Source organism: Streptomyces taklimakanensis, from assembly GCF_009709575.1.
Lineage (GTDB): Bacteria > Actinomycetota > Actinomycetes > Streptomycetales > Streptomycetaceae > Streptomyces > Streptomyces taklimakanensis.
Genome location: NZ_WIXO01000001.1, coordinates 5260245 through 5374199, shown reverse-complemented (window position 1 = coordinate 5374199; position 113955 = coordinate 5260245). Strand labels below are relative to the sequence as shown.

101 protein-coding genes, 1 pseudogene and 1 riboswitch (1 of these 103 cut by a window edge) are annotated in these 113955 nt (G+C 74.0%); of the genes and pseudogenes, 53 read left to right on the top strand and 49 right to left on the bottom strand.

The features are described 5' to 3' along the window. Positions 1-2285: the 5' portion of a sensor histidine kinase gene (locus tag F0L17_RS23650; protein WP_155072621.1), read on the bottom strand. The gene continues 133 nt to the left of window position 1, outside the view; the window shows 2285 of its 2418 coding nt (coding positions 1-2285); the start codon lies at positions 2283-2285; its stop codon lies off the left edge, out of view. A gap of 311 nt (positions 2286-2596) precedes the next feature. Here F0L17_RS23650 and F0L17_RS23645 point away from each other — a divergent pair, with 311 nt between their 5' ends. After that, positions 2597-2905, top strand: coding sequence for a hypothetical protein (locus tag F0L17_RS23645; protein WP_155072620.1), 309 nt, complete (start codon positions 2597-2599; stop codon positions 2903-2905). A 13-nt stretch (positions 2906-2918) separates the two neighbouring features. Here the strand turns inward: F0L17_RS23645 and F0L17_RS23640 are convergent, their stop codons facing one another. The 5 genes from F0L17_RS23640 to F0L17_RS23620 form a co-directional block, all read right to left on the bottom strand. Next, the gene (locus tag F0L17_RS23640; protein WP_155072619.1) at positions 2919-7667 is read right to left on the bottom strand and encodes a hypothetical protein; all 4749 of its coding nucleotides are present in this window, start codon (positions 7665-7667) and stop codon (positions 2919-2921) included. Positions 7668-7706: 39 nt separating this feature from the next. Beyond that, complete coding sequence (locus tag F0L17_RS23635; RefSeq protein WP_338018193.1) at positions 7707-8684, bottom strand: hypothetical protein; 978 nt, start codon at positions 8682-8684, stop codon at positions 7707-7709. Continuing rightward, positions 8681-10204, bottom strand: coding sequence for a hypothetical protein (locus tag F0L17_RS23630; RefSeq protein WP_338018192.1), 1524 nt, complete (start codon positions 10202-10204; stop codon positions 8681-8683). Before F0L17_RS23630 ends, F0L17_RS23635 begins: the two co-directional genes overlap by 4 nt. A gap of 459 nt (positions 10205-10663) precedes the next feature. After that, the gene (locus F0L17_RS23625; RefSeq protein ID WP_155072618.1) at positions 10664-12181 is read right to left on the bottom strand and encodes a HEAT repeat domain-containing protein; all 1518 of its coding nucleotides are present in this window, start codon (positions 12179-12181) and stop codon (positions 10664-10666) included. Positions 12182-12501: 320 nt separating this feature from the next. Continuing rightward, positions 12502-14010: a DNA-binding protein NsdB gene (locus tag F0L17_RS23620; RefSeq protein ID WP_162466622.1), complete on the bottom strand. Its 1509-nt coding sequence runs from the start codon at positions 14008-14010 to the stop codon at positions 12502-12504. A gap of 246 nt (positions 14011-14256) precedes the next feature. On the opposite strand from F0L17_RS23620, the gene F0L17_RS23615 reads away from it, so the two are divergent. Beyond that, positions 14257-15384 carry an aminoglycoside phosphotransferase family protein gene (locus tag F0L17_RS23615; RefSeq protein WP_155072617.1) on the top strand — a complete coding sequence of 376 codons (1128 nt, stop codon included), beginning with the start codon at positions 14257-14259 and terminating at the stop codon, positions 15382-15384. Between the two features lie 388 nt (positions 15385-15772). Next, positions 15773-17728, top strand: a complete 1956-nt coding sequence (locus F0L17_RS23610) for an N-acetylmuramoyl-L-alanine amidase (protein WP_155074110.1) — start codon at positions 15773-15775, stop codon at positions 17726-17728. Positions 17729-17798: 70 nt separating this feature from the next. On the opposite strand, the gene F0L17_RS23605 is transcribed toward F0L17_RS23610, so the two are convergent. Continuing rightward, entirely contained in the window at positions 17799-18296 is a 498-nt protein-coding gene (locus F0L17_RS23605; protein ID WP_155072616.1) for a glycosyltransferase family protein, read from the bottom strand. A gap of 148 nt (positions 18297-18444) precedes the next feature. Between F0L17_RS23605 and F0L17_RS23600 the strand changes: the two genes are divergently transcribed. Next, entirely contained in the window at positions 18445-19182 is a 738-nt protein-coding gene (locus tag F0L17_RS23600; RefSeq protein WP_155072615.1) for a leucine-rich repeat domain-containing protein, read from the top strand. Positions 19183-19308: 126 nt separating this feature from the next. After that, positions 19309-21144, top strand: coding sequence for a serine hydrolase domain-containing protein (locus tag F0L17_RS23595; RefSeq protein ID WP_155072614.1), 1836 nt, complete (start codon positions 19309-19311; stop codon positions 21142-21144). Positions 21145-21322: 178 nt separating this feature from the next. Here F0L17_RS23595 and F0L17_RS23590 read toward each other — a convergent pair whose 3' ends face one another. Continuing rightward, positions 21323-22375, bottom strand: a complete 1053-nt coding sequence (locus tag F0L17_RS23590) for a serine/threonine-protein kinase (protein ID WP_155072613.1) — start codon at positions 22373-22375, stop codon at positions 21323-21325. A gap of 234 nt (positions 22376-22609) precedes the next feature. Here F0L17_RS23590 and F0L17_RS23585 point away from each other — a divergent pair, with 234 nt between their 5' ends. The 4 genes from F0L17_RS23585 to F0L17_RS23570 all read left to right on the top strand — a co-directional run bounded on the left by F0L17_RS23585 (position 22610) and on the right by F0L17_RS23570 (position 25447). After that, positions 22610-23305, top strand: a complete 696-nt coding sequence (locus F0L17_RS23585; RefSeq protein WP_238419547.1) for a phosphodiesterase — start codon at positions 22610-22612, stop codon at positions 23303-23305. Positions 23306-23416: 111 nt separating this feature from the next. Then, positions 23417-23875 (top strand): DUF4383 domain-containing protein, encoded by a 459-nt coding sequence (locus F0L17_RS23580; protein ID WP_155072612.1) that lies wholly within the window; start codon positions 23417-23419, stop codon positions 23873-23875. A gap of 176 nt (positions 23876-24051) precedes the next feature. Continuing rightward, positions 24052-24924: an MBL fold metallo-hydrolase gene (locus F0L17_RS23575; RefSeq protein ID WP_155072611.1), complete on the top strand. Its 873-nt coding sequence runs from the start codon at positions 24052-24054 to the stop codon at positions 24922-24924. Positions 24925-25189: 265 nt separating this feature from the next. Beyond that, entirely contained in the window at positions 25190-25447 is a 258-nt protein-coding gene (locus F0L17_RS23570) for a hypothetical protein (RefSeq protein ID WP_155072610.1), read from the top strand. A gap of 39 nt (positions 25448-25486) precedes the next feature. On the opposite strand, the gene F0L17_RS23565 is transcribed toward F0L17_RS23570, so the two are convergent. The 5 genes from F0L17_RS23565 to F0L17_RS23545 all read right to left on the bottom strand — a co-directional run bounded on the left by F0L17_RS23565 (position 25487) and on the right by F0L17_RS23545 (position 29686). Next, entirely contained in the window at positions 25487-26887 is a 1401-nt protein-coding gene (locus F0L17_RS23565) for a PP2C family protein-serine/threonine phosphatase (protein ID WP_155072609.1), read from the bottom strand. A 7-nt stretch (positions 26888-26894) separates the two neighbouring features. Continuing rightward, positions 26895-27923, bottom strand: coding sequence for a SpoIIE family protein phosphatase (locus F0L17_RS23560; protein WP_338018191.1), 1029 nt, complete (start codon positions 27921-27923; stop codon positions 26895-26897). Continuing rightward, on the bottom strand, positions 27908-28324 hold the full coding sequence (locus F0L17_RS23555; protein WP_338018287.1) for an anti-sigma regulatory factor: 417 nt from the start codon (positions 28322-28324) through the stop codon (positions 27908-27910). Before F0L17_RS23555 ends, F0L17_RS23560 begins: the two co-directional genes overlap by 16 nt. A 76-nt stretch (positions 28325-28400) precedes the next feature. Further along, entirely contained in the window at positions 28401-28814 is a 414-nt protein-coding gene (locus tag F0L17_RS23550) for an STAS domain-containing protein (RefSeq protein WP_155072608.1), read from the bottom strand. Beyond that, positions 28811-29686 (bottom strand): STAS domain-containing protein, encoded by an 876-nt coding sequence (locus F0L17_RS23545; protein ID WP_162466620.1) that lies wholly within the window; start codon positions 29684-29686, stop codon positions 28811-28813. Before F0L17_RS23545 ends, F0L17_RS23550 begins: the two co-directional genes overlap by 4 nt. A gap of 663 nt (positions 29687-30349) precedes the next feature. Here F0L17_RS23545 and F0L17_RS23540 point away from each other — a divergent pair. The 11 genes from F0L17_RS23540 to F0L17_RS23490 all read left to right on the top strand — a co-directional run bounded on the left by F0L17_RS23540 (position 30350) and on the right by F0L17_RS23490 (position 40259). After that, the gene (locus tag F0L17_RS23540) at positions 30350-31312 is read left to right on the top strand and encodes an anti-sigma factor RsbA family regulatory protein (protein ID WP_338018190.1); all 963 of its coding nucleotides are present in this window, start codon (positions 30350-30352) and stop codon (positions 31310-31312) included. A 211-nt stretch (positions 31313-31523) separates the two neighbouring features. After that, on the top strand, positions 31524-31892 hold the full coding sequence (gene trxA, locus F0L17_RS23535) for a thioredoxin (protein WP_162466619.1): 369 nt from the start codon (positions 31524-31526) through the stop codon (positions 31890-31892). A gap of 279 nt (positions 31893-32171) precedes the next feature. Further along, entirely contained in the window at positions 32172-33158 is a 987-nt protein-coding gene (gene dhaK / locus F0L17_RS23530; protein ID WP_155074102.1) for a dihydroxyacetone kinase subunit DhaK, read from the top strand. Positions 33159-33308: 150 nt separating this feature from the next. Beyond that, positions 33309-33902 carry a dihydroxyacetone kinase subunit DhaL gene (gene dhaL, locus F0L17_RS23525; protein WP_155074101.1) on the top strand — a complete coding sequence of 198 codons (594 nt, stop codon included), beginning with the start codon at positions 33309-33311 and terminating at the stop codon, positions 33900-33902. Further along, positions 33899-34324 (top strand): PTS-dependent dihydroxyacetone kinase phosphotransferase subunit DhaM, encoded by a 426-nt coding sequence (locus F0L17_RS23520; protein ID WP_155072606.1) that lies wholly within the window; start codon positions 33899-33901, stop codon positions 34322-34324. The genes dhaL and F0L17_RS23520 overlap by 4 nt, the downstream gene beginning before the upstream one ends. A gap of 194 nt (positions 34325-34518) precedes the next feature. Continuing rightward, positions 34519-35379 (top strand): helix-turn-helix domain-containing protein, encoded by an 861-nt coding sequence (locus F0L17_RS23515; RefSeq protein ID WP_155072605.1) that lies wholly within the window; start codon positions 34519-34521, stop codon positions 35377-35379. After that, on the top strand, positions 35380-35616 hold the full coding sequence (locus F0L17_RS23510) for a DUF397 domain-containing protein (RefSeq protein WP_155072604.1): 237 nt from the start codon (positions 35380-35382) through the stop codon (positions 35614-35616). 137 nt (positions 35617-35753) lie between these two features. Next, positions 35754-36584, top strand: coding sequence for an SAM-dependent methyltransferase (locus F0L17_RS23505; RefSeq protein WP_155072603.1), 831 nt, complete (start codon positions 35754-35756; stop codon positions 36582-36584). 363 nt (positions 36585-36947) lie between these two features. Continuing rightward, positions 36948-37652 carry a 1-acyl-sn-glycerol-3-phosphate acyltransferase gene (locus F0L17_RS23500; RefSeq protein WP_162466618.1) on the top strand — a complete coding sequence of 235 codons (705 nt, stop codon included), beginning with the start codon at positions 36948-36950 and terminating at the stop codon, positions 37650-37652. Positions 37653-37831: 179 nt separating this feature from the next. Beyond that, on the top strand, positions 37832-39283 hold the full coding sequence (locus tag F0L17_RS23495) for an FAD-binding oxidoreductase (protein WP_155072601.1): 1452 nt from the start codon (positions 37832-37834) through the stop codon (positions 39281-39283). Positions 39284-39851: 568 nt separating this feature from the next. Then, the gene (locus tag F0L17_RS23490) at positions 39852-40259 is read left to right on the top strand and encodes a four-helix bundle copper-binding protein (protein ID WP_155074099.1); all 408 of its coding nucleotides are present in this window, start codon (positions 39852-39854) and stop codon (positions 40257-40259) included. A 155-nt stretch (positions 40260-40414) separates the two neighbouring features. Here the strand turns inward: F0L17_RS23490 and F0L17_RS23485 are convergent, their stop codons facing one another. The 5 genes from F0L17_RS23485 to F0L17_RS23465 form a co-directional block, all read right to left on the bottom strand. Continuing rightward, positions 40415-41140 carry a cation efflux transmembrane domain-containing protein gene (locus F0L17_RS23485; protein WP_155072600.1) on the bottom strand — a complete coding sequence of 242 codons (726 nt, stop codon included), beginning with the start codon at positions 41138-41140 and terminating at the stop codon, positions 40415-40417. Next, on the bottom strand, positions 41137-41475 hold the full coding sequence (locus F0L17_RS23480) for an ArsR/SmtB family transcription factor (RefSeq protein ID WP_155074098.1): 339 nt from the start codon (positions 41473-41475) through the stop codon (positions 41137-41139). Before F0L17_RS23480 ends, F0L17_RS23485 begins: the two co-directional genes overlap by 4 nt. Positions 41476-41720: 245 nt before the next feature. Then, positions 41721-41993: a GlsB/YeaQ/YmgE family stress response membrane protein gene (locus tag F0L17_RS23475; protein ID WP_155072599.1), complete on the bottom strand. Its 273-nt coding sequence runs from the start codon at positions 41991-41993 to the stop codon at positions 41721-41723. A 238-nt stretch (positions 41994-42231) separates the two neighbouring features. Then, positions 42232-42498 carry a hypothetical protein gene (locus F0L17_RS23470; protein ID WP_155072598.1) on the bottom strand — a complete coding sequence of 89 codons (267 nt, stop codon included), beginning with the start codon at positions 42496-42498 and terminating at the stop codon, positions 42232-42234. 8 nt (positions 42499-42506) lie between these two features. Continuing rightward, the gene (locus F0L17_RS23465; protein ID WP_155072597.1) at positions 42507-42920 is read right to left on the bottom strand and encodes a DUF1622 domain-containing protein; all 414 of its coding nucleotides are present in this window, start codon (positions 42918-42920) and stop codon (positions 42507-42509) included. Positions 42921-43475: 555 nt separating this feature from the next. On the opposite strand from F0L17_RS23465, the gene F0L17_RS23460 reads away from it, so the two are divergent. After that, entirely contained in the window at positions 43476-44144 is a 669-nt protein-coding gene (locus F0L17_RS23460; RefSeq protein ID WP_155072596.1) for a histidine phosphatase family protein, read from the top strand. A gap of 87 nt (positions 44145-44231) precedes the next feature. Here the strand turns inward: F0L17_RS23460 and F0L17_RS23455 are convergent, their stop codons facing one another. The 5 genes from F0L17_RS23455 to F0L17_RS23435 form a co-directional block, all read right to left on the bottom strand. Continuing rightward, complete coding sequence (locus F0L17_RS23455; RefSeq protein ID WP_162466617.1) at positions 44232-46451, bottom strand: NADP-dependent isocitrate dehydrogenase; 2220 nt, start codon at positions 46449-46451, stop codon at positions 44232-44234. A gap of 259 nt (positions 46452-46710) precedes the next feature. Continuing rightward, positions 46711-47658 carry a transglycosylase family protein gene (locus F0L17_RS23450; protein WP_238419545.1) on the bottom strand — a complete coding sequence of 316 codons (948 nt, stop codon included), beginning with the start codon at positions 47656-47658 and terminating at the stop codon, positions 46711-46713. A 111-nt stretch (positions 47659-47769) separates the two neighbouring features. Then, a riboswitch (cyclic di-AMP (ydaO/yuaA leader) is annotated at positions 47770-47949 on the bottom strand. Between the two features lie 630 nt (positions 47950-48579). After that, entirely contained in the window at positions 48580-49317 is a 738-nt protein-coding gene (locus F0L17_RS23445; RefSeq protein ID WP_155072594.1) for a spermidine synthase family protein, read from the bottom strand. 55 nt (positions 49318-49372) lie between these two features. Beyond that, entirely contained in the window at positions 49373-51058 is a 1686-nt protein-coding gene (locus tag F0L17_RS23440; protein ID WP_155072593.1) for a ribonuclease J, read from the bottom strand. Between the two features lie 152 nt (positions 51059-51210). Then, on the bottom strand, positions 51211-51612 hold the full coding sequence (locus F0L17_RS23435) for a MerR family transcriptional regulator (protein ID WP_162466574.1): 402 nt from the start codon (positions 51610-51612) through the stop codon (positions 51211-51213). A gap of 1331 nt (positions 51613-52943) precedes the next feature. On the opposite strand from F0L17_RS23435, the gene F0L17_RS23430 reads away from it, so the two are divergent. Continuing rightward, a complete protein-coding gene (locus F0L17_RS23430; RefSeq protein ID WP_155072592.1) occupies positions 52944-54383 on the top strand; it encodes an MFS transporter in 1440 nt (479 codons plus the stop codon). Between the two features lie 37 nt (positions 54384-54420). Here the strand turns inward: F0L17_RS23430 and F0L17_RS23425 are convergent, their stop codons facing one another. From F0L17_RS23425 to F0L17_RS23405, 5 genes are all read right to left on the bottom strand, one after another. Further along, the gene (locus F0L17_RS23425) at positions 54421-56313 is read right to left on the bottom strand and encodes a helix-turn-helix domain-containing protein (RefSeq protein WP_155072591.1); all 1893 of its coding nucleotides are present in this window, start codon (positions 56311-56313) and stop codon (positions 54421-54423) included. Positions 56314-56426: 113 nt separating this feature from the next. Continuing rightward, complete coding sequence (locus tag F0L17_RS23420) at positions 56427-57263, bottom strand: 3-hydroxybutyrate dehydrogenase (protein ID WP_155072590.1); 837 nt, start codon at positions 57261-57263, stop codon at positions 56427-56429. 41 nt (positions 57264-57304) lie between these two features. Next, positions 57305-57802, bottom strand: coding sequence for an NUDIX hydrolase (locus F0L17_RS23415; RefSeq protein ID WP_155072589.1), 498 nt, complete (start codon positions 57800-57802; stop codon positions 57305-57307). A 25-nt stretch (positions 57803-57827) separates the two neighbouring features. Next, complete coding sequence (locus F0L17_RS23410; RefSeq protein WP_162466616.1) at positions 57828-58622, bottom strand: aspartate/glutamate racemase family protein; 795 nt, start codon at positions 58620-58622, stop codon at positions 57828-57830. A gap of 124 nt (positions 58623-58746) precedes the next feature. Next, positions 58747-59985: a TerD family protein gene (locus F0L17_RS23405; RefSeq protein ID WP_155074093.1), complete on the bottom strand. Its 1239-nt coding sequence runs from the start codon at positions 59983-59985 to the stop codon at positions 58747-58749. 262 nt (positions 59986-60247) lie between these two features. Here F0L17_RS23405 and F0L17_RS23400 point away from each other — a divergent pair, with 262 nt between their 5' ends. After that, on the top strand, positions 60248-60745 hold the full coding sequence (locus tag F0L17_RS23400; RefSeq protein WP_155072588.1) for a DUF6643 family protein: 498 nt from the start codon (positions 60248-60250) through the stop codon (positions 60743-60745). 39 nt (positions 60746-60784) lie between these two features. Beyond that, positions 60785-61615: an MOSC domain-containing protein gene (locus F0L17_RS23395; protein WP_155072587.1), complete on the top strand. Its 831-nt coding sequence runs from the start codon at positions 60785-60787 to the stop codon at positions 61613-61615. 489 nt (positions 61616-62104) lie between these two features. On the opposite strand, the gene F0L17_RS23390 is transcribed toward F0L17_RS23395, so the two are convergent. Beyond that, positions 62105-63388, bottom strand: coding sequence for a GAF domain-containing protein (locus F0L17_RS23390; RefSeq protein WP_162466615.1), 1284 nt, complete (start codon positions 63386-63388; stop codon positions 62105-62107). 181 nt (positions 63389-63569) lie between these two features. Here F0L17_RS23390 and F0L17_RS23385 point away from each other — a divergent pair, with 181 nt between their 5' ends. Then, positions 63570-65969 (top strand): phosphoketolase family protein, encoded by a 2400-nt coding sequence (locus F0L17_RS23385; protein ID WP_155072586.1) that lies wholly within the window; start codon positions 63570-63572, stop codon positions 65967-65969. A 38-nt stretch (positions 65970-66007) separates the two neighbouring features. Here the strand turns inward: F0L17_RS23385 and F0L17_RS28380 are convergent, their stop codons facing one another. Next, positions 66008-66997, bottom strand: a complete 990-nt coding sequence (locus F0L17_RS28380; protein WP_155072585.1) for a universal stress protein — start codon at positions 66995-66997, stop codon at positions 66008-66010. A 384-nt stretch (positions 66998-67381) separates the two neighbouring features. Between F0L17_RS28380 and F0L17_RS23375 the strand changes: the two genes are divergently transcribed. Further along, a complete protein-coding gene (locus F0L17_RS23375) occupies positions 67382-67966 on the top strand; it encodes an Rv1733c family protein (RefSeq protein WP_162466614.1) in 585 nt (194 codons plus the stop codon). A gap of 143 nt (positions 67967-68109) precedes the next feature. After that, positions 68110-70587: a right-handed parallel beta-helix repeat-containing protein gene (locus F0L17_RS23370; protein WP_155072584.1), complete on the top strand. Its 2478-nt coding sequence runs from the start codon at positions 68110-68112 to the stop codon at positions 70585-70587. Positions 70588-70599: 12 nt separating this feature from the next. Here the strand turns inward: F0L17_RS23370 and F0L17_RS23365 are convergent, their stop codons facing one another. Beyond that, positions 70600-72981: a hypothetical protein gene (locus F0L17_RS23365; protein WP_338018188.1), complete on the bottom strand. Its 2382-nt coding sequence runs from the start codon at positions 72979-72981 to the stop codon at positions 70600-70602. Between the two features lie 213 nt (positions 72982-73194). Here F0L17_RS23365 and F0L17_RS23360 point away from each other — a divergent pair, with 213 nt between their 5' ends. The 3 genes from F0L17_RS23360 to F0L17_RS27155 all read left to right on the top strand — a co-directional run bounded on the left by F0L17_RS23360 (position 73195) and on the right by F0L17_RS27155 (position 75294). Beyond that, the gene (locus F0L17_RS23360) at positions 73195-74064 is read left to right on the top strand and encodes a DeoR family transcriptional regulator (protein WP_162466612.1); all 870 of its coding nucleotides are present in this window, start codon (positions 73195-73197) and stop codon (positions 74062-74064) included. 167 nt (positions 74065-74231) lie between these two features. Beyond that, positions 74232-74561, top strand: coding sequence for a hypothetical protein (locus F0L17_RS23355; protein WP_162466611.1), 330 nt, complete (start codon positions 74232-74234; stop codon positions 74559-74561). 142 nt (positions 74562-74703) lie between these two features. Then, complete coding sequence (locus F0L17_RS27155) at positions 74704-75294, top strand: ATP-binding protein (RefSeq protein ID WP_202917924.1); 591 nt, start codon at positions 74704-74706, stop codon at positions 75292-75294. A gap of 35 nt (positions 75295-75329) precedes the next feature. On the opposite strand, the gene F0L17_RS23345 is transcribed toward F0L17_RS27155, so the two are convergent. Continuing rightward, complete coding sequence (locus F0L17_RS23345) at positions 75330-76562, bottom strand: ROK family protein (protein WP_162466610.1); 1233 nt, start codon at positions 76560-76562, stop codon at positions 75330-75332. Between the two features lie 449 nt (positions 76563-77011). Between F0L17_RS23345 and F0L17_RS23340 the strand changes: the two genes are divergently transcribed. After that, entirely contained in the window at positions 77012-77800 is a 789-nt protein-coding gene (locus tag F0L17_RS23340) for an AfsR/SARP family transcriptional regulator (protein ID WP_162466609.1), read from the top strand. Positions 77801-77899: 99 nt separating this feature from the next. Here the strand turns inward: F0L17_RS23340 and F0L17_RS23335 are convergent, their stop codons facing one another. Next, positions 77900-78625: a TetR/AcrR family transcriptional regulator gene (locus tag F0L17_RS23335; RefSeq protein ID WP_155072581.1), complete on the bottom strand. Its 726-nt coding sequence runs from the start codon at positions 78623-78625 to the stop codon at positions 77900-77902. 162 nt (positions 78626-78787) lie between these two features. Between F0L17_RS23335 and F0L17_RS23330 the strand changes: the two genes are divergently transcribed. Beyond that, positions 78788-79255 (top strand): nitroreductase family deazaflavin-dependent oxidoreductase, encoded by a 468-nt coding sequence (locus F0L17_RS23330; RefSeq protein ID WP_155072580.1) that lies wholly within the window; start codon positions 78788-78790, stop codon positions 79253-79255. 63 nt (positions 79256-79318) lie between these two features. Here F0L17_RS23330 and F0L17_RS23325 read toward each other — a convergent pair whose 3' ends face one another. Next, positions 79319-80527, bottom strand: coding sequence for a geranylgeranyl reductase family protein (locus F0L17_RS23325; RefSeq protein WP_338018187.1), 1209 nt, complete (start codon positions 80525-80527; stop codon positions 79319-79321). A 163-nt stretch (positions 80528-80690) separates the two neighbouring features. Here F0L17_RS23325 and F0L17_RS23320 point away from each other — a divergent pair, with 163 nt between their 5' ends. Then, the gene (locus F0L17_RS23320; RefSeq protein ID WP_155072579.1) at positions 80691-82079 is read left to right on the top strand and encodes a dipeptidase; all 1389 of its coding nucleotides are present in this window, start codon (positions 80691-80693) and stop codon (positions 82077-82079) included. A 131-nt stretch (positions 82080-82210) separates the two neighbouring features. Here the strand turns inward: F0L17_RS23320 and F0L17_RS23315 are convergent, their stop codons facing one another. Both F0L17_RS23315 and F0L17_RS23310 read right to left on the bottom strand, forming a co-directional pair. Continuing rightward, positions 82211-83248: an NUDIX domain-containing protein gene (locus F0L17_RS23315; RefSeq protein WP_162466607.1), complete on the bottom strand. Its 1038-nt coding sequence runs from the start codon at positions 83246-83248 to the stop codon at positions 82211-82213. Positions 83249-83384: 136 nt separating this feature from the next. Continuing rightward, entirely contained in the window at positions 83385-84326 is a 942-nt protein-coding gene (locus tag F0L17_RS23310; protein ID WP_155072578.1) for an ROK family protein, read from the bottom strand. Positions 84327-84510: 184 nt separating this feature from the next. On the opposite strand from F0L17_RS23310, the gene F0L17_RS23305 reads away from it, so the two are divergent. The 3 genes from F0L17_RS23305 to F0L17_RS23295 all read left to right on the top strand — a co-directional run bounded on the left by F0L17_RS23305 (position 84511) and on the right by F0L17_RS23295 (position 86829). Then, positions 84511-85509, top strand: a complete 999-nt coding sequence (locus F0L17_RS23305) for a LacI family DNA-binding transcriptional regulator (RefSeq protein ID WP_238420865.1) — start codon at positions 84511-84513, stop codon at positions 85507-85509. Positions 85510-85687: 178 nt separating this feature from the next. Further along, positions 85688-86431, top strand: a complete 744-nt coding sequence (locus F0L17_RS23300; RefSeq protein WP_338018286.1) for an SDR family NAD(P)-dependent oxidoreductase — start codon at positions 85688-85690, stop codon at positions 86429-86431. A gap of 26 nt (positions 86432-86457) precedes the next feature. Next, positions 86458-86829, top strand: a complete 372-nt coding sequence (locus tag F0L17_RS23295) for a MerR family transcriptional regulator (protein WP_155074086.1) — start codon at positions 86458-86460, stop codon at positions 86827-86829. Positions 86830-86929: 100 nt separating this feature from the next. Here F0L17_RS23295 and F0L17_RS23290 read toward each other — a convergent pair whose 3' ends face one another. From F0L17_RS23290 to F0L17_RS23275, 4 genes are all read right to left on the bottom strand, one after another. Then, positions 86930-87892 (bottom strand): electron transfer flavoprotein subunit alpha/FixB family protein, encoded by a 963-nt coding sequence (locus F0L17_RS23290; RefSeq protein WP_155072575.1) that lies wholly within the window; start codon positions 87890-87892, stop codon positions 86930-86932. 67 nt (positions 87893-87959) lie between these two features. After that, positions 87960-88745, bottom strand: coding sequence for an electron transfer flavoprotein subunit beta/FixA family protein (locus F0L17_RS23285; RefSeq protein WP_162466606.1), 786 nt, complete (start codon positions 88743-88745; stop codon positions 87960-87962). 228 nt (positions 88746-88973) lie between these two features. Then, entirely contained in the window at positions 88974-89513 is a 540-nt protein-coding gene (locus F0L17_RS23280; protein WP_155072574.1) for a flavin reductase family protein, read from the bottom strand. 148 nt (positions 89514-89661) lie between these two features. Next, positions 89662-90090, bottom strand: a complete 429-nt coding sequence (locus F0L17_RS23275; protein WP_155072573.1) for a TlpA family protein disulfide reductase — start codon at positions 90088-90090, stop codon at positions 89662-89664. Positions 90091-90210: 120 nt separating this feature from the next. Here F0L17_RS23275 and F0L17_RS23270 point away from each other — a divergent pair, with 120 nt between their 5' ends. Continuing rightward, the gene (locus tag F0L17_RS23270) at positions 90211-90618 is read left to right on the top strand and encodes a DUF4395 domain-containing protein (RefSeq protein WP_155072572.1); all 408 of its coding nucleotides are present in this window, start codon (positions 90211-90213) and stop codon (positions 90616-90618) included. 140 nt (positions 90619-90758) lie between these two features. Beyond that, complete coding sequence (locus tag F0L17_RS23265; RefSeq protein ID WP_155072571.1) at positions 90759-91478, top strand: lysophospholipid acyltransferase family protein; 720 nt, start codon at positions 90759-90761, stop codon at positions 91476-91478. 94 nt (positions 91479-91572) lie between these two features. Here the strand turns inward: F0L17_RS23265 and F0L17_RS23260 are convergent, their stop codons facing one another. The 3 genes from F0L17_RS23260 to F0L17_RS23250 form a co-directional block, all read right to left on the bottom strand. Then, a complete protein-coding gene (locus tag F0L17_RS23260; RefSeq protein WP_155074084.1) occupies positions 91573-92649 on the bottom strand; it encodes a threonine aldolase family protein in 1077 nt (358 codons plus the stop codon). A gap of 35 nt (positions 92650-92684) precedes the next feature. Beyond that, positions 92685-93464 (bottom strand): SDR family oxidoreductase, encoded by a 780-nt coding sequence (locus F0L17_RS23255; protein WP_155072570.1) that lies wholly within the window; start codon positions 93462-93464, stop codon positions 92685-92687. Positions 93465-93528: 64 nt separating this feature from the next. Beyond that, on the bottom strand, positions 93529-94941 hold the full coding sequence (locus F0L17_RS23250) for a DUF6421 family protein (RefSeq protein WP_155072569.1): 1413 nt from the start codon (positions 94939-94941) through the stop codon (positions 93529-93531). Positions 94942-95249: 308 nt separating this feature from the next. On the opposite strand from F0L17_RS23250, the gene F0L17_RS23245 reads away from it, so the two are divergent. Continuing rightward, positions 95250-95936 carry a glycerophosphodiester phosphodiesterase family protein gene (locus F0L17_RS23245; protein ID WP_162466605.1) on the top strand — a complete coding sequence of 229 codons (687 nt, stop codon included), beginning with the start codon at positions 95250-95252 and terminating at the stop codon, positions 95934-95936. Here the strand turns inward: F0L17_RS23245 and F0L17_RS23240 are convergent. Then, positions 95917-96543: a GNAT family N-acetyltransferase gene (locus tag F0L17_RS23240; RefSeq protein ID WP_155072568.1), complete on the bottom strand. Its 627-nt coding sequence runs from the start codon at positions 96541-96543 to the stop codon at positions 95917-95919. The two genes, F0L17_RS23245 and F0L17_RS23240, sit on opposite strands and share 20 nt — an antisense overlap. Before the next feature lie 84 nt (positions 96544-96627). Here F0L17_RS23240 and F0L17_RS23235 point away from each other — a divergent pair, with 84 nt between their 5' ends. The 5 genes from F0L17_RS23235 (at position 96628) to F0L17_RS23215 (ending at position 100509) form a co-directional block, all read left to right on the top strand. Continuing rightward, positions 96628-97020: a VOC family protein gene (locus F0L17_RS23235; RefSeq protein ID WP_155072567.1), complete on the top strand. Its 393-nt coding sequence runs from the start codon at positions 96628-96630 to the stop codon at positions 97018-97020. A 219-nt stretch (positions 97021-97239) separates the two neighbouring features. Further along, positions 97240-97830, top strand: a complete 591-nt coding sequence (locus F0L17_RS23230; protein WP_162466604.1) for a DUF5134 domain-containing protein — start codon at positions 97240-97242, stop codon at positions 97828-97830. 64 nt (positions 97831-97894) lie between these two features. Then, the gene (locus F0L17_RS23225; RefSeq protein WP_155072566.1) at positions 97895-98839 is read left to right on the top strand and encodes a M56 family metallopeptidase; all 945 of its coding nucleotides are present in this window, start codon (positions 97895-97897) and stop codon (positions 98837-98839) included. Between the two features lie 105 nt (positions 98840-98944). Beyond that, positions 98945-99628 carry a phosphatase PAP2 family protein gene (locus F0L17_RS23220; RefSeq protein ID WP_155072565.1) on the top strand — a complete coding sequence of 228 codons (684 nt, stop codon included), beginning with the start codon at positions 98945-98947 and terminating at the stop codon, positions 99626-99628. A 218-nt stretch (positions 99629-99846) separates the two neighbouring features. Continuing rightward, positions 99847-100509, top strand: a complete 663-nt coding sequence (locus tag F0L17_RS23215; RefSeq protein WP_155072564.1) for a TetR/AcrR family transcriptional regulator — start codon at positions 99847-99849, stop codon at positions 100507-100509. 36 nt (positions 100510-100545) lie between these two features. Here the strand turns inward: F0L17_RS23215 and F0L17_RS23210 are convergent, their stop codons facing one another. Then, positions 100546-102030 (bottom strand): LVIVD repeat-containing protein, encoded by a 1485-nt coding sequence (locus tag F0L17_RS23210; protein ID WP_162466603.1) that lies wholly within the window; start codon positions 102028-102030, stop codon positions 100546-100548. A gap of 163 nt (positions 102031-102193) precedes the next feature. Between F0L17_RS23210 and F0L17_RS23205 the strand changes: the two genes are divergently transcribed. From F0L17_RS23205 to F0L17_RS28560, 3 genes and pseudogenes are all read left to right on the top strand, one after another. Further along, positions 102194-102928: a DUF305 domain-containing protein gene (locus tag F0L17_RS23205; RefSeq protein ID WP_420802448.1), complete on the top strand. Its 735-nt coding sequence runs from the start codon at positions 102194-102196 to the stop codon at positions 102926-102928. Between the two features lie 71 nt (positions 102929-102999). Continuing rightward, complete coding sequence (locus F0L17_RS23200; RefSeq protein WP_155072562.1) at positions 103000-103650, top strand: MOSC domain-containing protein; 651 nt, start codon at positions 103000-103002, stop codon at positions 103648-103650. Positions 103651-103708: 58 nt separating this feature from the next. Continuing rightward, positions 103709-104627: pseudogene (locus F0L17_RS28560) on the top strand (IS982 family transposase). 19 nt (positions 104628-104646) lie between these two features. Here F0L17_RS28560 and F0L17_RS23190 read toward each other — a convergent pair. Next, a complete protein-coding gene (locus F0L17_RS23190) occupies positions 104647-105084 on the bottom strand; it encodes a helix-turn-helix domain-containing protein (RefSeq protein ID WP_162466602.1) in 438 nt (145 codons plus the stop codon). Positions 105085-105186: 102 nt separating this feature from the next. On the opposite strand from F0L17_RS23190, the gene F0L17_RS23185 reads away from it, so the two are divergent. The 4 genes from F0L17_RS23185 (at position 105187) to F0L17_RS23170 (ending at position 109240) form a co-directional block, all read left to right on the top strand. Further along, positions 105187-106269, top strand: coding sequence for an oxidoreductase (locus F0L17_RS23185; protein WP_162466601.1), 1083 nt, complete (start codon positions 105187-105189; stop codon positions 106267-106269). Positions 106270-106401: 132 nt separating this feature from the next. Further along, positions 106402-107079, top strand: coding sequence for a uracil-DNA glycosylase (locus F0L17_RS23180; protein WP_162466600.1), 678 nt, complete (start codon positions 106402-106404; stop codon positions 107077-107079). Next, the gene (locus F0L17_RS23175; RefSeq protein WP_338018186.1) at positions 107076-108119 is read left to right on the top strand and encodes an N-acetylglucosamine kinase; all 1044 of its coding nucleotides are present in this window, start codon (positions 107076-107078) and stop codon (positions 108117-108119) included. Before F0L17_RS23180 ends, F0L17_RS23175 begins: the two co-directional genes overlap by 4 nt. A gap of 170 nt (positions 108120-108289) precedes the next feature. Continuing rightward, positions 108290-109240, top strand: coding sequence for a hypothetical protein (locus tag F0L17_RS23170; RefSeq protein WP_202917923.1), 951 nt, complete (start codon positions 108290-108292; stop codon positions 109238-109240). 39 nt (positions 109241-109279) lie between these two features. Here the strand turns inward: F0L17_RS23170 and F0L17_RS23165 are convergent, their stop codons facing one another. Then, entirely contained in the window at positions 109280-110338 is a 1059-nt protein-coding gene (locus tag F0L17_RS23165) for a beta-propeller fold lactonase family protein (RefSeq protein WP_162466599.1), read from the bottom strand. A gap of 185 nt (positions 110339-110523) precedes the next feature. Here F0L17_RS23165 and F0L17_RS23160 point away from each other — a divergent pair, with 185 nt between their 5' ends. After that, positions 110524-111231, top strand: coding sequence for an HAD family hydrolase (locus F0L17_RS23160; RefSeq protein WP_155072561.1), 708 nt, complete (start codon positions 110524-110526; stop codon positions 111229-111231). Here F0L17_RS23160 and F0L17_RS23155 read toward each other — a convergent pair. Then, positions 111228-111650: a secondary thiamine-phosphate synthase enzyme YjbQ gene (locus tag F0L17_RS23155; RefSeq protein WP_155072560.1), complete on the bottom strand. Its 423-nt coding sequence runs from the start codon at positions 111648-111650 to the stop codon at positions 111228-111230. The two genes, F0L17_RS23160 and F0L17_RS23155, sit on opposite strands and share 4 nt — an antisense overlap. Positions 111651-111784: 134 nt before the next feature. On the opposite strand from F0L17_RS23155, the gene F0L17_RS23150 reads away from it, so the two are divergent. After that, a complete protein-coding gene (locus tag F0L17_RS23150) occupies positions 111785-112906 on the top strand; it encodes an NAD(P)-binding domain-containing protein (RefSeq protein ID WP_155072559.1) in 1122 nt (373 codons plus the stop codon). Between the two features lie 16 nt (positions 112907-112922). Here the strand turns inward: F0L17_RS23150 and F0L17_RS23145 are convergent, their stop codons facing one another. Next, a complete protein-coding gene (locus tag F0L17_RS23145) occupies positions 112923-113936 on the bottom strand; it encodes a LacI family DNA-binding transcriptional regulator (protein WP_155072558.1) in 1014 nt (337 codons plus the stop codon). Between the last annotated feature and the right edge of the window lie 19 nt (positions 113937-113955).

Genomic DNA, 113955 nt, shown 5'->3' with positions numbered 1-113955 from the left:
TTCGGGGAATCGGCGCTCCGCCGCCGGCCGCGCCGCAGGCCGAGCTGGAGCGAGGCCATCCGATCGCGCGCCTCGACGGCACCCCTGACCCGGTCCCGCTCCGCGGCGCGGTCGGCCGCCGGTTCCGCTCCCGGACCGGCCGGCGCGCGAGAGCCGGTGTGTCCGCCCGACGGCGCCTCGGCACCGGCCCCCTCCGGATCGCCCCCGGGCGCCTCCGGTTCCACGGAACCGCCGGAACGCCTCCCGATGGCGGGGCGCGCGCCGCCGCGCAGCGGAAGCCCGGCGGAGGTCCGGGCGAGGCCCCCCGCTCCCCCGCCGCCGTCCGCGTTCTTCCCCGCCTCCACCGCGTCCCGCGCTCCCGCGGTGGTCCCGGCGGCACCGGCGGTGTCGGCGGTGTCGGTCAGCAGGGCCCCGGGGAGGAGCACCACGGCGGTGGTGCCGCCGTACGGGGAGGCCTGGAGGGAGACGCGGACGCCCTGGCGCCGCGCGAGCCGGGAGACGACGAACAGGCCGAGCCGGTCGGTGTCGGAGAGCTGGAAGTCGGGCGTCTCGGCGAGCCGCAGATTGGCCTCCAGCAGCGCCTCGGGGGACATGCCCAGGCCCCGGTCGTGGATCTCCAGGGCGAAGCCGTTGGGAACCCGCTCCCCGAGCACCTGCACCCCGGTGTGCGGCGGCGAGAAGACCGTGGCGTTCTCCAGGAGTTCGGCGACCAGGTGGGTGAGATCGGCGACGGCGGCGCCGTCGACCGCCAGCGGCGGCATCCCGCGCACCTCGATCCGCTCGTAGTCCTCGACCTCGGAGACCGCGGCGCGCACGACGTCCATCAGCGCGACGGGTCTGCGCCACTGCCGCGACGGGGCCGCGCCCGAGAGGATGACCAGCCCCTCGGCGTGGCGGCGCATGCGGGTGGTGAGGTGGTCGAGTCGGAAGAGGTCGGCCAGTTCCTCGGGATCCTCGGTGCGACGCTCCATGGCGTCCAACAGGGTGAGCTGGCGGTGCAGCAGCACCTGGCTGCGGCGGGCGAGGTTGACGAATACCTCGGAGACGCCGCGGCGCATCTCCGCCTGTCTGACGGCGGCCTCGACGGCCGCCCGACGGAGGGTGTCGAGCGCCTGTCCGACCTGCCCGATCTCGTCGCCTCCGTGCTTCGATCGCGGGACCTCGGCCTCGACGTCGATCCGCTCCCCCGCCGCGAGCCGGCGCATGACGTTCGGCAACCGCACCCCCGCCGCCTCGCCCGCCTCGCGACGCAGGGCGTCCAGGTCCCGGACCAGGCCACGGCCGACCCGGAGGGAGACGACCACGGAGGCGAGGACGGCGACGAAGCCGAGGATTCCGACGACTCCCGCGCGCACCAGTACGGAGGTGGCCTCGGGCTCGACGCGCCGGCGGTGACGGTCGCCCGCCTCGGCGTCCATGCGGCGCAGCTCGTCCAGGGCCGTCCGGGAGACCCCGCGCCACCGCTCGGGGTGGGAAGCGGCGACGGCGCCCTCGGCCCCGGCGGCGATGATCGCGTCCTCGGCCGCCCGCAGGGTCCGTCCGTCGGTGCCCGCCCAGAACTCCTCGTAGCGCTCGCGGTCCCCCGCGGGGAGCATCGCCAGGTGGACGCGGTAGGCGAGTTCGCGTTCGGCCACCCGGTCGGAGAAGGCGCGCAGCTCGGCCCCGGTCATCCGACCGGCGGTGAAGGCCGCGGCCATCAGGGCGTCCTCGCGGGAGAGGTACTCGCGGGCGCGGGAGAGGCCGACGAGGGCACGCCCCTCCCGGTCCGGACGGACGTCGTCCAGGACTCGCACGGCGGTGAGGAAGTCGTGGCAGGGATCGACCAAGGCGTTGTAGGCGTCGTAGGCGTCCCGCCTCTCGACGGTGTTGTCGACGACCCCGGCGCGCACCTTCTCCAACCCGTCGAGTTCGCGGAGCAGCTCGTCCAGCCGCTCGCGGGCGTCGCCGTCGATTCCGTCCCGGACCCGTTCCCCGTCGGCACCGGAGCGCAGGGCGGCCACCGCACGGTCGGTGACCCGCCGTCCGGAGCGCAGGGCGACCAGGGAGTCGGAGCGGCGCGGGTCGGCGAGGTAGACCAGGGCCTGGCGGCGTTCCTCCTGCAGGGCGAGGACGGTCTCGCGGACCGGATCGCCGAGTTCGTCCATCACGGCCGAGGCGTCGAGCAGTCGGTCCGCCTCACGGCCGGTGATCACCGTGGCGAACGCCCAGACGGAGGTGAGCGCCACCAGGGGGACCAGCAGCAGCGCCACGATCTTCCGACGGATCGACTTGCCGCGAAAGCGCATGGCCTCCCCCACGTCCGCCCCGTCCCACAGGGGAACGGATCCCCTCGGTAAACGGCGCGAGCCTACTACCGGGAGGGGGCGACTCGTGGGTTTCCGCGAGCCATCGGACGCCGTTCCGCGGCCGTTCCTGCTCGGTTGCGGCGCCGTGTTGTGGTACGCCGGTTTCCTGACGGTGCGCGCGACGCGCACGCGCACCGCGGGCACGGGGAGTGCGGATGGGGCTGAGCAGCGAAGACCGGGGGAACGGCGGGGCCGATCGATTCGGACCGGAGCGACCCGAGGAAGTGGTGTACGAGGAAGGTGAAGATTGGATGGACATCCTGGATTCCGTGGGGACCGAGCCGGAAACGCCCGATCCGGTGCGGGCCGCGGCGGTGCGCGCGGTGCTCCTCGTGGCGGTGACGCTGGTGCTGGTGATGATCGCCGTGCTCTGCTCGCTCGCCCGGGTGTGGCTCGCCCTCCCGATGGTGTTGGTCGCGGTGGCGGGCACGGTGATCACCACGTGGGGCGTGCTGGACGTGTGGGTGACGCGGCAGATGTGGATCCAGCGGAACGGGGTGGTCTCGACGCCCGGCAGCGTGGCGCGCGAACGCGCCCTCTTCCGCCGTGGGCACGGGTAGACCGGCGGGGACGTCAGTCGGCCACGGCGGTGACGCGGTCCTCCTCCGGACGGTCGGCCCGGTCCGGACGGCGGAACATCCGGGTGGCGGTGATCTCGCCGTGCACCGGCTCCGACTCCGGGTCCCGCCTGGGCAGGCCGGGCCGCAGGTGTTCCTCGACGCTGATGTACTTCAGCCCCGCCCGCAGATCGGCGTCGTTGCGCAACCGGATGACCAGTGGGAACTCCGCCAGCGCCGTGGTGTCGAACAGACCGGTGGTGTAGATGAGCTGGACGCCCAGCGCGTCGGCGACGGCCCGCTGGAGTTCCAGCAGGTAGGTGGCGTTGGCCCGGCCGATGGGGTTGTCGAGGAAGAGGGTGCCGGCGTGCCGGTGCCGGTCACGGCCCCGGTCGTTGCTGCGCAGCGCGGCCATCGTGCAGTACAGGGCGATGGCCGCGGTCAGCAGCTGGCCGCCGGAGAAGACGTCGCCCATCTGGCCGACCGGCACCCGCTCGGCACGCAGCACGGCGTCGGGCTTGAGGATCTCCACCGACACCCCGCGCGGCTGGAGGGCGGCGTGGACGCCGCGCAACAGCAGGCTCATGCCGTCCCGACGCAGGTCGGAGTTGCGGCGGACGGCCGACCGGGTGGCCTCGTCGATCACCTCTCCCAGCCGCTCGGCGAGGACGGCGTGGTCCGGGTCGTCGAAGCGGATGCGCAGGAACTCCTGGCCCGACCACTCGCCCAGGCCCTCCGGCAGCCGGGAGAGCCGCTGTGCGGAGCGGAGGGTGGCCAGGGAGGACTCCACCAGGCCGCGCAGCCGGGCCACGATGCTGTCGCGGTTGCGCTCCAGTTGCTCCAGTTCGTCGGTGAGCACGCGCAGCCGGGGCTCGAAGGCGGCGGCCCAGGCGGCCGCGTGGTCGGGCAGGGCGGCGGCGGGCAGTTCGCGGATCTGTTGTCGGGCCGGGGTGCGGACCTGCTCGTAGCGGGTGGAGTTGGCGTGCCGCACGAGGACGTCGCTCGCCTCGCGCACCGCCGCCTCGGCCGCGGTGAGGTCGGCGGCGCAGCCGCGCAGGGAACGGCGGGCCTCCGCGGCCGCGCGACGCGCTTGTTCCAGGGTGTCGGCGTACGGCTCGGTCCGCTCCTCCCCCTCCTCTCCGCCACCGGCCCCGTGAGGGTCGCGCAGCAGGTCGCGGAGCATGGCGGCCAACTCGTCGAAGGCGCCGGCGGCGTCCTCGGCGGTGCGCTGGGCGCGCACCAGCTCCGCGTGGGCGGCACCAGCCGTCTCCAGGGCGTCGGTGCGGGCGGCGAGCTCGGCGTTGGCGCCGCGCAACAGGGACTGGGCCTGTTCGGCGTCGGCGGGCACCATCTCCTCGGGCAACTCGATGTACGCCTCCCGGTCCTCGCCCGGTGCCAGACGCTCGGCCTCGCCACGCAGCCGGCCCAGTTGCTCGCTGGCCGCCGAGGCGCGCGACTCCAACAGGTGGACCAGGGCCTCCGCGCGGGCGGCGGCGGCCTGCCGGGAGGGACCGTCCGCCCCGTCGGGGCCTTCCAGGAGCTGGGCGGCGCGGGTGCGGACCTTGTTGGTGAGCCGGTCCAGGGCGGCGCGGGCGGCGCTCTCGTCGCCTTCGGCGCGGGCCTGCTCGGCGCGGAGGTCGGCTCCGACACCGACCTTCTCGTAGAGCTGGGAGGCCGCGCGGTAGGCCTCTCGCAGGGCGGGCAGGGAGGCGGGCGGCTCGGCGGCGGGACCGGCGCCCCCCGGGCCGGTGTCCTCGGCGCCGTCGAGGCCGTCGGGCGCGTCGGGGGCGCCCGCGATCTCGGCCCGCTCGGCCCGTAGCGCGCGAGCGGTGCGGCGGGCGTCGTCGGCGGCGCGCTGGGCGGCGCGCCGGTCCTCGTCCGCGGCGCGGGCCCGCTCCAGACAGGCGCCGGCGCGGGCCTCGGCCTCGGCCACCTCGTCGGCCAGCTCCCGTAGCCGGGCCTGCCAGGTGGCACGCTCGCGCAGCCGGAAGGCGAGTCCCGCCAGGGCGTCGGCCGAACGGCGGGCCTGCTGGGCGCGCTCCTGCCGCTCCTCTCGGACACGGTCCGCCTCGGCCGCGGCCTCCGCGGCCTCCGCGGCGATGCCGCGGGCCTCCTCCAGCCGCTGCCGGGCCGTCTCGGCCGCCTCGGCGGCGGCGCGGGCCCCGGCGGCCAGCTCGGCGAGGCGGCCGGGCGGGCAACCGGTGCGCCAGGAGGCGATCCGGGCGGCCAGGGCGCGGTCGGTGGACAGCCGCGCCGCCAGGGCACGGATCTCCTCCTCGCGGGCGGCGGCGCGCTCGCGCAGCCGGCGGCGCTCGGTGTCGGCGGCGCGCTCGTCGTGCATGGCCGGGTTGGGCGGCACCAGGAAGACCCCGGAGGCACCGTGGGGGTCGCCGTCCTCTCCGGTGCCGGGTCCGGGAACGGGGGCGAGCAGGGCCGCTGCGGTGCCGACGGCGACCGCCGAGCGGGGCAGCAGGGCGGCGTCCCGCAGAACCTCGCGGGCGCGGGCGTGGCTGTCGGGGTCGGTGATGACGACGCCGTCGACCAGCTCGGGCCGGGCGGCCAGGACGGCGGCGTGGTCGGCCGGGTCCACGGCCTGGGCCAGGTAGCGCCAGCCGGGCAGGGCGGGGATGCCGTGCTCGCCCAGGTACTCGACGGTGGCCAGGACGTCGGGGCCGGGCGGCAGCAGTCCGCCGTCGCCGAGGGAGCCGAGGATGCGGGAGTCGTCGGCGGCGGCGGTGCGCAGCTCGAAGAGCCGGCCCTCGGCGGCGGCGACGTTCTCCTCCAACAGGTCGCGCAGGGCCTCGGCGTTGCGGTCGAGTTCCTCCGCGTCGAGCCGCCCCGGGGCTCCCGAGCCGGCGGGGGTGCCTCCGCCGGAGCGGGGAGCGGGGAGCGGGGAGCCGCCCGCCGAGCCGCTGCCGGCTCCGGGCAGGCCGAGGAGTTCGACCAGTCGCTCCTCGGCGCCCAGCGCCTCGGCGGTGCGGCGCTCGGCGGCGTGGGCGGCCCCGGCCGCCTCGGCGGCGTCGGCGGCTCGGGCGGCGGCCAGTTCGGCACGACCGAGTTCGGCGGCCGTCTCCTGTGCGCGTTCGGCGGTACGGCGGGCGGTCTCCTTGGCCGTCTCCCAGGCGGCGACGGCGGCCTTCTCGGCGTCACCGGCGACCAGGGCGGCGCGGGCCGGATCGGCGTCGGAGGCGGAGCCGTCCAGCCAGCCCGCCCGCACGGCCTCGGCCGTCTCCTGCTCGACCTCGGCCAGCCGCTGGCGCAGGTGCTCGCTCTCACTGCGGGCGCGCTGGGCCTCGGTGGCGGCCGCGGTGGCGTCACGGTGGGCGGCCTCGCCCGCGCTCTGGAGGGCGGCGGAGCGCTCCTCCTCCTCGGCGGCGAGCCGCTCGGCCCGCTCCGCCGCCCCGTGCAGGGCACGCACCAGGTCGCCGGCGGCGCGGGCGCGGGCGGCCAGGGCGGGGGCGGCGTCGCGCTCGGCCTCGCGGATGGCCGCGGCCACCCTGGCGGCACGATCGGCGGCGGCCCGGTGCGCCAACACCGTCTCGGTGGCCTGCCAGGCGGCGTGCAGGGTGCGGGCGTCACCGAGCTCCCGGCGCTGCGCGGCGGCGCTCTTCTCGGCGGCGGCCAGCGCCAGGGAGGCGTGGCGGTAGGCGAGCTCGGAGGCGATGAGCGCGGCTCGTTCGCGGTCGCGCTCGGCGGTGGCGGTGGCCTCGGCCGCGCGGTCGGCGCGCTCGGCGAGTTCGGCGGCGCGTCCGCGTTCCTCGGTGGCCCGGGCCGACAGCCGCCGGGCGAGGGTGCGGGTGCGCTGCTCGGCGCCGGTGTGGACGGCACGGGCCTGCTCACGGCGGCGGGCGGCCTCGTCGATGCGGCGCAGCAGGTCCAGCGAGCCGGCGGTGAAGTCGCGCTCGGCGGTGAGTTCGGCGCGGCGCCCCAGCTTGTGGGCGAAGCCGTGCACCAGGTCGGCCAGGCCGTCGGTGTCGCGGGTGTCGGTGACGGCGCGCAGCAGCAGGTCGGTGAAGTCGGAGTCGTTCTTGACGGAGAACAGGCCGGCGGCCTCGCCCTCGTCGGCGTTCATCTCGCGCTGGTAGCGGAAGAGCTCCGGATCCAGCCCGAGGTGGCCCAGGTGCTCGATCCAGCGCTCGTGGACCTCCTCCCAGACCACGTCGAGGCCCGGGTACGCCCTGCCCGTCTCGACCAGGGCGTCGCGGAAGCCCTTCATGGTGCGGCGCCGCCCCCGGGCCGCGGAGGCCCCCTCGGCGACGGGCCGCACCGCGTTGGACTCCGCGACCGGCAGGGAGTCCAGGCTCAGGCCGGGGCCGGGCCGGAAGCTGTACCAGGCCTCGGCGAACTTCCGCGGATCGTTGGAGACCTGGCGGCCGCGCCACTCGCTGACCTTGCCGACGACGACGGTCTCGCCGGTGAGGGTGTGCTGCCACTCCAGGGCGACGTGCCCGCAGTCGTCGGCCAGCAGGAACTTGCGCAGCACACCGGAGCTGGCGCCGCCGAGGGTGTTGCGGTGACCGGGCAGCATCACCGAGAAGATCAGTTTGAGCAGGACGGACTTGCCGCCGCCGTTCTCCAGGAAGAGCACCCCGGCGGGTGCCGGGCGGCGCGGGGGGCCGACGGGTTCGTCCTCGAAGAAGTCCGCCTGGGCGGGGGCGGGGCTGGGCACCGGCTCACCGACCCCCCGCAGGTCCAGCACGGTGTCGGCGTAGCGCGCACCGGCGGGCCCGATGGAGTAGAGGCGGATCCGGGACAGCTCGTACATGGCGGTGCTCTCGTCGTCGAGGTGGTTCGGCCGTGGGGTTCAGCTGTGGAAGGGCAGTCCGGCGTCGACGGCTCCGACTCCGCCGTCGGGGTCGTCGGGGGGCGGCAGCAGGGTGGCGCTGCCGTCGCTGACGGGCACCACGCCGAGCTCCAGCAGTTCGGCCATGGCGGCGCTGCCCGCCATGTCGCGGACCTGGAGCTGGTAGCGGGCGGTGGTGCGGTAGGTGCCTCCGGCGTCGTCGCCGGTGCGCTGGAGGAAGCCGGAGTCGGCGAGGAAGGACGCGGCCTTGGCGACGATGCCGGTGGTGGAGCCGGCCAGCCGCCGGGCGTCCTTGGTGGCGCCGGTGGCGCTGCGCCGGGCGTACACCCGCCAGGCGGCCTCCAGGCCGGGAGCGTCGCTGGCCGGGTCGGTGTTCTCGCCCTCCCGCTCGGCGCGCTCCTCCAGACGTCGGCACGCCTGGCGCACGAAGGCGTCCACGCCGTTGACGGAGATCCTGCCGACGTAGCCGTCGTCGGCCAGGTCCTCGGGGCGGGGGAAGGCCAGCGCGGCGATGGCCAGGTGGGCCAGACCGTGCAGGAAGCGGTCGGCCGAGTCGGCACCGGCCCGGCGGGCGTAGTCGCCCATGCGCACGGCGAAGACGGAGTCCTCGGCGGCGGTGACGGCCATGCCGGCGCGCGGGGACACCTCCAGCACCACCAGCCCCAGGCCGGTGGCGACGGCGTCGGCGAGCCGGGCGAAGGCCGGCTCCTCCCGGTAGCGCCGCAGGAGTTCGGAGTACTCGGCGTCGCGGGCGGGCGGCAACTTGGGGTGGAGCCCGAAGGAGACCAGCCGGGCGGCGTCGGCGGCGTCGGCGGGGGTGACGGGCGCCGAGGCCCCGGGGCGCTCGCCGGGCTCCGGCGCGTCCGTCCCGTCCGGGCGGCCGTACTCGCCGTACCCGCCGTACCCGTCGGGCGCGGTGTGGCCGTCGGGCCCGCCGTACGTCCCCGTGGTCGGGTCGTACCGGTCGTTGTCGTTCACGGTGTCACCTCCGAGCGGTCCGCCGCCATGCCCGCCGCGTCCAGCAGGGCGGTGCCCACGATGAGATCGGCGCCGCCGAACTCCGGGTCGTCCAGTTCGGTGCCGTCGTCCACGGCGAACAGCAACCGCCGCTCCCCCTGCCGGTAGGCGGTGCCGACCGGGGGGCTGGCGGCGTGCACCGCCAGCAGGGCCACCAGGTAGGGGAGATCCGGGTCGCGGCGGCGGGCCTCGGCCAGCAGACCGGAGAGCCGGCGCGGTGCGTCGGCGGGGAGATCCAGCAACTCCTTGGCGGCCTCCATCTGGTCCTCGCTGAACCGGCTGTCGTCGGGAGTGGCGACCAGGTCCGGCTCGGGCATCTCGATGCCCAGGTGCTCGCGGGGAGCGGGCGGGGTGAGCAGCAGTTCGGTCAGATCGCCCAGCCGGACGGCGGCGGGGGCGCGCAGCCCGGTGCCGCGGGCGAAGAAGGCGTCGGTGACCCTGGTGGCCCGCTCCAGGGGCAGGGGCAGCACCGGAGCGAGAAGCTGCCCGTACAGGTCCAGTCCGGCACGGGCGGCCGGCGGGGCGAAGGCCTGCCGGTCCTGCTCGGCCCGGAAGAGCGGGCCGGCCTCCAGCAGCCGTGACTGGAGCTGGGTGTGGCGTCGGATGCAGTCCTTGACGATGTCGACCAGTTCGGCGGCGCGCAGCTTGTGGTCGGGGCTCCGGTCGGAGGGGGCCTCGTCGCGCGCCCTGCGGATGTTGGTGAGGATGGCGTTCTCGTGGCGGTAGCGGTCGGCGACGTGGTCGAGCGCCTCGGCGATCATGTCGGGCACGGCGTTGAGCCAGTCGACGGCGCGGACGTTGCGCCGAGTGGCCTCCAGGGTGCGGCGCAGCGTCTCGGCGTACTGCACCGTGCGGTAGCGGGCCTGCTCGGCGGCGAGCTGGGCGTCGGCGAGCCGGCCGCGACTGACCAGCACCTCCAGCTTCACCTCGGCTGCTATCTGCGCGCTGGTGACGTCGGTGTCCAGGGCGCCGACCAGGACGTTGACCGCCTCGTCGGTGGTGCGCAGGTACACGCCGCCGCCCGGGCCGGGGACCTCCTCGATCAGCTTGAAGTCGTAGTCGCGCCGCACGTACTCGCCGTCCGGCCCGAAGGTGCCGTAGACGGCGCGGAAGCCGCGGTCGACGCTGCCGACGTTGATCAGGTTCTCCAGGACCCAGCGGGCGACCCGCTCGTGTTCGGCGGCCGGTCGCTGCGGGGCCTGGGCCGCGACGCGCGGCAGGAGCCTGGCCACTATCTCCTCGTGGTCGGCCCCGGTGTCGAAGTCCATGTGCAGGGTGACCAGGTCGATGGCGGCGAGCGCCACCTCCGCCATCGAGTACGTGCCGTACTCCCCGGCCAGGTTGGCCTTGCGCGCGTCCAGGTCGTGCAGGGGCGCGGTGCAGGCCAGCGCCCGCAGGCGGCGGGCCAGGCCCTCGTCGGCCGCCGGACCGGGGGCGGGCCGGGCGGCGCCGGAGGAGGAGACGGATACGGCTGTGGTCACGTGGCACAGATTAGGCGCTGCCACCGACAAAGATCGAAACGGCGGGTCCGCCACCGGGTGACGGGCCCGCTTCCGACCGCCTCCCGCGCGGGAGGCGGTCGGAAGCGGATCGCCCAGCGGATCGCGCACGCCGTGGACGCCCGTGGCGGCGATGCCCGGACGGCCGCCCCACAGGGTGCGCACCGCACGCGCCCAGGCGGTGAGCCCGGCGACCTTCGCCGACAGGAGCGTCCGCTGCCCGTACCGGTGGTGGGACGGGCGGGTCTCGACGAGTCCGTCGCCGTGCCGGTCTCGGCGCCGTACACCTCCGGCTCCCCGTTCGGGGGAGCCGTCCCCCGGTGGCGTCGTCGGACTCGCGCAGGGCGGTCGTGGGCAGGCGGTCGGGGGACGCGGCCCCCGGGCGGCGGGGCGGGTCGACGGGTCGGGTCGGTGGGGCGGGTCGGTGGGGCGGCCGACGCCTCAACGGACGCGGCGCACGGCGGAGTCGCCGGGGCCGAGCCGGCCGCGCACGGCACTCTGCACGCCCTCCTCCTCGGCCGGGTCGGCGGCGAGCCGTCGCAGGCGCTCGACGACGCGGGTGTCGCCCGTCGCGGCGTGGCGGGCGGCGAGTTCCCGGGTGGATTCCTCGCAGTCCCACAGGCACTCGACGGCGAAGCCGGCCCCGAAGGAGGGATCGGTGGCGGCCAGGGCGCGGGCCGTGCGGCCACGGAGCTGGGAGGAGGCCGTCTCCCGGTAGACGTGCCGCAGCACGGGCGCGGCACGGTGCACGGCCAGTCTGGCGACGCCGTCCACCAGCGGGCGCAGGGCCTCGGCGTCGAGGCCTCCGGCACGGACGGTGCGACGCAGCGCGGCCAGCACCGCGCCGGCGTCCTCCGGCCCCCCGTGACAGGCGAGCAGGGCGGCGGCCGCGTCGCCGAGGGCGTCCTCGCGCCGCGCCCATCGGCGGGCCCGCTCCAGGGCGGCGGCGCCGCGCATCCGGGAGAAGGCCGCCAGCGCGGACCGGGCGACGGTGCCGGGCGAGCCGCCCACGGGATCGGCGGCCTCGACCGCGGCGATCTCGATCAGGTCCAGGGCGGCCGGGTCGCCGCGCTCGGCCAGGTGGCGCAGGGCGACGGCACGGGCGGCATCGGGGCCGCTCCGGGCCGCCGCGAGCAGTTCGGTGCGGTCGTCGGGGCCGGCCACGGCGGCCAGACAGCGGGCGGCGGCGGCCTCGCGGCGCAGCGGATCGCGAGCCGGGAAACCGGTCGGGACGGCGGGGTCGGCTCCGTCGGGGGAGGACGAGTCGCCGTCCTGGGCCCAGCGGAGGACCGCGCGCACGCTCCAGCCGGGGCGCGGCCCGGCCGGGCGCAGTTGACGGCCCCAGCGGCCGAAGGCCCCCGCCTCGCGGGCGCGCTCGATGCGTTCCGCCTGCGCGGGACGGTCCGGGTCCTCGGCCCACAGCCGCCAGGGGCGCGGTTCGTAGGCGTCGCGGACGGCCTCGGCCAGCTCCGCCTCGCCTTCGGGGGTGTGCGGGAAGCGCGCCAGTACGGCGGGGCCGAGGGAACGCAGCCCGGCGTCGTCGTCGCGGACGGCCAGTTCGTCCAGGGCCCAGCGCCAGTTGGCGCCCCGTTCCGCGTAGCGGCGCAGCAGCAGCAGCGCGCCGCGGTCGCCGTAGGAGGCGAGGTGGCCGAGCACGGAGAGGGCGAGCCCGGTGCGCTCCTCCTCGGTGTCGACGAGGTCGGCGGGGTCGAACAGGTGCTCCTCGATCTCGCCGAGCCCGGCGTCCAGGTCCCGGTGGAGGCGCGCGTAGTACAGGGAACGGTGTTCGAGCTGCCAGTCGCGCCGGGGGTCACAGCGCAGGCAGTGGCTCAGCGCGGCGAGCGCCTCGGCACGCGGGGCCGCGAGAGCGTGCAGCGTGCCGTCGCCGCGGCCCCTCTGGAGGAGGCCGAGCAGCGTACCGCTGGGCGCTATGTCGGAATCGACGGAATCGGCGAACATAGGGTCAGCATCCGGTGCGGGGTGTGGGGCTGGCAACGGGATTTCCGCTCTCCGGCATTGTCGCCGGTCACCGTGGGTTTTCCCGTGGTTCGCCCACGGTTTCCCGCCGGAACCCCGACGGTCGGCGTTCCGATGGGAAGCGGCTCCCGGCCGCCGAAGGATACCGAGGAGTTCGGCTCCGCGCCGCCCCCGAGCCGCGCGGACACCGGCGGGCGCCGGGAAGGGAGCGGCTCCCTCCGGCGCCCGCGGCCTCCACGCGGCTCGGGACCACGGGCCCGTCCGTTCCGGCCGCGGCCGCCCGAGGGCCCCGAGTCCCGTCCTCAGACCATCGCGTTCCCGCCCCACCGGGGCATGGGCAGCGACGCGCCGTCCCGGGACGACCGCGGAGCCGTGGGCAGGGCGAACTCGATCTCCTCGCGCAGGTCCTCGACCCGGGAGTACCCGGCGTACCGGCCGGTGAGCCGGTACATCTCCCGCAGCCGGTCCCAGGTGCGGTGCGAGGAGGTACTGCCGATGGAGACCAGTGCCAGCCGCGCGTAGCGATCGGCCTGCTCGGGGTCGTCCGCGATGAAACAGGCCGAGGCGAGCGAGATGTAGTCGAAGATTTTCGACCGCTCGCGACCGTCCTCCCGCAGCTTCAGCGCCTTCTTGGCGTGCCTCTCCGCGATCCTCGCCGCCGACGGGTCGTGCTCGGCGAGCGTGCGGTACGCCAGTGCCTGCATCCCGTGCAGGTCCGCCTCGTCGAACATCTGCATCCAACTGGGCGGCGGAACGTCGTCCCGGTCGGAGACGAACAGCTCCTCGGCCTCGCCGAGGGTGCGACGCATCGCCTGGGCGCGGCCCATGGACGCCTGGGCCCACGCCTCGATGGTGTGCAGCATCGCACGGGTGCGGGGCAGGGCCTCGTCGCCACAGCCCGACCGTGCCAGTTTCATCAGGTCCAGGGCGTCGTCGGGCCGCCCGAGGTGCACCATCTGGCGCGCGGCCCGGGACAGTGCCTCTCCCGCCCGCGGCCGGTCGCCACCCTCACGGGCGGCGTGCGCCGCGATGACGAAGTACTTCTGCGCGGTGGGTTCCAGGCCGACGTCGTGGGACATCCAGCCGGCGAGCACCGCCAGGTTGGCCGCCACCCCCCACAGCCTCCGCTGGATGTGCGGCGGATGCCGGTAGGCGAGCATGCCGCCCACCTCGTTGAGCTGGCCCACCACGGCCTTGCGCTGGAGGCCGCCGCCACGGGCCGCGTCCCAGGCGCGGAAGACCTCCACGGAGCGCTCCAGGGCATCGATCTCCTGGGAGCCGACGGGCGCCGCCTCGTAGCGGTCGGAGGAGACGGGATCGGTGATGGTGGGGCCGTCGGTCCGGGAGGGTCCCGGGGGGGTGGGGGAGTCGTTCCGGAGCCAGTCGCGCAGGGCGCCGTCGAGCACCGGTCCCGCGGTGAGCGCGGCACCCGCGCCCACCAAGCCGCGTCGGTTGAGCATGAGGTCCATTCCCGTGAATTCGGTGAGGACCGCGGCGGTCCGTTCGGAGGCCCATGACAGCCCGTGGTCGGGTTGCCGTCTCCCTACCGGCCCCGATCGGCCGAACCCGAGGTCCTCGATGGTCACGACACGGCCGAGTCGCTCGGTGAACAGGGTCGCCAACACCTTGGGCACCGGATCGCGCGGGGTCTCCCCCCTGTCGATCCAGCGCCGCACCCGGGAGGTGTCGGTCGCCAGCTGCGGGTGGCCCATGGCCGCCGCCTGCCGGTTCACGCGCCGGGCGAGTTCGCCCTTGGACCAGCCGGTGAGGCCGAACAGGTCCGCGAGGCGGGTGTTGGGTCCCTTGGTCACGTCAAGCCCCCAGGATCTCGGCTGAGTTGACAGTAGCCCCCGCCGGGCCCCGCGCGAGGGGGGCGAGGACATTCGCCAGGGTTCGCCAGGGTTCGCCAGATGGCGGGCCACCCACCCGCCGGTGTCCTGTAGAACCGCGCCACCCCGTCCGGTCGTGGGTCCGCCGCATTCCCCAGGGTGCGGCGCGGCTCCGGTCGGTCGGGTGGCGCGGCAACCTGTCGGCACACGAAGGGATCCGGCTCGTCCATGAATCCAACACCGTCCCCCGTGTCGGCCCCGGCCCTGCCGCGTCCGCGACAGCAGTACGCCCCCGTCCACCCCGGTCCGATGCGCGCTTCCCCCGTGGTCGGCGGCCTGCCCCGGCCGCGCAGGCCGTACGGCGGCCCCGTGTCCCCACCGATCGGCGGGAGGCTGGATCTGTCCGGTCCACAGGGTTCTCGGCTGCGCGCCGTCGTCGCCGCGGTCCACCGGATCTGCCCGGAGTTCCGAGCGGTGCAGGTGATGCGCAGGAGCGGGCGTTCGGTGCTCCTGCTCGGCGCCATCGGTCGCAGCCCCGCGGTGGCCAAGTGTCTGCTGGACCACTCCCCCGCGCAGGTCGAGCGATTCCGGTACGAGATAGCGGTTCACCGCGCCTTCGTGCGCGACCGGCCGCCGGTGCGGGTGCCCCGACTCGTCGCAGCGGACCCGGACCGCTGCGTCCTGGTCACCGAACGGGTGCCCGGCAGACCCGCCGCCGATCGGCGTCATCCGTCGGATCCCCCCGCGCCCGCCGACCTGAACGCCGTGCTGGACGCGGTCCGGAGGTTGAACGCCTGGCGGCCTTCGGCGGGCCGGTTCGAGGCGCCGATCGACTACGGCCGGCGGATCGCGCGCCACCACGCGCTGGGACTGCTGACGGACCGTGACGCGGACGACCTGGGGAAGCTGCTGCACGGTCTGGCGCGCACCGGCGGGCGGGGACAGTTCTGCCACGGTGACGCCCTGCCGACCAACATGCTGCTCTCGCCCGTCGGTCCGGTGCTGGTCGACTGGGAGCACGCCGGCTGGTACCTGCCCGGCTACGACCTCGCCACCCTGTGGTCGGTGCTCGGCGACAGCCCGTCGGCCCGTCGTCGGATCAGCCAACTGGCCCAGTCCTCCGGACGCGACGCGCGGGACGCCTTCCTGGTGAACCTGATGCTCGTGCTCACTCGTGAGATCCGGGCCTGCGAGACGGCCGTACAGCACACGATGCGGGACCCGGATCCGGCCACCGGAACCGACCGCCCCGGCCGGATGAGCACCGGCGAGGAACAACGGCTGCTGCTGCGCCGACTGCACGACGACTGCGCGATGGCCCGACGCGCGGTGCGGGCGGCGGTCGGCACCCGCTGACTCCCCTCCCGCAACGCTCCCCGACGCTCCCGCGACCCCACTCGCCGTTCCGCCACGGCCGCCTCCCGACGGGTCGCGGGAGCGTCATCGGGCTGGACCTGTGACGCCTCCCAGGCCCGGGGCCCGTCCGGGGGAAAATCCGCGAAACAGGCTCTGACGTGCGAGTACTTCCCCTCCACGCGTCGTTGACGGATCGTCGGGCGGCCGGTACCCCTGTGGACAGTCCCCTCCCGCGCCACCGCGGGAGATCCCCCAGGAGGCCGCTTTGCCGAGTCCCGTCCCCACCGGCCCACCGTCCCGTCCACCCTCGCCGCACGATCCACCGTCACCGTCACCGTCGTCCCGGTCCCGGCGGCCGTACCGACGAGGGGGAGGGCTCGGCCGGTCGCTGCGGGCACTCACCGCCGCCGGATCGGCCGCCGCGCTGTTGGCCCTCCTCCCGGCGGCTCCCCCGGCCGGCGCCGGCGAGCCGGAGCCCGGTTCGCTTCAGGGGGCGTTCGCCCACGCCGCGGAGCGGTACGGGGTGCCCGAGAGCGTTCTGCTGGGCGTGTCGTACCTCCAGTCCCGCTGGGACGACCACAGCGGCGCGCCCAGTGTCTCGGGCGGCTACGGCCCGATGCACCTGACCGACGTCCGCGCCGCCCTGGAGCGCGAGCCGCACCACGGCCACGGCACGGAGGACCCGCGCGGCGACACCGCCCGCGGCACCAGGGAGGTCCGCGGCACGCTCCCCGAGGTGGCGGAGCCGCCCGAGCGGCTGCGCACCCTGGAGCGTGCCGCGGAGCTGACCGGACTGGACGAGGAGGAGCTGCGCACCGATCCGGCGGCCAACGTCGAGGGCGGCGCGGCGCTACTGGCCGCCGCGCAGGAGGAACTGGGTCTGCCGCCCAGCGACGACCCGGCGCGGTGGTACGGGGCCGTGGCCCGCTATCCGGGCTCCTCCGACACCGGGGCCGCGAAGGTCTTCGCCGACGAGGTCTTCGCCGTGATCCGCGAGGGCGGACGGCGCACCACCGACTCCGGCCAGGTCGTGACGCTCGCCGCCGACCCGGACCTGACCCCGGACGCCTCGCTGCTCGCCGAGTCGGACCCGCGGACGGCGTCCCCGGGGGCCGCCGGGCGCGACGAGCTGGTGGAGTGCCCGAGATCCGTCTCGTGCGAGTGGATCCCGGCGCCGTACCAGGAGTACACCGACGCCGACGGCTCGCCGAACTACGGCAACCACGACCGGGCGAACCGCCCCGAGTCGCAGGAGATCGACTACATCGTGGTCCACGACACCGAGGCGACCTGGGACACCACGCTGAAGCTGGTGCAGGACCCCACGTACGTCTCCTGGCACTACTCCCTGCGCGCCTCCGACGGACACATCGCCCAGCACCTCCCCCTGAGGGACGTGGGCTGGCACGCGGGCAACTGGTACGTCAACGCCAAGTCGATCGGCCTGGAGCACGAGGGCTTCCTGACCTCGCCCGACGCCTGGTACACGGAGGCGATGTACCGCACCTCGGCGCGGCTGGTGAAGTACCTGGCCCGCAGGTACGACATCCCCCTGGACCGGCAGCACGTCCTCGGGCACGACAACGTGCCGGGCGTGACCGGCGCCAACATCCCTGGAATGCACACCGATCCCGGCCCCTACTGGGACTGGGGGCACTACTTCACACTGTTGGGCGCGCCCTTCCACCCCACGGCCGGCCCGCGTTCGGAACTGGTGACCATCCGACCGGAGTACGACGAGCACAGGCCGGTCTACACCCGCTGCGACGGCTCCGGCGAGCCGTGCCCGCCGCACGGTTCGAGCGCGGTGCGGCTGCACACCGGGCCGAGCGCCGACGCCCCGCTGGTGAGGGACGTCGGACTGCGGCCGGGCGGTGGCGACTCCACCACCGGTGTCAACGACATCGGCGCCCGCGCCACGACCGGCCAGCGGTACGCGGTGGCCGAGCGGCGCGGTGCGTGGACGGCGATCTGGTACCTCGGTCAGAAGGCGTGGTTCCACAACCCCGCCGAGGCACCGACCGCGGTGAACTCCCGTGGCTGGGTGGTCACCCCGAGGGAGGGCGTCGCATCGGTGCCCGTCTACGGCCGCGCCTACCCGGAGGCGTCCGCCTATCCCGAGGGGGTCCCCGCACAGGCGCTCTCGCCCCTGCCGTACACGGTGGAGGCGGGGCAGGCGTACGCGGTGGGGCTGCGGACGGAGGGCGAGTACTACCACGCCAAGACCTTCGATCCCGCACACCACGTGGTGGTGCGGGGCGAGGAGGAGTACCTCCAGATCCAGCTCGGCCACCGGGTGGCCTTCGTCAAGGCGTCCGACGTCACGGTGCGCCGGGCGCGCTGAGGGTCGTCGTCGCGCCGGTGACCCGCCGCCCGTACCGTCCCGTTCGCGTCGCGGACGGGACGGTGCGGGGCTAACGCCGGAACATCTCCGCGGGCAGCGGCTTCAACAGCTGGTACAGGTCCTCGGTGATCGGCCGGTCCCAGCTGGCGATGGTGACCAGCACACCGTCGCTGCGGTCGAACTGGACGCAGGAGATCCGGCTCTCGGAGCAGATGATCCGCCGAACGACGAGGAGGTTGTCGTCCAGCATCACCGGGCTCTCCTCCACCCCGGTGACGGTGACCTCCTCGTCGTTCTCCAGGGCCGCCAGGAGCTGCGCCACCTCGAAGGGCACCTGGTCCTCGACGGTCTCGCGGGCCGGGGAGCCCTCCGGCAGGTTCCCGATGATCATGGCCGGCCCCCGGCCGCCGAACAGGTCGTAGCGCAGGAAGACGCCCTGGCAGCTCCCGTCCGGCGCGGGCAGCAGTCCGGCGCCGAGATTGCCCGGCCAGTCACCCGGGTCCATGGCCAACACGTCGAAGTCGGGTCCGGCGGGTGTGGGAGCGCTACGGCGACGGAGAAAGGACATGCGGCCATGGTACGGGGCCCGTCCCGACGCGTGGGTGGAACGCCCGCGCCCCGGGAACACGGCCGGAGGGGCGGGAGCGCAGGAGGGGACAGGAGGGGAGCGGTACGGTCCCGGGCGGCGGCCACGCCCGACGGTACGGTACGCCGCCATGGACACCGAATCGACACAGACCGTGGTGAACCTGTGGCGGGCGATGCGGAAACGCGTACCCGACGAGGTGTGGCGACGTGAGGATCTGCGTGTGCTGATCCTCGCCGAGAACGGGCTCGTCTCGCTTCCGCCGGACATCGGCCGACTGCGGCATCTGCACACCCTCGACCTGGGCCACAACGAACTCACCGGCGTGCCGGAGGAGATCGGCGAGCTGACCGCCCTGGACCGTTGCCTGTACCTGCACGACAACCGGATCACCGCACTGCCGCGTTCGCTGGGTCGACTGCGCCGGCTGACCTATCTCAACATCGGTGACAACCCGCTGGAGGCGCTGCCGGAGGAGATCGGCGGGCTGGTCCGCCTGGTCGAGTTGCGGGCCCAGCGGTGTCGGCTGCGGGAGCTGCCCGCCTCGCTCGGACGGCTCTCCGCGCTGCGGGAGCTGTGGCTGCGCGGCAACGCCCTGACCGCACTGCCCCGCTCGGTCCGCCGGCTGCGGGAGCTGCGCGAGCTGGAGCTGCGCGACAACGCCCTGGAGGAGGTGCCCGGAGCGGTGCGCGGACTGCCCCTGCTGCGCCGTCTGGACCTGCGCGCCAACCCGCTGCGTTCGGTGCCGCCCTGGGTGGCCCGGGAGTTGCCCGCCCTGGAGCGGCTGGATCTGCGCTGGACCGGTGTCCGGCCGGATCCGGAGTTGGTGGGGGACCTGGAGCGGCGGGGCTGCGTGGTGCTGCGCTGACCGGTGGCCCGTGGTGGCCCCCGTCCGCGCCGGTCGCGCCGGAGGGGTTGACAGCCGGCACGCTCTGGAAGAGAGTTTCGGCATTTTCCCGATCGACTGAAAGATACTTCCCAAGGGGGTCGTGGCATGACGGGTTCCGCACGGGGTTCCGACCCGGTCCCGGAGCCGGCGGCACCGCCCGCCGGGAGCCGGGGCATCGGGCGGCGGCAGCTCGGCCTGCGGACGCTGGCGCTCGGCGGCGGCCTGGTGCTGGCCTCGTCGCCCGTCGCGGCGGCCCGCGCCCGGACGTCGCACGCGCCCTCTCCCGGCGGCGCCCCGGTGCTGCGCCGCGGTTCGGCCCGCCGGGCCGGGCTGCTGGGGGAGCACCTGGAGCGGCTGGTCGAGGACGCGAAGACCTTCCTCGGTCCCTCTCCCGAGCACCCCTGGTACGCGGGCGCGGTCCTGCTGGCCGGGCGTGGCGGCACGGTCGCCCTCCACGAGGCGATCGGCCACGCGGTGCGCTACTCCGCCTACGACGAGGTCGGCGACACCGGTGTCGAGCTCCCCGCCGACCGGCAGGTGCCGGCGACCCCCGACACGGTGTACGACCTCGCCTCCGTCTCCAAGCTGTTCACCGCGATCCTGGCCGTCCGGGAGATCGAGCGCGGCACCCTGGAGCTGGACGCGGCCGTCGCCTCCCACCTGCCGGAGTTCGGGGCCGAGGGAAAGGACGGCATCACCCTGCGGCACCTGCTCACCCACACCTCCGGTCTGGCCGCCTGGATCCCCCTGTACGCCGAGCCCACCCACCGGGATCGGCTGCTCCGCCTGTGGCGCGAGAAGCCCCTGGACCCGCCCGGTACCGTCTACCGCTACTCCGATCTGAACCTGATCACCCTCCAGTTGGTGCTGGAGAGGGTCACCGGGAAGTCCCTGGACGTGCTCCTGCGCGAGGGGATCACCGGCCCGCTGGGCATGCGGTGGACCCGCTACAACCCGCCCGCCTCCTGGAAACCGCGGATCGCCGCCACCGAGGACGCCCGCCGCCCCTGGTCGGGCCTGGACCGCGGCATGGTGCACGGCGAGGTTCACGACGAGAACGCGTACTCCCTCGGCGGGGTGGCCGGGCACGCCGGGGTCTTCTCCTGCGCCTGGGACCTGGCCGTGCTGTGCCGGACGCTGCTCAACGGCGGCGCGTACGGCCGTGCCCGGATCCTGACCGAGGAGTCGGTGGAGCTGCTCTTCCACGACTTCAACACCGACTTCCCCGGCGACGAGCACGGGTTGGGCTTCGAGCTGTACCAGCACTGGTTCATGGGGGCCATGGCCACTCCGCGCACGGCCGGGCACACCGGCTTCACCGGAACCTGCCTGGTGTTGGACCCGACCACCGACACCTTCCTGGTGGTGTTGGGCAACTCCGTCCACCCGGTGCGCACCTGGCGGTCGGGCAGCGCCCCGCGCGTGGCCGCCGCCGACCGTCTGGCCCGCGCCGTACCGGTGCGTCCCGCCCACGGGCGCCGGGCGTGGTTCTCCGGGATGGCGAGCGGCGCCTCCGCCACCCTCGCCCTGCCCGAGGTGACGCCGCGCGGCGCGGACGCGCGACTGCGCTTCTCGCTGTGGTGGGACACCGAGCGCGCCTGGGACGTGCTGCGCCTGGAGGCCTCCGACGACGGGACGACCTGGCAGCCGGTGCCCTTCACCACCACCCGTCCCGGCGGGGAACCGGTGGGACGCGCCGACGGCACCGTGTACGGCTACTCCGGCCGCGTCTGGTACCGGGCCTCCGCCGACCTGGGCGCCTGGCGCGGCCGGGCGGTGCGGCTGCGCTGGCGGTACGCCACGGACGGCCGCTACGTGGGACGCGGCGCGTACGTCGACGGGATCCGGATCGAGGACGACGGGCGCGTGCTGTTCGACGACTCCCGCCGGAAGGACGCGGGCCGCGTCACGGCGGACGGCTGGACCGCCTCGGCCGACTGAGTCCCCACCCGACCGGCCCGGGCTCCCCGCCCGCCCGAGCGCGCCGCGCCGGGCGGGCACGGCCCCGGGTGGCGCGCGGCCGGACATGTGCCGGGTCGCGCGGCCGAACACCGCGGTCTCCTCCTCCGCCGTTCCCGCACCGGCCCAATCGGCAGCGGTCCGGGGGCGGTGGGCCGGTTCAGCCGGCGGTCCGGGTGCCGGTCCAGGGCTCGTCGAGGCCCCCCGGACGCCCGGGAGAGGCCGGAAGGCCGGGACGCGCGCCCCTCCCGGTGACGGCTCGGGCCCCGGTGCTCATGCCCCGGGCCCACACCGGCAACCGCCGGACCGGCCCCGCCGGGGCCGCCGCGCCGGCGACCCCGACGGCCCGGCGGATCTCGGCGGCCCGGCGGATCTCGGCGACCCGGTGGAGGAGCTCACCGGCGTCGTCGGGCCGCCCGTCCGGGTCCTTGGCCAGCAGGTCGAGGACGAGCCCGTCCAGGGCCCCGGGCAGGTCGGGACGGAGGTCGCGCGGTGGTCGGGGATCGGTCTCACGGTGGCCGACGAGGACGCTCCAGGTGTCCTCCAGGTCGAAGGGCGGCGCACCGGTGATGATCTCGTACAACACACAGCCCAGGGAGTACAGGTCGCTGCGGTGGTCGAGGTGGGTTCCGGCTATCTGCTCGGGCGACATGTAGTGGGGCGTTCCCACGACCGCGTCACCGCCGTCGAGCCGGACGGTGAAGCCGATGTCGTGGCCGATCCGGGCGACGCCGAAGTCGCAGATCTTCACGGTGCCGTCGGCGGCGCGCATCACGTTGGCGGGCTTGAGGTCACGGTGCACGATGCCACGGCCGTGGGTGTAGGCCAGGGCGGCGGCGATCTGCTCGGCGATGTCGAGGACCTCGGGCACCGGCAGCGGTCGGCCGTCGTTCGCCTCCAGCAGCCGCCCCAGGTCGTGTCCCTCCAGCAGCTCCATCACCAGGTAGAGCACCTCGTCGTGCTCCCCGAAGTCGTGGACGACGGTCACACCGCGGTGCTGGAGGGAGGCCGCGACCCGGGCCTCGCGGCGGAAGCGTTCGCGCAACCCGCGCATGGTGGACGGCTCGGTCTGCCGTCCCAGCGGTTTGAGGCACTTGACGGCGACGGCCCGGTCCAGCGACTCGTCGTGCGACCGCCACACCTGCCCCATGCCGCCGCGTCCGACGACTTCCACCAGCCGGTACCGGCCCTGGAGCAGGGTGCTCTCCCTCATCGCGCTGTCGCCCTTCCGCCCGCTGCCGTCCCCGGCCCCACCCAGTATGGGCCCTCACCCGACCGGTCGGGTGAGGGCCCACATCGGGTGGGACCATGCCGGAGCGCGCCGACGCGCCCCGCCCCGGGGGAGCGCGCTGGTTTCGTCCTCCCCGTACCGGCAACTGGGAGCGGGACGGCCAGGCCGGACGGGCGGGCCGGAACGCGGCCCCGCGCCGCCTGAACAGGAGGGACGATGTCGGGATCCCTGCGCGAACTCGGCACCCGGGCGGGCTTCCGGCAGTTGGCCCGCCTGCGCCGCGCCCCCGCCTTCCACCCCGAGGGCCTCGGTTGCACCGGCGAGGTGACGATGCCGGGCTTCTCCGGGAGGCCCTGGGGCGTCCCCTGGCTGGACGGACTCGGTCGGTACGAGTGCGCGGTACGGCTGTCCCGGGGCGCCGGTCTGCCTCGGCCGCTGCCCGACTGGCTGGGGCTCGCCGTCCGGGTGCTGGACGCGGGTGGGCCGGGGCACTCCCTGGACCTGCTGCTGACCGGCAGCTCCCGCCTTCCGGTGCTCCGCCACCTGCCCCTGCCGCGCGGTGACGCGCTGGGCGGCCCGTACAGCACTCTGCTGACCTACCGGGTCGGGGGGCGGGGCATGGTGCTGGCCGCCTTCCCACGTCGCCGGCTGCGTCCGGTCCACGGTCGCCCGGAGACCTTGCGGCGGGCCCTGGAGTCGGGGCCACTGGTGTTCGATTTGCGGGCGGCGGAGCCGTTGGGCCGGTGGCGGACCTTCGCGGTGCTCACCGTGCGCTCGCCGCTGCCCGCGCCGTCCCGCTCCACCCCGGGGTTCGACGTCTACCGCAACAGCCTGCCCGGCCTGGAGCCGGGGCCGGGCCTGGCGACGGTGCGGCCCGCGGCGTACGAGGGGTCCCGGGAGGGCCGCCCCTGAGTCCTCCGTTCGGGGGAGCCACACCTGAGGTTCCGTCATCCGGATCGTTTTCGCCCCGGAACAACGGGTACTTCGGACCGGCCGGTAACCGAGCACAGGGAGATGATGACGATGTCCAGTACGGGTCCGGGCGCGGCGGGAACGGCCCACCGAGCCCCGGTGATCGCCGCGGCCAAGGCGGTGTCGGTGGTGTTCCTCCTGGTGGGTGTCCTGGGATTCATCCCCGGCATCACCACGGACTTCGGCGACATGGAGTTCGCCGGACACCACTCGGGCGCCGAGTTGCTCGGCCTGTTCCGGGTGTCGGTCCTGCACAACCTGGTACACCTCGCCTTCGGCGTCGTCGGTCTGGCGATGGCCCGCAGCGTGTCCGGGGCCAAGGCGTACCTGATCGGCGGCGGTGTGATCTACCTGCTGCTGTGGCTCTACGGTCTGATCATCGACAAGGACAGCGGCGCGAACTTCGTCCCGCTGAACACGGCCGACGACTGGCTGCACTTCTTCCTGGGCGTGGGCATGATCGCCCTCGGTGTTCTCCTGGGCGGTCGCGGACGCGACGCGAGGGGCTGATCCGACCACACGGCCCCGGCCCCACGGCGTGGTCCGACGCCCCTCCCCGACCGGGCGTCGGACCACGCCCCCGCGCGCACGGGCCGCGATCCCCCGAACGGGTGGGACGCCGCCCGCCCTTCCCGGGAGGAGGCCGGGAGCGGCGACGAACAGGAGACGACCAGAAGGGCCCCGTCATGCCGACCCCTCCCCCGCCGGGCGCCGCCGAGATCCTCTTCATCGGCAACGCCACCCTCCTGATCCGCTACGGCGACCTCACCCTGCTGACCGACCCCAACTTCCTCCACCGCGGCCAGTACGCCTACCTGGGCAAGGGACTGCTGTCGCGGCGTCGCACGGAGCCCGCCCTGCGGATCGAGGAGGTGCCGGAGCCGGACGCGGTGGTCCTGTCCCATCTGCACGGCGACCACTGGGACCGGGTGGCCCGTCGGGGCCTGCCCCGTCACCTGCCGATCGTCACCACCCCGCACGCGTCCCGGAGGCTCCAGGGGCTGCACGGCTTCAGCCGCGCCACGGGTCTGCCCACCTGGCACGACCACGTCCTGGTACGCGGTGGCAGTCAGGTGCGGATCACCGCGTTGCCCGGCCGGCACGGACCGGGGCCGGCGCGGTTCCTGCTGCCGCCGGTCATGGGGAGCCTGCTGGAGTTCGGCGACCCGGGCGGCCCGGTGCGGCTGCGGATGTACATCTCGGGCGACACCCTGGTCTTCCCCGGGATCCACGAGATCGCCCGCCTGTGCCCCGACATCCACCTGGCCGTGGTCCACCTGGGCGGCACCACCCTCCCCGGGGGGCTGCTGGTGACGATGGACGCCCTCCAGGGCGCGGATCTGGTCTCCTTGCTGCGGCCCCGCCGGGTGCTGCCCGTCCACTACGACGACTACACCGTCATGAAGTCCCCGCTGTCGGACTTCCTGCGGGAGGCCACACGGCCCGACTTCCCCGCCGGGGTGGTGCGCTGCCGTCGGGGGGAGCGGGTGACCGTGAACGCCGACGGGCCGGTCGGCCCCGTCCCGGCCGAGGACGGCCACGACCGCGGGACGTCCTGACGGCGCGACGCCCCGTCCGCCCACCCCGCGGTCCCGGACGGACGTTCCGGTTCCGCCCCTTGACCGGCCGATCGGCGGGCACCCGAACGGGGAGCGAGGACACCGGAGCCGACCGTGCGACAGCACCCCCCGGGACCCCGGGAGGCCCCGGAGGTTCGGATGCTCCACCAAACTCCACCGACTCCGACGGTCCCGACGAGTTCGTCGGGGTCGACAGGTCCGACAGGTTCGCAAGTTCGACGAGTTCGACAAGGAGGCCCACGAGGTGCCGAGCGAGATCACGGCCCGACACGTGCGGGAGCTGCTCGACTCCCCCGACCCCGACCCCCGACTGATCCTGCTGGAGGGCCGGGCCCGCGTGGTGCCCGCCGCGCAGATGGGGACGGACCGTTACCGGGGCGCCGTCGAGGTGATCTCCCGGGACGCCCTGACCGCCCGGCTCGACGACGGCGATCCCGCGGAGCGGGACCCGGACACCCTGGCGGCCCGACTCCAGGCCGTGGTGGACGGCATGGGCGCCTGACCCCGGTGCCCGCCCGTCTCCCCGCGCGTCCCGCCCGGCTCAGTCGCGCGGGACGCGCACGGCCAGGGCCAGGGTGTCGTCGGGGTGCAGGATGATCGTGTGCATGTCCTCGGCGATGGCGCCGGGGATGTGCTCGATGGGCCGTTCCGCGTGGCGACGGGCCGCCTCGACCAGCCGGGTCTCGCCCTCCCGCGGGTCACGGCGGCTCTCGGTGAGGCCGTCCGTGTAGAGGACGAGCAGGTCCCCGGGCGCCATCTTCGTGTGCAGCAGCCGCTCGCTGCCCGCCAGCGGGTAGCCGATGCCCCGCCCGCGCACCTCCAGGTACCTGGGCTCGCCCTCGGCGGGCAGCAGCAGCGCGGGCGGGTGGCTGCCGTTGGCCAGGTACAGGTCGCCGGTCTTCGGGTCGATCCGGGCGAGCAGCACGGTGGACATCAGCTCGCTGTCGAAGGGCATCAGGATCTCGGCGGTACGGGCGACGATCGACTCCAGCGGATGCCCCTCCAGCGCCAGGGTCCGCACCGCGTGGGTGACGTTGAGGGCGCCGCGGGTACTGGTCACGCCGTGTCCCAGGGCGTCGACGACGGTGATGTGAACGGTGCCGTCGGGCAGTTGCAGCCAGTCGTAGAGGTCGCCGCCGGTGGGCGCGTCGGTACCGGCGGGCGCGTAGTGCACGGCCATCTCCAGACCCTTGACCTCGATCGGCGAGGGCCGCAGGGCGTCCTCCAACTCGCGCAGGGTCTGGCCGTGGGCCTTGCGCAGCTGCTCGTCGCGCTCCTCCAACTGGACGTAGAGCGCGAGGGTGCCCCGATTGGTCTCGGCCAGTTCGTGCTTGAGCCGCCGGTGCTCGGCGGTCAGGGCGTCGATGCGGGCCAGGGCCGCCCTCAGCTCCTGCTCGACCGCCTCGGTCTCCGACGTCTCCGGCGTCTCCGGCGTCTCCGGCACCTTCGAGGCGTCCGGCGCGTCCGGAGCCTCCGGCGCCGGACGGGATCCGTCGCCGGACTCCGCCCGGCCGGTGTGCGACTGGGAGGGCACGACGACCCCCGTGCCGCTCCCGGAGCCCGACGCGTCCCCGTCGCCCGTGGCACCCGCCTTCCCCTCCTCCCGGGGAGCGGGCAGCGGCAGACGCCAGATCGCGGTGCCGCCCGTGGTGATCTGGGCCGGCAGGGCCAGGTCCACGGTGCCCTCGTCGTACCCCACCGTGAGGTCGCCGAGAGTTTCGAGGGTGACCACGAGGTGCCCCGGCGAACCGCCCGAGGACGGCTCCACGGAGGCCTCCAGCCGGACGGGACGTCCCGCCGTGAGCTCCGTGCGCGCCAGGTCCACCGCGGAGAGCACCAGCCGGGCCCTGAGCTCGGTCGGCAGCCGATGGGCACGCGCCAGACGACGTACGGCCCGGCGCAGGCTCGGCAGCGTGTGATGGGAGAAGTCGGTGTCGGTCATGGAACCTCTACGCCGCCCGAACGGCGAGTACGGTGGCGTCGTCACGGGTGCGCCGGTGGTCGTGGGCCAGCGCCGCGGCCAACAGCGGCGGCGGGAGCCGCAGCAGGAACGTGGACGGGTTGTGCGACCAGCGGGACTCGATGCCGTCGCTGTGGAGGACGACCCCCGCGCCCGGCTCCAGCGTGACGGTGCGCGCCCGGGGGGTGGGGACGTTCCAACCGACGATACCGGGCTGGCCGGCCATGCGGTGGGCGATCTCGCCGCCGGAGAGCACCACCGCCCGGACGTTGCCGATGCCGCAGTACTCGGCGCGGTCGGAGTGCAGCCGCAGCACGCCGGCGGCGGCGCCGCGAGTGTGGCGCAACGCCCGGTGCAGCGTGGTCAGGATCTCGCCCAGGGGACGGTCGGGGGCGGTGTGGAAGGAGCGCAGGGCGGAACGGGCCGCCTCCGCGGCCGAGACACCGTGCCCGAGACCGTCGACGACCAGGCAGGTGAGGGAGTCGTCGGTCTCGGCCACGGCGCAGGCGTCACCGCAGTACCGTTCCTCCCGGGCGGGCAGGCAGACCGAGCCGACCCTCCACCGCGTCGGCCGGACCGCGTCGGGCGCCACCAGCCGAGCACTGACCAACGTGCCGGAACCGGGTCGGGTACGGATGGCGAACTCGGAGGCGATCCGGCGGACCGCGCCCAGGCCCGCCCCGAGGGAACCGGCGGCGGTGGTGTAGCCGTCGGTCAGCGAACGGTCCAGATCGAGGATGCCCGGACCGCGGTCGACCGCGGTGATCTCCACCCCCTCGCCGTGCGGAAGGGGCTGGATGTACACCGTGCCCCCGGCGGCGTGCTTGACCAGGTTGCCGGCCAGCTCGCTGGCGAGGACGGCGGCCTGGTCGGGCATGGCGCCGGGCAGGCCGACCCGCCGCGCGCGGTCGCGCGCGGCCGCGGCCGCCAGCGGGATCGCGCTCTCGTGGTCGACGTCGATCTCGTCGGTCAGCCCTTCGAGGGAGGGGGACGGCCGATCCCTCACTGTGTGGTCCACCGGGTCACGCTGATCGTGGTTCCCTTGCCCGCCTCGGTGTGCACCTCGAAATCGTGCATGAGCCGCCGGGCTCCCCCCAGCCCGTGCCCGAGACCGGCGCCGGTGGTGAACCCGTCGGCCAGCGCTGCCTCCAGGTCGGGGATGCCGGGGCCCTCGTCCCGGACGGTCAGGCGAATGCCGCGACGCCCCGCCGAGCGCGGGAACTCGATGGTCACCGTGCCGCCACCACCGTGGATGTAGGCGTTGCGCGCCAGCTCGCTGGCGGCGGTGACGACCCGGGTCTGATCGACCAGGCCGAAACCGACCTCGACGGTGGCGGCCCGTACGGCGTGCCGGACGGTGATCAGGTCCTCGTCGGTGCGGACGGGGTACGTCGCGGGAGCGGTCTCCCGGCCGCCCACCGAGGAGCCGGCGCGCGGGCCGGGACCCGTTCCGTCGCCTCCGGGCACATGGGCCACCGGGGTACCCGCCCTTCGCTCATCCGAGAGTTTCACGTCGGGCCCCCCTTTCCGGGGGCTGCGAGGTGTGGTGCCAGCCGAGCGCGGCCATCCCCTGTTCCGCGTTGAGGGCGGTCTCCACCCCTCGCAGCTGGAGACCGAGCTCCACGAGGGTGATCGCCACGGGAGGCCGCATGCCGGCCACGATCACCCGGGCGCCCAGCAGCCGGGCCATGGTGCTCAGCTCGGTCAGGGCACGCGCCACGAAGGAGTCGATGATCTCCAGTCGGGAGACGTCGATGAGAACGCCCCTGGCACGCTCGGCCGCGATGCGCTCGGTCAACTCCTCGGCGAACGCGGTCGCCGTCTTGTCGTCGAGCTCGTTGATGAGCCCGGTGACCAGCACGTCGCCGAGTCTGAGGATGGGAATGTCCAGGGAACGCCGGTCGGTCATCGGATCTTCCGCGTCCCGGTGGCGGGCGAGTCCTGCCCGGTCATCTCCACCGCCGCGGCCAGCGCGTCGGAGAGGGTGGCACGGGTGAGGATGGTGGACAGGTCGATGCCCAGTTGCGCGATGGTCTGCGCGATGGAGGGCCGCACACCGCTGATGAAGCAGTCCGCGCCCATCAGACGGACCGCGTTGACGGTCTGCATCAGGTGCTGGGCCACGGCCGTGTCCACCGTCGGCACGCCGGTGATGTCGATGATCGCCACCCGGGCCTCGTGGGACTGGATGGACTGCAACAGGTTCTCCATCACCACCTGGGTGCGGGCGGTGTCCAGGGTGCCGATCAGCGGCACGGCCAGGATCTGGCTCCACAGGTGCACCACGGGAGTGGACATCTCCATCAGCTGGCGGCTCTGCCGCTGGATGATCTCCTCCCGACGCTCGACGTAGGCGTTGAAGGAGAGCGCGGCGGCCTCGTCCAACAGCCGGTTGATCATCAGTGCGGCGGGGAAGAGCTGGCGCGGATCGTCGTTGTCCCGCTCCACTGCCTCCAGCAGGGCGTCCTTGAGCGCCAGGACGGCCAGGGAGGTGGCGGTGGGCGTCGCGCCGCTGCGCTCCCGGCGCAGGGACAGCTCCATCACCGCGTCGCGCAGGTCGCGGTGGGCGTCGACCAGGCTCTCCATGGCGTGGTCACTGTCGTTGAGCGCGCCGCCGAGCAGGACCAGGAGCGCGTCGGCCTCCTCGCGCAGCTCGCTCTCGTCGATGTTGATCGCCGCCCGCTGCTGCTGGAGTTGCACCCACCGGTCGGCGATCTCGTCACCACGTTCCCTGATCGCGGTAGTCAACCGGTCCCGCACGGCTGCGTCGCTGGCGTTCACCACAGGCCCTTCTCACAGTCCTTCGTCGCCGGCCCACGTCCGTGACGTCGGCGCACGGCTGGATGTACAGGGCAACGAGACACGAATCCCCGCCCCTTTTGTTGCTGTTCGGCACATGCTAGCAGCGGCCCAAGGGCCCCTCGTACGGGCCGAATCCCCGAAGATCCCCATCATGCCGAAGGCCGGCGAAGCTCGCCGGTCCCCCCTCCGGCCTTCCCCGTATGTCGACGTTGATGCCTCCCTTCCCGGCCGGTTCGGTCGCGCGACCGCCCACCGTCGCCCCGCGTCCGCCCGGACCTCGGGCGGCCCGTGGGCCCTTGTCGGAATTCGCACCACGAAACGGTCGCGGAGCCTCCCTCGTGACGGCGGACTCCCGCCGGGTCCGCCGCGCCTCCCGGCCCGCTGTACCCTCCCCGTACGTCACCGGACGGCAAAGACCGGTGTGCGCACGGCGCTCCGAGGGCAGACGCCCTCCCGGAACGGAGCCGAGGACCGAGCGGAGGTGTTCGCCGACGTGCCGATGCCGGCACCGCGCCGATGCGGCTGCGGCACCCTCCCCGGCGACGCCCGACCCCACCGGTCCACGGTCCGAAGGCGTCCGGCGACACCGGCGTTCGCCGGCCCTCCCCCGCACGCCCCCGCCACACCAGAGGTGGTCTCCCCGTGACCGACGCGGAACAATCCGTCACCAGGTGGGAACCCCCCGGCCTCTTCGTCCACCCCGCGCTCTTCTACCGGACCTCCGAGGAGTACCTCCGAGGCGTGGGCGGATTCGTCGACACCGCCCTGGCGGCCGGTGACCCCGTGCTCATCGCCGTCCCCGGCCCCCGCCTGGACCTGTTGCGCGACCACCTAGGCCCCCTCGACGCCGACCGGCTCAGCCTCGCCGACATGACCGAGTTCGGCCGCAACCCCGGCCGCATCCTGGCGGGCCTGCGCGACTTCGCCGACCGGAGCCCCGACCGCCCCGCGCGCATCGTCGGAGAACCCCTCTGGGCCCGCCGCTCCCCCGCCGAAGTGGTGGAGGCCACCCGGCACGAGGCCCTCATCAACGCCGCCTTCGCCGGCCGTGACGCGACGATCCTGTGCCCCTACGACGTCTCGGAACTGCCCCCGGCGGTGTGCGCCGACGCCCGCCGCACCCACCCGGTGCTGTGGGAGGACGACCGACGGTGGTCCAGCCCGCACTACGCCGGCGCCGCCGTCAACGCCGAGTGCGACGCCCTCCCCCTCGTTCCCCCACCGCCGGACGCCCACGCCCTGACCTTCGTCGACGGCGATCTGGGCGAAGTCCGCCACCGCGCGGACACCTGGGCCCACGAGGCCGGACTCGACACCGCGCGCCGGGGCGACTTCGTCCTCGCCGTCGCCGAGGCCGCGGCGAACTCCCTGGCCCACGGCGGCGGACGCGGCACCCTGACGCTGTGGGACGAGGGGGCCTCCTGCCTCGCCGAGATCCGCGACCGCGGACGCCTCGCCGACCCGCTGGCCGGCCGCCGCCGTCCGACCCTGGACTCCGCCGTCGGCGGTCGCGGACTGTGGATGATGCACCAGCTCTGCGACCTGGTCGAGACCCGTGCCGCTCCCGAGGGCCTGACCGTGCGACTGCACATGAACCACGGGTAGGCCCACCGGACCGCGACCGGGGCCCGCGCCGACACCGACGCGCGCCCCGCCTCCTCCCCTCGGGGCGCGCTCCTCTCCACAGCGGTCGTCGCCACCGTCACGGCCCGTGCCGGGACCACACCGATCCTCGGACGCGTCGGGGAATGTTCCCGCCGCCCCGGACGTTGCGGCGTCAGGGGGGTGACCAACGAGACGACCGGAAGGAATCCGTGTGAGCACCGTCGATCTGACCGCCGCCGACTTCGAGAAGACGGTGACCGACAACGACATCGTCCTGGTCGACTTCTGGGCGTCCTGGTGCGGGCCGTGCCGGATGTTCGCCCCTGTCTACGAGAAGGCGTCCGAGGCCAACTCCGACATCGTCTTCGGCAAGGTCGACACCGAGGCCGAGCAGGCTCTGGCGGCCGCCGCCGACATCACCTCGATCCCGACGCTGATGGCCTTCCGCGAGGGCGTCCTGGTCTTCGCCCAGCCCGGAGCCCTGCCCGCCCAGGCGCTGGACCAGGTGATCGACGCCGTCCGCGGACTCGACATGGACGAGGTGCGCGCCTCCATCGCCGCCGAGAACACCGGCGACTGACAGCGGACGCATCCGACGGCCCCCTGCCCGCCCCGGCCCCCGTGGCCTGCGGCGGGCAGGGGGCTTTCGTGCGGGGTGCATCCGTCCTCTGCGCTTTTTCGCTTGGCACACTTTTTCTATCACATTCCTCCACCTCCGCCCTTCTCTGGTCCATCCGCGCGCCGTGGGGTGCCCCCGCGCGGCTTCCGCCCCGATACTGGATTTCCGTCGTCGTTTCCGTCGTCCCGACGTCCGATTCGACAAAGCTCGCGCCGGGCCCGTCCGGAGGTAGCCGTGAAGATGCTGATCAACGTGCCGGAGACGGTCGTGGCCGACGCCCTGCGCGGCATGGCCGCCGCACATCCCGAGTTGACGATCGACGTCGAGAACCGGGTCGTGCTGCGCCGGGACGCGCCGGTGGCGAACAAGGTGGGGCTGGTGTCCGGCGGCGGCTCGGGGCACGAACCGATGCACGCCGGATTCGTCGGGCCCGGGATGTTGGACGCCGCCTGTCCGGGTGAGGTGTTCACCTCGCCCGTGCCGGACCAGATGGCGCGGGCGGCCGCGGCCGTGGACAGCGGCGAGGGCGTGTTGTTCGTCGTGAAGAACTACACCGGCGACGTGCTGAACTTCGACATGGCCGCCGAGCTGGCGGAGGACGAGGGCGTGCGGGTCGCCAAGGTCCTCGTCGACGACGACGTGGCGGTGGTGGACAGCACCCACACCGCCGGTCGGCGCGGCACCGGCGCGACGCTGTTCGTGGAGAAGCTGGCGGGCGCGGCCGCCGAGGAGGGCGCGCCGCTGGAGCGGGTCGAGGCGGTCGCCCGGCAGGTGGTGGAGTCCTCCCGCAGCTTCGGCGTCGCGCTGAGCGCCTGCACGACCCCCGCCAAGGGCGGCCCGACCTTCGACCTGCCGCCCGGCGAGCTGGAGTTGGGCGTCGGCATCCACGGCGAGCCCGGTCGCGAGCGGCGCGGCATGATGACCTCCGGGGAGATCGCCGACGCCGCGGTGGACGCGGTGCTGGAGGACCTCCGCCCGGACCGCCCCGTGCTGGCCCTGGTCAACGGCATGGGCGGCACCCCGCTGCTGGAGCTGTACGGGTTCGCCTCCGAGGTGCACCGGGTCCTGGGCGAGCGCGGGGTGGCCGTGGCCCGCACGCTCGTCGGCGGCTACGTCACCTCGCTGGACATGGCGGGCTGCTCGGTCACGCTCTGCCGGGTGGACGAGGAGCTGCTGCGGTTGTGGGACGCGCCGGTGCGCACCCCCGCACTGCGCTGGGGCGTGTGAGGGGCATGTGAGGGGAAGGTCCCGGGCAGGTGTCCGGCAGCCGCGGGACCGCGGGAGGCGCTCCGGACACACGCCGGAGCGGGACGCCGCCGAACCGACAGAGGAGACCTGGTGACCGTCGCACTGGACGCCGACTTCTTCCGCCGCTGGATGTCGGCGGTCGGGGCCGCCGTGGACCGGGAGGAGCAACGGCTGACCGAGCTGGACTCCGCCGTCGGCGACGCCGACCACGGCGCCAACATGCGGCGTGGCCTCACCGCCGCCCTCGTCTCCCTGGAGCGGGAGGGACCCGGGTCGCCGGGCGCGGTGCTCGCCCTCGTCGGGCGCCGACTGATCTCCACGGTCGGCGGCGCTTCGGGGCCGCTGTACGGGACGTTGCTGCGGCGCGCGGGCAAGGAGTTGGGCACGGAGGAGACCGTGGACGCGGCCCGGTTGCGGGACGCCCTGCGCGCGGGGGCGGAAGCGGTGGCGCAGCTGGGGTCGTCGGCTCCGGGCGACAAGACGATGCTGGACGCGCTCTTCCCGGCCGTCGAGGCGCTGGGCGAGTCGGGTACCGACTTCGCGGCGGCGCGCGCGGCCGCCGAGGAGGGGGCCGCCGCGACGGTGCCGATGCGGGCCCGCAAGGGTCGGGCGAGCTACCTGGGTGAGCGCAGCGTCGGCCACATGGATCCGGGCGCGGCCTCCTCCGCGTTGTTCTTCGCCGCGCTCGCCGAGACCGCCGAGGCGTCGGGGAGGTCGGCATGAGCGGGGAGCGGAGGTCCGAAGGGGGACCGGTCGGTCTGGTGCTGGTGTCGCACAGCCGGCAGGTGGCCGAGTCCGTCGCCCGGCTCGCCCTGGGGTTGTCGGGCGGCGGCGGTGCCGTTCCGGTGGCGGCGGCCGGAGGCACCGGGGACGGTGGACTGGGCACCAGCTCGGAGCTGATCGTCGAAGCGGCCCACCGGGTCGACCGGGGGGCGGGTGTGGCGCTGCTGGCGGACCTGGGCAGCGCGGTGCTGACGGTGCGCACCCTGCTCGCCGAGGGCGACGAACTTCCCGAGGGCTCCCGTCTGGTGGACGCCCCGTTCGTGGAGGGTGCGGTCGCGGCCGTGGTCACCGCCTCGACCGGGGCGGACCTGGACGCGGTGGCGGCCGCGGCGACGGAGGCGTACGGCTACCGCAAGCTCTGATCCGCCTCCCGGGGCGGCCGAGCCCACCGGCCGGGCCCGCCGCCCCGTTCCGCGTCCCGCGTCCCCTCGCCGTCCCGTCACCGTGCCGACCTCACTGTCACGGATCACTGTGAAAAATCCAGAGTTGCCGATTCACTGTGTGCAGAGCGTCAACTCCGTGACACACTACGGGACATGGCCGAGAGGGATGTGGGATGAGCGAGCCCCGGCCCGCCCCGACCGTGGGTCAGCTCGTGTTGGGCAGGCGACTCCAGGACCTGCGTGAGAAGGCGGGCATGCGGCGCGAGGACGCCGCGCGGGTCCTCCACGTCGCCCCCGCCACGATCCGCAGGATGGAGACGGCCGACGTCGCGCTGAAGATCCCGTACGTGCGGCTGCTGCTGGAGGAGTACGGCGTCGCCGGCGCCGAGGCCGAGGCCTTCGTGGCGCTGACCGAGGAGGCCAACAGACCCGGCTGGTGGCACCGGTTCCGCGACGTCCTGCCGGATTGGTTCAGTGTCCACGTCAGCCTGGAGAACTCCGCCAAGGTGATCCGGGCCTACGAACCGCACGTCGTCCCCGGCCTGCTGCAGACCGAGGAGTACGCCCGGTGCGTCCTGCGCAAGGGCGCGGTCGGGCAGTCGATCAAGGGCGAGGTCGAACGGCACGTGGCGCTGCGCATGGAACGCCAGCGCCTGCTGGACCGCCCGGACGCCCCCCGCCTGTGGATTCTGGTGGACGAGACCGCGCTGCGCCGCCCCGTCGGCACTCGCGAGGTGATGCGGGCCCAGGTGGACCGGCTGTTGGAGGACGCCGAGCGGCCGAACGTCACCCTGCAGATCGCCGAGTTCTCCTCCGGCTTCCACCCCGGCACCTACGGCCCCTTCGTCCTCTTCCGCTTCGGGCTCCCCGAACTTCCGGACATGGTCTACGTGGAGTACCTGACCGGCGCCGTCTACCTGGACGAGCGCACCGAGGTGGCCGCCCACCTGGAACTCCTGGACCGCATGTCGGCCCAGGCCGCGACCGCGCGACGCACGAAGCGGATCCTCCGGGACGTCCGCGGGGAGCTGTGAATGGGTCACGTCCACAACGGCACGCCCGCCGGCGTCCTCGGCGCCGAGGGGTGGCACAGCCCGTGGAGCGGAGCCAACGGCGGCAACCGTCCGGAGGCCGTGAAGCCGCCCGGCGGACGGATCGTCATCCGTCGGTCCGCCGACCCCGACGGTCCCGCGCCGATCCGCACCCCGAGCGAGATCGGCGCGTTCGTCCGGGGCGCCAAGGAGGGGAAGGCCGACTTCCTCCTCTCCTGACGCCCGCGGCCCCGGCCGGTGGGCTCCAGGCCCGCCCGCCGGCCGGGCTTCCCGCACCGCGGCCCGCACCACCGCACCCAGCGCGGGCCCGGGGCAGACCACCACCGACACAGACGACAGACGGAGGAACCCGTCGCATGGCCGACGACATGGAGTGGACGCGGAGTCGACCGGATCCCGAGCCGGTCGAGATCGACACCTCCGTCCCCAGCATCGCCCGCGTCTACGACGCCATCCTGGGCGGCAAGGACAACTACCCGGTCGACCAGGAGATCGCCCGCCGGGTCGCCGAGGCCTTCCCCGACGGCGGCGAGGGGGCGCGCACCAACCGCCGCTTACTGGTCCGCGCGGTGCGCCACATGGCACGCCAGGGCATCGACCAGTTCCTGGACATCGGCTCCGGCCTGCCGACCGCGCGGAACACCCACCAGATCGCCCAGGAGGTCGCTCCCGGGGCGCGGGTGGTCTACGTCGACAACGATCCGATCGTCCTCGCGCACGGCCGGGCGCTGCTGGAGGACGACGAGCGCACCGTCGTGGTCACCGCCGACATCCGTGAACCCGACACGCTGCTGAGCCACCCGGACGTGACCGGGATGCTGGACCCCGACCGTCCGGTGGGGCTGATCCTCAACGCCGTGGTCCACCACCTCCTCGACGAGGAGGACCCCGACGGGTTGGTGGAGGTCTACAAGAAGTGGCTGGGGCCGGGCGGCTACCTGTTGCTCACCCACTTCTGCTCCTCCTCCCCACAGGCCCGCGGCCTGGAGTCGGTGCTGCGGCAGGCGCTGGGCCGGGGACAGTTGCGCAGCATGGCGCGGATCGCCGCCTTCTTCGAGGGCCTGGAACTGGTGGAGCCGGGCGTGGTGTACCTGCCGTACTGGCAGCCCGACGAGCCGGTGACGGCGCCCCTGGACATCGCCGGCCTGCTGGTGGCGGGCGGCCTGGGGCGCAAGCCGCGGAAGTAGCCCTCCTTCGAGACCCGCGTCCGTACGGAGCACCGAGACGTACGGGCGCGCCGCGCGGGCCCCACCGCCCCTCTCCCCCCACACACGGCGGTGGGGCCCGCGCTCCCTTCCCCGACCGGTCCTTCTCGGACGGCCCTTCCGAAGGGCGCCTCCGGTGCGGTTTCCGGTCTGGTGCTCGTGCGGCCCGTGTGCCCGTTCCGGATGTGTGGCGCTTGGCACACTTTTATTACAGCCCTCCGCCTTCCCGCGCGGAACACGGGCGCGGAAGTGAGTACGGCTACTCAGGCGCCCGTGGGCGCCCCCGGGGGACGATGGGGCCCCTCGCCTCGCCGCGACGCCCGGAGAACGCACAAGGAGACCGCCGTGCTCAGCACCGTCGCCCGTACCGTCGTCCCCGTGCTCGGCCGCCTACGGGTCACCTCCGACCCCGGTGCCGAACTCGCGCCCGGCAGCATCGTCGCCGCCAACCACACCTCGCTCGTGGACCCCGGCGTGGTCCTGGCCGCCCTCCACCGGCTGGGCGCCGAGGAGCCGGCCGTCCTGGCCACCGCCGGGCTGTGGCGCGTCCCCGGACTGCGCCACGCGCTCGTCCGGGAGGGACACATACCGGTGCACCGCGGTACCTGCCGGGCCGCCACGTCCCTGGAGGGCGCCGCCGCGGCGCTCGCCTCGGGGCGGATCGTCCTGATCTACGGCGAGGGAGGGCTGCCGCGCCGCGCGGACGCCGGCGAGGCGGCGCCCGGCCCGTTCCGCAGCGGCCTGGCGCGGCTGGCGCTGACCACCGGCGCCCCGGTCGTGCCGCTGGGCCAGGCCGGTTCACGGCGGATCAGCTCCGGATCCACCGTCAAACAGGTCGCCGGGTTCGTCACGGCACCGCTGCGCCGCCCCGGCGTCCACGTCCACGTCGGCGCGCCGCTCCGTCTCTCCGGCGACGTCGTCACGGCCACCGCGCGGGCCCGCCGGGCGGTCGTCGACGCCTGGCGGGTCGCGGCGGAACGGGCCGGGCACCCGCCCCTCGCCGGCGCCCGCTCCGCGTCGGTCCCGGAGGATCTCGACGTCACCGCCTGAGCCGACGGCCCACCGGCTCGGACGAGGAGGCCCCGGCTCCCCCTCGACGACCTTCCCGCCCGTCGCACGGCACCGCCGGGCACGGCACGGCCCCGCGCCCGCCGCCCGGGTGCGGCGGGATCCGTCCGGCGTTACGGTCGAAAGGAGGCTTGAACGATGCCCCGGGGGAAGGGGGCGGCATGGCACACCACAGTGCACACCACAGCTCACCCCGCGGCGCGTCCCACGGGCCGTCCGGCACCGTGTCCCCGGCGGCCCTGGCCGGTTTCCGCGCCGGCTTCGGCGGCGGCGTCGTCACACCGGGCGACGCGTCCTACGACGAGGCGCGCACCGTCTTCAACGCGATGGTGGACCGACGTCCCGCCGTCATCGCCCGGTGCGGGACGGCCGACGACGTCGCCGAGGCGGTCCGCTTCGGACGGGAGCACGGCCTGGAGATCGCGGTACGCGGCGGCGGGCACAGCGTGGCGGGCATGGCCCTGTCCGAGGGCGGCCTCGTCGTCGACCTGCGGCCGATGCGCACGGTCACGGTCGACCCCGAAGGCCGCAGGGTGCGGGTCGGCGGCGGCGCGACGATGAGCGGACTGGACCGGGCCACCGAGCCGTACGGCCTGGCCACCACCGGCGGCCGGGTCTCCACCACCGGCGTGGGCGGTTTCGTGCTCGGCGGCGGAACGGGCTGGCTGGACCGCGTGTTCGGCCTGGCCTGCGACAACCTGCTCTCGGTCGACCTGGTGACCGCCGACGGCCGCACCGTCCGCGCGAGCGAGGACGAACACCCCGACCTGTTCTGGGCCCTCCACGGCGGCGGGGGCAACTTCGGTGTGGCCACCTCGCTCGAACTCGGGCTCCATCCGCTGCCGGTGGTGAGCGTCGCGCTGCTGATGTGGCCGCCCGAGGCGGGACCGGAGGTGGCGCGCGTCTACCGGGACTTCCTGGAGTCGGCCCCGGACGAGGTCGGCGGCGGGCTGATCCATCTCACCGCGCCGCCCGAGGAGTTCGTGCCCGAGGAGATGGTGGGGAAGCTCGCCTGCGCGGTCCTGGTCACCTACGCGGGCGTGATGCAGGAGTTGCGGGACGTGGCCGAGCCCGTCCTCGACCTCGACCACGACGCCGAGATGTTCGCCGAACTCTCCTACGCCGACCTGCAGTGCATGCTCGACGACCCGCCCGGCTACCGGAACCACTGGTCCGCCGAGTACCTGGCCTCCTTCCCCGACGCGGCCGTGGACCTCTTCTGCCGTCGCGCCGACGACATGATCGTGCCCTCTCCCTCCCAGCACGTGCTGTTCCCGCAGGGCGGCGCGGTGGCGCGGGGGCCCGGCGAGTTCCCGGTCCCGTGGCGCCGGGCACCGTGGGTGGTCCACCCCTTCGGACTGTGGGAGGACCCGGCCGACGACGAACGCGCCAGGCGGTGGGCGCGGGACGTCCGTGCGGACGTCGCCCCGTGGTCGACCGGAGCGGTCTACCTCAACTTCATCGGGCACGAGGGCAGGGAGCGGGTCGCCGCCGGATTCGGCGCGGACAACCACCGCCGCCTGGCCGAGGTGAAGGCCCGGTACGACCCCGGCAACGTCTTCCACCTCAACCACAACATCACGCCCGCGGGGGCCGTTCCCGCGCCCGGTTGAGGGGCGGCGGGCCGAACGGTTCGGTGGGCGAGCGCGGGGTGCGGCCCGTTCCCGGTCCGTTCCTCGGAGGGGATCGGCCCCTCCCGGGCACCACCGCCTTGCGGACGTGTCGCGGCGGCGCCCGAGACCACGTCCCCGAGAGCAGGGCCCCTTCCGCTCCGGTGATGTGATGCACACGCGAATATCCTGATCGGGGTGGAATGCCCGAGCAGGGTGGCCCGTTGCACTCGTCACGGGTGCCGGTGGTGGGACGGTGTCCCCGGGCCTCACCCATCGCCTGCGAGGACGATCGTTCGGCTGAAGCCTCGCGGTGCCACTCGCCGAGAGGCGACCGCCACCACCGCCACCCGCGCCGGACCGGCGCCGGCCGGGCCTCCCCCGACCCGGTCGGCGCCTCCTGCGTTCGCGTTCCCCGCACGCCGGGCGCCCGCCGTCGACTTCCGGTCCGAATCGCCGCTTTCCGTGTTTCGTGTCCCGTTCCGGGTGTTACCCGCATGGAGGACGCCGCGGGCCCGCCCACCGGGCTCGGCCCGCCCGCCCCGGACAAGGAACGGAAAGGGTGACGACCATGACCACGATGGTCAAGGACATGCTGCGGACCTACCCGGCCGACCTCGGCGGCGTCGACCGCTCCGCCATGGAGCGCTGCATCGCCGAGTGCTTCGACTGCTCGCAGACCTGCACGGCGTGCGCGGACGCCTGTCTGTCGGAGGACATGGTGGCCGAGCTGCGCAAGTGCATCCGCACCAACATGGACTGCGCGGACATCTGCGAGGCGACCGGCAAGATCCTGTCCCGACACACCGGCTACGACGCCAACATCACCCGCGCCCAGCTCCAGGCCTGCGCCATGGTGTGCAAGTCCTGCGCCGAGGAGTGCGAGCGCCACGCCGACATGCACGAGCACTGCCGCATCTGTGCCGAGGCCTGCCGCCGCTGTGAGCAGGCGTGCAACGAACTGCTGGCCACCCTGTGACCGGCGCCGCCCGCACGGCCGCGAGCTGAGACCGGGACGACCGGCCGAGGCTCGAACGGTGCGGGCGACGCGCGGCGCCGGGCCGCGCGTCGGGACGGCGAGCGGACCTCCGAACGGCCGGGGCGGAATCCATCCGGGAACGGCGCCCCGGCCGTTCACCGCGCCTGCCCCGTGTCCGGCGCGCAGCACGCGCAGCCCGGTCGGCAGCCGCACGCGTCCGGTCCGCCCTCCGCCGCGGCGGGGGCGGAGGGCGCGCAGCACCCCTCGCCCCGCCAGGCGTCGCGGCCTTCCCTGAGCGCGATGACGGCGATGCCGAGCGCGGCGACCGGGTCGGCCCAGGACCAGCCCAGGGCGGCGTTGAGGAGCAGGCCCACGAGCAGCACGGCGGAGAGGTAGGTGCACATCAGGGTCTGCTTGGAGTCGGCGACCGCGCTGGCCGAGCCCAGCTCGCGCCCGGCCCTGCGCTGGGCGAGGGAGAGGAACGGCATGACCGCCAGCGACAGCGCGGCGAGCACGACGCCGGGGAGGGAGCGACCGGCCTCACCGGTGCCGGCCAGTGCCCGGACGGCGTCGACGGCGACATAGGCGGCGAGCACGAAGAAGGAGACCGCGATGATCCGCAGGGTGGTCTTCTCGCGTGCCTCGCGCACCGTGTGGTCGGCGGCGGAGAACTGCCAGGCGACCGCCGCGGCGGAGGACACCTCGATGACCGAGTCCAGTCCGAAGCCGATCAGCGCGATGGAGGAGGCCAACGTCCCGGCGGTGAGGGCGACGACGGCCTCGATGACGTTGTAGGTGATGGTCGCCGCGACCAACAGCCGTATTCGGCGGATGAGCACTTCGCGCCGGGCCGGGGCGAGGCCGAGGGACACCGTGGTCATGCGCAGCAGTCCTTCCCCTCGGCTTCCCCGCACGTGCGGCCGGCCTCGACGGCCACCACGGCGGTGCGCAGGTCGTCCAGCGCGTGACCGAGGCGTTCGTCGGCCAGCTCGTAGCGGGTGCGGCGCCCGTCGGGCACGGCGACCACCAGGCCGCAGTCGCGCAGACACGCCAGGTGGTTCGACAACCGGGGGCGGGAGACGCCGAGGGCGTCGGCCAGGTCGGCCGGGTAGGCCGGGCCCCCGCGCAGGGCGAGCAGGACACGGCAGCGGATCGGATCGGCGAGGGCCCGGCCGAACCGGGCCAGTACCTCGATGTCGGAGGCGATGGTCATCAGCACGCCGGAGACAGTACACGACTTCCTGAATTCAGGAAGTCGTGTATCGATCCACGGGCGGCCACGGGCGCCCGAACCGTTCGCCGCGGAGTCCCGCTCCGACGCGCGTGGCCGGTCCCGCACGTCCGCCGGCCCCGGCGCTCCCCCTCGTTCGGGGGGCGCCGGGGCCGGCGGACGTGCGGGGACCTGCGGGCCGGATCACCGGGGTGGCGAGCCGCCCCACACACCGCCCGTCGGTGCCGGAATCAGGCGTGGGCGCGGCTGCGGCCGGTGACCATCCGGTAGACGACGAGGACGATGACCGAACCGATGACGGCGGATATCCAGGTGGACAGGTCGAAGAACCCGTCGATCGAGTCGACGCCGAATATCACCTTGCCCAGGAATCCGCCGAGGAGACCTCCCAGAACACCGATGAGCATGGTGATGAGAATGCCGCCCGGGTCCTTGCCCGGCATGAGCGCCTTGGCGATCAGACCGGCGAACAGACCGATGAAAATCCATGCGATGATGCCCATGTCTGGGTACCTCCCTTGTTGTCTTCAGGGGACCGCATTGCCATGAACACGTCCTCCAAACAAGAGAGTTCCGGTTTATCGGCGTTCGGAGTTCCCCCTCACCCACCGCCGTTCGCCGCCCGTCCCGTGGAATCGCCCGCACATCGCCCGGCCCCCGGGGGGTACGGCCCGTCCCGGCGCCCCGCCCCCCGGGGGGAGACGCGTCACACGGCGGGGTTCCTCGACCGGGCCGCCGACATCACGACGGGGTACGTGCCGATCGGCCCGGCCGCCCGGCGTACAGGCCCGCGGCGACCAGCTTGCGGATGGCGATCACGGCGGCCGCGGCCGCGATGGTGTCCCAGTTCGGATCCCCGGCCAGCCGGAGGAGGCCCGCCGCGGTCAGGAAGTCCAGCAGGACGGCCATCGCGGTCCTGAGACGCCCGGCCGCGGCGAACGCCACCAGAGCCGCCGTGAGTCCGAGGGCGGTGACCGTGAGGGCCGCCAGGTGCAGGACGGTGTCCATGGCGGCCGTCACGGTGTGGTCGGGCCGTGCGGCTCGACCTCTTCCTTCCGACGTTCGCGTTCGATCTCGGCACGCTCGGCGGCGATCTCACGGCCGAGGAAGAAGTTGAGCGCGGTGCGGATGGCCGCGATGGCGGCGAGTTGCCCGATCTCGGTGAAGCTGGGCGCGACGGCCGTGCGCAGCACGTCACCGGCGAGTTGGAACTCCAGCCCCAGGGCCAGGAACCGCCCCAGGCCGAGCCGGATCCGGTTGAACCGGCGGTCCGGGAGGCCGCGCACCGCCGCCACCAGGAGGCGGCCGAAGGCCCAGACCGCGCCCGCGAAGATGATCAGTGCGCCGGCGGCCTCCACCAGCCTCACCAGGAGGTCCACCGCCTCCCGTAGGGAGGCTTCCGGCAGCACGTCGTCCAGGGATGCGTCCATGGGGCGCCGGGTACCCCGGAGTCGACTTCCGCATGGTGACGAATGCACCGTGATCCCGTGATGAGAGCTTGTTGCACACATCACACCGTTGATTGGCATTGGCGAGGAATGTCCCGTCGGGGGTGGTGGTTGTACCCGTCGCGAACGCCGGTGGTGGGACAGTGTCCCCGGGCCTCACCCATCGCCTGCGAGGACGATCGTTCGGCTGAAGCCTCGCAGTGCCACTCGCCGAGAGGCGACCGCCACCACCGGCGTCCGCATCGGACCGGCGTCGGTCGGGCCTCCCCCCGACCCGACCGGCGCCTCACTCACCCGTGGGTGCCCAGGGGCGCCCGAGCGCCGGCGACCGTCGCGGACGGTCGACCGGCACCGGACCGCGGCCGCGCTGTTGAGCGTTGCTCGGCGGGTTGGCTACCCTCGCCGTTGCGTCGCCGCCCAGCCGAGGAGCCGGCCGTGGCCGGGGGCAGAGTGGTGCCCGACGGTCACGCGCGGCAAGGCGCCGTGGCGCGCCGAACGAACCACGGGAACCCCCGACACCGACAGCGGGAGGCAGCGATGCCGGTCGTCCACCTGGTCCGCCACGGCCAGGCGTCGTTCGGTGCCGAGACGGCGCACGGGTACGACGTGCTGTCGGACCTCGGCCGCAGACAGGCGGAGGTCGCCGGCGCCGAGCTGGCGCGACGCGCCCCCCGCGACCCGCTCGTGGTCTGCGGCACCCTGAACCGACAGCGGGACACGGCCGAACTCCTGGTGAAGGCCGCCGGCCTGACCGGGACACCGCGCACCGACCCGCGCTGGAACGAGTACGACCACATCGACCTCGTCCGCCGCTACGGCGCTGCCTCCCAGGACGCCTCCGGTGCCCCCGCCGACAACCGCGGTGCCCAGCGGGTGCTCGACCGCGCGCTCGCGGCGTGGATGGCCGACACGGACGAGGGCGGCTGGGAGCGGTTCGCCACGGGCGCCTTCGACGCGCTGCGGGGACTGGTCGCCGAGCTCGGGCCGGGACGCGACGCCGTCGTGGTCACCTCGGGCGGGGTGCTGGCGGCCCTGTGCGGGAGGCTGCTGTCCGCTCCCCCGGCCGGGATCGTGGCGCTGAACCGGGTGGTCGTCAACGCGGCGATCACCACCGTCGTCGCGGGCTCGGCCGGCGTGAGCCTGCTGTCCTTCAACGACCACGCCCACTTCGTCGGGGACCGGCGCCCGCTGCTCACCTACCGCTGACGGCCGGAAGGACGCCCCCCGGAGACGGGAACCGCCCCGGCCGGGGACGAGGCCCGGCCGGGGCGGGAGTGCCCTGGGGTCGGCGTGTCAGCCGAGCGAGGCGAGGGCCTGGTTGAAGGTCTTCGACGGACGCATGACCGCCGAGGCCTTGGCCGGGTCGGGGCGGTAGTAGCCGCCGATGTCGGCCGGGGAGCCCTGGACCGCGGCCAGCTCGTCCACGATCGTCTGCTCGTTCTCGGACAGTCGCCGGGCGAGCGGGGCGAACGCCTGGGCCAGCTCGGCGTCGTCGGTCTGCTCGGCCAGTTCCCGGGCCCAGTACAGCGCCAGGTAGAAGTGGCTGCCGCGGTTGTCGATGCCGCCCAGGCGGCGGCTGGGGGACTTGTCCTCGTTGAGGAAGGTGGCCGTGGCGCGGTCGAGGGTGTCGGCGAGCACCTGGGCGCGCGCGTTGCCCGTGGTCTGCGCGAGGTGCTCGAAGCTGACGGCCAGGGCCAGGAACTCGCCCAGGCTGTCCCAGCGCAGGTAGTTCTCCTTGACCAGCTGCTGGACGTGCTTGGGGGCCGAGCCGCCGGCACCGGTCTCGAACAGGCCGCCGCCGTTCATCAGCGGGACGACGGAGAGCATCTTGGCGCTGGTGCCCAGCTCCAGGATCGGGAAGAGGTCGGTCAGGTAGTCGCGCAGCACGTTGCCGGTGACCGAGATGGTGTTCTCGCCGCGGCGGATCCGCTCCAGGGAGAACCTGATGGCGTCGACCGGCGCCATGATCTCGATCCGCAGGCCCTCGGTGTCGTGCTCGGGCAGGTAGGCCCGGACCTTCTCGATCAGCCTGGCGTCGTGGGCGCGGGTCTCGTCCAGCCAGAACACCGCCGGGTCGCCGGTGGCGCGGGCGCGGGTGACGGCGAGCTTGACCCAGTCGCGGATCGGGTCGTCCTTGGTCTGGCACATGCGGAAGATGTCGCCGGCGCCGACCGTCTGCTCCAGGACCACGTTGCCGTCACCGTCGGTGACCCGCACCGTGCCGGTGGCGGGGACCTCGAAGGTCTTGTCGTGGCTTCCGTACTCCTCGGCCTTCTGGGCCATCAGACCGACGTTGGGCACCGACCCCATGGTGGCGGGGTCGAAGGCGCCGTTGGCGCGGCAGTCGTCGATGACGGCCTGGTAGATGCCGGCGTAGGAGCTGTCGGGGAGGACGGCGAGGGTGTCGTGCTCCTGGCCGTCGGGGCCCCACATGTGGCCGGAGGTGCGGATCATCGCCGGCATGGAGGCGTCGACGATGACGTCGCTGGGGACGTGCAGGTTGGTGATGCCGCGGTCGGAGTCGACCATGGCCAGGTCCGGGCCCTCGTTCAGCTCGGCCTCGAAGGACTCCTTGATCTTCGCGCCCTCGGGCAGCGACTCCAGGCCCGTGAGGATGGCGCCCAGACCGTCGTTGGGGCTCAGCCCGGCCGCGGCGAGGGTCTCGCCGTACTCGGCGAACGTCTTCGGGAAGAAGGCGCGCACCGCGTGGCCGAAGATGATCGGGTCGGAGACCTTCATCATGGTGGCCTTCAGGTGCACGGAGAACAGCACGCCCTCGGTCTTGGCACGCTCGACCTGCCGCTTCAGGAACTCGCGCAGCGCGGCGACCCGCATGACGGCCGCGTCGACGACCTCACCGGCCAGGACGGGCACGGACTCGCGCAGAACGGTGGTGCTGCCGTCGTCCCCGACCAGCTCGATGCGCAGCGAGCCGGCCTTGTCGATCACCGCGGACTTCTCGGTGGAGCGGAAGTCGTCGACGCCCATGGTCGCGACGTTCGTCTTGGACTCGGGGGTCCAGGCGCCCATGCGGTGCGGGTGGGCCTTGGCGTAGTTCTTCACCGAGGCGGGGGCGCGGCGGTCGGAGTTGCCCTCGCGCAGCACCGGGTTGACGGCGCTGCCCTTGACCTTGTCGTAACGGGCGCGGATCTCGCGCTCCTCGTCGGTCCTGGGGTCGTCCGGGTAGTTCGGCAGGGCGTAGCCCTGCTCCTGCAGCTCGGCGATGGCGGCCTTCAGCTGGGGGATCGAGGCCGAGATGTTGGGCAGCTTGATGATGTTGGCGCCGGGGGTCTTGGCCAGCTCGCCGAGTTCGGAGAGCGCGTCGTCGATCCGCTGCTCCTCCTTGAGGTACTCGGGGAAGACCGCGATGATCCGGCCCGCCAGGGAGATGTCACGGCTCTCCACGGCGACACCGGCCTTGGAGGCGTAGGCCTTGATCACCGGCAGGAACGAATGGGTCGCCAGGGCCGGGGCCTCGTCGGTGTGTGTGTAGATGATGGTCGAGTCAGTCACCGTGTGCTCCGCTCCACGTCTGCAACATTGCTCGACATCAAGATATCCCGTTGCCGGCCCTTCCCCTAAAGGACCCTGCCCCTCCGGATCCTCCCGTGCGTCCGCCGGTTCCTCCGGAGGCCGCTTGGCCGTCCCGAGCGGCACGAGGAGGGCGCCGCGAGGGGAGTCGCCCGGGGAACGGGGGCTCTCCCCTCACCCGGCCGTCGCTCCGGAACCGCCCGGCGCGGGGCGGTCCCGAAGCGACGGCGAGGGGCCCGGATCAGTACGGACCGTTGACGTTGTCGATCGAGCCGTAGCGGTCGGCCGCGTAGTTGCAGGCCGCCACGATGTTGGCCACCGGGTCGTACTGGCTGTTGGCCGTGCCCGGGACGTGGTAGGCGTCGAAGGTCGGCTTGATGACCTGGAGCAGGCCGATGGAGGGGGTGCCGCGCTGGGCGTTGATGTCCCAGTTGTTGACCGCGTTCGGGTCACCGCCCGACTCGCGCATGATGTTGCGGTGGATCCCCTCGTAGCTGCCGGGGATGCCGTTGGCCCGCATGATGTCCAGGGCCTCGCGGATCCAGCCGTCCAGGGTGTCCGGGTAGTCCTGCTCGGACTGCTGCGCGGTCCGCTCGTCCTGTGTGGCGGTGCGGGCCCGGGTGCGCTCCGAGCGGTCGGCGCGGTCAGTGTCGGCCCGCCGGGCGTCCAGGGTGAGCTCCTGGCCGGGGAAGATCAGGTGCGGGTTGCCGCCCACGGTCTCCCGGTTGGCCTCGTAGACGGCCTCCCAGCCGCCCTCGACGCCGTGGTCGGTGGCGATCCGGTGCAGGGTGTCGCCGCTGACGACGGTGTGGGAGTCCGCGGCCGCGGACTTCCCGTCCCGGCCGTCCTTCCCGATCACGGTGGCGGACCCCGTCTGCGGGGCGGTGGCGTTGTCGGGCGTTCCGGTGTCCTGACCGAGGCCGGCCGCGGGCCCGCAGGTGGGCCAGGCTCCCGGACCCTGGAGGTCGAGCAGGTTCTCGGCGACGGCGATCTGCTCGTCCTTGCCGGCGAGGTCGGCGCGCGGAGCGTACTCGGTGCCGCCGGCGGCCTCCCAGCTGGACTGCGAGAACTGCAGTCCGCCGTGGTAGCCGTTTCCGGTGTTGATGGACCAGTTGCCGCCGCTCTCGCACTCGGCGACCTTCTCCCACACGGAGACGGAGGCCGCGTTGGCGCTTCCCGCGGCGACCATCGGGGCCGCGATTCCCGCGCCGCCGGCCGCGGCGACCAGGGAAATGCGGGAGAATTGACGGGAAATCAGGGTCTTGCTCGGACGACGGTGGCGACCACGAGACATGGGTGTGAGTCCTCTCCCACGCCTGCGGAGTTAGCTGTCGGATTCGGGCCGGAGCAGCCCGGCCTTTCCCCGGTGCGCCAGGGCACCCGGAGACAAGGCTTCACCCCAAGCCGGACCGCCAAAAAGACGTGCGGTCGCGGCACTTACTCGGTTTCCCCGCTCCTGCCGCGGTCGGCTGCGCTCTCTCCACCGGCCGGGCGGCAGGACTCGGCGTCCCGGTGGTGGAGCCTCCGCGATGCCGCGGAGGCGAGGACACATAAACACAGGCAATTCACAGAGACAAGGCGCCGAGCGACCGGATTCCCTCCCCTTGTCACCGAGACGCGGATTTCGACCACCGTACGCACAGGATCTTCACCGTTTCCCGACCCCTCGAAAGGACCGAGGGACGGTCAGATCTCCGTGCGGGGCGGGGAGTCCGAGACGCGGAGGATTTCGATCTCCCAGGGCGCGCGCACCGGGGCGGCACGGATGTGACTCCGGGCACACCATCGAGAAAGACCCGCCTTTACATCGCCCCATTCCAGGCTTAACAGCTTTACCGCCCAGGAAAGAGCAAGCGGACCGATTCCCCGAATTCCGGCGGGCCCGCGCCACACGACCGGGAGGCCCCGCGCCGCACACGAGGAGCCCTGCCCCCCGGGGTCCCGAGGCCCTCGGCCGACACGCCGCCCCGCGGATCGAGCACCCGGCCCGCCCGCTCCGGCGTGGGACCCTCGACCTCCTCCTCGACTCGGGCACGGAAGGGAACGCCGGGGAGCGGCACGGGAACGCCGCTCCCCGCCGATCGGCGCGCGGGGCCTTCCCCGAGGGTCCCTACGCTCCCGGCCCGGGCGCCTTCCTCGCCACATAGACGGTGTTGGTCGCCGCTTCCCGTCGAAAGGGACTGTCGAAGCCCACGACGTGGGCTTCCGCCGTGGCGAAGACCTCCGTGAGCACGGCGGTGAACGGCTCGTCCGGCGGGTCGTCGGACCACAGGGCGAAGACGCCGCCGGGGTGGAGGTGTTCGGCCAGCGAGCGCATCCCGGCCTCCTCGTAGAACGGTGCGTGACTCGGGTGCAGCACGTGGCGCGGCGAGTGGTCGACGTCCAGCAGGACCGCGTGGAACCGACGCCCCGGCCGCCCGGGGTCCAGCCCGCCGGCGCCGCCGGCCATCGCGAAGAAGTCGCCGTGGACGAGTCGGCAGCGCCGGTCCGACACCAGCCGCGCGCCCAGCGGCACCCGTTTCTCCTCGTGCCACCGGATGACGTCGGGGAGGGCGTCGACGACGATCAGCGAGCGCACCCGCGCGTCCTCCAGCGCGGCCCGGGCGGTGTACCCGAGGCCGAGTCCGCCCACCGCGACGTCCAGGCCGGTGCCGTCGTCCGGGAGCGCCGCCAGACCGAGCCGGGCCAGTTCCGTCTCACCGGCCGTGAAGAGGCTGGACATGAGGAACTCGTCGCCGAGCTTGACCTCGTACACGTCCTCGCCGGTCACCGGGTCCCGTCGGCGTCGCAGACTGATGTCGCCCATCGGGGTGGGGCGCCAGTCGATCTCCTCGAAACGCAGGCTCATGTGTTCGCTCCCGATGTCGGCGGCGGGCGTCGGAGAAGTCGGAGAAGGGAGCCGGTCAGGCGTCGATGACCACGGGGATGATCATCGGCTTGCGGCGGTAGGTGCGGAAGGCCCAGGAGGCCACGGCACGGGCGATGAGCTGTTCGAGCTGGTGCGCCTCGCCGACTCCCTCCTCGGCCGCGCGGGCCAGAACCTTCTCGATCACCGGGACGACCGGTTCGAAGGTCGCCTCGTCGTGGACGAAGCCCCGGGCCAGGAAGTCGGGGGGCTCGGCCAGCGCCCCGGTGTCGGCGTCGACGATGGCGACGACCGTCACCACCCCCTCGGCCGCGAGGGTGAGCCGGTCCTTCAGGGACGCCTCGGTGGCACCCCCGACCTCCGTGCCGTCGACGTAGACGTTGCCCGCGGGCACCTTGCCGGTGACGGCGGCACGCCCGTCGACGAGGTCGACGACGACGCCGTCCTCGGCGATGACGACCCGGTCGGGGTCGACGCCGGTGCGCACGGCCAGGTCGGCGTTGGCCTTGAGGTGCTTGAACTCGCCGTGCACCGGCATGACGTTGCGGGGCTTGACGATGTTGTAGCAGTAGACCAGCTCGCCGGCGCTGGCGTGCCCCGAGACGTGCACCTTGGCGTTGCCCTTGTGGACGACGTTCGCGCCCCACCGGGTCAACCCGTTGATCACCCGGTAGATGGCGCTCTCGTTGCCGGGAATGAGGGAGCTGGCCATCAGCACCGTGTCGCCCTTGCCGACGCGGATCATGTGGTCGCGGTTGGCCATGCGCGACAGCGCCGCCATCGGCTCCCCCTGCGACCCGGTGCACACCAGCGCGACCCGGTCGTCGGGCAGCTTCTCCAGCTCCTTCATCCCGACCACCAGACCGGACGGGACCTTCAGGTACCCCAGCTCACGGGCGATGCCCATGTTGCGGACCATCGAGCGCCCCACGAAGGCGACCTTGCGGCCGTAGGCGTGGGCCGCGTCCAGCACCTGCTGGATGCGGTGCACGTGGCTGGCGAAGCTGGAGACGATGACCCGCCGGGGCGCGGTGCGCATCACCTGCTCGATCGCGGGGCTCAGATCGACCTCGGAGGTGGTGAAGCCGGGCACCTCGGCGTTGGTGGAGTCGGTGAGGAACAGGTCGACGCCCTCCTCGCCGAGCCGGGCGAAGGCCCGCAGGTCGGTGATGCGGCCGTCCAGCGGGAACTGGTCCATCTTGAAGTCGCCGGTGTGCAGCACGAGGCCGGCGCCGGTGCGGAGGGCGACGGCGAGCCCGTCGGGGATGGAGTGGTTGACCGCGACGAACTCGCAGTCGAAGGGGCCGAAGCCCCGACGGTCGCCCTCGCGCACCCGTACCGTGCGCGGCTTGATGCCGTGTTCCTTGAGCTTGGCCTCCAGGAACGCCAGCGTCAGCCTGGACCCGACCACGGGGATGTCCGCCCGCTCGCGCAGCAGGTAGGGCACGCCTCCGATGTGGTCCTCGTGGCCGTGGGTGAGCACCACGGCCACCACGTCGTCCAGGCGATCGCGGATGGAGGTGAAGTCCGGCAGGATCACGTCCACACCGGGCTGGTTCTCCTCGGGGAACAACACGCCACAGTCGACGATCAGCAGCTTGCCACCGTACTCGAAGACGGTCATGTTGCGGCCGATCTCTCCCAGACCGCCCAGGGCGACGACCCGCAGCCCTCCTTCGGGCAGGGCGGGGGGAGACTTCAAATCAGGGTGCGGATGGCTCATACCCGGACGCTACCGGAGAGCCACGGGATCGCTCCATCGACCCATCGACCAGCGGGTTCGCGTCACCTGCCCGAGACCGGCCGCGGGCCGCGCGGGTCCCGCCACGGCAGGGCACGGCGAACGCGGCGCCGTTGGTGTCGCGTCGTGATCGTTCAGTCGTGGGCGGCGAGTCTGCCGCGGAGGGTGGCGGCGAAGTCCTCGGCGGCCATCAGCCGGGCGCGCAGCGTCTCGCAGCGGGCGTCGGCGACCCTGCGGTAGGCGTCCAGGCGTTCGCGCAGCCGCTCGCGCTCGGCCTCCGCCAGGGATCCGGCATCCGAGAGCCGGTCGGTGATGGACAGCAGGTCGCGCATCTCCTCCAGGGAGAAGTCCAACGGCTTCATCCGGCGCACCACCATCAGCCGGTCCACGTCGGCGGCGGTGTAGAGCCGGAAGCCGCCCTTGGTGCGGGCGGAGGGGACCACCAGGCCGACCTCCTCGTAGTGCCGGATGGTGCGCAGCGACAGGCCCGTCCGCTCGGCCACCTCACCGATCCGCATCCGCCGCTCGTCCGTCACTGCCGCGTCCCCTCTGCCATCCGAACGGTTTTCGGATCCGTAACCCCCAACCCTACCGGGTGAGGCGAATCACAAGCTCCCGCGCGCGGTTCACCTGGGATTCACAGGACCACGGCCGCAACCATCCCTCACGTCAGGGTAGAGTTTGTTCCCGGACGGAACACCGCCCCGACTGCCTCGGCACCAGTCCCCACACCGGCGCACCGGACCGATCGGCGCGTTTCGCGCGGCCCGTGCGTACACCAGGGGCGGGTCCGAAGCCTCCGACGAGGTTCCGAGCGAGGCGCGTGGCCACGCACGCCCGGACGGCCTCGGTTGCTCCGGCGCCGTGCTCGTCGGCGGGGCCGGCCCGCCCCGACCTCAAGCGCGCCGTCACCCCGTTCCTGATCGGCACCGCCATCGAGTGGTACGGCAACCCACCCGATCGAAGTTCGGACCCGCGGTCCTCCCGCTGCTGGCCCTACGAAGTCAGCACCGGCCCGGCGGTCGATCGGCCCCGGCCTCGCGGCAAGCCGGCCAAAGCCGTGCCCCGGTGCGCCACGTCCCCCGAGAAACGCCGCCAGCACGGCCCGTTTCATCACCGAAAAGGATCTTCCCCGCGGGTGCCGCGTACGCGGGGAGCACGCGAGCAGGAGTCGCATCGCGGCGGCCGATCAGGGGCCATCCCCGCGGGTGCGGGGAGCACACCGAGCGGCCTGCGGTTCCATCCGCCGGAACCGCGATTTCCGAGCAGACTCAAAGAGTCCGGCATAGCCGCCATACGGCGCATATCACCCACGGCTCGTCACCTTGTTCTCGCTCCGGGAAGCATCCTATGCGCTGCACTTCCCCAGAGGCCGCGGCGTTCCCTGGCGGGTCCGCAGTCGGCGGGAACGGCACAGCAGCACGAACGGGCACTCGGCCATACGCCCTTGGGGGCTCGGATCGAAGCTGCGTCGGGCGCAGCGGCGGACGACCACCGAGATGGTGCCCGGTCCGCACGCCGGGCACCGATGCAGCCCGTCGGCCGTGGCTCGCGAGTCGCCGGGGTGCGACGGTGTCCGGTCTGTGGCTCATGCCGGAGTTCTACGCGACGTAGCCGGCATCGAACCAGCACGGGAGTCGGCGCCGCGCCTTCGAACCACATCCGAGCAGGGCGACCCGGACACCCTCCCGTCCGGCCCGGTCGGACCCCTCGCGGGAACGTCGGCCGCGTGCCTCCCTGCGGCATGGCGGGAGCGCGCACTCCGGCCCACGAAACTGTGGTGTCCCACCACATACGCCCGTGACCTGCGCGTTCCTACGGTGTGGCGGCACACGAACGTCCCCGCGAACGCCAGGAAGTGGTGCCGATGTCCTCCCCCGCGGCCGCTCCGCCGGCCCCCTCCAGTCTCAAGCGTGTCGTCACCGCGTCCCTGATCGGGACCACCATCGAGTGGTACGACTTCTTCCTCTACGGGTCGGCCGCCGCGCTCGTCTTCGACAAACTGTTCTTCCCCGGTTCCGATCCGCTGGTGGGCACTCTGTTGGCCTTCCTGACGTACGCCGTCGGCTTCGTCGCCCGCCCGGTGGGCGCGCTGGTGTTCGGCCACTACGGCGACCGGCTCGGTCGCAAGCGGCTGCTGGTGGTCAGTCTGCTGATGATGGGCGGCGCCACCTTCGCCATCGGGTTGCTGCCCACCCACGCCCAGATCGGCTCCCTGGCGGCGGTCCTGCTGACCATGCTGCGGTTGGTACAGGGCTTCGCGCTCGGCGGCGAGTGGGGCGGCGCGGTGCTGCTGGTCTCGGAGCACGGCGACGCGCGCAGGCGCGGCTACTGGGCGTCGTGGCCGCAGACCGGCGCGCCCGCGGGGCAGTTGCTGGCCACCGCCGTGCTGGCGGTGCTCACCGCGGTGCTGCCCGACCCGGCCTTCGAGTCCTGGGGGTGGCGGGTGCCGTTCCTGCTCTCCGGGGTGCTGGTGCTGCTCGGCCTGTGGATCCGGCTGTCGGTGGACGAGTCGCCCGTTTTCAAGGCGGCGCTGGCCAGGGCCGAGGCCCGGAAGGCGGAGGCCCGGAAGGCCGAGGGGGAGGCGGCGGAGGCCGCGCCGCTGCCGACCGTGCTGCGGGAGCACTGGCGCGACGTGCTGATCGCGATGGGCGCGCGGATGGCCGAGAACATCGGCTACTACGTCATCACCGCCTTCGTCCTGACCTACGGCACCAAGCACCTGGAGATGGGGAGACAGACGGTGCTCAACGCGGTGCTGATCGCCTCCGCGGTCCACTTCGCGGTCATCCCCGTCTGGGGCGCGCTCTCGGACCGGTGGGGGCGTCGTCCGGTCTACCTGCTGGGCGCGGCCGGCATCGGCCTGTGGGCGTTCCCCTTCTTCCGGCTGCTGGACACCGAGAGCTTCGGCCCGGTGTTGCTGGCCGTCACCGTCGGTCTGGTGCTGCACGGTGCGATGTACGCGCCGCAGGCGGCGTTCTTCTCGGAGCTGTTCGCGACCCGGGTGCGCTACTCGGGCGCCTCGATCGGCTCGCAGTTCTCGTCGGTGGCGGCCGGCGCCCCGGCCCCGTTGATCGCCACCGCGCTGCTGGCGGACTTCGGCAGCGCCACCCCGGTCGCGCTGTACCTGATCGCCGCCGCGCTGTTGACGCTGCTGGCGGTCGGCGTCGCGAAGGAGACCCGCATGCGGGACCTGGAGCGGATCGGCGAGGACGGCGTGGACGGCGTGGACGGCGCGGCCGACGGGAACGGGGGCGCGGACACGGGCCCGTCCTCCGGTTCGGTGTCGGCGGCGGGACCCCGCTGAGCCGCGGTGGGCCGGCGGCTCGGGGCGGTGCCGGTGGTCAGGGGGCGACGGCGGCGGAGACGCGGTACAGCCGCAGCGCCAACTGCACCTCCAGCACCCGCTCCGGGCTCTGCCAGTCGCTCCCCAGCAGCCGCCCGACCCTCTCCAGCCGCTGGGCCACGGTGTTGACGTGGACGTGGAGGACGTCCTTGGTGCGGACCGGACTGGAGCCGGACGCGAAGTACGCCTCCAAGGTTCCCACCAGGTCCGTGCCGCGGCGCTCGTCGTACTCCAGGACCGGTCCCAGCGTGCGGTGGACGAAGCCGTCGACGTCTCGGCCGTCGGCCAGCAGCAGTCCCAGGAAGCCCAGGTCGTCGGCGGCCGCGCCGTCGCCGTGGCGGCCCAGCAGCCGCAGGGTGTCCAGGCAGCGGCGGGCCTCGTCACAGGCGGCGGCGACCGCGCCGGGGTCGGCGGCGGGCGCGGCCACCGGTGGGGACGCCCCGACGGTGACCGGGGCGCGGACGGCCGAGCCGAGCTGGGTCGCGACCTGCCGCGCGGTGTTCCCGGCGCTCTCGCCCGAACGCAGCGGCAGTAGCAGCACGGTGCCCCCGTCGCGGGCGACGGCCAGGCCGTGCCGGGTGACGGCCAGGTGGGAGGCGGCCGACCACAGCCGCTGCCGATCGGCGCTCTTTCGTCGGCCGGTGCTCTCGCCGGCCGGGCGGGCGACGAGGACGACGTGGGGGACGTCGAGATCGGCGCCGAGCCGGGTGGCGCGTTCGCGCAGCAGTCGGGGATCACGACCGGCCGCGTCCAGCAGGTCGTCCAGGAGTTCGCCGCGCACCCGCTGTTCGGCCTCGTCGGCCGAGCGGCGGGCGAGCAGCAGCAGGGAGGTGACCATGGCGGCACGCTCCAGGGTGCGCTGGTCCACCGGGTCGAGCCTCCGGTGCCCGCGCAGCACCAGGGCGCCCAGCAGTTCGCCGCCGGCGGCGACGGCGGCGATCCAGGCGTCGCCGTCGCGTACCGCGTGGCCGTCGCGCCGGGAGCGCTCGACGGCCCGGGTGGGCGCCCCCTCGCCATCGGCGAACTCCACGTCCCCGTCCAGGACTTCCGAGACCGCGGCGGCCACGTCCTCGACGCCCCCGCCGCGCAGCACCAGTTCGGTGAGGCGGTCGTGCACCTCCGAGGAGCGCTCGATGGCGGCGCTGCGGTCGCGGATGATGGCGTTGGCCGCTTCCAGTCCGGCCATCGCCTCACGGGTCTCGGCCAACAGCCGCGCGGTGTCGATGGCGACGGCGGCGTGGGCCGCGAAGGAGGCCAGGAGGGCGACCTGCTCGCGTTCGAAGACGCGGATCCGGCGGTCGGCGGCGTACAGCACGCCGATCACCTCGCGCCCCAGCATCAGCGGTACGCCCAGGATCGCCACCAGCCCCTCGTCGCGGACGCCGGAGTCGATGGTGCGGGTGTGCAGGAAGCGCTCGTCGCGCATGTAGTCGTCGGTGACGTAGGGGCGGGCCGTCTGCGCGACCAGGCCGCCCAGCCCCTCCCCCAGGCCCAGGCGGAGCTGTTGGAAGCGGGCGGAGACGGAGCCCTCGGTGACGCGCATGTAGGTGTCGCCGCGCTCGGTGTCGTTGAGGGTCAGGTAGGCGACCTCGGCGCCCAGCAGCGAGCGGGCGCGCTGCACGATGGCCCGCAGCACGTCGTCCAGGCCCCGCACACCGGCCAGGTCGTGCGCCGTCTCGAACAGGGCGGTCAGTTCCGCCTCGCGTCTGCGGCGCCCCTCCAGTTCGGCCCGTACCCGCAGGGCGAGCAGGCGGGCCCGGTCGTGGCCGCGCAGTCCGGGGCGCTCGTACTCCTCGACCGGCGCGCCGCGGGCCAGAAGTTCGAGGAACTCCAGGGGCGCCGTCTCGGCGGGGGCGGGCTCGGTGGGACCGGGGGCGGGGTGCTCGGACATGGGCACAGGGATACCCGCCGGTCCGCGGGTGCGCCAGAGTCGGGGCGCCGGCGGTGGTGCGCCGCCCGCGCGTCCGCCGTGCCCCGGTCCCCGGTGCATCGGGGGCGCGCGGGTCAGTGTGCCGTCCAGCCGCCGTCCATCATCAACGAGGCACCGGTGACGAAGGACGCCCGGGGGCCGCACAGGTAGGCGACGGCCTCGGCGACCTCCTCGGGCTCGATCAACCGCTTGACGGCGGCGTCGGCGAGCATGATCTCGGAGACCACGCGGTCGGCGGGGATGCCGTGCGCCTTCGACTGGTCGGCGATCTGCCTCTCCACCAGGGGGGTGCGCACGTAGGCGGGGTTGACGCAGTTGGAGGTGACGCCGTGCGCGGCTCCCTCCAGGGCGACCACCTTCGACAGGCCCTCCAGTCCGTGCTTGGCACTGACGTAGGCGGACTTGTAGGCGGAGGCGCGCACCCCGTGGACGGAGGAGATGTTGACGATCCGCCCCCAGCCCCGGGCGTACATGTGGGGCAGGGCACCGCGCACCAGCCGGAAGGGGGCTTCCAACATCACCGTCAGTACGGTGTGGAAGACGTCCGGCGGGAACTCCTCCAGGGGACGCACCAGTTGCAGTCCGGCGTTGTTGACCAGCACGTCGGTTCCGTCGGCGGCCCGTTCGGCGGCGTCGAGGTCGGTGAGGTCGAGGTGGACGGGCTCCACCGCGCCGGGCAGTCCGTCCGCCAGGTCGGCCAGTCCCCTCAACCCGTCGGCGTCCCGGTCCACGGCGCGCACCCTGGCGCCCGCGGCCGCCAGGCGCAGGACACAGGCCCGGCCGATGCCCCCGGCGGCGCCGGTGACCAGGGCGGTGCGTCCGCCGAGGTCGAGGGGGGCGGTGGGGGCGGTGGGGGCGGCGGGGACGGCCGGGGAGGCGGGCTCGTCACGCGGGGTTCGCGGCGCGGTCATGGCCGGCACCCTAGACAAGGGTCCGCTCCCCCACCGATGTGTCACACACCCATACTTCGGACGTCGGTGGTGGTCTCGAACCACGTGGTTCCGTCGTCCTCCCGTGCCCGTTCGATGCGGGTCAGCGCGAACTCCTCCATTGGCGGCAGGGCGTCCGGGGCGAACCACCCCACCTCCAGGGACTCCTCGTCGTTGACCCGTGCCTCGCCGCCGACCGCCCGGCACCGGAAGGTCATGTCCACGAACTGGCAGACGTCGCCGTTGGGGTACCGCACCGGGGCCAGCGTCTGCACCAGGACCAGCCGTTCGGGGACGGCGTGGACGGCGGTCTCCTCGTGTACCTCGCGGACCACCGCGTCGGCGGGCTGCTCCCCGGGCTCCGGGATGCCGCCGATGACCGACCAGAGACCGTTGTCGGCCCGCCGGCCGAGGAGGACCCGATCCGCGTCGTCGAGGACGACCGCGGTGACCCCGGGCAGGAAGAGGAGTTGCCGGCCCACACCGGCACGCAACCGACGGATGAATTCGGGAGTCGCCATGCGGCGAGCCTACGCGTCCCCGCGCTCAGCCGGCGGCCCGGACGGCCCCGACCGCGGCCAGCAGCCGACCCTCGGCGTAGCTCACGGCGGCCCCGGGGAGCTCGCCCGGACGTCCGCCGAGGAGGACGGTGAGGCCTCCGGTGGGGTTCGCCCCGGGGTCGGGGGCCCGTCCGGCGCGGCGCAGCGCCTGCGCGGCGACCGCGGCGGCCGATCCGTACAGGGCGGGTTCGGGCGCCCCCTCGGCGGTGACGGCGGCACGGATGCGGTCGGAGACCAGCTCGTAGTGGGTGCAGCCGAGCACCACGGCCCGCACTCCGTCGGGGGTGAGCTCGGCCGCCGCCGCGACGGCGGCGTCGACGGCGTCCGTGTCGCCGCTCTCCACGGCGTCGGCCAGCCCGTGGCAGGGCACCTCGGTGATCGCCGCGCCGTTGCCGAAGTCCGCGATGAGGCGGCGCTGGTAGGGGCTGCCGGTGGTGGCGGGGGTGGCCCAGACCGCCACGGAACCGCCGCCGGCCGCGGCCGGTTTGACGGCGGGCACGGTGCCGACGACCGGCACCTCGGGCTCCAGCTCGGCGCGCAGCACCGGCAGAGCGTGCACGGAGGCGGTGTTGCAGGCGACGATCAGCGCGTCGGGGCCGTGCGCGACGGCCGCCCGCGCACAGGCCAGGGCGCGGTCGGTGATGTCGTCGGTGGTCCTCGGCCCCCAGGGCATGCCGGCGGGGTCGGAGGAGAGGACGAGGTCGGCGTCGGGCCTCGCGCGCCGCACCGCGGCGGCGGCGGCCAGCAGCCCGATCCCGGAGTCCAGAAGCGCGATCTTCACGGACTACAGCGTACGGGTACGGGCCGGGGGTGTCGCCCGCCGGAGGGCTTCCCGGGTGTCCGACGGCCGGCCCGGACGGGGGCGGAGCGTCGGCCGGCGCGGCCCGGGGCGGGGGGCCGGGAGGTCACTTGCGGCCCGGCGTCCACCGCATTCCCCATCCGTAGGCCTGGTCCACCGTCCGCTGCGGACTCACGCCCCGCTCGGGGACCAGGTAGCGCGACTCGCGTTGGACGACGAGGTCGCCGCCGTCGTTGGTGATCAGCGCCAGGGCGCAGACGGACGAGGGGACGGTGCACTCGTCTAGGGAGAAGTCGACGGGCGCGCCGTGCTGCGGGGTGAGCGTCACCGTGGCGTGGAGGCCGGAGAAGCTGCGGGCGCCCTCGTAGATCGTGACGAAGACGAGGACACGCCGGAGCTCGTCCTTGTGGTCGAGGTTGACGGTCAGGTTCTCACCGGTTTCGACGGCACCGGTGCGGTCGTCGCCGTCGAGGTGGACGTACGGTGGCCGGTGCAGCGAGCCGAAGGCGTCGCCGAGCGCCTGGACGACCCCCTTGCGGCCGTCGGCGAGCTCGTACAGGGCGCACAGGTCCAGATCGAGGCCGGAGTGCCCGGCCATGGCGCGGCCCAGTTTGGCGCCCCAGCCCTCGGACCGCTTGTGCACCCGCCAGTTGAGGTTGACCCGCAGCGCGCCGGAGGTGCCGCCCTGCTTGGTCAGGGAGACTCGTGGCGCCTCCTTGGTGAGGGTGATCCTGGTCGGCCGTGCGGGTCGCGGCGGAGCCGCCGGGGGGACGGGGGCGGGCGGGGGTTCGGGGGCGGGCGGTGGGGGCGGGGCGGCCGCGGGGGCCGGCTCGTCGACCGTGATCCCGAAGTCGCCGGCCAGTCCGGCCAGTCCGCTGTCGTAGCCCTGGCCGACGGCGCGGAACTTCCAGGCGCCCTGCCTGCGGTACAGCTCGCCCAGCACGAAGGCCGTCTCCACGGTGGCGTCCCGGCTGTCGAACCGGGCGAGTTCGGCGCCGCTGCCGGCGTCGAGCACCCGCGCGTACAGCCCGGGCACCCGGCCGAAGGCGCCGCCGTCGGCGGATCCGGCGATGACGACCGTCTCGACGTCGGGCTCGACCCGCGCCAGGTCGACGGCGAGGGTATCGGTCACGGTGGCGCCCGTGGGACGCTTGCCCTCGTGGCGGACGGCGCCGGAGGCGTGCCGCGCCTGGTTGTAGAAGACGAAGTCCCCGTCGGAGCGCACCCGTCCCGAGGCCAGCAGCAGGGCCGAGGCGTCCACGTCCGGCACCCCCGGTCCGGTCCGCCACCCGATCTCCACGCGGACCGAGTCCGCGGGGATCGGGACGTTGGTGCCCTTGGGCATGCTCATCGCTTCCCCCTCCGCCGTCCGGACCGTCCCGCGCCCGTGGCGCGGCCTTGGACCAACCTACTCGCACCCGGCGGCTTCCCGCGGAGGGGCGCGGGAGAAGTCGATTTCTCCGCCGGATCTTTTCCCGGCCCGCGGGAACGGATCGACCGTTTTCCCCGTCTTTGACCTCAGTGGGGCTCGATGACCGAGGAGACCCCGTCAAATGACCTTCCTGCCACTCTCCCCAACCAGCACATCGTGGGCTTAACTTATGAGCATGACGTCCCCCCGCAGCACCTATGGCGGCGGTGGCTACTACAGCGCGCCGTCCTTCGCTGACACCCCGATCTACGACAGCCTGGTCGCCGAGCGGGGCAAGCCTCAGATCGCTCCCATCCGCGTCCCGGCGGCCCCCTACGAGACCGCCGACCACCTGCCGTCCCTCCCGTCCGCGCTTCCCGCGCTGCCGTCCGGGGCCGGTTACCAGACACAGCAGCCGGCCCCGGCACGGGGCTATCCGCCCCCGGGTCACCAGCCGGCGCCCGCGCAGCAGCCCGCACCGCTGCAGCAGACCCCCGCCCCGTACATCCCGCAGCAGGCCGGGGCACCGCGGGGCGGCTACGGCCACCAGCACCCGAACCAGCCGCAGATGCGTCCGGTCGCAGCGCCCCGTCCGGTGCCGCCGCGGCAGATGCCGGCTCCCGCTCCCGCCCCGGCTCCGTACCCCTCCCACGAGGAGCCGTACGGCCACCCGTATCAGGGGCGTGGTTACTGACCGACCACCGCTGTCGCATCCGGGTGACAGGATGGGCACATGACCACGTCCACGCTGGCCTCGCTCAACCTCTACCCGGTGAAGTCGCTCGCGGGTGTCGGTACCACACGTGCCGTCGTGGAGCCATGGGGACTGTCGGGGGACCGGCGTTGGATGGTGGCCGGTCCGGGCGGCGTACAGCTCACCCAGCGCGAGCACCCTCGTATGGCACTGGCCGCCGCCGGGTGGACGCCCGGCGGCGGCCTGCGGCTCTCCGCGCCGGGGATGCGTCCGTTGACCGTCGAGGTGCCGGATCCCTCCTCGGAGCCGCCGACGGTGGTCGAGGTGTGGCGCACCAAGGTCGAGGTGGTGCCGGCGGCCGAGGAGGCGCACGCCTGGCTGACGGAGTACCTGGGCACCGAGGCGCGCCTGGTCCATCTCGACGAGCCCGACCGCGGACGACCGATCGCCACGCCCTACGGCCTGCCCGGTGAGACGGTGAGTCTCGCCGACGGGTTCCCGGTGCTGCTCACCACCGCCTCCTCCCTCGACGCCCTCAACCTGCTGATAGAGCAGGGGGATCACCCGGACGAGGGCCCCTTGCCCATGAACCGCTTCCGACCCAACGTGGTGGTCGAGGGCACGCCGCCGTGGTCGGAGGACGCCTGGCGCCGGGTACGGATCGGTGAGGTCTCCTTCCGGGTCGCCAAGCCCTGCGGGCGCTGCGTGGTGACCACCACCGACCAGTCCACGGGTGAGCGGGGCAAGGAGCCGCTGCGCACCCTGGCCCGACACCGGCGCTTCGGCGACCGGTTGGTGTTCGGGCAGAACCTGGTCCCGGAGAACACCGGTGTCCTGCGCACGGGCGACGTCTTCGAGGTCCTGGAGTAGCTCCCCTGCGGACGTCCTTCCGGGAGGGGACGGGTCCCCTCCTCCCGCACGCCCCGCCCCGCACGCTCCCCGCCACACGGGGAGGCGGACGGAGGAGGTGCGGGAGGTGGCGCGGCGGGAGGGGGCTCCGCACACGTCGGGCCCCGCCGGCACCGCCCGCCCTGCTCGCCGTCAAGCAGGCCGTGCGGTTCCGCCGCGCCACCACGGACCCTCCGGGAGGGGGACGCCGCTCCATGCCCCGCTCCCGGGTCGCGCACTGCCCCTGGGGGCAGCCCTCCCGGCGCCGGCGGTCACGGGGCCGTTCGCCTGGCCGGAGCCAGGCACCGCCGTACGGCCGGGAACCTTGTGACGTCGTTCCGCGAAGCGGTCGGGCCCACCGCGTCGGCCGGCCCGCGGCGGTGCCGCGGGCCGGCCCGGCGGTGGATGCGCGTCGCCACGTTAGGCAACGGAAGGTTGCGGGAAGGTTGCCCGGCCTCGGCCGGCGGGGTGTCAGCGGGGGGCGCCGACGGCGCGGGAGCCGAGCCCGTAGGAGTCCCGCAGGGCGCGCAGTCGGGCGGCGGGCACCGTCCTGGCCCCCGGAGGCAACGCGTCGACCAGGGCCTCCCACACCTCCAGGTCGTCCTCGCCCCATGGGCTGCGCACCCAGGTGTCCAGCAGTTCCGGATCCCGGTGGGCCACCAGGGCCCGCCGCAGCCGGTCCTCCAACGCCCGCCGCAGCCGGACCACGCCGGGCGCGTCGGACAGCGGCAGCAGCGGGCCTCGGTAGGCGGCCAGCGCGGTACCCGGCTCCCCCGCGGTCAGGGCATCGGCGACGGTGTCGAGATCGGTGGCCACGCGAGTGGTCAGCCGGTAGGGGCGGGAGGCCAACAGGGGGCCCAGCAGCCGCCGCAGCCGGGAGAGTTCGGCGCGCAGGGTGACGGGGTTGACGTCACGCTCGCCGTACAGCTCCAGGGCGAGCCGGTCGCCGGAGAGTCCGTCGGGATGGGCCGCGAGCAGCAGCAGGATCTCGCTGTGCCGGCGCCCCAACCGCACCGGCCCGGGCCCGCCGGCGGGGAGCCCGCCGTGGAACAGCGCCTCGTCCCGGCCCAGCGCCTCCAGCACGGGGACGGCGGTCGGGTCGAGCGAGGCCAACTGGGCCTCGGCGGCGCGGGCGGTGGCCTGGACGAGGGCCAGGCTGTGCGGGGAGGCGAGGTGGTCGCCGCCGGTGATGTCCACGGCCCCCAGCAGGCGACGGGTGCGCGGATCCCTGACGGGCGCGGCGGCGCAGCTCCAGGGCTGCACGGGACGGCAGTAGTGCTCGGCGGCGAAGATCTGTACCGGGTGGCCGACCGCCAGGACGGTGCCCGGGGCGTTGGTGCCGGCGTGGGCCTCGTCCCAGCGGGCTCCGGGGACGAAGTTCATCCGCTCGGCACGCCGCCTGACCTGCGGGGGCCCCTCGACCCACAGCATCCGCCCGTGTTCGTCGCACACCGACAGCAGGTGGGCCCCGTCCTCGGCGATGGTGCCCAGCAGTTCACGGAAGAGCGGCATGACCCGGGCCAGGGGGTGCGCCTCGCGGTGGGCCCGGAGGTCCTCCTCGGCGAGGTCGACGCCGGCCACGTGATCCGGACCGACCGCCGCCCTGGCCGACCGGCGCCAGGAGTCGGCTATCAGGCTCCGGACGGGGGCGCCGATCTCGCCCCCGGTGAGGAACGCCTCGTGGGCCCGGCGGAGCGCCACCGTCCGTTCGGCCGGATCGGCGCCCGTCTCCAGCGCCAGCCATTGCTTGAGCACACGGTCATCGTGCTGCCACGGACGGTGTGACCGCAACGGGGACGGCGCGGAGTGTCGCGCGGCCGGCGGCGCTGCTCCGGAGGGACGCCTTCCGGGTGTGGCGCGCCACGCTGTGGGGACACGGGCCTGGGGCGCCTGTCCGAGGGCCCACCGACCCGACCGACCCCCTGGAGGACGACCGATGCAGGACTCGGCGACGCACCCCCCGCTCGTGTCCCCTCTCACCGACCGCGAGTGCGCACTGCTGGACGCGCACTGGCGCGCCCTGAACTACCTGGCGGCGGGCCAGCTCTACCTGCGGGACAACCCGCTGCTGAGCGAGGAGTTGCGGCCCGAACACGTCAAGCCGCGCCTGCTGGGTCACTGGGGAACCTGCCCGGGCCTGGGGCTGGTCCACACCCACCTCAACCGGGTGATCTCCGCCCGCGACCTGGACGTGCTGTGCGTGTGGGGGCCGGGCCACGGGGCGCCCGCGGTGCTGGCCGGCAGTTGGCTGGACGGCACCTTCGGGGAACGGTGGCCGGACACGGGCCGCGACAGGGCCGGCATGGCCCGTCTGTTCGAACGGTTCTCCTCCCCCGGCGGCCTGCCCAGCCACACCGCTCCGGTGGTGCCCGGCTCGATCCAGGAGGGCGGCGAGCTGGGGTACTCCCTGGCCCACGCCTACGGCGCCGTCCTGGACAACCCGGACCTGCTGGCGGTCTGCGTCGTCGGCGACGGCGAGGCCGAGACGGGCCCGTTGGCCGCCTCCTGGCACTCGACCGCGTTCCTGGACCCGGTGCGCGACGGGACCGTGCTCCCCGTGCTGCACCTCAACGGCTACAAGATCGCCAACCCGACCGTGCTCTCCCGCATCCCCGAGGGGGACCTGGACGCCCTGCTGCGCGGCTACGGGCACGATCCGCTGTACGTGACGGCCGCTCCCGACACCCCGCCCGAGACGGTGCACCGCGCCATGGCGGCCGCCCTGGACCAGGCGCTGGACCGGATCGCCGCGCTGCGCCGGACGGCTCGGGAGGAGGGGGTGGCCGAGCGTCCTCACCGGCCGATGATCGTGCTGCGCACCCCCAAGGGCTGGACCGGTCCCCGCGAGCTGGACGGCGAGCCGGTGGAGGACACCTGGCGTTCCCACCAGATCCCGCTGAAGGACGTGCGCGAGAACCCGGAGCGGCTGCGCGCGCTGGAGCGGTGGCTGCGCTCGTACCGGCCCGAGGAACTGTTCGACTCCTCCGGCCGCCCACGCCCCGAGGTGCTGGAGTGCGTGCCGCGCGGGGGGCGGAGGCCGGGTGCCTCGCCGCACGCCGACGGCGGACGGCTGCGGCGTCCGCTGCCCCTACCGGACCCGTCGGAGTTCGCGGTGCCGGTGGAGGCGCCCGGCGCGTCCGTCCACGAGCCGACCCGGGTGCTGGGCACCCTGCTGCGCCGACTCGTGGAGGACACCGCCGACCGACGCGACTTCCGGCTGGTCTCCCCCGACGAGGCCGAGTCCAACCACCTCCAGGACGTGCTCGCCGCCACGCCCCGCGCCTGGCAGGGCGCCGTCCTGGACACCGACCGGAACCTGGACCGGGGCGGCAGGGTGATGGAGGTGCTCTCCGAGCACCTGTGCCAGGGCTGGCTGGAGGGCTACACGCTCACCGGGCGGCACGGTCTGTTCGCCTCCTACGAGGGGTTCTCCACCATCGTCGCCTCCATGGCCACCCAGCACGCCAAATGGCTGCAGAACGCCCGGGAGGTGCCCTGGCGGGCCCCGGTCCCCAGCCTCAACTACCTGTTGAGTTCGCACGTGTGGCGCCAGGATCACAACGGCTTCTCGCACCAGGACCCCGGATTCGTCGACCACATCCTCAACAAGAGCCCGGACGTGGTGCGGGTCTACCTCCCGCCGGACGCCAACACCCTGCTGTACGTGGCCGACCACGTGCTGCGGACCACCGACGAGGTGAACGTCGTCGTCGCGGGCAAGCAACCCTGCTTCGACTGGCTCGCCCCCGAGCAGGCCCGCGAGCACTGCGCGCGCGGCGCCGGCGTGTGGGAGTGGGCCGGCAGCGAGGAGCCGGGCCGGGAGCCGGACGTGGTGCTGGCCTGCGCCGGCGACGTGCCCACCCAGGAGGTGTTGGCCGCCGCCGCCCTGCTGCGCGAGCACCTGCCGGACCTGGCGGTGCGGGTGGTCAACGTCGTCGACCTGGCCCGACTCCTCCCGAGCGGGAGCCATCCGCACGGACTGTCGGACGGGGACTTCGAGGCGCTCTTCACCCGTGACCGGCCGGTGGTCTTCGCCTACCACGGCTACCCGTGGCTGATCCACCGGATCGCCCACCGGGCCGGCCTCCACGACCGGCTGCACGTGCGCGGCTACCGGGAGAGCGGATCGACCACCACCCCGTTCGACATGGTGGTGCGCAACGACGCCGACCGTTACCGGCTGGTCATGGACGTCGTCGACCGGGTTCCGGGCCTGGCCGACCGGGCCGCGGAGCTGCGCCGGACGATGGAGAGGACGCGCGAGCGGCACCACCACTGGGTCCGCGAGCACGGCACCGACCTGCCCGAGGTGGACGGCTGGCGCTGGCCCGGGTGACCGGGCGGCGGGACGTCCCCACCGTCCGTACGGCCGGGTCACCCGGTGGGGACGAGCACCACCGGGCAGTGGGCGTGGTGCAGCACCGCGTGGGTGACCGGCCCCAGGTGCATGCCGAAGCGGCGGTGCCGGCGGTGGGTGGCCAGGACCACCAGGTCGGCCCCCGCCCCGGCCTCCACCAGCGCGTGGCCGGGACCGGCGTACACCGTCTCGGTGCGGGCGTCGACGTCCGGGTACGCCTCGCGGAGCTCCGCGACGGCCTCCAGCGCGACGCCCTCCTCGTAGCGCGCCTGCTGTTCGGCGATCTCCTCCAGGTAACGGGTGGGCGGAGGGGCCAGGGCCCCGACGGCGTGCACCGGCAACTCCCAGGCGTGCAGCACCCGCAGCGCCGCCGCGCGGCGCCGGGCCTCCTCGAAGCCGTAGCGGACCGCGTCGGTGTCCGTCCCGTACTCCACGCCGACGACGACGGCGTGGTGGAGGCGGTCGTTGTCCCCGCGCACGACCATCAGCGGTCCCTCGATGTGCGAGGCCACCCGCAGGCCCACCGAGCCCAGCAGCAGCCCGGTGAACCCGCCGTGGCCCCGGGTGCCGACGACGGTCAGCGCGGCCCGTCGACCGGCGTGCACCAGGGCGGCGACGGCGGTCTCGTCGGTGACGACCGGTTCCACCCGCAGCCCCGGGGCGCTCTCGCGGGCGCGTTCGGCGGCCGCCTCCGCGACGTGCCGGAAGTGCCGGCGCAGCGCCCGGCGGTGCTCGTCGCCGTCTCCTCCGGCCGGCTCCTTCCCCGTCCCCTCCTCGTCCGCGCCGCCCGCGGTCGCCTCCGTGCCCCCCGCGCCCCCCGGGGCCTCCGTGCTCCCCGTGTCGACGCGCCCCGCGCCGGGAGCGAAGCGGTACGGGGGCATGCCGCACAGGACCTCCAGCGGCGCCCCGCGCAGGACCGCCTCCTCCACCGCCCGGTCCAGGGCGCGCAGGGAGTGGTCCGAGCCGTCGACGCCGACCACGACGGGGGGCTGGGAAGGGCTGTTCACGGTCCTCACCTCTTCGGACACGACACGGCCGGGCGCGTCGGGACCCGTCGCCGCGGGCCGTGGCGGGTACGGACGCACGTCAGTCGGTTCCCGCCGGAAGGCCGTCGAACACCGGTGTCCGGCGGAAGTACGCCCGAGTGCGGCGACCTCTTCTCCCGTCTCCCCTCTCCCGTCCGCCCTCTCCGCCCGCCCTCCCCGTCCGTCCTCCCGTGCCTCCGGACCGTTGCCCCACGCTCCTTTCCGCCTCGGGCGCCGACGGGTTGACGCCTGTGCGGTTGCCGGCGGGGCCACTACTCTCGACGTGACGGAGAAACCGGTGCCTCCGGCCGCCCGGCCCCGTGCGGGACCGGGGCGACGGGGGCCGGGGCGAGGGGGTGAGCGATCGTGCGATCGATCGCCGGACTGTGGCGCTGGCGGAGGAACCCGCTGTGTCGGGGCACCGACCGCGCGGAGGGCTGGATCACCCTGTGCGCCGTCCTGACGGTGCTCCTGGCCGCGCCCGTCGCCGCGCTGTGGGGCGGCCACACCGCGCACGAGACGCTCTCGGGGATCGTGCGGGAACAGCACCGGGAACGGCACCAGGTGTGGGCGACGGTGGCCGAGACCTCCCCCGGCGGCTCCGACGCTCCCGAGACGGACTCCGACCGCCGGGTGGCCGCCACCTGGACGGCCGTCGACGGCAGCACCCACTCGGGCACGGTCGTCACCGACCGCGCGACCGAGCCCGGGGACCGGCTGCGGGTGTGGATCGACGCCCGTGGCGAGGTCACCACCCGTCCCATGGACGCCGACACCGCCGCCTCGCACGCCGCCCTGGCCGGGGTCGGGACGGGCGTGCTCACGGCGCTCCTGGTGGAGGTGGTGCGGCGGCTGGTCGTACGGCGGTTGGTGTCCTGGCGCTACGCCCGCTGGGAGGAGGAGTGGGCCCGGGTCGGCCCCGACTGGGGGTGGGCCGGGCGGTCGAACTGACCACTCGCCCACCGCAGTTGCGTCCGGCCGGCCGATGACGGGCGGACCGGTCATCCCATCGGCCCGGCACACGCTACGGTGGTGCTCCGGATGTGCGCGGCAGCGCGGTCGACGTTCGCACGAGGTTTGGGGCAAGGCGGTCCATGGCACAGGGCTCGGTCCAGGTGACGCACACCAGCACGTCGCGGTGGCGGCGCCGAACCGGCGACTACGCCACCCTCTCCGCGGCCCTGCAGGCCGCCGGCGACGGGGACGTGTTGACCGTGGCCCCCGGCACCTACCGCGAGAACCTGGTGGTCGAGCGTGCCGTCACCCTGCGCGGCCCCGAGCGCGGGGAGGCCGGCTCGGTGCGGATCGCGCCGCCCGACGGAGTCGCGCTGACCGTGCGCGCGGCGGCCGTCGTACGGGACCTCCAGATCGAGGGGCAGGACGTCACGGCACCGGCGCTGCTGATCGAGGAGTGCACCGCGGAACTGTCCGGCCTGCGGGTGGTGACGCGGTCGGCGGCCGGCGTGGAGGTGCGGTCCGGGGCACGGCCGACCCTGCGCCGCTGCACGATCGACAACCCCGCCGGGCTCGGCATCGGCATCGGCGGCGGCGCGGGCGGGCTGTTCGAGGAGTGCGAGGTGGTGGCGGCCGGGCAGTCCGGCATCGTGGTGCACGACGGCGCCCACCCCCGGCTGGAACGTTGCCGGGTCCACCACGCCTCGGGCGCCGGCCTCTCGCTGATCGGGGAGGGCAGCGCGGTGGACGCCGTGGGCTGCGAGGTCTACGAGATCAGGGGCGCCGGGGTGCGGGTCGCCTCGCGGGCGTCCGGACACCTGTCCGACTGCCGGGTGCACCGCACCTCCGCCGACGGCGTCACCCTCGACACCGACGCGGTGCTCACCCTCGCCGACTGCGAGATCCACGACGTCCCGGAGAACGCGGTCGACCTGCGCTCCCGCTCGGTGCTGACCCTGACCCGCTCCACGGTGCGCCGCTTCGGCCGCAACGGCCTGTCGGTGTGGGATCCGGGCACCCGGGTGGACGCCAACGGCTGCCAGATCCGGGAGAGCACCGGCGACTACCCGGCGGTGTGGGTCAGCGACGGGGCCTCGGCGCTGCTGGACTCCTGCCGGGTGCACGACGTGCCCGACGCCCTGTTCGTCCTGGACCGGGGCTCTCGGGCGGACGTCCTGGACAGCGATCTGGCACAGGTGCGCAACACGGCGGTGTCGGTGAGCGACGGCGGCACGGTGCAGTTGGACGACTGCCGCATCCGGGAGGCCACGACCGGCGCCTGGTTCCGTGACCACGGCAGCGGCGGCACCCTGGCGAACTGCACGATCGACGGCGCCGGCACGGGCGTGATCGTCACCAAGGGCGCGGATCCGACCGTCGAGCGCTGCGTCGTCACCGGCCCCGTCGAGGCGGGCTTCTACGTCTCCGCCGACGGGCGGGGCACCTTCACCGAGTGCCGGGTGACCGGTTCGCACGGCTACGGCTTCCACGTGATCGACGGCTGCCGCGCCGTGCTGCGCCGCTGCCGCACCGAGCGCTGCGCGCGCGGGGGCTACGAGTTCGCCGACGAGGGCCCCGTCGTGGAGGACTGCACCAGCGACCAGAGCGCCGCGCCGGTGCCGGCGGCGCCCGCTCCCGCGCCGCCGGTGGATCCCGCGCCGCCGGCGGACCCGGCCGTCCGCACCGCCGGGCTGCTCGGTGGCATACCCCAGCAGCAGCCGACCGGGACCGCCCCGACCGACCGGGACGGTCCGGGCGGGGCCGGAGCCGCCCGCGACGCCGGCGGCGCGGTCGAGGCCGCGCGCCCGGCGAAGGAGGTGTTGGGCGAACTCGACGCGCTGGTGGGCCTGGAGAGCGTCAAGAAGGAGGTCCGGGCGCTCATCGACATGATCGAGGTCGGCCGCAGGCGACGGGAGGCCGGGCTGAAGGCGGCCTCCGCCCGCAGGCATCTGGTCTTCACCGGTCCGCCCGGCACCGGCAAGACCACGGTCGCCCGGCTCTACGGGGAGATCCTGCACTCGCTGGGGGTGCTGGAGCGCGGTCACCTGGTGGAGGTCTCCCGGGTCGACCTGGTCGGCGAGCACATCGGCTCGACCGCGATCCGCACCCAGGAGGCGTTCGACCGGGCGCGCGGCGGCGTGTTGTTCATCGACGAGGCGTACGCCCTCTCCCCCGAGGACTCCGGCCGGGACTTCGGCCGGGAGGCGATCGACACCCTGGTGAAGCTGATGGAGGACCACCGTGACGAGGTGGTCGTCATCGTCGCCGGCTACACCGCGGAGATGAAGCGCTTCCTGGACGTCAATCCCGGTGTGGCGTCCCGCTTCTCACGCACCATCACCTTCGACGACTACACCCCCGAGGAACTGCTGCGGATCGTCGGGCAGCAGGCGGAGGAGCACGAGTACCAGTTGGCCGAGGGAACGGCCGAAGCGTTGGTGGGGTACTTCGCCGGGCTTCCCAAGGGGCCGTCCTTCGGCAACGGCCGCACCGCGCGGCAGACCTTCGAGGCCATGGTCGAGCGGCACGCGGGCCGGGTCGCCCAGTTGGACGACCCGGACACCGACGACCTGACGCTGCTCCACCCCGAGGACCTGCCGGGCCCCACGCGAAACTGACCGCCCCGCGGCCTACCCGACCGCGCCGCGGTCGGGCTGGGCCGGTACCGAGGGTCCTCCGCGCGCCGCCAGCCGGTCCAGCAGGGCGGCGCGCTCGGCGTCGAAGGCGGGGTCGGCCCGGTAGTCGCCGTGGCCGCGGATCGGCTCGGGCAGCGGGTACTCGGGGGTCCTGCCGTACCGCAGGGGGTCCCGCAGCGGATCGCGGTCCACCTCCGGCCCCCCGTCCTCCCCATCGACCAGCACCGGACCGCCGATCGGATCGGTGCGCCGCCACAGGTTCCGCCAGCAGTCCACCTCCTCCGCCAGCGCGCGCAGCGGCCCGGGGCCGAAACAGGACGGGAACCAGCGGCCGTAGAGCCGTTCCAGCGGCGATCCGTAGGTGAGCAGCGCCACGCGTCCGCGGGTGGCGGGATCGAGCTGCCAGACGGCCGCGGCGGCCAGCACACTGCCCTGGGAGTGCCCGGAGATCACCAGTCGCCCGCCGGTCCGCGCGGTCCAGGTGGACATCCGCCAGGTGAGGTCCGGCACCGCGCGCTCGGCGTAGCAGGGCGGCGCGAAGGGGTGGGCGGCGCGCGGCCAGAAGGTGCCCACGTCCCACAGGATGCCGATCGTGCGGCGGGCGGCGGCGTCGCGGTAGGCGCGGCGTCCCATCGCCACCAGCAGCAGCACCACCGCCCCCATCAGCCAGGAGCCGAGCGCCTGGGCCGCCTCGGCGGCCGCGGGCAGCGGACCGGGCCAGGCCCGTGCCGCCGCTCCGGGCGGCAGTTCGGTGCGGACCGCACCCGCCAGCGCGCCGCCGCCCAGCAGCAGTGTGGCGGCGGTGACGGAGGCGATCAGGGTCGGTGCCGCGTCGGTGAGCCGCGCCCGGGCGACGGCGCCGGCGATCCGACGGCTGCGGGAGGCCTGTTCGCGGGGTTCGCCCTCGTAGGAGTCGACGATCCCCGGGGTGAGCCTCCCGCGTTCCCGGACCACGTGGACCACGGCGCCCGACGCGAAGACGAGGACGACCAGGAGCAACAGCGGTATGGCGGCGGCCTGCCAACTCAACAGCACCGGAGGGCCGGTGATGGCGCCGCCGGCCATGCCCGGGGTGCCGTCCTTGTCCAGCCAGTCCGCCACGCGCTGGGCCGTGCCTCCGGTCAGCACCCCGCCGAGCGCGCACGCCAGCAGGGCCACCGCGGCGCCGCCCAGACCGCCCATGGCGCACCGCCCGGCGCACGAGCCGGGCGGCGTCGCCCGGTGCAGCACGTACGCGGTGACGGCGGTGGCGGCCGCCAGGGCGCCCTGGAGGAGCATGAGCCAGGCGAACACGCCGGTGCCCGGGAGTTGCGCGGAGGACGACCAGCCCGGACGGGGCCAGGCGGCGTACCCGGCGACCAGCGCCAGTACCCCCACCGCGGCCCCCGGCAGCACCGTCGAGGCGAGCCGGTCGATCCTCTCGTCCGGCTCGGACTCGGTGCGCCCCTTGCGGACCGCGACCAGCACGGTGGCCGCCCAGCCCGCCGCGACGGCGACGGCCGCCGTCCAGCCCCAGCCGGTGGGCACCGGGCCGCCGGGTCGCCGGTCGTGGTCGAGGACCGCGGTCAGCAGCGCGGTCGCCACCGTCAGCAGTCCGGCGGCGGTGTGCGCGGCGCGCAGCCGGGAGACCAGGCGGCGGCCGTACCAGAAACCGGGCAGGGACAGCGCGGGCCGCTCCCCGCCGGGTTGGGGGTGGGCCGGCCCGGGCGGCCGCGGGGGCGGCGAGGCGGACTCGTAGGCGCTCCAGGTGCGGTGTGACAGCCACCACAGCAGTGCGGTGAGCGCGACGGGCGGCAGCGCGGCCAGGACGAGCCGGCGGCCGGGCTGCGACCACCACCCCCCGGTGAGCGGGCGCAGCCAGGGTTTGCCGGCCGCGCAGCGCTCGGAGGCGGCGCACTGCCAGGCGACCAGGTCGAGGGCGACCTCGCAGGCGGCGGCGGTCAGCAGGACGGTCAGGGAGAGCGCCACCAGCCTCACCAGCACGTCGTAGACCCGCTGGGCGGGGTGCCGGGCCGGCGCGGCCGGACGCATCCAGTGGGCGAGGTTGGCGACCATGAACGGCAGCAGGAGCAGCCACAGGGCGCGGGCGCTGTTGCCGGAGGTGAGGTTGGACCAGCAGTACGCCTCGGGGATGGGGCGGGGGGCGCGACCGGCCGACGGCGGGTGCGCCGGACGCTCCCCCGGGCGGTCCTCGGCAGTCGCGTCGTCGGTGCGGCGGTGGATGCCGGCGGTGCCGTCCCCGGTGACGCGGACGGTGCGCGGATCTCCCAGCATCTCCTGCGGCGTGGTGCCGCCCACACCGTGCACCAGGAGTTCCAACGCCGGTTCGTGGTGTGCGCCCGCCGGTGCTCCCGGCCGGTTGTCGGACAATGTCACGGCCCCCGATCCGCGGGCCTCCCGCCCGCCCGACTCCCTCGTGGAGCCTCCAGGATGGGGGGTGTACACCCTTGGGCGCACCCCGAACGGCCCACCGGCACGTCACAATCGTGCCGCGGGCGCTGTCGGAGCTCCGTGGAAGGATGTGGGCCGAACAGATGCCCGTATGACCGCGCGTACGGCCACCGGTGTGGAGAAGGGACGGACCGACAGGTGAGCGAGAACCAGAACCTCCTGGCGGAGCAGCGGCGCACGCTCATCCTGGACGAGGTCAGGCGCCGCGGCGGGGTGCGCGTCAACGAGCTGACCCGCCGGCTGAAGGTCTCGGACATGACGGTGCGCCGCGATCTGGACGCGCTGGCCCGGCAGGGCGTCCTGGAGAAGGTGCACGGCGGCGCGGTGCCGGTGTCGGGGGCGAGCACCCACGAGCCGGGGTTCGAGGCGAAGTCGTCCCTGGAACTGGGGGCCAAGGAGGAGATAGCGCGGGCGGCCGCCGCGATGGTGGCGCCGGGGAGCGCGATCGCGCTCTCGGGAGGGACGACGACGTACGCGTTGGCCCGGCACCTGTCGGAGGTGCCGGAGTTGACGGTGGTGACCAACTCCGTGCGGGTGGCGGACGTCCTCCACGCCGCGCGGGGCGCGGACGGCGGCACGGGGAACGACGCGGGGGGCGGCGGCCGGGCGGGCGCGGCGACGGTGGTGCTCACCGGTGGGGTGCGCACCCCCTCGGATTCGCTGGTGGGTCCGGTGGCGGACGCGGCGATCCGCTCCCTCCACTTCGACGTGCTGTTCCTGGGCGTGCACGGCATATCCGTCGAGGCGGGGCTCTCCACGCCCAATCTGGCCGAGGCGGAGACCAACCGCCGTCTGGTCCGTTCGGCCCGCCGGGTGGTCGTCGTCGCGGACCACACCAAGTGGGGAACGGTGGGGCTCAGCTCGTTCGCCTCGCTGGAGGAGGTGGACACACTGGTGACCGACAGCGGGATGCCGGAGGCGACGCGCACCGAGATCGGCGACCTCCTTCCGGGCCTGGAGCTGGTGGTGGCGGGTGGGGGAACCGGTGACGCGGAGGGCGCGCGGTAGCGCGGGGGGAGTCGTTCCGTGCCGTGGTGCGCGTACTGCCGTTCCCACCCTCTGGCGCACCGGCGGGGACGGGTGCAGACTTCTTGGCGGGGCACCCGGTGGGTGACGCCGACGAGGACCCGGCCGCGACGGCGAGCCGACGGTGACGAGGTGGGAGGCGGTGCGCTGTGGCGGAGCCCGAGTTCAGTGCCACCGGAGTACGGATAGCACGGTGGCTGCGTTCGCTCACCCGGTCCGGACAGGTCGTCGTCCGTGACGGCCGACTGGTGCTGCTGACCAGCTACGGACGGGAGATCGACGGCGCCCCGGTGGAGCAGGTCCGCGTCAGCGGGCCGTGGTACGCCGCGTCGGACCGGGCACTGGCGACCATCAACGGCAACCGGTACGCGTTGCGTCTGAAGGGACAGGTGCGCGACGCCCTGGTGGCCGCGCTGCGCGGTGCCCGGAGTCGGAGGGTCCCCACGGTCGCGGCGGAGGGGCGGACGGCCCCCCGCTGAGTGGCGCAGCACCTTTGACACTCCCGACTTGCACCCTTTTGTCACCTGAATCACGCTGATGCTTGTGTCGTAGCGGCCGTCAGCACGCTTGACGCGCTCTCCGTCGTCCGGATCCTCACCCGTCATTCAGGGAGCCGCAGTCGTGATCAGCCACCCCAGTACGTCCGGCCGGCAACGGACGGTGGAGTTCCAGGCCTTGCCCTCGCGGGCCGGACAGGTTCGCCGAATCGTTTCCGCTCATCTGCGCTACTGGAAACTGGACGCGCTCGTCGCCCCGGCCTCGACCGGTGTCGCCGAGTTGCTCTCCGACGTCCACCGCCGGACGGGCACCGACCGGCGGTGCACCGTGGAGATCGCGTTGCGCCTGGACGAGTTGAGGATCTCCGTGCGCGACGACACCCCGGGGCCGCCCACCGCCCGCTTCCCGGGGTTCCTCCCCGTCGGCACCGGTCGGGTGGCGCGCGACGACACCGAGGACGGGGCCCTGTGGCTCACCCTGCCGGTCCCGCCCCGGACCGCCTCGGGCGACGCGCCCGTGCCCCCCGCGGGGTCCGTGCCCCCCGCGGGATCCGCGGCACGGTCGGTGGGCGGCGAACCGCGTCAGGTCCCGCCCCCGCCGTCGTCCCCCGAGCCGGAGCCCGAGCCGGGGTCCCTGTCGCGACCGGGCTCCTCGGCCCGCTCCCGGAGGCCGGCTCCCGCCCGAGCGGGAGCCGGCGCCCGGACCGCTCCCTGACCGCTCCCTGACCGCGCCCCCGGCGCCGTGCGCGCTCAGCCCGACAGCGCCGCCATGGGGTCGTCCAGAACGGGCTGCCAGGCCAGTTCGGCGGCGCCGACCAGGCTGCTGTGTTCCAGGGCGCAGGCCAGCACCGGCACGCTGCCGCCGCGTCCCCACAGGCTGCGCTCCCCCATCACCGCGTGCAGTCGCTCGGCATCGACCTCCAACAACGCGCTGTGCAGACCGCCCAGGAGGATCCGGTCGGGGTTGAGGATGTTCACCAGCCCGGCCAGCCCGAGGCCGAGCCGGTCGACGAGGAGGTGGGCGGCGTCGCGCACCGCCGGGTCGGTGGCGTATCCGGTGCGGAGCAGTTCCAGGGCGCGCCGGAGCATGCCGGTCTCCGGTCCGGGTTCGCGCCCGGCGGCCTCCAGGAAGGCCAGGGGGTCGGTCTCCACGTCGAGGCAGCCCCGCCCTCCACAGTGACAGGGCCGGCCGCCCGGATCCACGGTCAGGTGTCCGACCTCCATCGCCAGCCCCGAACTGCCGGTGTGCAACCGGCCGTCGAGGACCAGCGCGCCGCCGACGCCGCGGTGCCCGGTGGCCACGCACAACAGGTCGCGGGCGCCGCGGCCGGCGCCGTGGCGGTGCTCGGCGAGCGCCACGAGGTTGATGTCGTTGGCGGCGTGGCCGGTCACGGGCTCGTCCCCGGACGGCCCGACGACACCGGCCCCGGCCAGGCAACGGGTGAAGATGTCCCGCACCGGCGCGCCCGGAGGCCAGGCCAGGTGCAGCGGGTTGAGGGCCGTGCCCTCGGGTTCGGCGACGGCGGAGGGGACCGCCAGCCCCGCCCCCAGGCAGCGCCGCCCGGTCTCGCGCAGCAACCGGACCCCGGCGTTGACGACCTCGGTGAGGACCTGCGCCGGATCGGCCTCCACGGTCAGGGCGCCGGGCTCGGTGGCGACGATGCGGCCGCCCAGTCCGACGAGGGCGGCGCGGAACCCGTCGGCGTGCACCTGCGCGGCGAGCACGACCGGACCGTCGGGGTCGATCGACAGCCGGTGCGAGGGGCGCCCCTGGGTTCCCGCCGCGACCCCGGGCCGGGAGTCGACGGTGATCAGCCCGAGCGCCTCCAACTCGGCGGCCACGGCCCCCGCGGTCGCCCGGGTCACGCCGAGCTCCGCGGTGAGCACCGCACGGGTGGGCGCGCGCCCGGTGTGCACGAGTTCCAGCGCCGGGCCGAGGGCGCCGCGGCCTCTCTCCAGCCTTGTTGTACGCGTCGGGGTCACCGTTCCATTCTGGCTTTGTGTCGCTCCCGAACAAAGCGGGTGGCCTCCGGATGTCCCAGTGGAACCGCGCCGGCCTCCGGCACACCGTCCCCCGTGGACACCGAGCGCTTCGCCGAACGTCTCCGGGGCGAGGGCGGGTTGCCGCCCGGCGCGTCGTCCGCGCGCACCTTCCGGGCACGGCGGCAGGCCCACGAGACGACGCTCCGCCGCGTCGACGCCGGACCCTGGCGCGCCCCTCCACCGTCCGGTGGAGCGACCGAGGCCGACCGGGGCGCGCGAGGCCCGCGGCGTCGGGTCGGCCACGCGTCGAGGACGCGCCGGTGGGCGCCCGTACCGTGTGCGGTTCCACGCGGCCGGACCCAGGCGCGTCCCGACCGGTCCGTTCGTCGGAAGATCCACTGGAACGCTGCCGAGGACGTAGGCTCATAGGGCAGCGAGGGAGGGCGCACATGGCTGAGGGTCTGCGATTCGAACTGCTCGGTCCGCTGCGAGCCTTGCGCGACGGGGCCGAGGTACCACTGGGACCGCCCAGACAGCGGGCGGTGCTCGCCGTCCTGCTGCTCCAGGAAGGGCGGCCGATGTCGTACGACGCGCTGGTGAGCGCGGTCTGGGGCGGCGAACCGCCCTCACACGTGCGGAACCTGGCACAGAAGTACGTCTCCGGTCTGCGTCGGGCCTTCGCGGCGGCGGGTGGCGGGGGCTCGTCCCCGGAACTGGTGTGGACCGGCAGCGGCTACCGATTGGAGAACGCCGGGATCGACGACCTGGCGGAGCGGAGGACGCTGCTGCGCGAGGCCCTGACCGCGCGGGAGTCCGGCGACCTCCGTCGGGCCGGCGCGCTGGCGAGACAGGCCGAGGAGCTGTGGCGCGGCGAGTTCGCCGAGGGGCTCACCGGCCCGTATCTGGCCGGCGAGCGGCGCCGCTGGGCGGAGAAGCGCCTGATGGTGCTGGAGACGCGCCTGGAGGGCGATCTGGAGCTGGGCCACTACCGCGAGTGCGTCCGCGAGTTGACGCGGCGGGTGGACGAGCACCCCTTGCGCGAACGCCTGGTGGAGCTGCTGATGTTGGCCCTGTACCGCGGTGGGAGGCCCGCGGAGGCGCTGGTGGCCTACGAGGAGGCACGGCGACGGATCGCGGAGGGAACGGGGGGCGACCCGGGACCGGCCCTGCGGGAACTGCACGCCCGGATCCTGCGTCAGGACCCCACGCTGTTGCCGGAGTCCGCGCTGGCCTCGTGACGTCGGGCCGACGGATTCGGGGGTGGCGCCGACCCGCGCGGCCCGCCCCCGGGGACGGGCGCACCGACGTTCGACGCGAGGGTCGGCGCGTCCGAGGGGTCAGGGCTCCTTCGGGGGGTCGGTCAGCCCCACGGTGGCGGCGAGCCGTGTGACGGCGTGGTCGAAGAACTCCTCGCGGGCGTCGATCAGCCGGTTGAAGTGTCCGAACAGCTCGAAACCGATCAGCCCGAACAGCTCGGCCCAGGCCGCGACGAGCGCCGCCGTCACCGGGGCGGGGAGGTCGATGCCGAGGCGCTCCACGAGCCGGACGGCGTCCTCGGCGACCGCTTCGGGCGGCACGGGGACCGCCTCGTCGACGGCCGGTTCGCGCAGCACCCCCGCCGCGCGGGCGTCGCGTGCGACGACCACCAGGGCCAGGGCGACACGGGAGGCGGGGGCGACGGTGGCCTGGGGCGCGAAGTAGCCGGGGACGGGTGAGCCGTAGATCAGCGCGTACTCGTGCGGATGGGCCAGGGCCCACCGACGCACCGCTCCGCAGACCTCACGCCAGCGGGTGACGGGGGCGTCCCGGTCCGCCGCGGCCAGGGCCCGTTCGGCCGCGGAGCCGACCGCGTCGTAGGCGTCGATGATCAGCGCTGTCAGCAGGTCGTCGCGGCTGGGGAAGTAGCGGTAGAGCGCGGAGGAGACCATGCCCAGCTCACGGGCGACCGCGCGCAGGGAGAGGCGGGCGGCGCCCTCCCGCGCGAGCTGTCGGCGCGCCTCGTCCTTGATGGCGGCGGTGATCTCGGCGCGGGCCCGTTCCCTGGCTCCTCTGATCGCGTTCATGAAGGGCATTCTGCCGGCTCGCCGGAACGGCGCACGAAAACGAGAGCACTGCTCTTGCATCGCCCTGGACCGCGTGCGACACTGGCTGTACGCAGAGAGCACTGCTCTCTTTTCGGATCCCCTTTCTCGTACGGATCGGGGCATCGATTCCAGGAGGCGGAGATGAGCGCGACAGTGGATCGGCGGGCGCACCACAGGAAGCCCGGCGTGCTCACCCGGCACGTCCTCAACAGGGCGGTCGGATGGCTGAACCGGCGGGGCGTCGAAGTGGCCGGCTCGCGGATCCTGGCGGTGCGGGGGCGCAAGAGCGGCGAGTGGCGGACGACTCCCGTGAATCCGCTGGAGTTCCGGGGCGAGAGGTACCTCGTCGCACCACGCGGCCACACCCAGTGGGTGCGCAACCTGCGGGCGGCGGGTGGCGGGGAGCTGCGGCTCGGTCGGCGCGTGGAGCGGTTCACGGCCGTGGAACTGTCGGACGACGAGAAGCCGGCGGTGCTGCGGGCCTATCTGGCGAAGTGGAAGTGGGAGGTGGGGGCCTTCTTCGAGGGTGTCGGACCGACGTCCGACGACGAGGAGCTGTCGGCGGCGGCCCACCAGCACCCGGCCTTCCGGATCACCCTGGAGGAGTGAACGGAAGGCCGGGCCGAAGGCGGTGCCGCACCGGCCGTCGTCCGGGCCGCCGAGGCCGGCGGGTCAGCGGTCCATCCTCTCCAGGGCGCGCTGGGCGAGCGGGTGGGTGCGGACCAGCTCCCCGAGCGTGGTCGTCCCCCGGGTGATCCTGGCGAAGGCGTTCCAGGCCGGGCGGAATCCGGTGAGCAGGGCGTGGAGCGTTCCCGGACGGCGGGAGAAGACGGTGTGCATGCGGCTTCCCACCCCCATCTCCACGCCCAACCCCGACTTGACGGCGAAGGCGTAGTTGAGGGCCTGGCGGCGTGCGTCGACCGCGTCGTGCGCCTCGGCGACGCGCATCGCCCACTCCCCCGCCAACCGGCCGGAGCGCAGGGCGAAGGAGATGCCCTCGCGCGTCCACGGCTCCAGCAGCCCGGCGGCGTCGCCACAGACCAGGACCCGGCCGCGGGAGAGCGGCGAGTCCGTCGAACGGCAGCGCGTGAGGTGCCCCGAGGAGATCTCGGGCTCGAAGCCGGCCAGCCCCAGACGCGCGATGAAGTCCTCCAGGTAGCGCTTGGTGGCGGCACCCTCCCCACGGGCGGAGATCACCCCGACCGTGAGCGTGTTCCCCTTGGGGAACACCCAGCCGTAGCTGCCGGGCAGCGGTCCCCAGTCGATGAGGACGCGTCCCGCCCAGTCCTCCGCCACCGACGGTGGCACCGGGATCTCCGCCTCCAGTCCCAGGTCCACCTGATCGACCTTCACCCCGACGTGGGCTCCTATCCGGCTGGCGCTGCCGTCCGCTCCGACCACGGCACGGGCCAGCACGGTCCGCCCGTCGGCGAGGACCACGGCGACGGTGCGCCGGTCGGGAACGGCCGGGCCGTGCTGCTCGACGCGGGAGACGGTGACTCCCGTCCACAGCTCCGCGCCGGCCTTCTGCGCCGACTCCACCAGCGCCTGGTCGAACTCGGGCCGGTTGACCAGGCCGAACAGCATGTTCCGGGAGCGGCGGGTACGGGCGAACCTGCCGTTCAGCGAGAAGGTGACCGCGTACACCCGGTCGCGCAGGGGCAGTTCGAAGCCGGGCGGCAGGGCGTCCCTGGAGGGGCCGATGATGCCCCCGCCGCAGGTCTTGTACCGCGGGAGTTCGGCCTTCTCCACCAAAAGGACCCGGCGCCCGGTGACGGCCGCGGCGTACGCCGCCGAGGCCCCGGCCGGTCCCGCTCCGACCACCACGACGTCCCATACCGGGTCCTGTCGGTCCGTACCCTCGGCGTTCTCGCTGCTCACGTGTGTTACCGCTCCCGCTTGGCCGCTACCGGTCACCGCCGCATCCTAGGACCTGCGGCCGCGCGCACCCCCTGTGGGAGAGTATCGGCACCACGTATCCGCCTGTACGTCCGGTGATCCCGTCCACAGGCACACAACGCAGCACTTCGAAGGAGCGTTCCCCATGACCCAGGGCAGCCGCCCCTCGTCCGTCCGATCAGGGCTGGAGGCCACCGTCACCTCGCTGATGCCCAGGGCCCGCGCCGAACTCGCCGAGTTGGTGGCCTTCAAGTCGGTGGCCGACCCGGCGCAGTTCCCGCCCGAGGAGTGCGCGGCGGCGGCGGAGTGGGTGGCCGACGCGCTGCGCGCCGAGGGCTTCACGGACGTGGCGTTGCTGGACACCCCGGACGGCAGCCGGTCGGTGTACGGCTTCCTGCCCGGCCCGGCCGGCGCGCCGACCGTCCTGCTCTACGCCCACTACGACGTGCAGCCGCCGCTGGACGAGGCCGCCTGGCTCTCCCCGCCGTTCACCCTGACCGAGCGCGACGGACGGTGGTACGGGCGCGGCGCCGCCGACTGCAAGGGCGGCCTCATCATGCACCTGCTCGCGCTGCGCGCCCTGAAGGCGAACGGCGGAGTGCCGGTGAACGTCAAGGTGATCGCCGAGGGCTCCGAGGAGATGGGCACCGGCGGGTTGGAGCGCTACGCCGAACAGCATCCGGAGCTGCTGGCCGCCGACAGCATCGTCATAGGGGACTCCGGCAACTTCCGTGTCGGCCTGCCCACCGTCACCGCCACCCTGCGTGGAATGACCATGGTGACGGTGAGGGTCGACACCCTGGAGGGCAACCTGCACTCCGGCCAGTTCGGCGGAGCGGCTCCGGACGCGCTCGCCGCACTGATCCGGATGCTGGACTCGCTGCGCGCCGAGGACGGTTCCACCACCGTCGACGGGCTGGCCGCGGACGCCTCCTGGGAAGGGCTGCGGTACTCGGAGGAGGACTTCCGCGCGGACGCCAAGGTCCTGGACGGGGTGGAGCTGATCGGCTCGGGTACGGTCGCCGACCGGATCTGGGCCCGCCCGGCCGTCACCGTGCTCGGCATCGACTGCCCGCCGGTCGTCGGCGCCACCCCCTCGGTGCAGGCGAGCGCCCAGGCCCTGATCAGCCTGCGGATCCCGCCGGGTGTCGACGCCGCCGAGGCCACCAAGCTGCTCACCGCCCACCTGGAGTCCCGCGCCCCCTGGGGCGCGCGGGTGCGGATCGAGCAGGTGGGCGAGGGCCAGCCGTTCCGTGCGGACACCACCAGCCCGGCGTACGCCGCGATGGCCGAGGCGCTGCGCGAGGCGTACGACGGCACCGAGATGAAGACGGCCGGCATGGGCGGCTCGATCCCGTTGTGCAACACCCTGGCCTCGCTCTACCCCGAGGCGGAGATCCTGCTGATCGGTCTGAGCGAGCCGGAGGCACAGATCCACGCCGTCAACGAGAGCGTCTCGCCCGAGGAGCTGCGTCGGCTGTCGGTCGCCGAGGCGCTGTTCCTGCGCGGGTACGCCGAGGCACGGCGCGGCTGACCGTCCGCCCCGCCGGACCCGCGGGGCGCGGACGGCCGGGTTCGGCGAGGCGCGGGTGGCCGGTCTGCGGGCGGAGGCGCCGCCGGCCGGCCACCCGCGCCTCGTGGCGGTGTGGGCGTTCCGCCGCTCCGTCACGCGCCGACCGGCGTGCCCGCCTCCAGGTTGAGGGTGGTGCCCCGCTCCCGGGCGCGCAGGGCCCAGCGCAGCCGCTCCATCCGCACCGGGGGCAGCAGTCCGGCCGCCTCGTCCTCGGTGACGAACCGCCACCCGCGCAGCTCCGCGTCGGGCAGCAGCAGGCCGTTCGCCGCGGCGGCGGTCAACCGGCCGCCGTCGAACAGCAGGCGCAGACCGCCGTAACCGGGCGGTCGGGGCGGCTCCCAGTCGACGACGAGCAGCCGGGGGACGGCGTCCAGCCGCAGGCCCAGTTCCTCCGCCACCTCGCGCACTCCGGCGCGGGCGGGCGGTTCGCCGGGCTCGACGACGCCGCCGGGGAACTCCCAGCCCGGCTTGTAGGTCGGGTCGACCAGCAGCACCCGGTCCTCCTCGTCGAACAGGAGGATCCCGGCCGCCACGGTCTCGGTGGTGGGCTCCGGTGTCTGCACGATCTCGCAGGTGCCGTTCCCGGCGCGCAGCGCCGCCGCCACCTTCTCGGCCACCTGCCTGGGGGTGAGGGAGGACGCGTCCAGGGTGTACGCGTCGGCCCGGAGCCAGTCCAGGGCACGCCGGTACGCCGGGAGGTGCTCCAGGCCCCGGGAGCGCACCGCCGCGCGGGCCTCCTCGTCCTCGGCCTCCTCCTCGCGCCGGGCCACGCGCTCTCGGAGGGTCGTCTCCGCGACCTCCAGCAACACGTGCCGCACGGGGATGCGGCGGGCCGCCAACCCGCCGAATATCTCGTCGCGGTACTCCTGCCGCAGCAGCGTCATCGGCGCCACCAGCGTCCCTCCCACCTCCCCGTGGAGGGCGGCGGCCGTGTCCACCACGAGCCGCCGCCAGGCGGGCAGGTCCTGGGGGTCGGCCACCTCGTCCAGGCGCTTGCGGGGCAACAGCGCGCGCAGGCCGGCGCCGACCAGCTCGGGGTCGAAGAGGGTGCTCTCGGGCAGCAGCTCGACCAGCTCGTGGGCCGCAGCGGTCTTGCCGGCGCCGGAGGCGCCGTTCAGCCAGACGATCACGGGTCCCCCTATTCCGTCGTCCCCGGTTCCCTGCCCGCTCCACCCGGCACCGGAAACGCGCCCTCGCACCACCCCCGCTCGCCCGAACCCGCCCACGACCCGTGCGCGTTCCGTGCGCGTTCCGTGCGCCCCGGCCTCACACCGGCCGGCCCAGCGCCTCCCGGCAGGCCGCCGCGGCTCCCACCAGACCGGCGTCCGTTCCCGTTCCGGCCGGGACGACCTCCAGGTCCCGGACGAAGGAGAGCGTGGCGTACTCGGCCAACGTGCGCCGCAGCGGTCCGAACAGCACTTCGCCGGCCTGTGCCACTCCCCCGCCGATCACCGCGATCTCGATCTCCACCAGGGTCGCGGTGGCCGCGATCCCGGCCGCCAGCGCCCGCGCGGCCCTCTCGAAGGAGGCCGCCGCCACGGGGTCCCCCGCCCGCGCGGCGGCCGCCACCGCTCGGGCGCTGGTGTCGCCGTCCGGTCCGGGCCGCCAGCCGTCCTCCAGGGCTCGCCGGGCGATGTTGGGACCGCTGGCCAGTCCCTCCACGCAACCGCGCGCGCCGCACGGGCAGGGCGCGCCGTCGAGGTCCACGCTGATGTGGCCGATGTGCCCGGCGTTCCCGGTCGGTCCGGTGTGCAGCCGTCCGTCCAGGACCAGTCCGCCGCCCACACCGGTGGAGACCACCATGCACAGGGCGTTGTCCCGGCCCCGCGCCGCGCCCTGCCAGTGCTCGGCGGCGGTGATCGCCACCCCGTCCCCGACCAGGGACACGGGCATGTTCCCGACGGTGGCGCGCACCCCGTCGACCAGCGGGTGGTCCCGCCAGCCGGGGATGTTGACCGGACTCACCGTGCCGCGCCGGCCGTCCACCGGTCCGGCGCTGCCGATGCCCACCGCCGCGACACGCGGCCACTGGTCGGAGGCCCGCAGCTCGTCGAGCACCTCCGTCACCGCGCGCATCACGTCGTCGCCCGACTCCCGGGCGGGGGTGGGGCGCCGCGTGCTCACCAGCAGTCCACCGTCGTCGTCCACCAGAGCGCCCGCGATTTTGGTGCCGCCGATGTCGAGGGCGGCGAGAAGATCCTGGTCCATGAGCGGCAAGTCTCACCCATTGTTGACAACGTTGTCCACCTCCGCTGCCCGCCCTATGCTCTTGCCCCGGCGACGTACCACCGAGAACGTGTCACAAGCCCGCCGACGACAGGACAGGACCGCAGTGGCCGACACCCCCCGCACCTCCCGCACCACCGGGCGCCGCTACGGGCTGCGACCGACGATGAAGGACGTGGCCGCCCGCGCCGGGGTCGGCCTGAAGACCGTCTCCCGGGTCGTCAACGGCGAGCCGGGCGTCACGCCGGACACCGAGCGTCGGGTACGGGACGCCATCGCCGCCCTGGGATTCCGCCGCAACGACAGCGCCCGCATCCTGCGCAAGGGACGGACCGCGAGCGTCGGACTGGTCCTGGAGGACCTGGCCGACCCCTTCTACGCGCCGCTCAGCCGTGCCGTCGAGGAGGTCGCGCGGGCCCACGGGGCACTGCTGATCAACGGGTCCAGCGCCGAGGACCGCGAGCGCGAGCAGGAGCTGGTGCTCGCCCTGTGTGCCCGGCGCGTGGACGGCCTGGTCATCATCCCGGCCGGTGACGACCACCGTTACCTGGAGCCGGAGATCGAGGCCGGTGTCGCCACCGTCTTCGTGGACCGTCCGGCCGCCCGCCTGGAGGCCGACGCGGTGCTCTCGGACAACTTCGGCGGCGCCCGCGCGGGCGTCGCCCACCTCATCGCCCACGGCCACCGCCGCATCGGCTTCATCGGCGACCTGCCACGCATCCACACCGCCGCCGAGCGGCTGCGCGGCTACCGCGCCGCGATGGCCGAGGCCGGGCTGGAGGTGGACGCCTCCTGGGTCGCGCTCGGCCCGACCGACCCCGAACGCGTACGGGCCGACGCCGAACGCATGCTGGCGGACCGGAACTCGCCGTCGGGCCCGGTCACCGCCCTGTTGACCGGCAACAACCGGGTGACCGTCACCGTGGTGCGGGTGCCGGCCGTCCGGGAGCGGCGCGCGGCGCTGGTGGGCTTCGACGACTTCGAGCTCGCCGACCTGTTGACCCCGCCGGTCACCGTCATCGCCCAGGAGCCCGCCCTGCTGGGACGCAGGGCCGCCGAGCTGCTCTTCCGCCGCCTGGAGGGCGCCGGTGACGCGCCGCGCCGCGTCGAGCTGCCCACTCGGCTCGTCCCGCGCGGCTCGGGCGAGGTCCCGCCCTCCTCCTGACCGCGTCCCGGCCGTTTCGTCGCTCCGCCGCCCCTGCCCGTCCGCTTGACCCTGACGCCGGTGTCAGGGTCGGACGATGTGCGGCGTGAACACCGACACCCAAACCGACACCCAAATCGGCACCCAAACCGACACCGGCACCGATGTCCACACCGACGCCGCACCGCGCGGCGGCGGGATCGCCGGCAGGACCGTCCTGGTCACCGGGGCCGGCACCGGCATCGGACGGGCCACGGCCCGCGTGTTCGCCGCCGAGGGGGCGAACGTGATCGCGGTGGGACGGCGCCCGGGGCCGCTGGAGGAGACGGCCCAGGGACACCCCGGCATCACCCCGTTGCCGGCCGACATCACCGCCCGGGGCGCGCCCGAGCGCGTCGTGGGGGCCGCGCTGGAGGAGCACGGACGGCTGGACGTCCTGGTCAACAACGCCGGGATCGTCCTCGGTGGCTCCCTGGAGACTCTCCGCGAGGACGTGATCGGCCCCCTCCTGGCCACCGATCTGGTGGCGCCGGTCCTGTTGGCGCGGGCCGCGCTGCCGGCTCTGGAGGCAACGGGCGGCGGGGTGGTCGTCAACGTCGGCACGGCCGTGGGACAGCGGGCCTGGCCGGACAACTCCCTCTATGCGGCGGCCAAGGCGGCGCTGGACTCGTTGACCCGCAGTTGGGCGGTCGAACTGGCACCCCGCGGAATCCGGGTCGTCGCGGTCGCACCCGGGGCGATCGACACCCCGATCGGCGAACACCGGGGGCTGACACCGCGGCAACGGGCCGAGGTGCGGGCGTGGCAACTGGCGCACACCCCGCTGGGGCGGATCGGGCGGCCGGAGGAGGTCGCCTGGGTGATCCTCCGGCTCGCGGCGCCGGAGGCCTCCTTCGTCACCGGGGTGGTGGTTCCGGTGGACGGTGGGGCGGTCGTGGCATGAAAGTGGTGCCGCTGGAGGTGAGGGGAATGCGCATCGGCGAGTTGGCACGGGCGGCGGGGACGACCCCCCGGGCGCTGCGGCACTACGAGCGGGCGGGGCTGCTCTCCCCGGAACGGGCCCACAACGGCTACCGGGTCTACGACGGGCAGGCGGTGGTGCGGGTGCGCAACATCCGCCGCCTGCTGGACGTCGGGCTCACCCTGGAGGACGTGCGGGTCTTCGCGCCCTGCCTGGACGGGGACATGGCCGCGGCCCCACCCTCCGGGCGGGGCCTGGAGGTGGTGCTGGAGCGGCTGGCCGTGCTCGAGGAGCGCATCGCCGCCCAGAGCGCGGTGCGGGACCGGCTGGCGGCGGCGCTGCGGGAGGCGACCGGAGGTCGGGTGCGCCCGGTGGCCTGAGCGGCGCCGCGCCCGCGGGCACCGCCCTGCGCGCGGCGGGGCCGCGCGACCGAACCGGTCGCGCGGCCCCGGCCGCGCGCGTGGACATGCGCCGGAAGGCTCAGCCCTTGCGGGTCTTGACCTCCTCGGTCAGCTTCGGGACGACGTCGAACAGGTCGCCGACGACGCCGTAGTCGACCAGGTCGAAGATCGGGGCCTCGGAGTCCTTGTTGATGGCCACGATGGTCTTCGAGGTCTGCATGCCGGCACGGTGCTGGATGGCGCCGGAGATGCCCGCCGCGATGTACAGCTGGGGCGAGACGGACTTGCCGGTCTGGCCGACCTGGTGGGTGTGCGGGTACCAGCCCGCGTCCACCGCGGCGCGCGAGGCGCCGACGGCCGCGCCGAGGGCGTCGGCCAGCTCCTCGATGATCGAGAAGTTCTCGGCCCCGTTGACGCCGCGGCCGCCGGAGACCACGATCGCGGCCTCGGTCAGCTCCGGACGGCCGGTCGACTCGCGCGGGGTGCGGGAGACGACCTTGGTGCCGGTGGACTTCTCCCCGAAGGTCACCGACAGCTGCTCGACCGTGCCGGCCGCCTGGGCGGTCTCCGGAGCGGCGGAGTTGGGCTTGACGGTGATGACCGGGGTGCCCTTGGTGACGCGGGACTTGGTGGTGAAGGAGGCGGCGAAGACCGACTGGGTCGCCACCGGACCGGAGTCGCCGGCCTCCAGGTCGACGGCGTCGGTGATGATGCCGGATCCGATGCGCAGCGCCAGACGGGCCGCGATCTCCTTGCCCTCCGTGGAGGAGGGGAGGAGGACGGCGGCCGGGGAGACGGCCTCGTGGGCGGCCTGGAGCGCGTCCACCTTCGGCGCGACGAGGTAGTCGGCGAACTCGGGCGCGTCGGCGGTGAGGACCTTCACCGCGCCGTACTCGGCCAGCGTGGCGGCGGCGGCGTCGGCACCGGCGCCCAGGTGCACGGCGACCGGGTCGCCGATGCGGCGGGCCAGGGTCAGCAGTTCGAGGGTGGGCTTGCGGACGGCACCGTCCACGTGGTCGACGTAGACAAGGACTTCAGCCATGGGATCTGCTCTCCTGCGAGGATTGCGAGGGCGGGTGAGGAGTGCGGGGCGCAGGCGCCCCGTGGGCTCAGATGAACTTCTGGCCCGCGAGGAACTCGGCGAGCTGCTTGGCGCCCTCGCCCTCGTCCGTGACGATCGTGCCGGCGGTGCGCGCCGGACGTTCCGCGGCCTCGTCGACCGCGGTCCAGGAGCCCTCCAGGCCGACCTCGTCGGCGTCGATGTCCAGGTCGTCCAGGTCCAGGGACTGAACCGGCTTCTTCTTGGCGGCCATGATGCCCTTGAAGGAGGGGTAGCGCGCCTCACCGGACTGGTCGGTCACGGAGACCACGGCCGGGAGGGCCGCCTCGAGCTGCTCGGTGGCGGTGTCGCCGTCGCGCCGGCCGGTGACCTTGCCGTCGGCCACGGAGACCTCGGACAGCAGCGTCACCTGCGGCACGCCCAGGCGCTCGGCCAGCATCGCGGGCAGCACGCCCATGGTTCCGTCCGTGGAGGCCATGCCACAGACGACCAGGTCGTAGCCGGTCTTCTCGATCGCCTTGGCCAGCACCAGCGAGGTGCCGATCGCGTCGGTGCCGTGCAGGTCGTCGTCCTCGACGTGCACGGCCTTGTCGGCGCCCATGGACAGTGCCTTGCGCAGGGCGTCACGAGCGTCCTCGGGGCCGACGGTCAGTACGGTGACCTCGGCGTCTTCGGCATCCTCGGCGATCTGGAGCGCCTGCTCGACGGCGTACTCGTCCAGCTCCGACAGCAGACCGTCCACGTCGTCGCGGTCGACGGTCAGGTCGTCGGCGAAGTGCCGGTCGCCGGTGGCGTCGGGCACGTACTTCACACAGACAACGATCCTCAAGCTCACGCCGGCTCTCCTACTTGCGTCGTCATTACTGGCTGCCTTGTCTCACAGGCAGCATAGGCGCCTGATCGAGGCGGATTCCGGTCCGGTGGGGCCGGCTCTCCATCCAGGATATTACTCGTCAGTACACCCAGCTCCTTCCCCCTGGGCAAGCTCGGTGAACTGTGACGTTGCCAACGGCTCCGGGAAAGTCCCGAGAGCGGTTCGGGGGCCGTCGAAGGGCCCGCGGGCTCAGAAGGGGGCGACCGGTCCGCGCAGGGCCCCGTAGTCGCCCGCGTGGTAGAGCAGCGGGCGCCCCTCTCCCGAGGGGTCCCCGTCCACCACCTCGGCCAGGACCACCCGGTGGTCGCCGGTGGGGACGCGGGCGACCACCTCGCAGACCAGCCAGGCGAGCACGCCGTCCAACACCGGCACCCCGCGCGGTCCCCGGCGCCAGCGGGTGGGCGGGGCGAAGCGGTCGGCACCCGGACGGGCGAAGGTGGCGGCCAGGTCCCGCTGGTGTTCGCCCAGGATGTGCACTCCCACGTGCTCCGCCTCGGCCACCGTCGGCCAGACGGAGGAGGCGGTGGCGATGTTGAAGGAGATCAACGGCGGCTCGGCGGCGACGGAGGCGAGGGAGGTGGCGGTGAACCCGGCGGGACGCCCGTGCCCGTGGGCGGTGATCACGGCGACCCCGGCGGCGTGCCGCCGGAAGACGGCCCGCAGCAGCGCGGGGTTGGAGTCCGCCGTCGCCGCTTCCGCCGTCCACCGGGTACCGCTCGACGCGCTCATGTGAGATCCCCTGACCACATCGTGACAGGCTGACGACCACGGACGATCTCCGTCAACCCCGGCCGACGAGATGGGACCGGGGTCACGCGGTCACGGCCGGCGACACCGTCGCGCGGGCCGCGTCCGGTGCCGTCCGTCACACCGTCCGTCACACCGCCTCCTCGACCGCCTCGCCGAGCGCGGCGATCACGTCGGCCTTGCGCGGCTGCCCGGAGGCCCGCCGCACGATCCGCCCCCGCGCGTCCAGCACCAGGACGGTGGGGGTGCGTACGATCCCCAGCGATCGCACCAGATCCAGTCGGGCCTCGGCGTCGATCTCCACGTGGACGACGCCCTCGACCATGCCGGCGACCTCCGCCAGGATCCGCCGCGTGGCCCGACAGGGTTGGCAGAAGGCGCTGGAGAACTGCACCAGTGTGGCCCTTTGTCCCAGCCCTTCGGCTCCGATCGCCTCGGCCGTCAGCCTCTCCTCCGCGTCCCGCACGCGCACCGTCATCCTTCCGTCACGCCGTCCGTGCCACAGCCCGAAGGCGCCGGCCAGCGCCAGCGCCGCCAGGCACACGATCAGTCCCGCCATGCCGCCTTCCCGCCCTCACCCCGGACACGTCCGTCCGCATCCTCCCCCACAGCGTCGCGGAGGGGCCGCCGATTCCCGAACCCGGCCACCGGGGCCCCGCCGATGGGGAATGCTGGCGCCATGAGGGTCGACATACGAGGAACGAGGTTCGCCGCGGTCGTCACCACCGTGGTGTTGGCCGTGGTGCTGGCCACCGGGAGCTTCTGGCTGCTGGCCGCGCAGGCGTCGGTGTTCGCCGTCGGGACGCTCCTCGGGGTGGGACGCTCCCCGTACGGATTGGCCTTCCGCACCCTGGTCGGGCCGCGGCTGGGCCCCCCGACGGAGTTCGAGGACGCGAGGCCGCCCCGGTTCGCACAGGGCGTCGGACTGGCCTTCGCCCTGGTGGGCCTGGTCGGGTACGGCGTCGGTCCGCTGTGGCTGGGCATGGCGGCGACCGCCTGCGCCCTCGCGGCGGCCTTCCTCAACGCCGCGTTCGGGTACTGCCTGGGCTGCGAGGTCTATCTGGCGATGCGTCGGATCGCCGGCTGAGGGGCTGTCAAGCCGTCGGGGCGTCGACGTGACGAGAATCTCCCGCGCCCGGGACTGGCCAGGGAAGTTACGGCGACGTAGGTTCGGGTACGTCGGCCGGGAGAACCCTCCCCAGGCAGCTCTCCAGAAGGGTCCTCCTCATGGCGGAACTCGTGTACCCACCCGTCATCGGCGCCGCGCGTGCCCTGTTCAGGGCGCTCGACCTGCGCTTCGACATCGACGGCACCGAGCACGTACCGCGGCGCGGCGGCGCGGTGCTGGTCAGCAACCACATCGGCTATCTGGACTTCGTCTTCGCCGGGCTGGCCGCTCGCCCCGCGAAGCGGTTGGTGCGCTTCATGGCGAAGGAGGCGGTCTTCCGGCACAAGGTGTCGGGGCCGTTGATGCGCGCCATGAAGCACATTCCCGTGGACCGCTCCCAGGGCGAGCACGCCTACCGACACGCGCTGCGGGCGCTGCGCTCCGGCGAGATCATCGGCGTCTTCCCCGAGGCGACGATCTCGCAGTCGTTCACGTTGAAGAAGTTCAAGACGGGCGCGGCCCGGATGGCCCTGGAGGCCGATGTTCCGTTGCTGCCCGTGGCCCTGTGGGGCACGCAGCGGCTGTGGACCAAGGGGCACAAGCGGGACTTCGGCCGCAACCACTTCCCGATCACCATTCGGGTGGGCGAGCCGCTCTCCCCGACCGAGGGCGAGTCGGCCACCGGGCTGACCGAACGGCTGCGCGAGCGTGTCCAGGAGCTGTTGGAGTCGGCGCAGCGCGCCTACCCGGTGCGCCCCAAGGGCCCGGACGACACCTGGTGGATCCCCGCCCACCTGGGCGGCACCGCGCCGACCCCCGCCGAGGCGGGATCCCGGTAACGGCGCGGGCGTCGGGCCCGCGCGCCGTGCGGCCTCCCCGGTCGACGGCGGACACCGGGACGGCCGCACGGGACCACGGTCCCCAGGCCCGGGGTTACCTCCCCATCTCCTCCCGCAGCGCGGCGACGAAGTCGTCGACGTCCTCCTCGGTGGTGTCGAAGGAGCACATCCAGCGCACGTCTCCGGCGGCCTCGTCCCAGAAGTAGAAGCGGTGGCGCTTGCGCAGCCGCTCGCCGACGTCGTGCGGAAGCCGGGCGAAGACGGCGTTGGCCTGCACGGGGTGGAGGATCTCCACCCCCTCGACGGTGCGCACGCCCTCCGCGAGCCGCCGCGCCATGGCGTTGGCGTGGGAGGCGCTGCGCAGCCACAGGTCGCCGGCGAGCAGTGCCTCGAACTGCACCGAGAGGAACCGCATCTTGGAGGCGAGCTGCATCGACAGCTTGCGCAGGTGCTTCATGGCCCGCACCGAGGCGGGGTCGAGCACGACCACGGCCTCGCCGAAGAGCATGCCGTTCTTGGTGCCGCCGAAGGAGAGCACGTCCACGCCGACGTCGGTGGTGAACGCCCGCAGCGGCACATCCAGCGCGGCCGCCGCGTTGGCGATGCGGGCGCCGTCGAGGTGCACCCGCATGCCGTGCTCGTGGGCCGTCTCGCAGACCGCCCGGATCTCCTCGGGCGTGTAGACGGTGCCCAGTTCGGTGTTCTGGGTGATGGAGACGACCTGGGGCATCGCCCTGTGCTCGTCGTCGAAGCCGTACGCCTCCCGCTCGATCAGCTCGGGCGTGAGCTTGCCGTGCTCGGTGGGCACGGTGAGCAGCTTCAGGCCGCCGACGCGCTCGGGAGCCCCGCACTCGTCCACGTTGATGTGGGCGCTGTCGGCGGTGATGACCGCTCCCCAGCGGTCGGTGAGCGCCTGGAGGGCGACGACGTTGGCGCCGGTTCCGTTGAAGACCGGGAACGCCTCCGCACCGGCCCCGAGATGGGCCCGGAAGACCTCCTGGAGGTGCGCGGTGTACTCGTCGCCGCCGTAGGCGCTCTGGTGACCGCCGTTGGCGAGGGCGAGCGCCGCCAGGATCTCGGGGTGCACGCCGGCGTAGTTGTCGCTGGCGAAGCCGCGCACCGCGGGGTCGTGGCGGCGTCGGGCGTCCGTCGACGGGAGCGCCGAGGACATCGAGGGCGCTGCCGGTGCCTCGGTCGGGTGGGCCTCTACGGTTTCGGGGTCAGCCACAGGCGGTGTCCGTTCACTTCCTCGGTGGGCTCGTCCCAGACGCCGGTGATGGCCTGGGCCAGGTCCCCGACGTCGGTGAAGCCCTCGAACTTGGCATTCGGGCGCTCGGCACGCATCGCGTCGTTGACCAGCGCCTTGACCACCAGGATGGCAGCCGCTGCCGGCGGCCCCGCCTCCGACCCCTTGCCCGCCTTGCGGAAGGAGTCCGCCAGCGCCAGGGTCCACGCCTCGGCGGCGGCCTTGGCGGCGGCGTAGGCGGCGTTGCCCGCGGTGGGCCTGGTGGCGCCGGAGGCGCTGATGAGCACGTAGCGGCCCCTGCCGCTGCGCCGCAGGGCGCCCTCGAAGGCCAGGGAGGTGTGCTGGACGGTGCGCACCAGCAGCTTCTCCAGCAGGTCCCAGTGGCCGAGGTCGGTCTCGGCGAAGGCGGCCGAACCACGCCAACCGCCGACCAGGTGGACCACCCCGTCGACCCGTCCGTACTCCTTCTCGATCCGGGTGGCCCACTCCCGGGTGGCTTCCAGGTCGAGCAGGTCGATGGTGTCGCCGGTGACGGTGGCGCCGCCGTGCGCGAAGCGGGCCCGGTCCACGGCGGCGGCCAGCTTCTCGGCGTCGTGGTCGGCCGCCACCACCGTGGCGCCTCGCTCGGCCAGGCGCAGCAGCGTGGCCTGTCCGGCCGGTCCGGCCGCGCCGGCCACGGCGACGACGGCTCCCTCCAGTGGTCCGCCGTTGCCGTTTCCGTTGCCGTGCGTGCTGGTCATCGCGCTCGCCCCTCTGCTGTTCGTCTCGGCGTTCCGGTGGTGGGGTTCCCCCCGCTGCGGGCTCTCACGCCGCGAGGGGGGTGACGGAGTCGGCGGTGATGCCCTTCGTCGAGGCGATCACATTGCGCAGCTTCTTGGCGAGGGCCTCGTAGAACATGCTCAGCGGGAACTCGTCCGGGTGCACCTCGTCCACCAGCTTGCGGGGCGGGAGGTCGAGGTCGAGGGCCTCGGGGCCCTTGGCCCAGGTGGAGCCGGGGTGCGGGGCGAGGTAGGTGGAGACCAACTCGTACGCCTTGAACCAGTGGACCAGCTTGGGGCGGTCGATGCCCTCGCGGTAGAGGGTCTCGATCTCCTCGCGCAGGCGGACGGTCACCTCGCGGGCCCGCTGCCAGTCGATGGAGAGCTTGTTGTCCCTCCACCGCAGGGCGTCGTGCCGGTGGAGGTAGGCGAAGAGCAACTGGCCGCCCAGACCGTCGTAGTTGCGGTTGCGCTCGCCGGTGACGGGGAAGCGGAACAGACGCTCCAGCAGGACCGCGTACTGCACGTCGCGTCCCTGCGGGTAGCCGTCGGCCTCCAGCTTCGCGGCCTCGTGGAAGGCGGTGAGGTCGCAGCGCAGCTCCTCGATGCCGTACATCCAGAACGGCTGGCGCTGCTTGATCATGAAGGGGTCGAAGGGCAGGTCGCCGTGGCTGTGGGTGCGGTCGTGGACCATGTCCCACAGCACGAAGGTCTGCTCGGCGCGCTTCTGGTCGGCCAGCAGGCCGCGGGCGTCCTCGGGCAGTTCCAGTTTGGTGACCTCGCAGGCGGCCTCGACGACGCGGCGGAAGCGGGCGGCCTCGCGGTCGCAGAAGATGCCGCCCCAGGTGAACCGCTCGGGCACCTCGCGCACGGCGATGGTCTCGGGGAACAGGACGGCGGAGTGGGTGTCGTAGCCGCTGGTGAAGTCCTCGAAGGTGATGCCGAGGAAGAGCGGGTTGTCGTAGCGGGTGCGCTCCAGCTCCGCCAGCCAGTCCGGCCAGACCATGCGCAGGACGACGGCCTCCAGGTTGCGGTCGGGGTTGCCGTTCTGCGTGTACATGGGGAAGACGACCAGGTGCTGGAGGCCGTCGACGCGGTGGGAGGCGGGCTGGAAGGCCGTCAGGGAGTCCAGGAAGTCCGGGACGCCGAAGCCCTCCTCGGCCCAGCGGCGCAGGTCGGCGACCAGCGCGCGGTGGTACGCGTCGTTGTGCGGGAGCAGCGGAGCGAGCTCCTCCACGGCGGCCACGACCCGATCCAGGTGCCGCTCGACATCGGTCCGCCGGGGGGCGCCCTCGGCGTCGAAGTCGATGGAACCGTCCTTGGACTGAGCCGGACGGATGGCTTCGACGGCCTCCTTGAGCACCGCCCAGGCCGGGTGGTCCACAACGCGGTCGGCGGTCGCTCCGTCGGTAGCGGGAACACCACCCGCCATCACTGCGGGCGAAAGGATTTCCGTCATAACTACCCCTCCACAAGAGAAATTCTCGTAGCAGCACCGTAGCTGCGGAGACTTCCCTGATCAACCCGAGGGGATGAAAATCCTTCTCCCCACCACATGAACATCGCTTGTTTTTCCTGTTGAGAGACACCGAAGCGGCAACTTTGCCGCAAAGTGGGGGCCGGAGTCGTCCGGGCCCGGAAGGGGACCCGGTCACGGCCGGGGCGGGAGCGGCCCCGGCCGCTCCCGCCCCGGTCGCCCGTGGCTACCCTTGCGGCGCGTACGTACCGTCAGCGCCGCCGGCGCCGGGAGGAAAGCGAGAACGTGCCGTGCCACTGCTCACCGTCGGGCACCGCGGAGTGATGGGTGTCGAGCCGGAGAACACCCTGCGGTCCTTCGTCCGGGCCGAGCGCGAGGGCTTCGACGTCATCGAACTGGACCTCCACCTCAGCCGTGACGGCGCGCTGGTGGTGATGCACGACGCCGACGTGGACCGCACCACCGACGGCTCGGGCCCGATCGCGGAGAAGACCCTCGCCGAGCTGCGCGAACTGGACGCCGGGCAGGGCGAACGGGTCCCGGTGTTCGAGGAGGTCGTGGCGGCGGTCTCGGCCCCGCTCCAGGCCGAGATCAAGGACCGCGCCGCGGCCCGGGTGCTCGCGCGGGCCGTCGAGCGGCTCGACCTGCACGAGCGGGTCAGGGTGATCTCGTTCCACGACGACGCCCTGCGCGAGACCCGCGGGCTGCTGCCGGAGATCCCCATCGCGCTGGTCACCGGCTCGTCGACGCCCACCGCCCCCGAGCGCGCCGTGGACCTGGGGGCGGGGATGGTCTCCTGCGAGCTGCGACGGCTGACGGCGGACGTCGTCGAGCGCTGTCACGCGGCGGGCGTCGAGGTGATCTCCTGGACGGTCAACACCGACCGCGACCTGGCCCGCGTCCGCGAGCTGGACCTGGACGGAGTCGTCACCGACCTGCCCGCCGTACGGCGGGCGATCATCGATCCAGCGGCTTGACCAGCAGCTCGAACTCCAGATCGGGGCGGCGCGGGACGCCGAAGCGCTCGTCGCCGTACGGGAAGGGGCTCCGCTCGCCGGTGCGGACGTAGCCGCGCCGCTCGTACCAGGCGATCAGGTCCTCCCGGGCCGTTATCACCGTCATGTGCATCTCGCGCGCGCCCCACTCGGCCCGTGCCCGGCGCTCGGCCTCCGCCAGGACGGTCCTGCCCAACCCACCGCCCTGGAGCACCGGCCGGACGGCGAACATCCCGAAGTACGCCACCGGCTCCCCCGCGTCGCCCGTGCGGCGCTCCAGTTGGCAGCAGGCCACGGGCTCGCCGTCCCGCTCGGCCACCATCAGCACGCTGTCGGGGGCCCGGATGACGTCGGCGACGCCCTCGGGGTCCGTGCGCTGCCCGTCCAGCAGATCGGCCTCGGTGGTCCAACCGGCCCTGCTGGACTCCCCGCGGTACGCCGACTCCACCAGGGCCACCAGAGCGGGCACGTCCTCCTCGCGCGCGACGCGGAAGCGCGTCTCCGGCTCGCCGGGGGCGGCGGGGGTGGGGGCGGGAGCGGGGGCGCGGCGGGCGGAAGTCCGGGCTCCCGCGGTGTTCGGGGCGTTCATGAGGCCGAGCCTAACCGGGCTCCCGGGGACCGATTCCCGTGTTCCGCCCACCGGACGGCGGCAGCCGGGCCTAGGCTCCGGGGCATGGTGCACGTACTGAGCAGTCGGGTGCTGCTGCGCCCCACCGACCCGGAACGCTCACGGACCTTCTACGGCGAGACGCTGGGCCTGGCCGTCCACCGGGAGTTCGGAACCGGCCCGGAGCGCGGGACCGTCTACTTCCTCGGCGGCGGCTTCCTGGAGGTCTCCGGTCGCTCGGAGGGGCCGCTCTCGCCGGATCTGCGGCTGTGGCTCCAGGTCGCCGACGTCGCCGCGGCGCACGAGGAACTGGTCGCCCGCGGCGTGGAGGTGCTGCGCGAGCCCAGGCGCGAACCGTGGGGCCTGGTGGAGATGTGGATCAGCGATCCGGACGGGGTGCGGATCGTCCTCGTGGAGATCCCCGAGGACCATCCGCTGCGGTACCGGCCCGGCATCTGACACCGAACGCCGGGGCACGCCCCCTGGCCGCCCCTCCGGTCGCCTCCGGCCCGCTCCGGCGCCCGGCCGACTCCCGGCCGCGCTCCCCGGCTGCCTCCGCGCGCTCCCGTACGCGTGGTTCCGGCCGGGCAGCATCTCCGCGGACGTTCCCGTGGACGTCCCCGCGGAGTCGGCCGGGAGTCGGCCGGGAGTCGGCCGGGAGTCGGCCGGGGAGGCGCTGTGCACGGACCGGATCTGGTGGGCTGGATGCTGGTGGCCCTGTGCGGCGGCGTGGGCGCGGCCTGCCTGTGGCGGTTGCGCGACGGTCCGCCCGAGCGGCGCCGGGCCGCGGCGGGCGAGGCGCCGATGGGGCTCGGCATGGCGGTGATGGCGGTGCCGACCTCGGCGCTGGAGCCGCCCCCGCCCCAACTCTTCGCCGCGCTGTTCGGCGTCGTCGCCGGGTACGAGCTGGCGCTGGCCGCGTCCGGCTCCGGCCACCGGTCCCACCATCTGCACCACGCCGTCGGCGCCCTGGCGATGGTCCACATGGCGCTCGGCATGGCGGCTCCCTCCCCCACGGGCGCACACGGGCACCACACGGCCGCGTCCCTCGACGCCACGGGCCCGACCGGCGCGGTGACGGCCGTCCTGTTGGCGTACTTCGCGGTGTACGTGCTGCGCACCGGCGTCCGTCCGGTCCCCGCCGGGTCGCCCGTCGGCGGAACCGTCGGCGGAACCGCCGGCGGTGGGACACCGTGGCCACCGGAGATGGCGGCCGCCTGCCGGTCGGCGATGGGCCTGGGGATGTTCACCATGTTGCTCGTGATGTGAGGCGTACGTCACTTCCCGCCGTGGGCCGGACGCGCCGCGGTCGCCTGCTCATAGGCTGTCGACCATGATGGTGGCGCTCGCACTGCTCGTCCTGGGCGCGCTGATCGCGGCGGTGGCGCCGCGCGTGCTGGCCCGCGGCTCCTGGCCGGACCGCGAGCCCGTACTGGCACTGTTGGTGTGGCAGTGCGTGGTGGTCGCCGTGCTGTTGTGCTGCGTGCTCGCCATGGCCCTCTCCGGTGCCGCCGCCTGGCACGCCGTACGGGGCCACGTCTTCGCCCCCGCCCCCAGCCGGGTCGTCGAGGCGTACGGGTTGAGCGCCTTCGGCGAGTCCTGGCCCGCGGTGGTCGCGGTCTCGCTCGCCTGTGGGGGTGTGTGGACCGCGGCGATGCTCACCCGGGAGATCCGGCTCGCGCGCGCCCGACGGCGGGCGCGGCGCGCCGAACTCCGCGCCCGCGCTCCCATGCTGCCGGGCGAGAAGCCCGCCCCCGGCGAGCGGTTGGTGGTGTTGGAGGGCGACCGTCCGGACGCCTGGTGGCTGCCGGGCAGCCCCCCGCGACTGGTGGTCACCACCGCCGCGCTGCGCCGCCTGGAGGGCCGGGGGCTGGACGCGGTCCTCGCCCACGAACAGGGTCACCGTCGGGCCCGGCACGACTGGCTGTTGCACTCCTCCTCCGCTCTCGCCTCGGGCTTCCCGCAGGTGCCGGTCTTCCGGGCGTTCCGCGACCAGGTGCATCGGCTGGTGGAACTGTCGGCCGACGACATGGCCTCGCGGCGCTGCGGGCGGCTGGCGGTGGCCCTGGCGCTGGTCGAACTCAACGAGGAGCGGGGGGTCTTCGACCCCTACGCGCCGCGTCCCGCCGCCCAGGTCCCCCAGCGGATCGACCGGCTGCTGACGGCCCGGCCCAGGCTGCCGGTCGTCCGCCGGCTGCGGGTGACGGCACTGGCGGCGCTGGTGCCGCTGGTACCGCTGCTGGTGGCCTTCGGGCCCGGTCTCAGGGCACTGGGCTGAGCCACGCGCCGCCGGTGCGCTCCTTCCCCCCTTCGGAGTCGTCGCGGGCGCTCCCAGCGGCCCGTCGGACGGTTGAAACGTCGCGCGGTGGCCACCATGTCCACCATGGCCTCCCCCTTGTCCTCCCGCTCCCCTTCCCCCCGTCTGACCGCGCTGGCGTGCACCGCGGTCTCGGCCGTGCTGGTGGTGCTCGTCACGGCCGGGTGGGACCCGCTGCTGGGGCTCGACGCCCGCGTCACCTCCGCGCTGCACCGCACCGCCCACGCCGAGCCGGGGTGGACCCGGTTCAACCGGGTGCTGACCGACTGGGTCTGGGACCCGTGGACCATGCGGGCCCTGTTGCTGGTGACCGTCGTGTGGCTGCTGGTGCGGGGGGCGTCGCGGCTCGCGCTCTGGGTCGCGTGCGCCGCGGTCGCCGGCACCGTCCTCCAGCAGGGGCTCAAGGCGCTCCTGGACCGCGACCGCCCCCGGTGGCCCCGTCCGGTCGACTCGGCGGACTTCGCGGCGTTGCCCTCCGGACACGCCATGACGGCGGCCCTCACCTTCGGGCTGCTGCTGTGGCTGGTACGGCTGCGCGCGGCCCGGCGCGCCGTGCGCCTGGCCGTGCTGTGGGTGGGGGTGGTGAGCGTCGCCGGGGTGGGGTTCACCCGGGTCTACCTCGGTGTCCACTGGCCGACGGACGTCCTCACCGGTTGGCTGCTGGGGATCGCCGTGGCGGCGGCCACGGCCGCCCTGTGGCACAGGCGCACCGCCTGCCCCCCTTGGCCGGGGGGACGTCGACCGGAATGATCGGCCCACGGCGGGGCGGAAGACCGTCCCCTCGCTCCCCGTCCGCCGCGTGGCGGACGGGGAGCGGGCGGCGCCGGGCGCCGCAAGCCGGTGGCCGATCTCGGACGATCCCCCGCGTCGCCCGAGATCGGCGGCCGGTCGGGCACCGACCTCGACGGTCGGCACCCGAAGACTACCGAGTACATTGGCTCGGAGCCAGTCAACGCAGGAGTTACAGGATGTCCCCTCGCAGCGCATCGGTCAATGAGGAGTTGCGCCGACGATCCCGCGAACGGTTGCTGCAGGCGACGGTGGAGCTGGTCGACGAGCGCGGCTACGAGGCGACCACACTGGGGGACATCGCGGACCGCGCGGGCTCGGCACGGGGGTTGGTGTCGTACTACTTCCCGGGAAAACGACAGCTGTTGCAGTCGGCCGTCCACCGGCTGATGCACCTCACCCTGGCCGAGGCCCTGGAGCGCGCCCCCCGCCCCTCGGGCCCGGACGCCGGACGCGAGTCGCTGGCCCGCGCGATCGACGCCATCCTGGGACTGGCCGGGGAGCGGCCGACCCTGATGCGCACGCACATGGCGGGGATCCTGCAGCACGAGGGCTTCGTCCAGTGCGACGAGCAACAGCGGCTGGCCGCCCTCCTGCGGGACACCGTCGTCCGCTACGGCTCCCGGGACCCGGACACCGACTACCCGTTGTTGCGCGCCCTGCTCATGGGCGCGGTCGTCGCCGTGCTGCTGCCCGGGGCCCCGATGCCGCCGGCGCGACTGCGTGCCGAGTTGTTCGGGCGCTACGGGCTGGAGTGGGGGATGGGGTTCCCACCGGACGTCCCCGAGCCGAGGACGTCCGGTGACGGCCCGCTGCTGCCGCCGCCGGCCCGCCGGCCCTGACGGCCGGCGGGCACACGGGGGCGGCAGCTCCGGGGCTCAGCGGTAATCGGGCTGTGTCTGGGCGTTGAACTCCCCCAGCTTGACGCGCTCGGCGCCGGCGGTGCGCCGGTCCCGGATCCTCAGGACGTCGAAGCCCATCTGGATGTCGTTCGAGTAGATGTGGCCGTTGTAGTAGTACGCCGACCAGGAACCGCCGATGGCGTCGGGGTCGGCGTACGGGCCGCGCTCGAAGTAGCCGATCTCCCGCGGCTTGGAGGAGTCGGTGAACTCCCAGACGGAGACGCCGCCCTGGTACCAGGCCTGGACCATGATGTCGCGGCCCTTGACCGGGATCAGCGAGCCGTTGTGGGCCACGCAGTTCTCGGTGTCGGCCTGGTGCCGGGGGATCTTGAAGTAGCTCTTGAACACCAGCTCGCGGTCGTCGCCCCGGCCGGTGATGTGGTAGATGCCGTTGGCACCGCGCTCGGCGCCGACCTCGGCGTTGCAGGTGGCGCCGACGCCACCGCCCAACTCGTCGGTGAAGACGACCTTGCGGCCGTCCTCGCTGAAGGTCGCCGAGTGCCAGAACGCGAAGTTCTCGTTGTCCTGGACCCGGTCGACGACGCGGGGCTCGGCGGGGTCGGAGACGTCCATCAGGATGCCGTCGCCCATGCACGCGCCCGCCGCGATCCCCTTCTCGGGGAAGACGGTGATGTCGTGGCAGCCCGTGGTCTCCGTGACGCCCGGATTCTCCGGCGCGCCCGGGTTGCCGCCGTCGGGGAAGAGGACGGGGAAGTCGATCAGAGCCGCCCTCTCGGGTGCCCCGCGGGGCACCTTCACGATGGAGATGCCGTCGTGCGGCGGCCGGCAGTCGGGGTAGCTCTCGTCGGGGAAGTAGGACGACACGTAGACGTAGACGTTCCCGCGCTCGGGCACCAGTGTGTGGGTGTGGGAGCCGCAGGCGGTCTCGACGGAGGCGACGTAGCGCGGGTTGCGCTTGTCGCTGATGTCGAAGACCTTGATGCCCTCCCAGGAGTTCTTCTCCGTCGGCGACTGCGCGGTGCTGGCGCAGGAGTCGTCGCTGCGCGAGGAGTCGGTGGACAGGAAGAGCAGGTCGCCGGAGACGGAGATGTCGTTCTGTCCGCCCGGGCAGAGGACCTGGCTGACGACCTTCGGGGACTTCGGGCGGCCGATGTCGTAGACGGTGAAGCCGTCGTAGTTGCCCGCGAAGGCGTAGCGGCCCTGGAAGGCCAGGTCCGTGTTGAGACCCTTCAGCGCCCCCTTGGGCAGGTTGGCCAGGTGGGAGACGTTCCTGCTGTGGACTATCTCGTCCGAACCCGGGATGTCGCCGCTCCGGATGGCCTCCTCGGCCGCCGAGCGGTCCCGCTGCGACACCTTCCCGGAGCCGGCCGACTGTTCGTCGGGGCCGGGGACGGCGGCCGCCGGTCCGGCGGCGGCCGTGAGCGCGGCCAGCAGGCCGACCACGGCCGCCGTCGCGCCGAGGCGTCTGCGTCGTGCGCGGGGTCTGGGCAACGACGTCACTTTTCCTCCCTGTCGATCCGCTGGGTACCGCGCCGGGGCGGGCGGTTCACGGACGTGGGCAGTATGACTCCTTACACACCTCGGGCAACAGGGATATACGGACGCGGCGACGGTGCCCCCGTGTCAGGATCGGCGTACCGGACCGCCCAGCCCAGGAGGAGAAGTGGCAGACCGTCACGGCATCCCGTCCAACGCCCTCGCCCCCGCCCGTACGCCGGCCACCGTCGCGTCGAGGGCGCGGACCGCGCTCGGCGCGGTGGCCGCGCCGGCCGTGCTGACCGCGCTGGCCGTGCTGACCGGCTGTGACGGGGGGTCGCGGGAGGCGGCCCCCTCCGACGGTCCCTCGGTGATCGCGCCCGGGAAGCCCGGGGAGGCCGCCGAGACGCTCTCCGCGGAGGAGGCCCGGAAGGCGGGTGAGCAGCGACGGGCCGAGCCCAACGAGGCGGACTTCTCGTACGTCTCCGGCATGATCGAACACCATCGGCAGGCGCTGGTGATGACCGAGCTGGCCGAGGAACACGCGTCGTCCGACGCGGTGCGGAGACTGGCGGAGCGGATCTCCGCCGCCCAGAAGCCGGAGATCGCCGCGATGCGTTCCTGGCTCGGGCGCAACGGTGGCGCGGAAGGCGACGGGGAGGCACACGGCGGCCACGGCGGGGAGTCGATGCCCGGCATGGCGACCGAGGCGCAGCTCGACGCGCTGCGGGCGGCCCGCGACGAGGAGTTCGACCGGCTCTTCCTGAAGTTGATGGTCACCCATCACCAGGGCGCCGTGACGATGGCCAAGGACGCGGTCAGGGACGGCCGGGACATCCAGGTCCAGGAGATGGCGAGCGACGTGGCCGTCCAGCAGACCGCCGAGATCGCACGGATGCGCTCGATGCTCCAGGTGCTCTAGGTGATCGATTCCAAGGGGTTGGCAGGGAAATGAGTCGCCCCGGCGTGCAGAGGACCCGTACCGTCGCACGCATGAAGCTGCTCTCCGTCAATGTCGGCAAGCCCCGACCCAACCCGTGGAAGGGTCTCAGCGCGACAGGCATCGACAAGCGGCCTGTTGACGGCCCGGTTGCCGTCATCGCGCCCGGCCCCAAGGGCACCGGCGAGGTCGGTCTCGTAGGCGACCGCGTCTACGACGTGAAGCACCACGGCGGTTCCGACCAGGCCGTCTACGCCTATGCCCGCGAGGATCTCGACGGATGGGAGGCCGAGCTGGGCAGGCCGCTTGCCAACGGCGTCTTCGGGGAGAACCTCACGACCCTCGGCCTCGACGTCAACGGCGCCCTGATCGGTGAACGTTGGCGCATCGGGCCGGATGTGGTCCTTGAGGTGTCGTGCGCGCGGATCCCATGCGCGACGTTCCAGGGCCGGCTGAAGCGAGAGGGCTGGATCAAGCGGTTCACCCGGGCCGCGGTGCCGGGCGCCTATCTGCGCGTGATCGAGCCGGGAGACATCCGGGCTTCCGACCCCGTCGAGATCGCGCACCGGCCCGACCACGACGTGACCGTCGCGCTCGTCTTCCGCGCGATGACACTCGAACCGGGCCTATTGCCGCGACTGCTGGTCGCTGACGCGCTGATCGAGGAGGGTAAGGAACTGGTCCGCAGACGCACGACCACATAGATGGTCGATTTCAGGACATCGTCTGCGCGCATGCGACGGGGGAGTCCAACGTCAGTGTGTGAAGCCGGAGTCGGACTCCCTCGCGACCGCACTTCACGTCAAGACCGACGATCCGCTGAAGGATTCACCGCAACTCGCCCCCTGGCGGCCGGCCGTGGGCATCGCGCCGCAGCTCGGCGATGCCGAGCTGGTCACCTTGGCGATGATGCAGGCAACGCTCGGCTTCACATCCGAGGCCCGGTGGCTGCGACACGCCCATGCTCACCTGCGGCTCCTGTTCCCCTACCCGCCTCAGCAGCCCGGCTACAACAAACGGCTGCGCAAGGCCGCCGAGCTCATCCGGTGCGTCACCCGCACGCTGGCGGTCGACACCACGCTGTGGAGCGACGACGTGTGGGGCGCGGACTCAACACCCCGGTGGAGTGCGGCCCCGCTCCCGTGAGACCGTCAAACGCTCCGACCTGGCCGGATGGGCCCGGTACGGCTACTGCGCCAGCCACACGCGCTACTTCTGGGGACTGTGGCTGCACCGGGTCCGCACCCTGCACGGCCTTCCCGTCGCCTTCGCTCCGACCGGCGCCAAAGCCGACGAGCGCGAGACCCTGCTGGACCTGTTCGCCATCGAGCCCCAGCTCGTCGCCGACCGCCCCGGTCAGACGCTGATCGGCGACAAGAACCACTTCGGCCGCGAGTTCGAGCAGCAGCTCGCCGAACCGGACATCCGACTGCTACGGCCGGCCCGCAAAGGCGAGGCCGAGCGGGCCGGATCCCAGCTGTTCAAGCCGCTACGGCAGGTCATCGGGTCAGTCAACGAAACCTTCAAGGGCCGGCTCGACCTCGAACGCCATCGTGGCCGCACCCCAGGCGGCGTAGCCGTCCGCGTCCTGCAGCGCATCCTCGCACTCACCGCCGCCATCTGGCACAACGATCACACCGGCCGGCCGGTCATGCGGGCACTCACCGCATACGACCACTGAACCCCTTGGAATCGATCATCTAGGTGCTCCGGGCGCGGTGTTCCGGGCCGCCCGGCACGGCGCCGCCCGAGCGGGGGCGGCGCCGGTCGGGTTCCGGCGGGCCGCAGCCCCGACCGGCCTGTCGGGCGGCCGCGGCGAGGACCGCGTCCAGCAGACCGGGGAAGAGCGCCTCCAACTCGCCGCGGCGCAGTTCGCTCATCTTCGCGGTGCCCCGGTAGCTCTGGCTGATCACACCGCTCTCGCGCAGCACCCTGAAGTGGTGGGTGGTCGTGGACTTGCTGACCGGCAGCTCGAACCCCGAGCAGGGCAGTTCCTCCTCGGCCGTCGCCAAAGTGCGCACGATCCGCAGACGGACGGGGTCGGAGAGGGCGTGCAGGACCTCCTCCAGCCGGATCTCGTCGGCGGCCGGGTGGTCCAGCTCTCGGACGGCGGGCGGGCTCTGGGAGCGGGGCGTCACACCTCCATGGTACGAGAAGTATCATAGTTTGACACTTCCCGTACTACGACGCCTATCGTAAAAGCCCGACCGGCAGAGATCCGAACCGACGAGGAGCCCGCCGTGAGCGCTCTGTTCGAGCCGTACACCCTGCGGTCCCTGACCGTGCCCAACCGCGTCTGGATGTCCCCGATGTGCCAGTACTCGGCCGAGCCTGACGGGCCGGAGGCGGGCGTGGCGAACGCGTGGCACTTCGCCCACTACGCCGCGCGGGCGGCCGGCGGGATCGGGCTGGTCCTGCTGGAGGCCACCGCCGTCTCCCCCGAGGGCCGGATCAGCCCCGGGGACCTGGGCCTGTGGAACGATCACCAGACCGAGACCCTGAAGCGCCTGACCGGCTTCCTGAAGGACCTCGGCGCCGTCCCGGGCCTCCAACTCGCCCACGCCGGGCGCAAGGCCTCCACCGACGCGCCCTGGCGCGGCGGCGCGCCGTTGGCCGAGGACCGCGGCGGCTGGCGCCCCCTCGCCCCGAGCGCGGTCCCCTTCGACACGGACCACCCGGTGCCGCACGAACTGACGGCGGAGCAGATCGCCGGGATCGTCCGGCAGTTCGCCGACGCCGCGCGGCGGGCCCTGACGGCCGGCTTCGAGGTCGTCGAGGTCCACGGCGCCCACGGCTACCTGATCGGCCAGTTCCTCTCGCCGCACAGCAACCGGCGCACCGACGCCTACGGCGGGAGCTTCGAGAACCGCACCCGCTTCGCGCTGGAGGTCGTGGACGCCGTCCGGGAGGTGTGGCCCGACGACCTGCCGCTCTTCTTCCGGATCTCGGCCACCGACTGGCTGCCGGAGGACGGCTGGACCGCCGACGACACCGTGCGGTTCGCCGCCGTGCTGCGCGAGCGCGGCGTGGACCTGCTGGACGTCTCCAGCGGGGGCAACGCGCCGGGCGTGCGCATCCCGGTCGGCCCCGGTTACCAGGTCCCCTTCGCCGCCCGCGTGAAGGCGGAGACCGGGCTGCCGACGGCCGCGGTCGGGTTGGTCACCGAGCCGGGGCAGGCGGAGAAGATCGTCACGAACGGCGAGGCGGACGCGGTGCTGCTGGGCCGCGAACTGCTGCGCGACCCGCACTGGGCGCACCGCGCCGCGCGGGAGCTGGACGGGAGGCCCGCTCGGGTCCCCGAACAGTACGCCTGGGCCCTGTGACCCCGGTCGTGTCCCGCCCGCGCGGGCGGGACACGACCGGCGGACCGCCACGCCGGAGCGGCCCGCAGCGGTGCGGGCGGTGATCGCCGTTCGGCTGAGCGGACACGGGCGGAGCCAGTAGAGTGACCGCCCGTGGCAGCACGACCGTTGAACGAGATCATCGAACCGGGCTGGGCCAAGGCGCTGGAGCCGGTGGCCGGACGGATCGCCGCGATGGGCGACTTCCTGCGCGCGGAGATCGCCGCGGGACGCACCTACCTCCCGGCCGGACCGAACGTGCTGCGCGCCTTCCAACAGCCCTTCGACGACGTCCGGGTCCTCGTCGTCGGCCAGGACCCCTATCCCACGCCGGGCCACGCCGTCGGGCTCAGCTTCTCCGTCGCCCCCGACGTCCGTCCACTGCCCGGCAGCCTGGAGAACATCTTCCGGGAGCTCCACACCGACCTCGGCGTTCCCCGGCCGTCCAACGGCGACCTCACACCGTGGACGAGGCAGGGGGTCCTGTTGCTCAACAGGGCGCTGACCACCGCGCCGCGCCGTCCCGCCGCGCACCGCGGCAAGGGCTGGGAGGAGGTCACCGAGCAGGCGATCCGGGCCCTGGTGGAGCGCGGAAAACCGCTGGTGGCCATCCTGTGGGGGCGGGACGCGCGGAACCTGCGTCCGCTGTTGGGCCCGGTCCCCTCGGTGGAGTCCGCACACCCCTCCCCCATGTCGGCGGACCGCGGGTTCTTCGGATCGCGCCCGTTCAGCCGGACCAACGAACTGCTGGTCCGGCAGGGGGCCGAGCCGGTCGACTGGCGCCTGCCGTGACGCGCTGGGTGCTGGGCGTCGATTCCGGTGGCTCCGGACTGCGCGTCGCGCTGGCCCGGGCAAACGAGCCGGACGACACGGCCGGCGCCGAGGCGGTGGGCGCCTTTGACGGCTCGCCGGCCCCGGCGGGCATCACCGAGGTCGGCGAGCCGGTGCGCACCGGCCCCTCGGGCATCGACCCGGACCACCTGCTGGAGCTGACGCTGCCCCGGGCCCACGCCCTGTTGGCGGACGCTACCGGGGAGCACGGGGACCTCCACGACCACCGGGTCGACGCCGTGTGCGTGGGCGCCGCCGGCATGGCGACCCTCGGCGGAGGACTGCGCGCGGCGCTGCCCGGGGCGTTCGCCCGGGCGCTGGGGGCACGGCGCGTGGCCCTGGCCGCGGACGCGGTGACCGCGTACGCCGGGGCACTGGGCGAACGTCCGGGCGCGGTGGTCGCCGCGGGCACCGGGATGATCGCGACCGGCACGGACCTGCGCGCCTGGCGGCGCGCCGACGGCTGGGGCCACCTGCTGGGCGACTGCGGCGGCGGCGCCTGGATCGGCCGGGCCGGTCTGGAGGCCGCCCTGCGCGCCCACGACGGCAGGCCGGGGGGATCGGCGGCGCTGCTCGCCCGAGCCGAGGCGGCCTTCGGTCCGGCCGCCGCCCTGCCGGGGGCGCTGTACCCACGGACGGACCGGCCCGCGGTACTGGCGTCGTTCGCCCCCGAGGTCGCCCGGTGCGCCGAGGACGATCCGGTCGCGGCCCGCGTCATGACGGAGGCCGCCGCCCAGATCGCCATGAGCGCCGCCGCCGTCTGCCCGGAGGGCGGGGAGAGCCGGATCGCCCTGACCGGTGGGCTGTTCCGGATCGGCGAGCCGCTGCTGGCCCGGCTGCGCCGGGAGCTGGCCGTCCGGCTGCCGCACGCCCGGACCGTCCCCGCCGCCGGCGACCCCCTGGCCGGGGCGTTGCTCGTGGCCGGCCGGCTGGCCCGGGGCACGCTCCGACTGCCGGCCGACCCGGCGCTCCTGCACATCGTCGGTGAACGCCCCGTGTGACGGATGCCGAGCGGGCGAACGCCACGGACGCCGTCGACACCACGGCACCGGATCCGGTGACGGAGGGGAAGGAGCCCGTCACCGCGACGCGCGGGAGGAAAGCGGACAGACCGGTACTCCCCCGCCCCGCCCGAACAGCCGCCCCCGCCCAGGCATTAGCATGCGGCGCCATGAGCACCCCCACTGGGCCCGCGAATGGCCTGCCCGTACGAATGCCGCGTCCCCGCCAGCCCGGACGGCACCGCCGGCCGGAGCCCGTCGTCGCGCCCGAGGGTGCGCCCACCTTGGTGCTGGCCGTCCCCGGGGTGCCCTCCGGCAGCTCCCGGAGCCTGGCCGAGGAGACCTTGAGCATCGCCCGTTCCGAGCTGCCCGGTCTCGACGCCCGGATCGGCCACGTGGACGGTGACGACGAGGAGTTCCCGGCGCTCCGGACCGTACTGGCCCGGATCGCCTCGGAGCGCTCCGTCCGTTCCGCCTCGGCCACGCCCGAGGACGCGCAGCCGGACCCCGAGGCCGAGGAGGTCCGACGTCGGACGGCGGAGTCCCCGGCCGCGGTGGTCGTCCCGCTGCTGGCAGGCCCGGACAGCGCGCAGTTGCGCCGGATACGTCAGGCCGTGTTGAACAGCGGCTCCGGCGCCGAGCTGACCGATGTGCTCGGCCCGCACCCGCTGCTGGCCGAGGGCGTCCACGTGAGGCTCTCGGAGGCGGGACTGGCCCGCGCCGACCGCGCCCGACTGTTCACCGTGGCCACCGCCGCGGACGGCATCATCCTGGCCACCATGGGCGGCGAGGAAGCCGTACAGGCGGCCGGCATCACCGGCATGCTGCTGGCCGCCCGGCTGGCGGTGCCGGTACTGGCGGCCGGGCTCGACGAGGAGGGCGCCGTCGTCCGCGCGGCGGAGCAGCTGCGCGAGGCCGGGTCCCGGCAACTGGCCCTGGCCCCCGGCCTGATCGGCCCCGAGGCGCCCGAGGGCCTGTTGGAGTCCGCGTCGAAGGAGGCGGACTGCCCGGCCGCGGAGCCGCTGGGCTCCTACACCGCGGTGGGCAAGCTGGTCGCCTCCGCCTACGCCGCCAAGATCGGCATCGCCCAGCGCGCACCGCAGGGGGCACCGGCCCACTGACGCGGACCCGCCCCCGGCGCCCCCGCGCGCCGGGCGGCGTCAGCCGAAGACGACGCACGTGGCGGCGGGCACCTCGATGCTCCCCGCCCGGCGCGGCACACCGGTTTCGGAGTCCAGGTCGAACCAGGTCACGTCGCCCGAGCGCTCGTTGGCGACGTAGAGCCTGCGTCCGGCCGGATCGAGGGCCAGATCGCGCGGCCAGTGTCCGCCACAGGGGACCGTGGTGACCAGTTCCATGCCGTCGCCGTGCGGGTCCAGGGCCAACACGGCGACGCTGTCGTGCCCCCGGTTGGCCGCCCAGGCCCAGCGGCCGTCGGCGGAGACCACCAGCTCCGACGGATGGTTCTCCCCCGTTAGGCCGGCGGTGGCGTCCGGCAGCGTCCGGACGGTCGTGGTCGGCTCCAGGGCGCCGCCCCCGCGGTCCCAGCGGCAGCAGGTGACGGTGGAGTCCAGTTCGTTGATGACGTAGACCCGCTCACCGCGCGGGTGGAAGACCAGGTGACGCGGCCCGCTGCCGGGGCGCAGCGGAGTCCGTCCGTGGGGGCGCGGAGCGGCGCCGGCGTGGTCGAGGCGGTAGATCCACACCGAGTCGGCGCCCAGATCCGCCGAGAGCAGCCAACGCCAGGAGGGGTCGGCCACCACGGCATGGGCGTGCGGGCCCTCCTGTCGGTCGCGCACCGGGCCGCTGCCGTGGTGCGGCAGCACGGTCGGTGGTCCGGCCAGGCCGCCGTCGGGCCGCAACCGCAGGGCGCTGACGCTGCCCGAGGTGTAGTTGGCGGTGATCAGCTGTCCGGCCGCGCAGGTCAGGTGGGTGGGGCCGGAGCCGTCGACGGGCACCGGCTCGCCGACCGGGGTCGGTCGGTCGGGGTCGGCCAGGGAGAACGCGGCGGCGTGCCCCTCCTCGGTCTCGCTGACCGCGTAGAGCATCTCCGCTCCCGGCCCCGGTACCAGGTAGGAGGGGTCGGGCACCGCGTCCGTGTGGCGCAGCACGGTCAGCGCGCCGGTGTCGGGGTCGACGGCGGCCGTGGTGACACCGCGTCCGCCCGCCGAGGTGAAGGACCCGATGTAGGCCCGCCGTCCGCCGCCCGTTCCGTCCACTGCGCCGCCCCTCTTCCGTGTCCTTGCCTCCGGGTCCCCACCCGGAGAGCGCCGTGCGTCGCCGGCGTCCGGGCCGACCGTAGCATTGGCCTGGACCAGATTGGGAGCGCTACCACCCTCCGTCCTCCCGTCCACCGGACCCACCCCGTGTCGGCGGCCCGCGGCACCACTGCGATGCTGGTGGCATGCCTTCCCCTGCCGATCTCGCAGTGATCTTCGATCTCGACGGAACGCTCGTGGACAGCGAGCCCGCCTACTACGAGGCGGGCAGACGGCTGCTCGCCTCGTACGGCGTCACCGACTTCGGCTGGGAGGACCACACCCGCTTCATCGGGATCGGCGCCCGGGAGACCCTGACGGTCCTGCGGGAGGAACACGCGATCGAGGCCCCGGTGGAGGAACTCCTGGCCGCCAAGAACCGTCTCTACCTGGAGTTGGCCCGCACCCGGGCGGTTCTCTTCCCCCGGATGCGGCGCCTGGTGGAGCGGCTGCACGCGGCCGGGGTCCCGTTGGCCGTCGCCTCCGGCTCCTCGCGGACCGCCATCGACGCCGTGCTGGACGGCACTCCCCTGGGCGCGCTGCTTCCGGTGCGGGTCTCGTCCGAGGAGGTCGCCCGGGGCAAGCCGGAGCCCGACGTGCTGCTGGAGGCGGCCCGACGACTCGGCGCGGAGCCCGCGCGGTGCGCGGTGGTGGAGGACGCGCACCCCGGCGCGGAGGCGGCCCGCCGCGCCGGGATGCGGTGCCTGGTCGTCCCGTCCCTGCCCGGGACGGCCGACGCCCCCGCCTTCGCCGCTGCGGGGTTGTGCTTCCCGGGCGGTCACCGGGAGTTCGACGCGGAGGTCGCGTACGACTGGCTGGTGGGCGCGGGCGGGGACGGCGACCGGAACGGCTAGGCGAGGAAGCTCAGCCGGACCTTGCGCTCGGGGTTGTCGCCGTTGGTGTCCACCAGACAGACCGACTGCCAGGTGCCCAGCTCCAGTCGTCCCTCCACCACCGGCAGCGTGGCGTGCGGCGGGACGACGGCCGGGAGGACGTGGTCCCGGCCGTGGCCGGGACTGCCGTGCCGGTGGCGCCACCGGTCGTCGGCGGGGAGCAGGTCGCGCAGCGCGGCGAGGAGGTCGTCGTCGCTGCCGGCACCGGTCTCGATGATCGCGATGCCGGCGGTCGCGTGCGGTACGAAGACGTTGAGCAGTCCGTCGCGGCCGCCCGCCACCTCGGCGAGGAACCCCTCGCACTCGCGGGTGAGGTCGGCGACGGTCTCGCCCGAGCCGGTGGTGACACGGAGCACACGGGTGGTGAATCGATCGCTCATACCTCCATCTTGGCGCCTTCCGGTCCCCCGCAGCGTCCCGCGCGCCCGTACGTCGGGTGCCGGGCGTCGGAACCGGGGGTGGGACCGGGGGCGGGGTCGGGAAGCGACGGGGCCTCCGCGTGGTTGATCCGTACATGAACGATGTGGAGGTCGTGGTCGTCGGCGCCGGCCAGGCCGGTCTGTCGAGCGCCCACCACCTGCGGCGCTCCGGGTTCCGGCCGGGCCGGGACTTCGTCGTCCTGGACCGCTCCCCGCGCCCCGGCGGGGCCTGGCAGTTCCGCTGGCCCACCCTCACCTACGGTCGGGTGCACGGCATGCACTCCCTGCCCGGCATGGAGTTGACCGACGCCGACCCCGCACGGCCCTCCTCGGAGGTGATCGGGGAGTACTTCGCCGCGTACGAGCGCGCCTTCGATCTGCGGGTGCTGCGCCCGGTCCGGGTGCGCGCGGTGCGCGAGGCCGGGGACGGGCGGCTGCGGGTGGAGAGCGACACCGGTACGTGGACCACCCGCGCGCTGATCAACGCGACCGGCACCTGGGACCGGCCGTTCGTTCCCCGGGTCCCCGGCCGGGAGACCTTCGCCGGGCGTCAGACGCACACCGTCCGCTACCCCGGTCCGGACGCCTTCGCGGGCGAGCGGGTGGTCGTCGTGGGCGGCGGCACCTCCGCCGTCCAGCACCTGTTGGAGATCTCCCGGGTGGCGGCCGCCACCACCTGGGTGACCCGCCGCGAGCCCGTCTTCACCGAGGGCCCGTTCGACGAGGACCGCGGACGCGCCGCGGTCGCCCTGGTGGAGGAGCGCGTACGGGACGGACTGCCACCGCGGAGCGTGGTGTCGGTGACGGGGCTGCCCATGACCGAGGAGATGCGCCGCGCCCGGGAGGCCGGGGTGCTGCGACGGCTGCCGATGTTCGCCCGGATCACGCCCGAGGGCGTGGAGTGGGACGACGGGAACGCGGTGGCGGCCGACTCGATCGTGTGGGCCACCGGGTTCCGCCCGGTGATCGACCACCTGGCACCCCTGCGACTGCGCGAGCCCGGCGGCGGGATCCGGATGACGGGCACCGAAGCGGCCCGGGACCCGCGCGTCCACCTGGTCGGTTACGGTCCCTCGGCGAGCACGATCGGCGCCAACCGCGCGGGGCGGACCGCGGTCCGCGCGGTGCGGGACCTCCTCGGCCGGAGCCGCCCCGGCAGACCGGAGGCCGGCCGCCGGCCCGAACGCGTGGCCACGCGGAAGACGGCCGCGCGGTGACCGCGAGGCGCGGGGCTCAGCGGGGCGTGGAAATGCTGGAGTCGCGCACGACCAGTTCGGGTTGGAGGACGATCCGCTGGTGGTGGTGCCCGGTGTCGTCCTCACCCGTCTCCTCGATGAGGAGATCGGCGGCCGTGCGGCCCATCCGGAAGGCGGGCTGCCGCACCGAGGTCAGCGGCACGGCGGCGGCCGCGGCGAACTCGATGTCGTCGTAGCCGACCAGTGCGATGTCCCCGGGAACCGAGACCCCGGCGGCGAACAGCGCCTGGAGCACGCCCAGCGCCAGCAGGTCGTTGGCGCAGAACACGGCGGTCGGCCGCGGCGTCATCCCCAGCAGTCGGGCCCCCGCGTCCCGGCCGGCCGTCACGTCCAGCCGTTCGCCCTCGACCCGCCGCAGCGCGCCCTCGGGCAGCCCCGCCTCGCGCAGCGCCGACAGCGCGCCGGTGTGCCGGTCCCGGCACTGCGACAGGTGCATCGGGCCGCTGACGTAGACCAGTTCGCGGTGCCCCTGGGCCAACAGGTGCCGGGCGGCCAGCATCCCGCCGGTGATGTCGTCGACGGAGACCGAGCAGCCCTCCTCGCTGGGGAGCACCCGGTCCACCACGACGTAGGGGATGCCGTGCCGCCGGAAGTCGGCCAGGTTGCGGCCGGTGGTGTCGGCCGGGGTGACCAGGACGCCGCGCACCCGTTGCTCGGCGAAGAGGGAGAGGTAGTCGGCCTCCTCCGCCGGGCTCTGCGCGCTGTTGCACAGCATCACGCCCAGCCCCTCCTCGCGCGCCGCGCGTTCCGCTCCGGAGGCCACGTCGGCGAAGAAGGGGTTGGCCATGTCGAGCACCAGCAGCGCGATGATCCGGCTCCGTCCGGCCCTCAGATGCCGCGCCGACTCGCTGCGCACGTAGCCGAGGCGGCTGATGACGGCCTGCACCCGGGTCCTGGTCTCCTCCGCGACCATCTCGGGGCGGTTGATGACGTTGGAGACGGTGCCGACCGACACCCCCGCCTGACGTGCCACGTCCTTGATGCCAACCATGCGCGCCACGAGTCCGCCC

Bases quoted from the DNA above. Each gene is read 5' to 3' on its own strand.
- F0L17_RS23240 (WP_155072568.1), bottom strand. From the start codon at position 96,543: ATGAACGCCCCGAACACCGCGGGAGCCCGGACTTCCGCCCGCCGCGCC.
- F0L17_RS23280 (WP_155072574.1), bottom strand. From the start codon at position 89,513: ATGAGCGCGTCGAGCGGTACCCGGTGGACGGCGGAAGCGGCGACGGCG.
- F0L17_RS23505 (WP_155072603.1), top strand. From the start codon at position 35,754: ATGGCCGACGACATGGAGTGGACGCGGAGTCGACCGGATCCCGAGCCG.
- F0L17_RS23220 (WP_155072565.1), top strand. From the start codon at position 98,945: ATGGCCTCCCCCTTGTCCTCCCGCTCCCCTTCCCCCCGTCTGACCGCG.
- F0L17_RS23460 (WP_155072596.1), top strand. From the start codon at position 43,476: ATGCCGGTCGTCCACCTGGTCCGCCACGGCCAGGCGTCGTTCGGTGCC.
- F0L17_RS23445 (WP_155072594.1), bottom strand. From the start codon at position 49,317: ATGAGCCTGCGTTTCGAGGAGATCGACTGGCGCCCCACCCCGATGGGC.
- F0L17_RS23400 (WP_155072588.1), top strand. From the start codon at position 60,248: ATGACGTCCCCCCGCAGCACCTATGGCGGCGGTGGCTACTACAGCGCG.
- F0L17_RS23550 (WP_155072608.1), bottom strand. From the start codon at position 28,814: ATGACCGACCGGCGTTCCCTGGACATTCCCATCCTCAGACTCGGCGAC.
- F0L17_RS23450 (WP_238419545.1), bottom strand. From the start codon at position 47,658: ATGGTCGCCGCGGGAAGCGCCAACGCGGCCTCCGTCTCCGTGTGGGAG.
- F0L17_RS23510 (WP_155072604.1), top strand. From the start codon at position 35,380: ATGGGTCACGTCCACAACGGCACGCCCGCCGGCGTCCTCGGCGCCGAG.
- F0L17_RS23310 (WP_155072578.1), bottom strand. From the start codon at position 84,326: ATGGACCAGGATCTTCTCGCCGCCCTCGACATCGGCGGCACCAAAATC.
- F0L17_RS23170 (WP_202917923.1), top strand. From the start codon at position 108,290: ATGAGCACCCCCACTGGGCCCGCGAATGGCCTGCCCGTACGAATGCCG.
- F0L17_RS23235 (WP_155072567.1), top strand. From the start codon at position 96,628: ATGGTGCACGTACTGAGCAGTCGGGTGCTGCTGCGCCCCACCGACCCG.
- dhaK (WP_155074102.1), top strand. From the start codon at position 32,172: ATGCTGATCAACGTGCCGGAGACGGTCGTGGCCGACGCCCTGCGCGGC.
- F0L17_RS23565 (WP_155072609.1), bottom strand. From the start codon at position 26,887: ATGACCGACACCGACTTCTCCCATCACACGCTGCCGAGCCTGCGCCGG.
- F0L17_RS23640 (WP_155072619.1), bottom strand. From the start codon at position 7,667: ATGTACGAGCTGTCCCGGATCCGCCTCTACTCCATCGGGCCCGCCGGT.
- F0L17_RS23430 (WP_155072592.1), top strand. From the start codon at position 52,944: ATGTCCTCCCCCGCGGCCGCTCCGCCGGCCCCCTCCAGTCTCAAGCGT.
- F0L17_RS23575 (WP_155072611.1), top strand. From the start codon at position 24,052: ATGCCGACCCCTCCCCCGCCGGGCGCCGCCGAGATCCTCTTCATCGGC.
- F0L17_RS23595 (WP_155072614.1), top strand. From the start codon at position 19,309: ATGACGGGTTCCGCACGGGGTTCCGACCCGGTCCCGGAGCCGGCGGCA.
- F0L17_RS23160 (WP_155072561.1), top strand. From the start codon at position 110,524: ATGCCTTCCCCTGCCGATCTCGCAGTGATCTTCGATCTCGACGGAACG.
- F0L17_RS23600 (WP_155072615.1), top strand. From the start codon at position 18,445: ATGGACACCGAATCGACACAGACCGTGGTGAACCTGTGGCGGGCGATG.
- F0L17_RS23420 (WP_155072590.1), bottom strand. From the start codon at position 57,263: ATGACCGCGCCGCGAACCCCGCGTGACGAGCCCGCCTCCCCGGCCGTC.
- F0L17_RS23520 (WP_155072606.1), top strand. From the start codon at position 33,899: ATGAGCGGGGAGCGGAGGTCCGAAGGGGGACCGGTCGGTCTGGTGCTG.
- F0L17_RS23605 (WP_155072616.1), bottom strand. From the start codon at position 18,296: ATGTCCTTTCTCCGTCGCCGTAGCGCTCCCACACCCGCCGGACCCGAC.
- F0L17_RS23265 (WP_155072571.1), top strand. From the start codon at position 90,759: ATGGCGGAACTCGTGTACCCACCCGTCATCGGCGCCGCGCGTGCCCTG.
- F0L17_RS23255 (WP_155072570.1), bottom strand. From the start codon at position 93,464: ATGACCAGCACGCACGGCAACGGAAACGGCAACGGCGGACCACTGGAG.
- F0L17_RS23335 (WP_155072581.1), bottom strand. From the start codon at position 78,625: ATGAACGCGATCAGAGGAGCCAGGGAACGGGCCCGCGCCGAGATCACC.
- F0L17_RS23580 (WP_155072612.1), top strand. From the start codon at position 23,417: ATGTCCAGTACGGGTCCGGGCGCGGCGGGAACGGCCCACCGAGCCCCG.
- F0L17_RS23320 (WP_155072579.1), top strand. From the start codon at position 80,691: ATGACCCAGGGCAGCCGCCCCTCGTCCGTCCGATCAGGGCTGGAGGCC.
- F0L17_RS23475 (WP_155072599.1), bottom strand. From the start codon at position 41,993: ATGGGCATCATCGCATGGATTTTCATCGGTCTGTTCGCCGGTCTGATC.
- F0L17_RS23385 (WP_155072586.1), top strand. From the start codon at position 63,570: ATGCAGGACTCGGCGACGCACCCCCCGCTCGTGTCCCCTCTCACCGAC.
- F0L17_RS23415 (WP_155072589.1), bottom strand. From the start codon at position 57,802: ATGGCGACTCCCGAATTCATCCGTCGGTTGCGTGCCGGTGTGGGCCGG.
- F0L17_RS23250 (WP_155072569.1), bottom strand. From the start codon at position 94,941: ATGACGGAAATCCTTTCGCCCGCAGTGATGGCGGGTGGTGTTCCCGCT.
- F0L17_RS23485 (WP_155072600.1), bottom strand. From the start codon at position 41,140: ATGACCACGGTGTCCCTCGGCCTCGCCCCGGCCCGGCGCGAAGTGCTC.
- F0L17_RS23215 (WP_155072564.1), top strand. From the start codon at position 99,847: ATGTCCCCTCGCAGCGCATCGGTCAATGAGGAGTTGCGCCGACGATCC.
- F0L17_RS23625 (WP_155072618.1), bottom strand. From the start codon at position 12,181: ATGTTCGCCGATTCCGTCGATTCCGACATAGCGCCCAGCGGTACGCTG.
- F0L17_RS23470 (WP_155072598.1), bottom strand. From the start codon at position 42,498: ATGGACACCGTCCTGCACCTGGCGGCCCTCACGGTCACCGCCCTCGGA.
- F0L17_RS23260 (WP_155074084.1), bottom strand. From the start codon at position 92,649: ATGTCCTCGGCGCTCCCGTCGACGGACGCCCGACGCCGCCACGACCCC.
- F0L17_RS23585 (WP_238419547.1), top strand. From the start codon at position 22,610: ATGTCGGGATCCCTGCGCGAACTCGGCACCCGGGCGGGCTTCCGGCAG.
- F0L17_RS23395 (WP_155072587.1), top strand. From the start codon at position 60,785: ATGACCACGTCCACGCTGGCCTCGCTCAACCTCTACCCGGTGAAGTCG.
- F0L17_RS23425 (WP_155072591.1), bottom strand. From the start codon at position 56,313: ATGTCCGAGCACCCCGCCCCCGGTCCCACCGAGCCCGCCCCCGCCGAG.
- F0L17_RS23370 (WP_155072584.1), top strand. From the start codon at position 68,110: ATGGCACAGGGCTCGGTCCAGGTGACGCACACCAGCACGTCGCGGTGG.
- F0L17_RS23305 (WP_238420865.1), top strand. From the start codon at position 84,511: ATGAAGGACGTGGCCGCCCGCGCCGGGGTCGGCCTGAAGACCGTCTCC.
- F0L17_RS23615 (WP_155072617.1), top strand. From the start codon at position 14,257: ATGAATCCAACACCGTCCCCCGTGTCGGCCCCGGCCCTGCCGCGTCCG.
- F0L17_RS23330 (WP_155072580.1), top strand. From the start codon at position 78,788: ATGAGCGCGACAGTGGATCGGCGGGCGCACCACAGGAAGCCCGGCGTG.
- F0L17_RS23270 (WP_155072572.1), top strand. From the start codon at position 90,211: ATGAGGGTCGACATACGAGGAACGAGGTTCGCCGCGGTCGTCACCACC.
- F0L17_RS23275 (WP_155072573.1), bottom strand. From the start codon at position 90,090: ATGGCGGGACTGATCGTGTGCCTGGCGGCGCTGGCGCTGGCCGGCGCC.
- F0L17_RS23295 (WP_155074086.1), top strand. From the start codon at position 86,458: ATGCGCATCGGCGAGTTGGCACGGGCGGCGGGGACGACCCCCCGGGCG.
- F0L17_RS23145 (WP_155072558.1), bottom strand. From the start codon at position 113,936: ATGGTTGGCATCAAGGACGTGGCACGTCAGGCGGGGGTGTCGGTCGGC.
- F0L17_RS23440 (WP_155072593.1), bottom strand. From the start codon at position 51,058: ATGAGCCATCCGCACCCTGATTTGAAGTCTCCCCCCGCCCTGCCCGAA.
- dhaL (WP_155074101.1), top strand. From the start codon at position 33,309: ATGTCGGCGGTCGGGGCCGCCGTGGACCGGGAGGAGCAACGGCTGACC.
- F0L17_RS23340 (WP_162466609.1), top strand. From the start codon at position 77,012: ATGGCTGAGGGTCTGCGATTCGAACTGCTCGGTCCGCTGCGAGCCTTG.
- F0L17_RS23225 (WP_155072566.1), top strand. From the start codon at position 97,895: ATGATGGTGGCGCTCGCACTGCTCGTCCTGGGCGCGCTGATCGCGGCG.
- F0L17_RS23645 (WP_155072620.1), top strand. From the start codon at position 2,597: ATGGACATCCTGGATTCCGTGGGGACCGAGCCGGAAACGCCCGATCCG.
- F0L17_RS23290 (WP_155072575.1), bottom strand. From the start codon at position 87,892: ATGGCTGAAGTCCTTGTCTACGTCGACCACGTGGACGGTGCCGTCCGC.
- F0L17_RS23515 (WP_155072605.1), top strand. From the start codon at position 34,519: ATGAGCGAGCCCCGGCCCGCCCCGACCGTGGGTCAGCTCGTGTTGGGC.
- F0L17_RS23405 (WP_155074093.1), bottom strand. From the start codon at position 59,985: ATGCCCAAGGGCACCAACGTCCCGATCCCCGCGGACTCGGTCCGCGTG.
- F0L17_RS23490 (WP_155074099.1), top strand. From the start codon at position 39,852: ATGACCACGATGGTCAAGGACATGCTGCGGACCTACCCGGCCGACCTC.
- F0L17_RS23465 (WP_155072597.1), bottom strand. From the start codon at position 42,920: ATGGACGCATCCCTGGACGACGTGCTGCCGGAAGCCTCCCTACGGGAG.
- F0L17_RS23590 (WP_155072613.1), bottom strand. From the start codon at position 22,375: ATGAGGGAGAGCACCCTGCTCCAGGGCCGGTACCGGCTGGTGGAAGTC.
- F0L17_RS23495 (WP_155072601.1), top strand. From the start codon at position 37,832: ATGGCACACCACAGTGCACACCACAGCTCACCCCGCGGCGCGTCCCAC.
- F0L17_RS23200 (WP_155072562.1), top strand. From the start codon at position 103,000: ATGAAGCTGCTCTCCGTCAATGTCGGCAAGCCCCGACCCAACCCGTGG.
- F0L17_RS23155 (WP_155072560.1), bottom strand. From the start codon at position 111,650: ATGAGCGATCGATTCACCACCCGTGTGCTCCGTGTCACCACCGGCTCG.
- F0L17_RS23150 (WP_155072559.1), top strand. From the start codon at position 111,785: ATGAACGATGTGGAGGTCGTGGTCGTCGGCGCCGGCCAGGCCGGTCTG.